Origin of the sequence: Paenibacillus sp. GP183, from assembly GCF_900104695.1 — a bacterium.
In the GTDB taxonomy this organism is placed as follows: Bacteria; Bacillota; Bacilli; order Paenibacillales; family NBRC-103111; genus Paenibacillus_AI.
In genome coordinates, this window is sequence record NZ_FNSW01000001.1 from 1038087 (window position 1) to 1153429 (window position 115343).

At 45.0% G+C, this 115343-nt stretch carries 116 protein-coding genes, 6 pseudogenes and 1 riboswitch (2 of these 123 cut by a window edge); of the genes and pseudogenes, 31 read left to right on the top strand and 91 right to left on the bottom strand.

What is annotated here, in order from left to right:
- Positions 1–1672: the 3' portion of a hypothetical protein gene (locus BLV33_RS05100; protein WP_090788874.1), read on the top strand. 35 nt of this gene lie to the left of the window's left edge; only the last 1672 of its 1707 coding nucleotides appear in the window; the start codon falls outside the window, past its left edge; the stop codon is at positions 1670–1672.
- Between the two features lie 20 nt (positions 1673–1692).
- Here BLV33_RS05100 and BLV33_RS05105 read toward each other — a convergent pair whose 3' ends face one another.
- Positions 1693–2241 carry an MOSC domain-containing protein gene (locus BLV33_RS05105; RefSeq protein ID WP_090788876.1) on the bottom strand — a complete coding sequence of 183 codons (549 nt, stop codon included), beginning with the start codon at positions 2239–2241 and terminating at the stop codon, positions 1693–1695.
- A gap of 4 nt (positions 2242–2245) precedes the next feature.
- Positions 2246–2704 carry a glutathione peroxidase gene (locus BLV33_RS05110; protein WP_090798696.1) on the bottom strand — a complete coding sequence of 153 codons (459 nt, stop codon included), beginning with the start codon at positions 2702–2704 and terminating at the stop codon, positions 2246–2248.
- 219 nt (positions 2705–2923) lie between these two features.
- On the opposite strand from BLV33_RS05110, the gene BLV33_RS05115 reads away from it, so the two are divergent.
- On the top strand, positions 2924–5014 hold the full coding sequence (locus tag BLV33_RS05115) for a HelD family protein (protein ID WP_090788877.1): 2091 nt from the start codon (positions 2924–2926) through the stop codon (positions 5012–5014).
- A gap of 189 nt (positions 5015–5203) precedes the next feature.
- On the opposite strand, the gene BLV33_RS05120 is transcribed toward BLV33_RS05115, so the two are convergent.
- Complete coding sequence (locus BLV33_RS05120) at positions 5204–5974, bottom strand: SDR family NAD(P)-dependent oxidoreductase (RefSeq protein WP_090788881.1); 771 nt, start codon at positions 5972–5974, stop codon at positions 5204–5206.
- Between the two features lie 47 nt (positions 5975–6021).
- Between BLV33_RS05120 and BLV33_RS05125 the strand changes: the two genes are divergently transcribed.
- On the top strand, positions 6022–6651 hold the full coding sequence (locus tag BLV33_RS05125) for a PAQR family membrane homeostasis protein TrhA (protein WP_090788883.1): 630 nt from the start codon (positions 6022–6024) through the stop codon (positions 6649–6651).
- On the opposite strand, the gene BLV33_RS05130 is transcribed toward BLV33_RS05125, so the two are convergent.
- Both BLV33_RS05130 and BLV33_RS05135 read right to left on the bottom strand, forming a co-directional pair.
- Positions 6623–7288, bottom strand: a complete 666-nt coding sequence (locus BLV33_RS05130; RefSeq protein WP_253187205.1) for a GDSL-type esterase/lipase family protein — start codon at positions 7286–7288, stop codon at positions 6623–6625. The two genes, BLV33_RS05125 and BLV33_RS05130, sit on opposite strands and share 29 nt — an antisense overlap.
- Positions 7289–7416: 128 nt before the next feature.
- A complete protein-coding gene (locus tag BLV33_RS05135; RefSeq protein WP_090788887.1) occupies positions 7417–7725 on the bottom strand; it encodes a hypothetical protein in 309 nt (102 codons plus the stop codon).
- Between the two features lie 129 nt (positions 7726–7854).
- Here BLV33_RS05135 and BLV33_RS05140 point away from each other — a divergent pair, with 129 nt between their 5' ends.
- Positions 7855–9012 carry a M20 family metallopeptidase gene (locus BLV33_RS05140; RefSeq protein ID WP_090788889.1) on the top strand — a complete coding sequence of 386 codons (1158 nt, stop codon included), beginning with the start codon at positions 7855–7857 and terminating at the stop codon, positions 9010–9012.
- Here the strand turns inward: BLV33_RS05140 and BLV33_RS05145 are convergent.
- Positions 8982–9890 (bottom strand): DMT family transporter, encoded by a 909-nt coding sequence (locus BLV33_RS05145; protein ID WP_090788891.1) that lies wholly within the window; start codon positions 9888–9890, stop codon positions 8982–8984. The genes BLV33_RS05140 and BLV33_RS05145 overlap by 31 nt on opposite strands.
- 164 nt (positions 9891–10054) lie before the next feature.
- On the opposite strand from BLV33_RS05145, the gene BLV33_RS05150 reads away from it, so the two are divergent.
- Entirely contained in the window at positions 10055–12163 is a 2109-nt protein-coding gene (locus BLV33_RS05150; RefSeq protein ID WP_090788893.1) for a putative bifunctional diguanylate cyclase/phosphodiesterase, read from the top strand.
- A gap of 187 nt (positions 12164–12350) precedes the next feature.
- Here BLV33_RS05150 and BLV33_RS29865 read toward each other — a convergent pair whose 3' ends face one another.
- The 8 genes from BLV33_RS29865 to BLV33_RS05185 form a co-directional block, all read right to left on the bottom strand.
- Positions 12351–12428: a putative holin-like toxin gene (locus BLV33_RS29865; protein ID WP_366414846.1), complete on the bottom strand. Its 78-nt coding sequence runs from the start codon at positions 12426–12428 to the stop codon at positions 12351–12353.
- Positions 12429–12543: 115 nt separating this feature from the next.
- Entirely contained in the window at positions 12544–12843 is a 300-nt protein-coding gene (locus tag BLV33_RS05155; protein WP_090788895.1) for an antibiotic biosynthesis monooxygenase family protein, read from the bottom strand.
- 43 nt (positions 12844–12886) lie between these two features.
- On the bottom strand, positions 12887–13435 hold the full coding sequence (locus tag BLV33_RS05160) for a hypothetical protein (RefSeq protein WP_090788897.1): 549 nt from the start codon (positions 13433–13435) through the stop codon (positions 12887–12889).
- Between the two features lie 201 nt (positions 13436–13636).
- Positions 13637–14170 (bottom strand): AAA family ATPase, encoded by a 534-nt coding sequence (locus BLV33_RS05165; protein ID WP_090788899.1) that lies wholly within the window; start codon positions 14168–14170, stop codon positions 13637–13639.
- Positions 14171–14380: 210 nt separating this feature from the next.
- Entirely contained in the window at positions 14381–15769 is a 1389-nt protein-coding gene (locus BLV33_RS05170) for a family 4 glycosyl hydrolase (protein ID WP_090788901.1), read from the bottom strand.
- 28 nt (positions 15770–15797) lie between these two features.
- Positions 15798–16631, bottom strand: coding sequence for a carbohydrate ABC transporter permease (locus tag BLV33_RS05175; protein ID WP_090788904.1), 834 nt, complete (start codon positions 16629–16631; stop codon positions 15798–15800).
- Positions 16631–17566, bottom strand: a complete 936-nt coding sequence (locus BLV33_RS05180; RefSeq protein WP_090788906.1) for a carbohydrate ABC transporter permease — start codon at positions 17564–17566, stop codon at positions 16631–16633. The genes BLV33_RS05175 and BLV33_RS05180 overlap by 1 nt, the downstream gene beginning before the upstream one ends.
- A gap of 24 nt (positions 17567–17590) precedes the next feature.
- Complete coding sequence (locus BLV33_RS05185; protein WP_090788908.1) at positions 17591–18937, bottom strand: ABC transporter substrate-binding protein; 1347 nt, start codon at positions 18935–18937, stop codon at positions 17591–17593.
- Positions 18938–19212: 275 nt separating this feature from the next.
- Here BLV33_RS05185 and BLV33_RS05190 point away from each other — a divergent pair, with 275 nt between their 5' ends.
- A complete protein-coding gene (locus BLV33_RS05190) occupies positions 19213–19962 on the top strand; it encodes a response regulator transcription factor (protein WP_090788910.1) in 750 nt (249 codons plus the stop codon).
- A 26-nt stretch (positions 19963–19988) separates the two neighbouring features.
- Entirely contained in the window at positions 19989–21773 is a 1785-nt protein-coding gene (locus BLV33_RS05195) for a sensor histidine kinase (RefSeq protein ID WP_090788912.1), read from the top strand.
- A 122-nt stretch (positions 21774–21895) separates the two neighbouring features.
- Here BLV33_RS05195 and ytxJ read toward each other — a convergent pair whose 3' ends face one another.
- From ytxJ to BLV33_RS05245, 10 genes are all read right to left on the bottom strand, one after another.
- Complete coding sequence (gene ytxJ, locus BLV33_RS05200; RefSeq protein ID WP_090788914.1) at positions 21896–22237, bottom strand: bacillithiol system redox-active protein YtxJ; 342 nt, start codon at positions 22235–22237, stop codon at positions 21896–21898.
- 94 nt (positions 22238–22331) lie between these two features.
- Positions 22332–23657: an FAD-binding oxidoreductase gene (locus BLV33_RS05205; protein ID WP_090788916.1), complete on the bottom strand. Its 1326-nt coding sequence runs from the start codon at positions 23655–23657 to the stop codon at positions 22332–22334.
- Positions 23658–23769: 112 nt separating this feature from the next.
- Entirely contained in the window at positions 23770–24285 is a 516-nt protein-coding gene (locus BLV33_RS05210) for a (2Fe-2S)-binding protein (RefSeq protein ID WP_090788918.1), read from the bottom strand.
- 53 nt (positions 24286–24338) lie between these two features.
- Positions 24339–26168 carry a molybdopterin cofactor-binding domain-containing protein gene (locus tag BLV33_RS05215; protein ID WP_090788920.1) on the bottom strand — a complete coding sequence of 610 codons (1830 nt, stop codon included), beginning with the start codon at positions 26166–26168 and terminating at the stop codon, positions 24339–24341.
- Between the two features lie 16 nt (positions 26169–26184).
- Positions 26185–27090 (bottom strand): FAD binding domain-containing protein, encoded by a 906-nt coding sequence (locus BLV33_RS05220; protein ID WP_171909020.1) that lies wholly within the window; start codon positions 27088–27090, stop codon positions 26185–26187.
- Between the two features lie 63 nt (positions 27091–27153).
- Positions 27154–28491: a 5'-deoxyadenosine deaminase gene (locus BLV33_RS05225; RefSeq protein ID WP_090788924.1), complete on the bottom strand. Its 1338-nt coding sequence runs from the start codon at positions 28489–28491 to the stop codon at positions 27154–27156.
- A gap of 287 nt (positions 28492–28778) precedes the next feature.
- Entirely contained in the window at positions 28779–29078 is a 300-nt protein-coding gene (locus BLV33_RS05230; protein WP_090788926.1) for a hypothetical protein, read from the bottom strand.
- Positions 29047–29658 (bottom strand): DUF3990 domain-containing protein, encoded by a 612-nt coding sequence (locus BLV33_RS05235; protein ID WP_090788928.1) that lies wholly within the window; start codon positions 29656–29658, stop codon positions 29047–29049. Before BLV33_RS05235 ends, BLV33_RS05230 begins: the two co-directional genes overlap by 32 nt.
- A 40-nt stretch (positions 29659–29698) precedes the next feature.
- The gene (locus BLV33_RS05240; RefSeq protein WP_090798698.1) at positions 29699–30244 is read right to left on the bottom strand and encodes a chromate transporter; all 546 of its coding nucleotides are present in this window, start codon (positions 30242–30244) and stop codon (positions 29699–29701) included.
- Positions 30245–30450: 206 nt separating this feature from the next.
- A complete protein-coding gene (locus tag BLV33_RS05245) occupies positions 30451–30636 on the bottom strand; it encodes a putative motility protein (protein WP_090788930.1) in 186 nt (61 codons plus the stop codon).
- A 253-nt stretch (positions 30637–30889) separates the two neighbouring features.
- On the opposite strand from BLV33_RS05245, the gene fliD reads away from it, so the two are divergent.
- Positions 30890–32128: a flagellar filament capping protein FliD gene (gene fliD / locus BLV33_RS05250; protein ID WP_171909021.1), complete on the top strand. Its 1239-nt coding sequence runs from the start codon at positions 30890–30892 to the stop codon at positions 32126–32128.
- Between the two features lie 88 nt (positions 32129–32216).
- Here the strand turns inward: fliD and BLV33_RS05255 are convergent, their stop codons facing one another.
- The 18 genes from BLV33_RS05255 to BLV33_RS05335 form a co-directional block, all read right to left on the bottom strand.
- Positions 32217–33017, bottom strand: a complete 801-nt coding sequence (locus BLV33_RS05255) for a class I SAM-dependent methyltransferase (protein ID WP_090788934.1) — start codon at positions 33015–33017, stop codon at positions 32217–32219.
- A 94-nt stretch (positions 33018–33111) separates the two neighbouring features.
- Positions 33112–33636, bottom strand: a complete 525-nt coding sequence (locus BLV33_RS05260; protein ID WP_090788937.1) for a YfiT family bacillithiol transferase — start codon at positions 33634–33636, stop codon at positions 33112–33114.
- 225 nt (positions 33637–33861) lie between these two features.
- Complete coding sequence (locus BLV33_RS05265) at positions 33862–34524, bottom strand: HAD family hydrolase (protein ID WP_090788939.1); 663 nt, start codon at positions 34522–34524, stop codon at positions 33862–33864.
- Positions 34517–35086, bottom strand: a complete 570-nt coding sequence (locus BLV33_RS05270) for a GIY-YIG nuclease family protein (RefSeq protein WP_090788940.1) — start codon at positions 35084–35086, stop codon at positions 34517–34519. Before BLV33_RS05270 ends, BLV33_RS05265 begins: the two co-directional genes overlap by 8 nt.
- 55 nt (positions 35087–35141) lie before the next feature.
- On the bottom strand, positions 35142–35729 hold the full coding sequence (locus tag BLV33_RS05275) for a DJ-1/PfpI family protein (RefSeq protein WP_090788942.1): 588 nt from the start codon (positions 35727–35729) through the stop codon (positions 35142–35144).
- 47 nt (positions 35730–35776) lie between these two features.
- Positions 35777–35857: riboswitch (ZMP/ZTP riboswitch) on the bottom strand.
- A 115-nt stretch (positions 35858–35972) separates the two neighbouring features.
- The gene (locus tag BLV33_RS05280) at positions 35973–36488 is read right to left on the bottom strand and encodes a hypothetical protein (RefSeq protein WP_090788944.1); all 516 of its coding nucleotides are present in this window, start codon (positions 36486–36488) and stop codon (positions 35973–35975) included.
- A gap of 173 nt (positions 36489–36661) precedes the next feature.
- Positions 36662–37333, bottom strand: coding sequence for an HAD family hydrolase (locus BLV33_RS05285; RefSeq protein ID WP_090788946.1), 672 nt, complete (start codon positions 37331–37333; stop codon positions 36662–36664).
- Between the two features lie 22 nt (positions 37334–37355).
- Entirely contained in the window at positions 37356–37895 is a 540-nt protein-coding gene (locus BLV33_RS05290) for a DinB family protein (protein ID WP_090788948.1), read from the bottom strand.
- On the bottom strand, positions 37892–38542 hold the full coding sequence (locus BLV33_RS05295) for a hypothetical protein (RefSeq protein ID WP_090788950.1): 651 nt from the start codon (positions 38540–38542) through the stop codon (positions 37892–37894). The genes BLV33_RS05290 and BLV33_RS05295 overlap by 4 nt, the downstream gene beginning before the upstream one ends.
- Positions 38543–38564: 22 nt before the next feature.
- On the bottom strand, positions 38565–39221 hold the full coding sequence (locus tag BLV33_RS05300) for an HAD family hydrolase (RefSeq protein WP_090788952.1): 657 nt from the start codon (positions 39219–39221) through the stop codon (positions 38565–38567).
- Positions 39222–39421: 200 nt separating this feature from the next.
- Complete coding sequence (locus BLV33_RS30615; protein ID WP_139305692.1) at positions 39422–39517, bottom strand: competence inhibitor ComI; 96 nt, start codon at positions 39515–39517, stop codon at positions 39422–39424.
- A gap of 676 nt (positions 39518–40193) precedes the next feature.
- Entirely contained in the window at positions 40194–41315 is a 1122-nt protein-coding gene (locus BLV33_RS05305; RefSeq protein WP_090788954.1) for a toll/interleukin-1 receptor domain-containing protein, read from the bottom strand.
- 396 nt (positions 41316–41711) lie between these two features.
- On the bottom strand, positions 41712–42122 hold the full coding sequence (locus BLV33_RS05310) for a PaaI family thioesterase (protein ID WP_090788956.1): 411 nt from the start codon (positions 42120–42122) through the stop codon (positions 41712–41714).
- 38 nt (positions 42123–42160) lie between these two features.
- Positions 42161–43837, bottom strand: coding sequence for a long-chain-fatty-acid--CoA ligase (locus BLV33_RS05315; RefSeq protein WP_090788958.1), 1677 nt, complete (start codon positions 43835–43837; stop codon positions 42161–42163).
- Positions 43838–43868: 31 nt separating this feature from the next.
- On the bottom strand, positions 43869–45662 hold the full coding sequence (locus tag BLV33_RS05320; protein WP_090788960.1) for an acyl-CoA dehydrogenase family protein: 1794 nt from the start codon (positions 45660–45662) through the stop codon (positions 43869–43871).
- 42 nt (positions 45663–45704) lie between these two features.
- Positions 45705–46889 (bottom strand): acetyl-CoA C-acyltransferase, encoded by a 1185-nt coding sequence (locus BLV33_RS05325; RefSeq protein WP_090788962.1) that lies wholly within the window; start codon positions 46887–46889, stop codon positions 45705–45707.
- Between the two features lie 24 nt (positions 46890–46913).
- The gene (locus BLV33_RS05330; RefSeq protein ID WP_090788964.1) at positions 46914–49301 is read right to left on the bottom strand and encodes a 3-hydroxyacyl-CoA dehydrogenase/enoyl-CoA hydratase family protein; all 2388 of its coding nucleotides are present in this window, start codon (positions 49299–49301) and stop codon (positions 46914–46916) included.
- A gap of 316 nt (positions 49302–49617) precedes the next feature.
- Positions 49618–51786 carry a (Fe-S)-binding protein gene (locus tag BLV33_RS05335; protein ID WP_090788965.1) on the bottom strand — a complete coding sequence of 723 codons (2169 nt, stop codon included), beginning with the start codon at positions 51784–51786 and terminating at the stop codon, positions 49618–49620.
- A 264-nt stretch (positions 51787–52050) separates the two neighbouring features.
- Here BLV33_RS05335 and BLV33_RS05340 point away from each other — a divergent pair, with 264 nt between their 5' ends.
- From BLV33_RS05340 to BLV33_RS05350, 3 genes are read left to right on the top strand one after another with little or no spacing between them, the layout of a single operon-like run.
- Complete coding sequence (locus tag BLV33_RS05340) at positions 52051–52638, top strand: TetR/AcrR family transcriptional regulator (protein WP_090788967.1); 588 nt, start codon at positions 52051–52053, stop codon at positions 52636–52638.
- A gap of 33 nt (positions 52639–52671) precedes the next feature.
- A complete protein-coding gene (locus BLV33_RS05345; protein ID WP_090788969.1) occupies positions 52672–53433 on the top strand; it encodes an electron transfer flavoprotein subunit beta/FixA family protein in 762 nt (253 codons plus the stop codon).
- 15 nt (positions 53434–53448) lie between these two features.
- Entirely contained in the window at positions 53449–54420 is a 972-nt protein-coding gene (locus BLV33_RS05350) for an electron transfer flavoprotein subunit alpha/FixB family protein (RefSeq protein WP_090788971.1), read from the top strand.
- 275 nt (positions 54421–54695) lie between these two features.
- Here the strand turns inward: BLV33_RS05350 and BLV33_RS05355 are convergent, their stop codons facing one another.
- The 6 genes from BLV33_RS05355 to BLV33_RS05380 all read right to left on the bottom strand — a co-directional run bounded on the left by BLV33_RS05355 (position 54696) and on the right by BLV33_RS05380 (position 59961).
- Complete coding sequence (locus BLV33_RS05355; protein WP_090788973.1) at positions 54696–55625, bottom strand: alpha/beta hydrolase; 930 nt, start codon at positions 55623–55625, stop codon at positions 54696–54698.
- A gap of 132 nt (positions 55626–55757) precedes the next feature.
- Positions 55758–55967 (bottom strand): YezD family protein, encoded by a 210-nt coding sequence (locus BLV33_RS05360; RefSeq protein ID WP_090788974.1) that lies wholly within the window; start codon positions 55965–55967, stop codon positions 55758–55760.
- Between the two features lie 27 nt (positions 55968–55994).
- Positions 55995–57053 carry a sulfate/molybdate ABC transporter ATP-binding protein gene (gene cysA, locus BLV33_RS05365; RefSeq protein ID WP_090788976.1) on the bottom strand — a complete coding sequence of 353 codons (1059 nt, stop codon included), beginning with the start codon at positions 57051–57053 and terminating at the stop codon, positions 55995–55997.
- A gap of 4 nt (positions 57054–57057) precedes the next feature.
- Entirely contained in the window at positions 57058–57924 is an 867-nt protein-coding gene (gene cysW / locus BLV33_RS05370; RefSeq protein WP_090788978.1) for a sulfate ABC transporter permease subunit CysW, read from the bottom strand.
- Between the two features lie 12 nt (positions 57925–57936).
- Positions 57937–58773 (bottom strand): sulfate ABC transporter permease subunit CysT, encoded by an 837-nt coding sequence (gene cysT / locus BLV33_RS05375; RefSeq protein WP_090788980.1) that lies wholly within the window; start codon positions 58771–58773, stop codon positions 57937–57939.
- A 75-nt stretch (positions 58774–58848) separates the two neighbouring features.
- A complete protein-coding gene (locus tag BLV33_RS05380; RefSeq protein ID WP_090788982.1) occupies positions 58849–59961 on the bottom strand; it encodes a sulfate ABC transporter substrate-binding protein in 1113 nt (370 codons plus the stop codon).
- A gap of 279 nt (positions 59962–60240) precedes the next feature.
- Between BLV33_RS05380 and BLV33_RS05385 the strand changes: the two genes are divergently transcribed.
- From BLV33_RS05385 to BLV33_RS05395, 3 genes are all read left to right on the top strand, one after another.
- Positions 60241–60816, top strand: a complete 576-nt coding sequence (locus tag BLV33_RS05385) for a bifunctional transcriptional activator/DNA repair enzyme AdaA (protein WP_090788984.1) — start codon at positions 60241–60243, stop codon at positions 60814–60816.
- Positions 60813–61364 carry a methylated-DNA--[protein]-cysteine S-methyltransferase gene (locus tag BLV33_RS05390; RefSeq protein WP_366414710.1) on the top strand — a complete coding sequence of 184 codons (552 nt, stop codon included), beginning with the start codon at positions 60813–60815 and terminating at the stop codon, positions 61362–61364. Before BLV33_RS05385 ends, BLV33_RS05390 begins: the two co-directional genes overlap by 4 nt.
- A gap of 260 nt (positions 61365–61624) precedes the next feature.
- The gene (locus BLV33_RS05395) at positions 61625–63076 is read left to right on the top strand and encodes an IS1182 family transposase (RefSeq protein WP_090788986.1); all 1452 of its coding nucleotides are present in this window, start codon (positions 61625–61627) and stop codon (positions 63074–63076) included.
- 152 nt (positions 63077–63228) lie between these two features.
- Here BLV33_RS05395 and BLV33_RS05400 read toward each other — a convergent pair whose 3' ends face one another.
- Complete coding sequence (locus BLV33_RS05400) at positions 63229–63564, bottom strand: ArsR/SmtB family transcription factor (protein WP_090788988.1); 336 nt, start codon at positions 63562–63564, stop codon at positions 63229–63231.
- Between the two features lie 113 nt (positions 63565–63677).
- On the opposite strand from BLV33_RS05400, the gene BLV33_RS05405 reads away from it, so the two are divergent.
- Positions 63678–65060: an MFS transporter gene (locus BLV33_RS05405; RefSeq protein WP_090788990.1), complete on the top strand. Its 1383-nt coding sequence runs from the start codon at positions 63678–63680 to the stop codon at positions 65058–65060.
- A gap of 96 nt (positions 65061–65156) precedes the next feature.
- Here BLV33_RS05405 and BLV33_RS05410 read toward each other — a convergent pair whose 3' ends face one another.
- From BLV33_RS05410 to BLV33_RS05440, 7 genes are all read right to left on the bottom strand, one after another.
- Positions 65157–65702 carry an acyl-CoA thioesterase gene (locus BLV33_RS05410; RefSeq protein WP_171909022.1) on the bottom strand — a complete coding sequence of 182 codons (546 nt, stop codon included), beginning with the start codon at positions 65700–65702 and terminating at the stop codon, positions 65157–65159.
- Positions 65695–66879: a formate-dependent phosphoribosylglycinamide formyltransferase gene (gene purT, locus BLV33_RS05415; protein WP_090788992.1), complete on the bottom strand. Its 1185-nt coding sequence runs from the start codon at positions 66877–66879 to the stop codon at positions 65695–65697. Before purT ends, BLV33_RS05410 begins: the two co-directional genes overlap by 8 nt.
- A gap of 125 nt (positions 66880–67004) precedes the next feature.
- Positions 67005–67202 carry a hypothetical protein gene (locus BLV33_RS05420; protein ID WP_090788994.1) on the bottom strand — a complete coding sequence of 66 codons (198 nt, stop codon included), beginning with the start codon at positions 67200–67202 and terminating at the stop codon, positions 67005–67007.
- Positions 67203–67274: 72 nt separating this feature from the next.
- The gene (locus tag BLV33_RS05425) at positions 67275–67616 is read right to left on the bottom strand and encodes a hypothetical protein (protein WP_090788996.1); all 342 of its coding nucleotides are present in this window, start codon (positions 67614–67616) and stop codon (positions 67275–67277) included.
- 80 nt (positions 67617–67696) lie between these two features.
- Positions 67697–68386, bottom strand: a complete 690-nt coding sequence (locus BLV33_RS05430) for a YhcN/YlaJ family sporulation lipoprotein (protein WP_090788998.1) — start codon at positions 68384–68386, stop codon at positions 67697–67699.
- 134 nt (positions 68387–68520) lie between these two features.
- Positions 68521–69000 carry a hypothetical protein gene (locus tag BLV33_RS05435; RefSeq protein WP_090789000.1) on the bottom strand — a complete coding sequence of 160 codons (480 nt, stop codon included), beginning with the start codon at positions 68998–69000 and terminating at the stop codon, positions 68521–68523.
- Positions 69001–69013: 13 nt separating this feature from the next.
- Positions 69014–70084: a Gfo/Idh/MocA family protein gene (locus tag BLV33_RS05440; RefSeq protein WP_090789002.1), complete on the bottom strand. Its 1071-nt coding sequence runs from the start codon at positions 70082–70084 to the stop codon at positions 69014–69016.
- Positions 70085–70251: 167 nt separating this feature from the next.
- Here BLV33_RS05440 and BLV33_RS05445 point away from each other — a divergent pair, with 167 nt between their 5' ends.
- Entirely contained in the window at positions 70252–70473 is a 222-nt protein-coding gene (locus BLV33_RS05445) for a hypothetical protein (RefSeq protein ID WP_090789004.1), read from the top strand.
- On the opposite strand, the gene kapB is transcribed toward BLV33_RS05445, so the two are convergent.
- Together kapB and BLV33_RS05455 are read right to left on the bottom strand one after the other, a co-directional pair.
- Positions 70470–70859 carry a kinase-associated lipoprotein KapB gene (kapB, locus tag BLV33_RS05450; RefSeq protein ID WP_090789006.1) on the bottom strand — a complete coding sequence of 130 codons (390 nt, stop codon included), beginning with the start codon at positions 70857–70859 and terminating at the stop codon, positions 70470–70472. The two genes, BLV33_RS05445 and kapB, sit on opposite strands and share 4 nt — an antisense overlap.
- A gap of 16 nt (positions 70860–70875) precedes the next feature.
- Positions 70876–71190, bottom strand: coding sequence for a thioredoxin family protein (locus tag BLV33_RS05455; protein ID WP_090789008.1), 315 nt, complete (start codon positions 71188–71190; stop codon positions 70876–70878).
- Positions 71191–71264: 74 nt separating this feature from the next.
- On the opposite strand from BLV33_RS05455, the gene BLV33_RS05460 reads away from it, so the two are divergent.
- Positions 71265–71474 (top strand): hypothetical protein, encoded by a 210-nt coding sequence (locus tag BLV33_RS05460; RefSeq protein ID WP_090789009.1) that lies wholly within the window; start codon positions 71265–71267, stop codon positions 71472–71474.
- Positions 71475–71566: 92 nt separating this feature from the next.
- Here the strand turns inward: BLV33_RS05460 and BLV33_RS05465 are convergent, their stop codons facing one another.
- The 8 genes from BLV33_RS05465 to BLV33_RS05500 all read right to left on the bottom strand — a co-directional run bounded on the left by BLV33_RS05465 (position 71567) and on the right by BLV33_RS05500 (position 80660).
- Complete coding sequence (locus BLV33_RS05465) at positions 71567–73180, bottom strand: ABC-F family ATP-binding cassette domain-containing protein (RefSeq protein ID WP_090789011.1); 1614 nt, start codon at positions 73178–73180, stop codon at positions 71567–71569.
- 48 nt (positions 73181–73228) lie between these two features.
- Positions 73229–75178: an ABC-F family ATP-binding cassette domain-containing protein gene (locus BLV33_RS05470; protein ID WP_090789013.1), complete on the bottom strand. Its 1950-nt coding sequence runs from the start codon at positions 75176–75178 to the stop codon at positions 73229–73231.
- Between the two features lie 63 nt (positions 75179–75241).
- Complete coding sequence (locus BLV33_RS05475) at positions 75242–76285, bottom strand: M42 family metallopeptidase (RefSeq protein ID WP_171909023.1); 1044 nt, start codon at positions 76283–76285, stop codon at positions 75242–75244.
- A gap of 107 nt (positions 76286–76392) precedes the next feature.
- Positions 76393–76683: a Dabb family protein gene (locus tag BLV33_RS05480; protein ID WP_090789015.1), complete on the bottom strand. Its 291-nt coding sequence runs from the start codon at positions 76681–76683 to the stop codon at positions 76393–76395.
- A gap of 38 nt (positions 76684–76721) precedes the next feature.
- The gene (locus tag BLV33_RS05485) at positions 76722–78281 is read right to left on the bottom strand and encodes an ABC-F family ATP-binding cassette domain-containing protein (protein WP_090789017.1); all 1560 of its coding nucleotides are present in this window, start codon (positions 78279–78281) and stop codon (positions 76722–76724) included.
- Between the two features lie 121 nt (positions 78282–78402).
- Entirely contained in the window at positions 78403–78954 is a 552-nt protein-coding gene (locus BLV33_RS05490; protein WP_090789019.1) for a DNA-3-methyladenine glycosylase, read from the bottom strand.
- 130 nt (positions 78955–79084) lie between these two features.
- Positions 79085–80068, bottom strand: coding sequence for an aldo/keto reductase (locus BLV33_RS05495; RefSeq protein ID WP_090789022.1), 984 nt, complete (start codon positions 80066–80068; stop codon positions 79085–79087).
- 130 nt (positions 80069–80198) lie between these two features.
- Positions 80199–80660 (bottom strand): VanZ family protein, encoded by a 462-nt coding sequence (locus tag BLV33_RS05500; RefSeq protein WP_090789024.1) that lies wholly within the window; start codon positions 80658–80660, stop codon positions 80199–80201.
- Positions 80661–81196: 536 nt separating this feature from the next.
- Here BLV33_RS05500 and BLV33_RS05505 point away from each other — a divergent pair.
- From BLV33_RS05505 to BLV33_RS05515, 3 genes and pseudogenes are all read left to right on the top strand, one after another.
- Positions 81197–81985 (top strand): hypothetical protein, encoded by a 789-nt coding sequence (locus BLV33_RS05505; protein WP_090789026.1) that lies wholly within the window; start codon positions 81197–81199, stop codon positions 81983–81985.
- Between the two features lie 231 nt (positions 81986–82216).
- Positions 82217–82368: pseudogene (locus tag BLV33_RS29875) on the top strand (asparagine synthase).
- Positions 82369–82529: 161 nt separating this feature from the next.
- Entirely contained in the window at positions 82530–82715 is a 186-nt protein-coding gene (locus BLV33_RS05515) for a hypothetical protein (protein ID WP_090789028.1), read from the top strand.
- 551 nt (positions 82716–83266) lie between these two features.
- On the opposite strand, the gene BLV33_RS05520 is transcribed toward BLV33_RS05515, so the two are convergent.
- From BLV33_RS05520 to BLV33_RS05545, 5 genes are all read right to left on the bottom strand, one after another.
- Positions 83267–84553: an IS110 family RNA-guided transposase gene (locus tag BLV33_RS05520; protein WP_090789030.1), complete on the bottom strand. Its 1287-nt coding sequence runs from the start codon at positions 84551–84553 to the stop codon at positions 83267–83269.
- Between the two features lie 142 nt (positions 84554–84695).
- Positions 84696–85187, bottom strand: a complete 492-nt coding sequence (locus tag BLV33_RS05525; RefSeq protein WP_171909024.1) for a GNAT family N-acetyltransferase — start codon at positions 85185–85187, stop codon at positions 84696–84698.
- Positions 85188–86208: 1021 nt separating this feature from the next.
- The gene (locus tag BLV33_RS05535; RefSeq protein ID WP_090789036.1) at positions 86209–87786 is read right to left on the bottom strand and encodes a phytoene desaturase family protein; all 1578 of its coding nucleotides are present in this window, start codon (positions 87784–87786) and stop codon (positions 86209–86211) included.
- A 464-nt stretch (positions 87787–88250) separates the two neighbouring features.
- Positions 88251–88619 carry a DoxX family protein gene (locus BLV33_RS05540; RefSeq protein ID WP_090789038.1) on the bottom strand — a complete coding sequence of 123 codons (369 nt, stop codon included), beginning with the start codon at positions 88617–88619 and terminating at the stop codon, positions 88251–88253.
- 69 nt (positions 88620–88688) lie between these two features.
- Positions 88689–89111, bottom strand: coding sequence for a VOC family protein (locus tag BLV33_RS05545; protein WP_090789039.1), 423 nt, complete (start codon positions 89109–89111; stop codon positions 88689–88691).
- 232 nt (positions 89112–89343) lie between these two features.
- Here BLV33_RS05545 and BLV33_RS05550 point away from each other — a divergent pair, with 232 nt between their 5' ends.
- A complete protein-coding gene (locus BLV33_RS05550) occupies positions 89344–90219 on the top strand; it encodes a sigma-70 family RNA polymerase sigma factor (protein WP_090789041.1) in 876 nt (291 codons plus the stop codon).
- A 10-nt stretch (positions 90220–90229) separates the two neighbouring features.
- Here BLV33_RS05550 and BLV33_RS05555 read toward each other — a convergent pair.
- Positions 90230–90472 (bottom strand): annotated as a pseudogene (locus BLV33_RS05555) (winged helix-turn-helix transcriptional regulator); the annotation flags it as partial.
- 151 nt (positions 90473–90623) lie between these two features.
- Between BLV33_RS05555 and BLV33_RS05560 the strand changes: the two are divergent.
- Entirely contained in the window at positions 90624–91145 is a 522-nt protein-coding gene (locus BLV33_RS05560) for a winged helix-turn-helix domain-containing protein (RefSeq protein WP_171909025.1), read from the top strand.
- A gap of 240 nt (positions 91146–91385) precedes the next feature.
- Complete coding sequence (gene spoVB / locus BLV33_RS05565; protein WP_090789047.1) at positions 91386–92900, top strand: stage V sporulation protein B; 1515 nt, start codon at positions 91386–91388, stop codon at positions 92898–92900.
- Here spoVB and BLV33_RS05570 read toward each other — a convergent pair.
- From BLV33_RS05570 to BLV33_RS05580, 3 genes are all read right to left on the bottom strand, one after another.
- Complete coding sequence (locus BLV33_RS05570; RefSeq protein WP_090789049.1) at positions 92893–93636, bottom strand: N-acetylmuramoyl-L-alanine amidase family protein; 744 nt, start codon at positions 93634–93636, stop codon at positions 92893–92895. The two genes, spoVB and BLV33_RS05570, sit on opposite strands and share 8 nt — an antisense overlap.
- Before the next feature lie 540 nt (positions 93637–94176).
- A complete protein-coding gene (locus BLV33_RS05575; protein WP_090789051.1) occupies positions 94177–94413 on the bottom strand; it encodes a hypothetical protein in 237 nt (78 codons plus the stop codon).
- Between the two features lie 130 nt (positions 94414–94543).
- Positions 94544–94996: a PepSY domain-containing protein gene (locus BLV33_RS05580; RefSeq protein ID WP_090789053.1), complete on the bottom strand. Its 453-nt coding sequence runs from the start codon at positions 94994–94996 to the stop codon at positions 94544–94546.
- A 1011-nt stretch (positions 94997–96007) separates the two neighbouring features.
- On the opposite strand from BLV33_RS05580, the pseudogene BLV33_RS30620 reads away from it, so the two are divergent.
- The 5 genes and pseudogenes from BLV33_RS30620 to BLV33_RS05605 all read left to right on the top strand — a co-directional run.
- Positions 96008–96241: pseudogene (locus tag BLV33_RS30620) on the top strand (DoxX family protein); the annotation flags it as partial.
- A gap of 46 nt (positions 96242–96287) precedes the next feature.
- Complete coding sequence (locus BLV33_RS05595; RefSeq protein WP_090789059.1) at positions 96288–96737, top strand: MarR family winged helix-turn-helix transcriptional regulator; 450 nt, start codon at positions 96288–96290, stop codon at positions 96735–96737.
- A 40-nt stretch (positions 96738–96777) separates the two neighbouring features.
- Complete coding sequence (locus BLV33_RS28710; RefSeq protein ID WP_216234709.1) at positions 96778–96924, top strand: hypothetical protein; 147 nt, start codon at positions 96778–96780, stop codon at positions 96922–96924.
- Positions 96884–97174 carry a DoxX family protein gene (locus BLV33_RS05600; RefSeq protein WP_171909026.1) on the top strand — a complete coding sequence of 97 codons (291 nt, stop codon included), beginning with the start codon at positions 96884–96886 and terminating at the stop codon, positions 97172–97174. The genes BLV33_RS28710 and BLV33_RS05600 overlap by 41 nt, the downstream gene beginning before the upstream one ends.
- Before the next feature lie 134 nt (positions 97175–97308).
- A complete protein-coding gene (locus tag BLV33_RS05605; RefSeq protein WP_090789063.1) occupies positions 97309–98373 on the top strand; it encodes an LLM class flavin-dependent oxidoreductase in 1065 nt (354 codons plus the stop codon).
- Positions 98374–98514: 141 nt separating this feature from the next.
- On the opposite strand, the gene BLV33_RS29880 is transcribed toward BLV33_RS05605, so the two are convergent.
- The 3 genes from BLV33_RS29880 to BLV33_RS30625 all read right to left on the bottom strand — a co-directional run bounded on the left by BLV33_RS29880 (position 98515) and on the right by BLV33_RS30625 (position 99878).
- Entirely contained in the window at positions 98515–98694 is a 180-nt protein-coding gene (locus BLV33_RS29880) for a hypothetical protein (RefSeq protein ID WP_253186975.1), read from the bottom strand.
- Positions 98695–98718: 24 nt separating this feature from the next.
- A complete protein-coding gene (locus BLV33_RS29885; RefSeq protein WP_253186976.1) occupies positions 98719–99009 on the bottom strand; it encodes a hypothetical protein in 291 nt (96 codons plus the stop codon).
- A 590-nt stretch (positions 99010–99599) separates the two neighbouring features.
- Complete coding sequence (locus BLV33_RS30625) at positions 99600–99878, bottom strand: YolD-like family protein (RefSeq protein ID WP_090789065.1); 279 nt, start codon at positions 99876–99878, stop codon at positions 99600–99602.
- A gap of 651 nt (positions 99879–100529) precedes the next feature.
- Between BLV33_RS30625 and BLV33_RS05625 the strand changes: the two genes are divergently transcribed.
- Positions 100530–101801: an IS110 family RNA-guided transposase gene (locus BLV33_RS05625; RefSeq protein ID WP_090789068.1), complete on the top strand. Its 1272-nt coding sequence runs from the start codon at positions 100530–100532 to the stop codon at positions 101799–101801.
- Between the two features lie 385 nt (positions 101802–102186).
- Here the strand turns inward: BLV33_RS05625 and BLV33_RS05630 are convergent, their stop codons facing one another.
- The 10 genes and pseudogenes from BLV33_RS05630 to BLV33_RS05685 all read right to left on the bottom strand — a co-directional run bounded on the left by BLV33_RS05630 (position 102187) and on the right by BLV33_RS05685 (position 111437).
- Positions 102187–102573: a DUF4304 domain-containing protein gene (locus BLV33_RS05630; RefSeq protein ID WP_090789070.1), complete on the bottom strand. Its 387-nt coding sequence runs from the start codon at positions 102571–102573 to the stop codon at positions 102187–102189.
- Positions 102574–102830: 257 nt separating this feature from the next.
- Positions 102831–103319, bottom strand: coding sequence for a M1 family aminopeptidase (locus BLV33_RS05635; RefSeq protein WP_090789072.1), 489 nt, complete (start codon positions 103317–103319; stop codon positions 102831–102833).
- Between the two features lie 1170 nt (positions 103320–104489).
- Positions 104490–104705, bottom strand: a pseudogene (locus BLV33_RS05645) (MBL fold metallo-hydrolase); the annotation flags it as partial.
- 63 nt (positions 104706–104768) lie between these two features.
- Positions 104769–105629, bottom strand: a complete 861-nt coding sequence (locus BLV33_RS05650) for a vanadium-dependent haloperoxidase (protein WP_090789076.1) — start codon at positions 105627–105629, stop codon at positions 104769–104771.
- Positions 105630–106029: 400 nt separating this feature from the next.
- Positions 106030–106306: pseudogene (locus BLV33_RS29205) on the bottom strand (MBL fold metallo-hydrolase); the annotation flags it as partial.
- Positions 106307–107075: 769 nt separating this feature from the next.
- Positions 107076–107225 (bottom strand): annotated as a pseudogene (locus BLV33_RS05665) (cation transporter); the annotation flags it as partial.
- Between the two features lie 569 nt (positions 107226–107794).
- Complete coding sequence (locus BLV33_RS05670) at positions 107795–109258, bottom strand: IS1182 family transposase (RefSeq protein ID WP_090798601.1); 1464 nt, start codon at positions 109256–109258, stop codon at positions 107795–107797.
- A gap of 76 nt (positions 109259–109334) precedes the next feature.
- Positions 109335–109625, bottom strand: coding sequence for a hypothetical protein (locus BLV33_RS05675; protein ID WP_090789080.1), 291 nt, complete (start codon positions 109623–109625; stop codon positions 109335–109337).
- A gap of 355 nt (positions 109626–109980) precedes the next feature.
- Positions 109981–110424, bottom strand: coding sequence for a putative iron-sulfur cluster-binding metallochaperone (locus BLV33_RS05680; protein ID WP_090789081.1), 444 nt, complete (start codon positions 110422–110424; stop codon positions 109981–109983).
- Positions 110425–110594: 170 nt separating this feature from the next.
- Entirely contained in the window at positions 110595–111437 is an 843-nt protein-coding gene (locus BLV33_RS05685; RefSeq protein ID WP_090789083.1) for an aminoglycoside adenylyltransferase domain-containing protein, read from the bottom strand.
- A gap of 262 nt (positions 111438–111699) precedes the next feature.
- On the opposite strand from BLV33_RS05685, the gene BLV33_RS05690 reads away from it, so the two are divergent.
- Positions 111700–112155 (top strand): SRPBCC domain-containing protein, encoded by a 456-nt coding sequence (locus BLV33_RS05690; protein WP_253187209.1) that lies wholly within the window; start codon positions 111700–111702, stop codon positions 112153–112155.
- A gap of 32 nt (positions 112156–112187) precedes the next feature.
- Positions 112188–112562, top strand: a complete 375-nt coding sequence (locus BLV33_RS05695) for an ArsR/SmtB family transcription factor (protein ID WP_253187210.1) — start codon at positions 112188–112190, stop codon at positions 112560–112562.
- Between the two features lie 234 nt (positions 112563–112796).
- On the opposite strand, the gene BLV33_RS05700 is transcribed toward BLV33_RS05695, so the two are convergent.
- The 3 genes from BLV33_RS05700 to BLV33_RS05710 all read right to left on the bottom strand — a co-directional run.
- Positions 112797–113423, bottom strand: a complete 627-nt coding sequence (locus tag BLV33_RS05700; protein ID WP_090789087.1) for a chloramphenicol phosphotransferase CPT family protein — start codon at positions 113421–113423, stop codon at positions 112797–112799.
- Between the two features lie 235 nt (positions 113424–113658).
- Positions 113659–114459, bottom strand: coding sequence for an ABC transporter ATP-binding protein (locus tag BLV33_RS05705; RefSeq protein ID WP_090789089.1), 801 nt, complete (start codon positions 114457–114459; stop codon positions 113659–113661).
- Positions 114446–115343 carry the 3' portion of an ABC transporter ATP-binding protein gene (locus BLV33_RS05710; RefSeq protein WP_090789090.1) on the bottom strand. The gene runs 113 nt beyond the window's last position, so only the last 898 of its 1011 coding nucleotides appear in the window; its start codon lies beyond the right edge, outside the window; its stop codon occupies positions 114446–114448. The genes BLV33_RS05705 and BLV33_RS05710 overlap by 14 nt, the downstream gene beginning before the upstream one ends.

Genomic DNA, 115343 nt, shown 5'->3' on the forward strand with positions numbered 1-115343 from the left:
GTTTGACGGATACGTCCACTCCTCCCGAATGGCGCAGGAATGGATTCGCGAGGCCGTTCATCTGGCCCCTTGGTTTGACTTGGAGCTGTTCGCTGATTTCTTTCTTTGCTTTTACTTAAGCAAGCCGGAAATCGAGAGTACAGGGGAGGAAACCCCTTTTCATCGCTGGCTGGTTCTTACTCTATGCAAGCAGTACTTCTATGTAACCATTCATCCGCGGACAGTCGGGCAGGTTAACAGCTCATTCAAAACAGCGTTAAAAGCGCTAATGTGGCTGACGGAAAGCTACGAACAGGAAGTCAAAAAACGCCAAAAAGAGCAGCAGCGGCTCACCTTCGGCTTTGAAAAGAAGCATGAGCAATCCGGCCAGGAAAATGACAGGGTCAGCGAGCGCCTCACCGACAAGCAGATTGAAAAGCTGAAGCTGGTCGGCTATACCTTGCAGCAAGGCAAGAAAATCGTCGAGGACAAGCAGGAGGCCGTCGATGCCCGGCCGCTTGCAGCTGGTGAAATTCGGGCTTTGCGAGATCGGATTGATCAGCTCAAAGAGGAAATGCGAACGGAATTTATGAAGCGGGACAAGCTGAAGATGAAGCTGCACAAAGCGGAAGATGAGCTGGAGAAGCGCGAAAAGCAGCTCGAGCGAATCGCGCAGCGTGACCGCGAAGCCATTCAGGAAATCGAGGATGAGCTGGGAGACTGGCTGAACCGCTCGCTCAAGGAGACGCTGTCTCTCGAGGATGAGCTCAGCTTTAATGTTCATGAGCTGATCCGGGCCAGCCAAAGGCTCGCAAATCGGCGTTGGGGCAGCGAGCTTGGCAAGCTGCGCAGGCAGGCTTTTGACCAGTACGTGCAGTGGATCGAGAAGCTGAAGGGCAGCAAGGAACTGGTCGCCTTCCTGCAGGAGGTCGGCCGAAATCTGCATCACCTGAAGGTTGCACGCAAAAAGCTGAAGTCCACCTTTGTGCCGGAGGCGTACGATGATCTGCGGCAATCCGGCGATATCTCTCATCTGCTGCCAAGTGAAGCCGTGCTGCTCGCGGATGAGGAGTTTGAGCCTTACTTCATGTTCAAATGGCTGGAAAATAAGCTGATGACGTACAACATCACCGGCCAAGCGGACGAGCCGCAAAAAGGACCTATCCTGTGCATGCTCGATACCTCGCATTCGATGCGCGGCTCCAAGCTCCGATTGGCGCAAATTTTTGTCGCCACCTTTGCTTCCTTTGCTTTGCTGGAAAGGCGTGATTTTATTTTATTGCTCTTTGGCGCGAAGGGCGAGCTGATTGAACAGCCCTTATACCATAGGCGTCCTGACTGGCAGGCTTTCTATTCGCTGGCGCAGATGGCTTATGGAGGCGGAACCAATTTCGACGCTCCCTTGAAGCGCGGCATGGAGATTGTAAGCGATCAGCCTGCGTTTAAAGATGCAGATTTCGTCATGGTTACTGATGGCATAGGAACCATATCGCCTCCCGTCCAGCAGCAGCTTGGCAGCTTGGGCCAGCGTAAACAGCTGAGGCTGCATTCATTGATCATTGGTTCAGCGCGCCAGCACTTGATTCAAAAATACGACATTCTTGGCGTTTCTCACCAGGTTCGGTTTGCCGCGGCATGGGACATGCAGGACATGACAAAGGATGAGCTTTTATTGGATGTATTTTCCAAATGAAGCTCATCCCCTATTTTTTTTCATTGACCGTTTTCCAGTACAATTACGACTCTGTCTCCGACCCGCAGCTCTCCCGGATGTTCCACATAGCCGACTATGCCTCTTTTTTTATGGGCCAGCCTGACGAATTGCTGTCCAAGCTTCGGCTCGCCATAATGGTCGGCGAATTGCTTGCCTGGTCCCATACAAGGCTCATTCTCACCTTCACACACAATCCCGCCGCCGCTAGGCAGCATCATCCTTGTCCCCATGGGCAGCTCAGTCAATGATGGATATCCGCTAAGCAGAATATTAGCTCCCAGCCACTCCGGTTTGATTTCAGCAATTCCCATTTTCCGAGCTACCTCATCCAGCTCTTCAACAGTCACCATACTAAGCTGGCGTCGATTCATGATGACCGTACCTCGAGGATACATCGTTTGCCGGACATCGGCTTGGGCGGTAATGCCAAAATGGCGATCTCCTTCTATGCCGCCAAAAATCAAATCAACCTTCTCCAGTCTTCTGGTTAAAAAAGTCGAAGGCGTATCTGCAATGAGCACAGCTTCCACAGTCGCATCAATTCTCATGGTTTTATTTCAATGCAGCTTCAATATCCTGGCGAAGCTCTTGGTCTTCTGGTGCAACATTGCTGGAGTAACGCCCGACCAGCTGCCCATCCTTATTCACGAGAAACTTCTCAAAATTCCACTTCACGTCTTCATGGGAATCTGAATGGTCGATTAACCATTGGTACAGGGGATGCTTGTCGTCGCCAAGTATGGTCACTTTATCAAAAAGCGGAAAGTTCACACCATAATTGATGGAGCAAAAATCCTGTATTTCTTCTATAGTCCCGGGCTCTTGTTCTCCAAAATCATTGCAGGGGAAACCAAGTATGACAAGACCTTTATCCTTGTATGTTTCATAAAGCTCTTGAAGCCCTTTATACTGAGGGGTAAATCCGCACTTGGAGGCCAGATTGACAATAAGTAAAGATGAACCTTTAAATGAGCCCAAATCTTGATGTTCACCTTTTGCATTTACTGCCATAATTTCATAAATCGCACTCATTTTATCTTCCTCCTGTTTCCACTAACCATATTAGGCTTACTGTATTAAATACTACACCATTTTCCTCCAAACTGCCAAACTCAGAAATTATGAAAAGTATGCATCCGAATAATCATTCGCTTGCTTGAGTTCCGCAGCTATGGTATATTTGATTTTCGATTTTTTATATATGATCCAAAACTTAGGAGGTAACTGATCTTGGATGAAAAGATTCAAAGTGCCTATCAAGAGGAAATGCTTAGGCTCGAGCACACGAGCAAGAAAATTGATCAGCAGCTTGAACGGCTGCAAAGGATTCCCGCCTATTATGGCAAGGATTTGACAGAACAAGTGCTTGACAGCATGCGGGAGCAATCCAGGCGTAATCTATCGAAAGCTGTAGATGAGCCGTATTTTGGCAGACTGGATTTTCAGGAATCCGGCAAGGGCGCTCCCACCCCTTATTACATCGGCAAAGCCGGAATTGAGGAAGAAGGCAGCAGCAAGCTGCTTGTGATTGATTGGAGAGCTCCGGTTGCGAGCCTCTTTTATTCTTTTACCGGCGGATTGGATGCAGCGGCCTACGACTCGCCAGACGGTCTGATCGATGGTCTTGTATATCTGAAGCGAAATGTGGTCATTCGCAAACAAATTCTTCAGCGGGTCGTGGACACCTTTGACCGTGAACAGGATTCTCTGGCCGCACATGATGAATTCCTGCTCTATCGACTCGGCGAAAATAAAGATAACAAGCTGCGGGATATCGTGTCTACGATACAAGCGGAGCAGGACCGGATTATCCGTGCCGCCAAAAATACGGCTTTGATCATCCAAGGTGTCGCCGGAAGCGGTAAAACGACTGTCGCTTTGCATCGACTTGCCTATTTGCTCTATCAATACCGCGACCAAATTCGGGCGGAGAAAATGATCATTTTTGCACCTAACCGTATGTTTCTTGACTATATCTCATCGGTTCTCCCGGAGCTGGGTGTCGGAGATATTCAGCAAAACACATTTTCAGATTGGGCACTGGATATTCTGGAACAGGAAGTTAAGCTGGCTGATCCGACTGTGACCTTGAATACCTGGTTTGCGATAGGTCCTAACAGACCGGAAATCAATGAGCATGCACCAGGTCGATTCAAAGGCTCACTGAGCTTTAAAGAGGATTTGGAGCAAAAACTGGCTAGTTTTGAACAAATTTATATACCGTCATCATCCTTTCAACCTTGGGAAGGCAAAGTATTGCCGATCCAAACGATTCATGAGTGGTTTTTCGTGGAAAATAACCATTACCCGCTGGCCAAGCGAAGGGATCGGGTCGTGGCGCGCATCAAACGCTGGCTTGAAATGGAGCTGGAACCGATTTGGGAGATGTCCCGCAAAAAAGAGCTGAAGCAAAAATCAGCCCAAAAGCTTAGAACTTATCTGAAGAGCTGGCCGGAGCACACGGCTTTGAGCTTATATCAACTGCTCTACCCGGATACGCAGTTTAAGCATAAAACCGTACAGCATGAAGATTTGGCCCCGCTTTTATTTGTCCACTGCCGCTTGCATGGAATCCCCTCGGAGCGAATGTTCGACCATGTTGTCGTTGATGAGGCGCAGGATTTTTCACCATTTCAAATTGCCGTTCTGGATATGTTCACGCGCAATCGCTCCTTTACGATTCTCGGGGATCTCTCGCAAGGCATTCACGCCTATCAGGGGATTATGGACTGGAAGGAGTTCAGTTCGATGTTTCCGGAAGAGCAGTCAGGATATTTCGAGCTGGAGCGAAGCTATAGATCCACAATGGAGATTATACAGTTTGCCAATAGTGTGCTTTCCCGAGGCGGTCAGACAGGGCTTTTGGCAGTTCCCGTTTTCCGCAGCGGCGATAAGGTACGCATCCTTCAAACAGAGAAATCGGAACGCATGAAGATGCTGATCAAAGCTTTGAACCGAATTCGGGCAGGCTCTTCATCGACCATAGCGGTGATAGCCCGAACGGAAAAACAGAGCGAGAAGCTGTATGGAAACCTGCAGCAGGCAGGGATTCCATGCAATTCGATCAGCTCCAGGCAGAGAGAATATAAAGGCGGGATCTCCGTGCTGCCGGTTTACCTGGCTAAAGGCCTGGAGTTCGATGCCGTCATCCTGATGGATGTCGATGGCGAGCATTACACTTCAAGCATCATCGATGCCAAGCTGCTATATGTGGGCTGCACCCGCTGTCTCCATGAGCTGTGGCTGCTCTATAGCGGAGAAGCTTCTCCGCTGGTAGATTTGCAAGATCGGGAGAACATTTCAACCGAGTTTCCTCAATAAGCTTGAGTCGTCCTCCAACATCACTCCGCAATGAAATGGGGTGGAACGATGTTGCTGGCGAGAAAGATAAAGCCGGATTGAAGTTTTGTAACTTCGATCCGGCTTTTTTTGTGCATTAACACCTGTATGTGCAAGAGGTGGCGATAGTCTCAAATATTGTATAAATTACATTGAGGGTAAGCTGCTTGACTAGAAGCCAAAAATCGTCATGCCGCCATCGACAAACAAGGTTTGTCCGGTCATATAGCTGGCCGCATCGGATGCAAGGAAAACGGCAGGTCCGACCAATTCCGGCAATTCACCCACACGCTGCATAGGCGTCCTGGAGATGATCTCACCCAAATAAACAGGATCCGACAGCAGTTTCTCAGTCAGCGGTGTATTGAAATACCACGGTCCGAGCGCGTTCACGCGGATACCGCTTTTGCCCCACTCCATGGCCAAGACTTTCGTCATTTGAATCATGGCGGCTTTGGAGGCAGCATAAACCACTCCTGTGCGAAGCGCTACATGGCCGCCTACAGAAGAAATATTGATAATGCTTCCGCTTCCCTGCTCTTTCATGAGGCTTCCGACAAGCTGGGAACAAATGAAGGCCGACTTGAGGTTCGTCTGCATAATTGTTTCCCACTCTTCATCCGTCACATCCAGTGCTTTACTGCGAATGTTCATACCGGCATTGTTCACTAAGATGTCAATCCGCCCAGCCTGCTCAACTGCTTGATTAACTGCTTGCTCGATCTCTGCTCGCGATCTTATATTCGCTGCGATCGGATATGCTTTTCTTCCTAAATAACGAATCTCTTTCGCCAATTGCTGCAAATCTGCTTCCGTTCTTGATATAATAACTACATCTGCTCCGGCTTCAGCAAAGCCTAAGGCCAGTGCTTTACCAATACCGCGTCCGGCACCTGTAATCAATGCCACTTTATGGTCTAATCGAAATGAAGGTAAGAGCATCTCAGCACATCGTCCAATCTAGTAATTTTTTGTGAGGAGGCAACTATATGCAATATTCCATTCGCGAAGAAATTGCAAATGCTATCACTCATGGCATAGGCGCCATATTCAGCATTGTAGCTCTAATCTTACTGATTATGCAAGCATCAGCCCTCCAAGGAGATCCTTGGCATATGGTCAGTTTCAGCATTTTTGGCACCAGCATGATCATCCTTTATCTCTGTTCAACTTTGCTTCACAGTATACAGCATAAAAAAACCAAGGATATTTTCGAAATCCTTGATCATTCCGCCATCTATTTATTGATTGCCGGTTCTTATACTCCCTTTTTACTAGTCACGCTGCGCGGTCCGCTAGGGTGGTCCATGTTCGGAGTCATATGGGGGCTTGCGATTATCGGGATTGTGCTAAAATGTTTTTATGTGAAAAGATTTGTGCTGATTTCCACGCTTTGTTACATTCTGATGGGTTGGCTGATTATACTTTGCATAAAACCGCTGTTCCAAAATCTTCCGTTCAACGGATTGGTGTGGCTGATTGCCGGAGGATTGCTCTATACGTTCGGAAGTATTTTTTATGTGTGGAGACGGGTTCCGTATCATCATGCGATCTGGCATATTTTTGTGCTTGCAGGCAGCACCTGCCATTTTATGTGTGTTCTACTGTATGTTGGGTAGCCCATAATTTTGGCGGTACGGTTAGCATCACTTGATCTGCGATCACAGCGTACCCTGCAGCATTTGGGTGAATATGATCCCCAAATAACAGCTGGGCTTCTCTACCCTTGAAAGCATCAAATACCTGAACAACAAAAGTATTTGGTGAATGCAGCATATTGAGAAAGTGATTAAAGCGCTTTACCCATTCGGCGGATTCAGGCACTTGAGGCAGAGGGTTGTATAAACCAATCAAGATCAATACATAAGGGTGATCCCCGGGTATGGCATCTTCTTTTATTTGTTCTATTCTCGCAAGCATCTTCCTGTAGTTGGTTTCGTAAGCTTGAAGGGCTGAAATCAACAGAGAACTGTCTCCGCTATAGATAAAAGGCAGGGCAGCCTGAATCAGATCATTGCCGCCAGCTGTAATGGTTATCACATTCGCCGTCCGAATGAATCGATGAAGCTCAGGCTCCGAATCCAAAAGCTCCAATAAACGCGCCGTCGTAGCTCCATTCATTCCAGCATTGCTCAAATAAACGGGAAGTCGGACGGCGACCTCCACCTTTTGTTGTAACACTGAAACAAAGCCTTGACCCGGCGGAGCCCCGTAACCTACCGTTAACGAGTCACCGAACGCCAGATAATGAATCACATTGCCCAAGTTAATCATCTCCCAAAGCCGAAAGTATCCTATTCTATTCAACTTTGCCCATTTTGGGAATGACTTATGAAATGAAACGGTTCCTTTTTCCATAAAAAAAAGATGTCCGCTTGGGAACATTAATTTTCGCTCGCTATGGGCAGCAGCGGGCGACAAAATTCCGTTACAAAGTGCTCTATTTGTTCCTTTTCTGCATAAGTAAACTGAAATTCGCTGTCGCAGCCTTCATCGTGAAGAACGATTTGAATAATGTCCCCTTTGGGACTGCATATAACTAATACGCTGGGTGATTCTAATCCAGGAGGCAGCGTTTCCCCTTCAGCAAGCTGAAGCGACAATAATATGTCCATCCACTGTCCTCTCTGTTCAATTTCCGTGCACCTCAGGGCAAACCGATGCTGACAGGGCTCCGCCCCATATTTCATCATACATGCACCCCCCCCCCCGAACTGTCGATTGTGGTGACCTTATTGTACATGATGTAAATCCAAAGTGGTAGTCGGATACCATCTATACTATGATTAAGCTATATGAATGAGATAAGGAGATTAAGGACCATGAAACAGACGATTACAGACACAATTGATCTTCATGCTGAAGAGTGGAAAGCAATATCCACTTTTATCGGGAACAATCCCGAGCTCGGGCACGAGGAATTTCTGGCTTCCGCTCGATTAACCGAGCTTCTGGAAGCTCATGGCTTTGAAGTACAGCGTGGAGTATTGGATATTCCCACTTCGTTTATCGCCACCTACCATTCCGGTAAACCGGGACCAGTCGCTGCTTTCTTGGCGGAATACGACGCCTTGCCCGATCTCGGCCATGCCTGCGGACACCACCTGATCTGCATGATGAGCATCGGTGCCGCTATCGGCCTTAAGTCGGTTTTAAGCGAAACAGGCGGCACGATTAGAGTGTATGGAACTCCCGCCGAAGAGACGAAAGGCGCCAAGGTTCCTATGGCGGCAGCAGGATTATTCGATGATGTCGATTTTGCCCTTATGGCACATCCATTCTATACCTATGAGCAATCGGGTGTCTCGTTAGCCATGGATGCCATTCAGTTCGAATATTTTGGGAAGCCCGCTCATGCAGCAGCGAACCCCTATGATGGGATCAATGCGCTGGATGCGGTTTTGCAGTTGTTCAATTCGATCAATGCGCTCCGCCAGCAGTTAAAATCAGATGCCCGCATTCATGGCATCATAAACGATGGCGGAAAAGCGCCAAATATTATTCCCGACTATGCCTCAGCACAGTTTTATGTACGTTCAGCCTCTCGTTCCTATACGGATGAGCTGGTGCGCAAAGTGATGCTTTGCGCAGAAGGGGCCGCATTGCAAACAGGCTGTAAACTGCAGTCCTTTAACTATGAATATTCGTATGATGAGCTGCGTACGAATGAAGCCTTGTCCCGTGTGTTTAACCACAATTTGAATGCGATGGGAATCTCATCGGGCGAGATTGAAATTGGTAAAGATCACGGCTCGCTGGATTTGGGCAATGTGTCCATTCACTGTCCGACGATACACCCCTTTATGAAGGTTGTGGATGAAAAGCACTCGCTCCACACCAAAGAATTCAGGGATCTCGCCATGGAAGACCGTGCTATGAACGGGATGATTTTTTCGGCGAAAGCACTCGCATTCACGGCATTTGACGTGATGTCCAGCCGTGAGTTGCTTCAGGAAATCAAAGACGAATTTGCCGGTTGAGCCAACGGTTTATTTTGACTGCGAATAAATAAAGCGACTCCGACCAGCAGCAGACAGCCTGCAGCGATCTGTATAGGAGTGATCATTTCGCCGAGAAGGAAATAAGCGAGAATGGTTGCGCCAAGCGGTTCGCCCAGCACAGACATGGAGACCGAGGTCGCTTTCATATATTTGAGCAGCCAATTGAATAAATAATGTCCGAATACCGTGGGTACAATCGCAAGCAGCAGAAAAATGCCCCACTCATTGGCTGCATAAGCCGTGAATGAATAACCTTGAAACAGGTTATATCCGGCTAAGACAATCCCGGCAAATAAGAAAACAAAAAAGCTGTAAACAAATGCAGACATGTCAGCGCGAAGACTTTTACCGAGCAGTATGTGAATGACCACGCAAAGCGTTCCGAGCAAAGATAACAAATCTCCTTTAAGCGCAGCGCCCGAGAATTTAAAATCTCCCCAACCGATCAGAATCGCCCCGCATATAGCTACAATCATACTCATAAATGCCGCTCGACTAAGTCCCTGTTTAAACAGCCATAATGAACCCAGCATGACAAATACAGGCTCCAAAGTTAGAATAGCCGTAGAGCTGGCAACGGTTGTATACCTCAGAGAATCCATCCAGAAAAGAAAATGAAAGCCCAAGCCGATGCCGGAAATGATTAATTTGATCCAGTCGCTTGCTTGAACACGGGTCAATTCATGTCGGTAAGCAAACAGGAAGGGCAGCATGCCTGCGCAAGTGATCAGTAATCGGTACATGGCTATCACTGCTGCCGGTGCAGTAGACCATTTTACAAAAATAGCGGAAAACGATATGGCAACAATAGCGATAAAAAGAAGAATCGGAATAGCAGGCTTGTTTGTTGAGTGCAATGGGTTAGCCCTCCTGGGAGTTGTAAATGCAGAGAACAGTATATCGCAAAAAATTGAATTAGCAAACTTAATTGAAATTTTACTCAAAAACAGTGCTTTTTTGAGGTGTTATCCCTTATAATGAGAATATATGACAAGGCCAGTCTACCCCGGAGGTTCCTTTGTTGCCGTCAAATCAAGGGTCTTACCCTACACAGAATATGGAAGATGAGCTTCATTTTTACCAGGAAATGGTTGAAGCTTTAACTAAAAATGCCGCTGTGGCATTCATCATTTGTGATTTACAAAACCGCATTTTACATGTGAATCAAACGTTTGAGCATATGTTCGGTTGGAGCTTTGATGAGATTGTGGGCCAAGCTCTGCCTATAATCCCTCCATCCATTCAAGAGGACTTCTATCGAGTTTTGGCTGAAAAGAAATGGGAAATCTCGGTTGTTGAAACTCTGAAGCAGCGTAAAAACCTTACGCTTTTTCATGTATGTGAAACCATAACTCCCATCAGAGACAGTTCAGGAGCCGTAGAATCCTATGCGTGCATCATAGATGACATTACCCAAAGAAAGCTATCAGAGCGGGCTCTTAAGGAGAGCGAGCAGAAATATAAATCGCTGTTTGATCTCAATCCCGACAGTGTCATCTCCTTCGATATGAATGGCCTTATAACAAGCGTTAATGCTGCCACCATAAAGCTGTTCGGTTATACGGAAGAAGAATTACTCGTTTTAGATTTTGCAGATATTTGCGAGCCTGCACAGTTTGAATTTCTGACCGCGAAGTTTGCTCAAGCCGCACTTGGAATTCCTCAGAATTTTGAATCGACCATGCTGCACAAAAACAAATCAAAAGTTGAGCTGAATCAGATCCTCATGCCTATCCTCATCGATGAGGAAATATGCGGCGTCTATTGTTTGACAAAGGATATTACTGTGCGCAAGCGATCTGAAGAGCTGATCCAAAACATGGCTTATTTCGATTCCTTGACGAATCTGCCCAACCGCAGATATTTTGAGAATAAACTATCCGTACAGCTGGAAAAATCCAATGCAGATAGCTCCAGGATGGCCATTCTCTTCCTCGATCTCGACGGCTTCAAGCAGATTAATGATTCCTTGGGTCATGCGGCAGGTGACATCGTGCTCAAGGAGGTTGCCGAGCGGCTGAATCAATGCGTCAGAGACCATGATACCGTTGCCCGATTGGGAGGGGACGAATTTACGGTATGCTTGCCCATGATCAATGATAAAGAAGCAGCACTGCCCGTAGCTGATCGCATTTTACAAGAAATGCGTCTTCCTTATTTACTTAAAGGAAAAGAATTTTATTTGTCTGCAAGCATCGGGTTGGCTTTCTATCCAGATGACGGCAATGATGTTGATTCATTAATGCGAAGTGCCGATACGGCCTTGTACAAGGTTAAGGAACAGGGAAAGAATCACATCAAGCTGTATACTCCAGGAATGAATGATGAAGCAATCGAGCGACAGCTCCTGGAGAATGAACTCAAACATGCTCTGGATCATGATGAATTTGTCGTCCATTATCAACCGCAAATCCATGTTCATACCAAGCAAATTACGGGCATGGAAGCGTTGATCCGATGGCAGCACCCGAAGAAAGGGCTTCTATACCCTGGAGATTTCATTGCAATTGCTGAGGAATCCGGATTAATCGTGGACATGGGATTGAAGGTTATGCAGATTGCCTGTTCACAGTGTGTGGAGTGGCAAAATCAAGGATATACCACCATGCGCGTAGCGGTCAATCTCTCACAAGTCCAGCTGCGGCGCAATGACCTGGTCGATAAAGTCAGGCAAGTTCTGCAGGAAACCGGACTCTCGCCTTCCTGCCTTGAGCTTGAAATCACGGAAAGTATGGCCATGCACCATGCAGAACACGTGATTGCACAGCTTCACGCGCTTGTAGAGCTTGGCGTTCTGATCTCCATTGATGATTTTGGCACCGGCTTTTCTTCGTTAAGCTACCTTAACAAATTTCCGATTCATCGGCTCAAAATAGACCGTTCCTTTATCACCAATATCACGAATCGTCCCGACTCGGCCATTGTCTCGGCCATCGTCGGTCTCGCGCATAACCTAAACCTCAGCGTGATCGTCGAGGGAGTCGAAACCGAGTTGCAAAAAACAGAGCTGCCCAAGCTCGGCTGTCATGAAATGCAAGGATTTTTATTCAGCATGCCTTTGCCTGCTGATCAATTTTTACTTATGCTGGAAAAGGGCAACGTTACGAACATAGATAAATCCAGCATTTAAGAGTCACCACGTCATCCAGTTATTTTACTTTCAACAATTGCCTCGTTTTTTTTCTTATGGTATGATTTAATTAACAAAGACCAAGTGCTGCTAACACTTGGCCTCGACAATTGCTTGGATGGGCTTCCCTCCGAGTTTTCAAATGAGACAAAAACCCACCTTTGGCGGAGAACCTTGGGGTGGGTTTTTACTTTCTCTTGTTGTTATTGCTGATGTATGATAAAAGAGCAACAATAAATGAGCTGAATAGGATCATTAATGTCATTGCGTCTTTTAATTCCACGGCTTCACCTCCTTAAGAAGGAAAACCATGACCGCCCAAGATTCAATTGTAACCATATTATACTAATTTACCAGAATACGTACAAGTGTTCTTATTCCTAGGTATTGAGATTTATATTAATATAATGCTCCACAACGGGAAATGGATCATAAAAATGATGCAGCAACGCCTTCCATTCCAAATATTGTTCAGAGCTTCTGAAGCCAATTGTGTGATCTTTGATGTTTTCCCATCTCACCAATAAAATGTATTTATTCTCTTCCTCAACACACTTCTGCAATTCATGACCACAGTAGCCCTTCATTTTTGATATGATTTGGGAAGCTTTCCTGAAGCTGCTTTCAAATTCATTGATCATTCCTGATTTAACGTGTAAAATCGCCACTTCGAGTATCATGATTTTATACCTCATATTCCCTTAATTTAGATGCTCCGAAAGCTTAACGTCTGGATTTAACTTGTCTGTAAACTAGGAAAATTATACCAAAAACTAAAAGAATACTTCCTATTAATAAGACCATGGTCCCCACTCTCGGCTGGTTTGGAGCATTCATTTTCACTTCTATTTCCTGTCCTAATGAGCTTAATTCAGTCTTAGCTTGTTGATATTCCAAATTGCCTGTACAAAAATTAGTTTCTAAATCACCGTTATCTCCCTTAAATGAATAGACCAAATAGGTTTCGTTGTTCTTGAATTTAAACCCACATGAGGCACCAGCACCATCATTACTGAAAATGGTTGTAGATTTGGTCAATTGTCCTTTCCAAGCCTTATCTACAGTAAATGTGTACTCCCTTACCTTCCCTATTGCTCTGTTCAGGGTTCCCCCCACGTCGATAACTCTACCTAAAAAGACGGCGTCGGATCGTGCCAGCTTCTCGGCAGAATTACTGGAAACACAGCTGCATGCATACACCTCCTGATTGGAGAGGTTTAATCCTGTCAAAATTAGGAATACAGCAAAAAACGAAATTGCAATTTTTTTCATAAGAACCCCTTTAATTGGGTTGGCATTCCCGATACTTCACAGTAAGTATACAAGAAAGTAATTCGCCATAAAAAACATATTCCCTTTTACCAAGCTATTTCTGGTTTAGTTTTATGGTTTAAGAACTAGGTCATCGGTTGGGATGAATAAGCCTTATTTGTAATAATCTCAGAACTTTCGAACTACTGTTGTTCGTCTCTTTTAACTCACTACTACATATTTCATATTCGTTTTGATGTCATCAATAATAGTTTCTAATTGGCTCATCTCATACTTACTTGTATCCAAAATATGCTTTACATCGACCCCGGATTCTTTAAATTCTTGCAATAAAATGATGCTTCTTTCACCCATCTGGTTTTCAATCGGTCTTAAACTATCTCTATATTTCAAAGTATCCTCATCAACCAATAACACTACATAAATAATTCTGACTTGATAATCACTTAGTTGATCTACTAACCAATCCAATTCTTTGAGTAGGGTTACATAATCAATGACAACATCATACTGATATTTGATTAAATTCTTTGTGATCGAGATAACATTCTCCCATGTTAAACTCAAGGTCTCCGGACATAACCATGGTTTTCCTCTTCCATTAACTGGAATGTGACTAATATCATCTCCAGAAATATATGCACTTCTATCTAATGATTTTACAAGTTCTTTGGATGTTGTCGATTTACCTACGCCTGCAGGTCCGGAGATCAGATATATGGTTCTTTTTATCATATTTTTCCCTTTCGAATCAATTTTTTGTATTCATCTTCTAAAATACCCATCTCCACTAAATTCCAGTAGGTTTTTTAAAATATTTAGATATTTCACCACTCCTCTTTTAAATTCAATTAATCCCAAAATATCCCTGCACAGCTCGACAAAAAAAGACAGCACTCCTAAGGAGTAACTGTCCTGTCTGTTTCACATTCGAATCTATAAGATTTATTTCCATTCCGGAAGAAAAGACTTCGTATTATCCAACATGCGTTCGAACAGCTCTCTAGCTTGTTCGGGTGAAATATTCACCAACGGATCGCTTACGAAAGCGCGAAAAGCCTTGTCCTTGTCCTTATTGAGCGAAGCCTGCAAGATCGTTTCCTGATTCCATATATGACGCTGCACGAGACTATTGATTTCCGGCGGAAGCTCTCCCGATATGATCGGTTTTACGCTGTCACGGCCGAATATTGCATTCGTTTCTACTACAGCGCCGAGAGGCGTATTGCCCATTTGCCCTCGGTTGGGCATGTTGACATTCGTTACAATATCCCCGAGACCCAGCAGAGCCTTTACCATGTCAATGCCTTCTTCACCAGTCGGCCGTATGGCAAATTCTTCTTCCCCTTGAGCCAATCTTGCACTCTTTGCAATCAAATCCCGCTGATTTTGCTTACGCCAATCCACCTTGGTTAAACTGAATTTCCATTCATGAACCGTTTCCGGATTTTTCAAATACCAGGAATGCGGCATGAATTCGGCCAAGTGACGGTCTCCGGCTGCTGCGATGAGCCCGAATTTGCGAAATAGGTCAAACTTCACCCGCTCCGCCGAGGCAAAATGATTGTTCATCCAGTGCCCCTCTTCTGAGCCTTCAAAGCCATCCTTGGAATGGCGGTGAGCAAACTCCCGATACATCGGGAACAAATCCATTCCTTGATAAGAAGCTTGATCCAACCACGTAAAATGGTTTATCCCAAGTACATTCACCTTGATATCGCGCCGATTTACATTGGGAATATTCGCCATTTCATCAAGCATGGAGGCAAGCAATTTCTGGGTGCCAAATACTTCATGGCAGCATCCGATCGCTTTAATTTCAGGAAATACCTCGTAAAGTGTACGCGTACATAAAGTCATCGGGTTCGTGTAGTTGATGATCCATGAGTCAGGAGCGTAGGTGCGAATGCTTTTGGCCAGCTCCACATAAATCGGGATCGTCCGCAATGCACGAATCGCACCTCCTGGGCCAACGGTATCTCCTACCGATTGATAGATTCCGTATTCTTCAGGTAGATGCACATCGGAATGCATCTCTTGGAAGCTTCCAGGCAATATGGAGATGATAACGAAATCGGAGCCGGTCAGGGCTTCCTTTAACGAAGGAACTGCCTCATACTTCCACTTTCCCGCAGCATCGGACCGTTCTGACAGGCGATTGCCGATCACCGCATTCGTATTCGCTGCATCATAATTAAGATCATATAATTTAACGGTACCGGAAAGCTGACCTTCTTGCGCCAGGTCGCTCATCAAGCCCCAGGCCCATCCTCTCGAGCCTCCGCCGATGTAGGCAATTTGAATATCTTTAACGACATTATGATTGGGTTCCATCAGAATCCTCCAAATAGGTTTGAATTGATTATCCTTTTAAACCGGTTGTGGAAATGCCTTCAACAAAGTGTTTTTGCGCCAGGAAAAAGATCAGAATACACGGAAGCATCGTAAGCAGCGACATCGCCATAATCTCGCTCCACTGCACATTCGCTACGGCATCCAGCGACATCCGCAGGGCAAGCGGCAATGTAAATTTACTGACACTGTTCACATAAATAAGTACATTGAAAAAATCGTTCCATACCCAAATGAATTGAATGATACTGACGGAAAATATCGCTGGCTTGCAGAGAGGCAGTAGGATTCGCAGCAAGATCGAGAAAGAACCGCACCCGTCGATTTTCGCCGATTCATCCAGATCCTTGGGCAACCCGCGGAAAAACTGAACCATCATGAAGTTGAAGAACGGAAAGGTGCCAAAAAAAGCGGGCACGATAAAAGGCAAATAGCTGTCCAGCCATCCCAATTGTTTAAACAGCAAGTAACGCGGGATCATGATAACCGCCCCGGGGAGCATGAGTGTGGAAATCATCAGCGAGAAAAACACTTTTTTGAGCGGGAATTCAAATCTTACGAAACCGTATGCCACGAGAACACTCGATATAACCGTTCCGAGTACGACGGGTATTGCGAGCAATATCGAATTTCTGTAAAAGATACCGAACGTATATTGTCCGGATCCTTTCCATCCCTTGATATAGGAATCCAGGCTGAAATGCTGCGGTATGAGTCCTATAGAAGAAAATATTTCTGCATTTGTTCTGGTTGTTGCCGAAACCAGCCATAATAACGGATATATCATGATCAAGCCAAATATCGATAATAAAACATAGGACCCGAGTTTGCTCCATGTGCTCATCAGCCTTTTCCACCATCCTCGTAATGGACCCATTTATTCGATGTTTTGAATGCCACAAAGGTAACAACCATGATGATCAGAAACAGCACCCACGATTGTGCCGAAGCATAGCCCATTTTGAAAAATTGAAAAGCATTCTGATAAATCAGCAGCCCGTATAAATACGTAGAATTGAGCGGCCCTCCGTTAGTAATAATCATCGGACCGGTAAATTCTTGAAAGGCGTTAACCATCTGCATGATGAGGTTAAAGAATAGGATCGGGGTGATCAGCGGCAGCGTGATGTTGAAAAACATCCGGAACCGCGAAGCCCCGTCTATTTTTCCAGCTTCATATAATTCAGCCGGGACTTGCTTCAATCCAGCTAAGAAGAGCACCATGGAAGATCCGAACTGCCATACGGTCAGTAAGCTGACCGTATACAGAGCGAGATTCGGACTGCCGATCCAATCCATGGAAGGCAGGTGCAGACGGCTGAACAGGACGTTCACCAGCCCTTCCTTGGAAAATAAATATCGCCAAAGAATAGCTACTGCCACACTGCCTCCCATGATCGATGGCAAGTAATAAATAGTTCGAAAGAAATTAATGCCTTTCAGCTTCATATTCAGGATCATCGCGACCATTAAAGAAAACGCGATTTTCAGCGGTACGGCAATGAGGACGAAGATGAAAGTAACCTGCAAGGATTTACGGAACATTGCATCGTCTGTAAATAATTTCACGAAATTTTGCATCCCGATAAAATGCGGCTTCTTCAGTAAGCTTAGATCCGTAAACGAATACACGAAGGACGCAATAAAGGGATATAACTCGAAAATCAGGAAGCCTATGAGCCATGGACTGATGTAGAGCAGCCCCATGTAATTCCAAGAACGTCTTTTCGCCGCCTTGGCAGAAATGGATGTATTGGGTTTGACTGCCGCTGTTTTCATAGGTTGCACTCCCTTTGCTTAAGCTTACTTGCTGCTCTTAAGTTCCTTGAGCTTGGCATTCAGACTGGTGATCAGTTCATCGGCAGCTTGCTCCGGAGTTACTTTCTTGTAGGCCAGTTTCTGCGCAACATCCAAACGAACCTTCCCTAACTCGGCATTGTTTGTAATGCCATTAACGGGACCCCCGCTTGTCTTCAGGGCGATTTCCGTACCTTTGGCAATATTCGGATCGATATTCCCGGCATCCTGCAATATTTTCAATGCGGATTTGGATGCGGGTGTACCGCGGGCATCTCCAAGTATGGTAACTGCTTCTTTGTCGTTAAGGAGCCAATTCAGCAGCTTTGCGGCTTCCTTCGTATTTTTGGAATTCTTGTTAATCGAGAAAATTTGTGACGGACGGGCTACGACCGCAGTATTTTTGGAATCTTTGGAAATAATAGACGCTGCCACATCCGTCTTGAACGTAATATCCTTCTTCATTACCGGAATGTTGGAAGCGAAATTCAGAGTCATGCCGACTTCGCCTTTGAACCATTTCGGATTCTGTTCCACCTTATTGGCATAGGCTTGAGACTCCTCGAAAGGAGGTATGACACCTGCATCAAAATATTTTTTGATGTAATTCATCCCGTCAACGGCAGTTGCTTTATCGAAGCCAAGCGTGAAATCATCTTTAACAAATTGATTACCCGTTTTTTGCACGACATAATATTTGAATAATTCAGAAACTAAACCGGGATCGACATTCAGCAGTACGTCTTTACCGCCGCTTTGGTCATGAACTTTCTTGCCGTATTCGAGCAAGTTATCCCAATCCCAAACCGTATTTTCAGGAATATTATATTTCTTGAATAAATCCTTGTTGAAATAAAGAATCATACCATTCATACCTGTAGGCAGTCCGATTAATTTACCGTTCACTGTTGAATAATCTTTAAGGAACTTGTCGTCAAAATTCGTAAGATCGAACGTGTCCTTCATCGTATTGATATCTACAAACACATCGGATTGTTGAGACAAGTCGTAAAGCCAAGGTTGATCCACCTGTATGAGGTCAGGAGCTGTGCCGCCGGCTAACTGCGTCTTCAGCTTCTGTTCGTATCCGTCAAATCCGCCGTACTCTGCTTCAACTTTCACATTCGGGTTCAACTGCATGTACTTATCAAGCGCAGCGAGTGTTGCCTTGTGCCGGGTATCGCTGCCCCACCAGGAAAAACGAAGCGTCACCTTTTCTCCTGGTTTTACAGCTGCCGGCTGACCGCTTGCATTTGCACCATTATCTTGATTTCTTGATGTACTGCAACCGCTTAGAATCAATGAGCTGATTAAAGCTGTCGAAACGAGTGTACCGAACCATTTTCTAATCATTGTCACAACCCCTTCTCATTCCTGTATGATGTGTCTAATTGGTTCTTCAAATATAACATTACCAAGTTTCGGGCCTGTTCGGTATGTATTCGTTTATAGATTAGGGTATCCCGCTTTAAGAAGTTTTGAAACATGAATCCATATTTAGTATGCTGAATTTTAGAAATGGGATGGTATTTTTAGAAATGGGTGCATTGTGAACGTTTTCATTAGTTATAATGAGTAGGATATAGATTGATTATCAAAGAATGCATCAGTGTGAAGGAGGATTTCCATTGTACAAGCTGCTAATTGTGGATGACGAATTTGAAATCCGTCACGGCATCAGTCACTATTTCCCGTGGGACGAGCTTGGATTCGCCATTGCCGGAGAAGCGGAGAATGGTCAGCAAGCACTTGAATTCCTAGTAGATTGTCCCGTGGACGTTATTTTATGCGATATCAAAATGCCTGTAAAATCGGGTCTTGACTTGGCACGGGAATTATTCGCAAACCAGGTAAAAATCAAAATCGTCTTCTTATCCGGCCATAAAGATTTTGAATTTGTCAAAGAGGCATTAATTTACGGGGCTCGTGACTATATCGTGAAGCCTACTAAATATAAAGAACTTGCAGCCGTTTTTAGCAAAATTAAAGTAGAATTGGACCGCGAATCCAAGCCGGATTCAACCCTGCAGCCTCTAAATCAAGTCAGTGATGACGATGTGTTGATCAATAAAATCAAATCTTATGTGGAGCAGAATTTCCCCACTGCCTGTCTAAAAGACGCCGCGAGCATCGTGCATATGAATCCTTATTATGTAAGCACCTATTTTAAGAAAAAAACAGGATATTCCTTCTCGGATTATGTGATCGCTACCAAAATGGAGAAGGCCGCCGAATATCTGGCTAATCCGCAATATAAGACGTACGAAATCAGCGAAATGGTCGGATACGGAAATCCGAAAAATTTTTCCAAATCCTTTAAGGCCTTTTATGGTAAAAATCCCCGAGAATTCCGTATCAACCTTGATGAGAAGTGGTGATTGTCCCTGTGTGGAAGCAACAATATATGTTTAGAAATTTGGTTTTCTTTCTCATTCCGCTGCTTGTTCCCATTCTGATCCTCGGTTCCTTGTCGATCTTAATCACACAGCATTATGTGAAAGAAGACATCAATCAAAAAAACATGAGACTGCTGATGCAGACCAGAGATAACCTGGAGCTCATATTAAATGAGATCGACACCTTGACCTTGACCTTTCAAACGAGTAATAGCATAGCCGTACGTCTGAAAGAGATCTTGAATACCCAAACTTTTACCTATGACCAGACGACGGCTTTGGATTTACTCAGCAATTTCGCTTCTGCTCCAGCCTATGCCAGGCCTTATATAGATTCAATCTATGTCTATTATAATAATCCCTTCAATAAATCCCTCACATCAACGGAAGGGCTTGTGACTCTCGATAAATTCTATGACCGTGGCTGGTACGACTCCTACCTGAAAGGCAATACAGCCGATTCCTGGCTGGAGCAACGGAGTATCAACCGGTACGGCATTCAGAATAAACGAGTCGTTTCAGTATATCGTAAGCTTTATACCGCCGGTTCATCCAAGGCATCCGGTATTATTGTTTTGAATATTCTGCCCGAATATATCGAGAACATGCTTGGGGAGCTGGTATCCAAAGAACAAAGCGTCATCATTGCCAACAATAGTCTGCAAGTACTCTTTCAAACCAAAATGCCCGATGGTTCTTCCGAACAGTTCGACTTGCAAAAAATCATTTCTTCATCGGACCAGGTGTCTTCCGTACGGATGGGAAATCAGACGTTTACCTTAACCCATCTTCAATCCGGTATACAGAAGCTTCACTATATTTCATTGATCCCGCAAGGGGTTCTATATCAAATTCCCATACAGTTAAGTCAAATCACAATCGCGCTGCTGATTATTTCTCTATTAATTGGTGTCGCTATCACCTACTGGTTCACCAGGAAAAACTACAATAACCTGAAGAACATCGTAACGATTATTAAGTCCGTCGAGCAAGGGAAGCCGTTGCCTGTTGCTCCTGTTAAAGTAATCGACGAGTACGGCTACATTTTGCAAAACATCATTAAAGCGTTCATCGAGCAAAGCTTTTTAAAGGTTCAGCTTTCCGAACGCAGCTACAGGCTGAGGTACATGGAAATGCTTGCTCTTCAATCGCAAATCAATCCGCATTTTCTATACAATACATTGGAAATTATATACTGGAAAACCGTCGCTATTTCCGGCAGACCTAACGAGGCCAGCACTATGATCGAACATTTGGGCGATATATTAAAGTATGCGCTGAGCAGTCCTCAGAATAAAATGGTCATCCTGCAAAAGGAGCTTCAGCATACGCAAATCTATGTAGAAATCCAAAAGATCCGCTACAAGGATAAATTTGAAGTGATCTGGGAAGTGGAAGGAAATCTGCAGCGTTATTTCGTTCCCAAATTGCTGCTGCAGCCGTTAATTGAGAACAGTATTTATCATGGGGTCAGAGAAAAGCCCGGAAAGTGCTGCATCAAGGTTAGCATAAGACGTTTGCCTTCCATGATTAGTATCCATGTTATCGATAACGGAGTCGGCATGTCATCGGAACGCCTTCATGAAGTCATAAGCCTTATGGCTCGTGATGACTTCACAAACCAAGGTACGACTGTGGAATCTGCGAAGGACATCTCGGGGAATATCGGTTTGTATAATACCAATAAGCGTCTGGTCTTATCCTACGGGGAGCTTTTTAAACTGCGCATCGTGAGTAAACCCGGATGGGGAACCTCCGTACAAATCAGGATCCCTATCGATGTCTCCTTTTAGACGTAATATTTTGCATAAAAAAAATCCCCTTTAGGAAGACATCCTAGTCCAAGTCCATCTTACAAGATGTACTTTTTTCAGGGTCTACCCAAACGGGATGTCCGATCTTGTTCGCTTGCAGCTTAATCCAAAACCGCCGACATATGCTTCGCAGTCACGGACCAGTGGGATGTGTTCCACACGGGCTCCTTGTCCTTGAAATAAAGGATTTGCGGGGATGCATGCTGGATCCCAAGGTCTTCGGCGATCTGGTTGGAAACAGGTCGGGATTCGATGACTTTGACCAGGTAATAGTCAACGTCTTCACTCGGAGAGCCCGCCAGGTAACTGTCGAATTCTTCCAAAGCGTTCGCGCTTACCGGGCATGTAGTGCTATGCTTCAAGACAACTGCAGGCTTTGCCGTTGAATCATCCAGGATTTGCTGCCACTCCTCCAGGGAGGTTAATTCTTTCCATTTGGCCATTCGTGTGAGCCCCTCTCTTGTCCAGATAAGAATAATTATAAATCCAGTCCGGATAAGTTGCAATCAGAGCTTGCAGGGATTGAGGCTTTTTTGCTCACAAGTATTGGATCTTTCCTGGGTTGAGCAGTCCAAGGGGGTCGTTCTCGCGTTTTTTGGCGATCATCGATTGGATGGAGCCTCTTCCCCCTGATTCCAGCAAGTACGTATGCGGGTCATGAACCGACACTCCGATCGAATGACAAAAGATGATGATTTCATACAGACGGCTTTCCGTCGTAAACTTCACAAGCGGAATCGATTGAGGTATGATGGCTCCCCGGATTCGCGACCACTCATGATGCAGAAGCACCTCGTCATGATATTCCATTTTGATTCTGGCAGCTTGCTCCAAAAATCGGCTGCTCAGAAAAGAAGCCTGCAAATACGTATAAGCCGGATCCTCCTGAATAGCCCAATAGGTCGTTTGATTCCATGTAAAATCAGAGAGCTCTACGTCTTCGTGATATTTACTAGCCGGGATTAAATGAGAGATCTCACCCTTGTGCCGCCTGGCGTACGTATAGGCCTCGGTCAGCGAGCCTTCTTCAATTTCCAGAATCACCGCGGCTTTTCCCGATTGAACCCATCTGGACAGAGGCCGGAAAAAAGAAGGAATCGGCCACTCCATCAACGAAACCAGCCGTTTTCTCAGCGAATTGTCTCTGGCAAGCGAATCCGCAAACAGCATGGCATCGGCATATTGGGAAAAGCTGACGATCACCTGCTGCCACTCTATTCTGGGTGTAAGCGGAAGGACAAGCTCAGTGAGGATTCCGGTTGTTCCGTAATTGTGTATATAATCCAGCAAGGAATCCCCTTGGACAATCAGTTTTTTGGGCTCCTTTTCCAATGTAAGCACTGTGATTTCCTGTACATTGCCATCCCACATATGACCCCAATTAATCGAGCCTACACCAATAGTCCCCCCGCACACAAATCCGCCGACCGTAGCTTGTTTATAATTGCTTGGATAAACCCGCAGTTCTTGCCCCCTCATTCTTGCTTCTCTCTCCAAATCCCCCAAAATAACCCCGGGCTGTACGCGAACAAATCCTTGGCCCCATTCGAGAATCTGATCGAGACCGCTTACATCCAGAATAAGTCCGCCATGCAGGGGAATCGCCTGTCCATAATTGCCGGTTCCGGCTCCTCTGACCGTTATTGGGACTCTTTCGTCATAGGAAAATTTCAGCAAATCGATGATTTCCGCTTCACTCGACGGTAGGGCAATCCCATCCGCAATCTTGTCCTTCAGCTTATTTTTGAGAATCGGAGAAAACCAGTAATGATCCTTGGAAAGCCTCGAGCGAGAGTCATAGTCCAGTAATATCCGTTCATCGCCAAGCCGCTCCAAGGCTTCCTTTTGCCAGCCAATCGCCATCTGATCCACCCTCCTTAAATGCCAATTTAAAAAAGTCGATCAAGAAATCCGCTATAAGCCATGTCTATGCTGATAGCGGAGATGAATGCTGCTAATTTATGAAGTAGAAAATCTAGGAGTTAGACTCGTTTCCAATAAGGCTATCCACCGCGCGCACGATGGAAGAGTAACCGGCACAGTGACATAAATTTCCACATAACCCTTCAAGCACTTCTTCTCTGGAAGGAGAAGGATTTCGATCCATGACGGACTTCACTGACATCACCATGCCAGGAGTACAATATCCGCACTGAAAGCTGCCTTCACACAAAAATGCGGCTTGAATGGGATGGAGCTCATCACCTGCCAAGCTTTCTATCGTTTCCACGATAGCTCCTTCAACCTGAAAGGCCATGACCAAGCAGGAATTTACATTCTCACCATTGAGCAAAATCATACAGGCCCCGCATCTACCCATTTCACACGATATTTTAGTACCGGTAAGCCCGAGATCCTCTCTTAGAATGTCGACCAAACGCTTGGTAGAGGGGACCTGCAATTCGATGCTTTTTCCGTTTATGCTGCATGAAAGTGAATACAAGTTGTCTTGAGCGATTTGACGTTTTAACAGCTCCTCATACAGCTCCATCAGATATCACCTCCTTAGAGTTTTATAGAGAAAACTGAAACATGAAATTGATCTTATGGCATTAAGACGGAGAGAGAGCCGATTAACTCTTCCGGAGAAATAGGAACAGTGGTAACTTGAACGCCAATCGCGTCAAATACGGCGGAAGCAATCGCTGGGGCCACGGCTATCATACCGATTTCCCCTACATCTCTGGGACCGTGAGAGTCGTCTTCTTCAAGTTGTTCTACTGGGTATACATTCATTTCTATGGGAGCGTCAGCCAGCGAGGGGATTAAGTAGGTATCCAGGTTGCGAGTGATGTAATATCCTTGCTCCATGATCGTGTTTTCTGTCAAAGTAAAACCAAGACCCATGACAGCGGCACCTTCTATTTGTCCTTGAAAATCTGCCGGGTTCAAGACCGGACCTGCGGCTACTGCATGATCCAATTGCAAAACCCGCACACGACCTGTTCGCAAATCCACTTCAGTTTTGGCCAGAACCACTGCAAATGAATAAAGAAAATGGCTGCCAGCTGCTGTTTCAGGTTCGCTGCCATGCATCGTGATGGCTGCGCCGTAACCGGTTCTGAGCCAGGATGGCGAAGAAGGAGCATCTGCCGACATCTTTTGGCGGATGCTGTTTTCTCTCTCCGCCCACAGAGGAGATTGACTTATCGCTTTCATGGCATCCTTCATCCCGTTCGTTGGAGCAATCCTTTGCCCTAACGGGCCTTCATCGGTTATGTCTCTGATGTTGAGCTTGCGAAGCTCCCATGGATCCATATCCAGCTTTGCAGCCAATCTGTCGATCTGTCCCTCCAGGGCAAAAGTAATCTGATTACCGCCGAAGCCGCGAAACTCTCCGGAAACTCCATTGTTCGTATAAACGAGTGTGCCTCTCACATCCACATTTGAAATCCTATAAGGTCCTATTGCATACTCCAAAGCAAAATCCAAAACAGCAGGGCCAAAAGTTGCATAGGCACCCGTATCCGATAAGATCTCAACCTCATGGGCCAATATCATTCCCTGCCCATCAGTTCCTGTTTTCATCGTGATCTTCATCGGGTGTTTTTTTAACCCCGCCTGCAAGGATTCTTGACGGGAATGATGAATTTTCATCGGACGCTTGCAAGCAAACGCCAGCAGCGCCCCATAGGGTTGAACATTAAACTCATCTTTGCAGCCGAACGTTCCGCCTATTGGATTGGATTCAATGCGGATTTTGCTCTCCGGGATAGACAAAATTCGGGAAAGCTGCGTGCAGTCGCTATTGCCATGCCGGGTTCCCGCATAAACGGTCAGACCCCCGTCTTCCTCCGGAACAATGACGCTTCCCTCCGTTTCCATGTACACGTGCATTTGCCTCGGCGTCTCATAGGTCTCACGCACGATTACTTCGCAGTCGGCAAATGCTTGCTCGACATCACCTTTATGATAGCCTATGCGGTGCAGCACATTGCCTTGCGGATGCAGCTTCGCCGCCGAAGGCAAGAGACCTGCCTCTGCCGAAACGATAACCGGCAGCGGTTCATATTCTACCTCGATCAAGCGCAGTGCTTTTTCAGCGATTTCCTCGCTTTCCGCTGCTACAGCCGCTATGGCATCCCCTATATATCGCACCCGGTCTTCACAAAACACTGGTTGAGCGGAATCCATCCAACCAAAACGATTGATACCGGGGACATCCGCATGAGTGATGACTGCATGTACGCCGGGCAGCTCCTTCGCCCGTTCCGTCCGAATAGATAAGATCAATGCATGCGGATGTTCGCTGCGGAGCACCTTGGCGTGAAGCATGTCGGGTAAGGATAAGTCCGTTAAGTAAGCAAGCGTTCCGGTTACTTTGTCCGCTCTCATCTTCCTTTGAGAGGAAGCCGATCCACGATTCAGCAGCATGGGACATCCCTCCATATTAATGACTACTCAATTTACGCTGCTCGCTCATAAGTCCGGTAAGCAAAAGATTGGCTGCCGCTTGCTTGCGATACGCCGAGGATGCAAAGCTGTCATGTCCGGCTTGATACTCCCGGCGAATATATTCATGAATTTGCTGCCAGGATTCCACATCAGGCTTCATACCGGTAAGCATGGATTCGACAACCGGCAATCGATCTGGAATCGCTTTCCCGCCGCCAACTGCCAAAGTTACCTTCACAAAGCGGCCTTCATTATCCAGCAGGCCGCTCGCTGCCACAGTGACCAAGGACGGGGCAAAAGCTTCTCTGCGGCCAACTTTTTCATAATATGAAAATGAATATTCCGTCTCCCGGGGATCTTCCAACTGAATCGAAACCAGCAGCCTGTCTTCGCGCTCTGTGGAATTACGGCGTCTGCTTTGCAGCCATTCTCGCAATGGAGTTCTATCATGCTTCTTACCGTGCTGCCAGATTAATTCCGCATTCATGACCAACATCGCAGGCAAGGCATCTCCGTTTATCGAGAGCACATTGCCGCCTATAGTTCCCCGATTTCTCACGGATGGGGCAGCTATTTGTTTACAAGCTCTTGCAAGCAAGCTGTTCTTGATCAGCGGATGCTGCATACAAGTTGTCAGCGAGGTCAGCGGCCCGATTACGAGATGGCCTTGGTCTCCATTTATTTTCTCATACACGCCTTTTAAACGATCAATTCCCTCTATGCTAATCATATGCAGGGGAGCCATTTGCCTATCGTTTTCCCATTCTGTTTGCAGCAGTGTCCCGCCAGCGACAAAGACAGCATCCTCACCAAGCACACGCTTTAGCTCTACCGCTTCTTCCAACCGCTTGGGCTGCCACAACATTGGCATATCGCTCCACTCGGGTTCGTGAATTGCCATCATGATCCCTCCCTAGATGCCATTTCCAAGATTTGATTGAAATTTTCTGAAGTATATAGTGAATTAGTGAATAAAAGGCAGCTTTTGCAGCAGACGCTCAATGGAGCGATTGGATTCTCTCAGTACCTTATCTTTATCTATTGTAAGAATGATTTTATCTCTCATGACGATTTTACCGTCGATGATCGTGGTTTCCACATCTGCCCGCGTAGCGGAATAGACCAACCTGCCATACACATCCACTTCTGAAGAAGGGTAGCTGTGAAAATCATTCAAATCTACAATCGCCAAATCCGCTTTCTTGCCGACTTCAATGCTGCCGATTTGATCTTCCAGCCCCATCACCTCGGCTCCACCGCGGGTAGCCATGCGAAAAACCGTTTTGGCATCCATAGCTGTAGGTCCGTGCTGGACCTTTTGAATGTTCGAAGACAGCCTCATCTCATGGAACATATCCAGATTATTATTGCAAGGAGCACCATCGGCACCTAAACTGAGAGCAACATCCCTGGAGAGCAAATCAGGCACTTCGGCTATACCGGACGCCAGCTTGAGATTCGAGCCGGGACAATGGCTGACTTTGACTCGATGCTTGCGAAGTATTTCTTTCTCTTGTTCATCCAGCCATATGCAGTGGGCCAAAATAAGATTCGGACCCGTCAATCCGATATGCTCCAAATAGACAATATTCCGCATGCCGCGCTCCACTTGAACTATCTCGATTTCCTTCTGATTCTCGGAAGCGTGCGTATGAACCTTGACTCCGTAATGTTGGGATAAATCCCTGACTTGGATGAGAAGGTTTTCAGTACAGGATATGACGAATCGCGGACAAAAGGCGTACTGCAATCTGCCATTATCATAATTGTTCCATTTTTCCAGAAGCCTTACGCTTTCCTTAACGGAAGCCTCCGTCTGCTCGAGCAGCATCTGTGGAACTTCGAAGCCCTGATCCATCATTACCTTGCCCGACAAAGCTCGAATACCGCTCTCCGCCATCGCTTGAAATGCAAAATCAGTATGATTGACCGTTTCCATATCCACAATCGAAGTCGTACCGCTGCGGATCAACTCACCCAATCCAAGCAGCGCCGAATAATAAACGGATTCCTCGTCATGAGCCGCTTCCAATGGCCAAATGCGTTTGCGCAGCCAATCGAGCAGCTCCATATCATCAGCCTGCCCGCGAAACAAGGTCTGGCACAAATGCACATGAGTTTGAATTAAGCCGGGAATGACGATTTTATCAGCAGCCTCTATGACTTCATCTTCAGGCAGTGGGATAAGATTAGGACCGATCTCAACAATGCGGTCATTCTCAATTCTTATGGTTCCAATCAAAACTTCTTCTTGCTGGTTCATCGTGACAATTTGAGCGTTTCGAATACATAAACTGGACATTGCAGCAGCCTCCCGGTAATTTACACTTTAGCAACCATTGTATAAGATATTCACCGAGAGAAATTAATATTTATGTCATGTTAACTGACATTTATAACTTCTATTATAGGTGATTTTAAAGGTTTTTTCAATAGTAAATGTTATTATTTGTTACATTTGAAGCTGAATTGAATCAGATAATTTCTGTAATTAAACTTCATGTTAGTTTTTATAACATATAAATAAACAAAAAAACTAAGTCATGCAGTCAAGGCTGCTCCGACTTAGTTTCATTTATTTTCTTATTATTACCGAACATTCGCAAAATCGGACCTTCGCTCAAGGTGAGAGATTCCTTTGTCCTTGGCAGCTTCAAGCTCTATGACGTGAATTCGTTCCAGCCACTCTTCAGGCAAATAATTTGCCTTTTGTGCTTGGACAAGGCGCTCAGCATGATCATAACAAGTATCATATCCGCCCAAGGCACGAATGACCTTGACGTACTGAACAACGAGCTCGCGAGCTGTTTCTGCAGTATAACCAAAGCTGGTCACAAGCGATTCAACAATGCCTCGTTCATAGAGATTCAGCCGAACTTGAGTTTTCATGATAGGTCCACCTTCCTCCTACATAAACATTATACCCGATCAAACGCAGGGATGACTCCCAGCTTTCCGCTGAAAAGACAACCTGGCTTCCAAGACGAAGAGAATCTAACCTTCTCCCCCGATCTGTACGTGTGATTTGATAATAAAACCAGTGTACGTCTTTATTTAATTGTACAGCGTTTCGAATAATATTACCAGCATCTGAGTCAGCCATCGGCCCTATAATAATCTCCGGATGATTCAAACATGGATCTTTCTCATCTAGGGTGACTTTTCTATGTGTCATGATGAAATCTGCCCATGCCAGCGAGTCGCTAAGAAATATAAGAGGAGCCACATCTTTGGGAATAGACATGAGCTCAATTTCAAGGACACAAGGACGTGCATTACCCAGTATAGCCTGTTTCGCGGCTTTTATTGCCCATTTCCGGGCTTGTCCTACAGAAATTGTGGTATACAAACCTTTGCCAAAGTCTCTGCCAGGTTTCCAATATTGGCTGTTTAGCAGCTTATCTTGAAAGGATTGCACCAAGCTATCCGTAGTGCCATGAAATAGCTTTTGGGGTGTTGTTATGTCCATTACAGCCTCCAAAATGTATACTCTCAATTATATAGTTGAATTAACGCATCCAGATGGCCCCGATCACCAACCCGCCGATAATGCCCCACACTGAGCTGATCCCCATATACTGGACCATGACAAAATACCCGGCTGCGATCAAAAAAGGCAGAAATTTGACCACGCCATCAATAGGCTGAAAAGCAAATCTGACAAAATCATAGGCAAGCATGGCCAGCATCACAAAAATGACCGGCTTTATGCCTTTAATCATTCCATTAATGATGGGATTGTTGGAGAGCTTGCTCATAATTCCTACCAGCAGAACCATCAGCAGTGCTGTGGGCAAAACCACCGCAAGCAATGCAACGAAAGCGCCTAGCCAGCCGGCAACCTTAAAGCCTATGTAGGCCGCAAGCTTCGTAGCTATCGGACCCGGAAGTGCATTGCCGAAAGCAAGCGCATTACCGAATTCTTCCTTATTCATCCACGCAAAAGTGGCGACCGTTTCTTTCTCATACAGCGGAATGATCGACGGTCCCCCTCCGTATCCAAGCATAGTTGATCTTCCAAATCCAATGAATAATTCCCATAGCTTCATCCACATGTTCTGTTCCTCTTCTCTTTTTTGTCTTTCACAATTATAGGTCGTAAACTGAAAAAGAGTCAATGAAGAAAACCATGCCTTCGATGTTTTGTCCTGCTTGTTCAGGGTCATTACAAAGCACCTGTTTAAACGTTAATATCTGCTATAAAGTGCGATCGTTTAAACAAAAAAAGAGCCGTATTCATGGCTCTTTTTTTGTTTCTGTACTAAATGCGAAGATCTACATGCTTAACTAAGTTTGGCTGTACGCTTTGTGACATCATTTGCACTAATTGCTGCCCTTGCTGCTGGCTTAGATCCAAAGTCTTGCTGAGAACAGCAATGCCGACAGCTTGCGCAAGTCCTGAGTCGTTTGCTGCAGTTAACGCAGCATTAAGTCCACCAATCTGCATGAAGACTCTCCTTTCAGCCGATTATGCGCATACTCTAAATGGTATACGATTATTTTATCGGTAGAAAACTTCAATTTGATGAATGAATATCTCTTTTCAAGTTATTTCAGAATAGACAAAAACCGCCTTAAATTATTTTAGATGGTCAAAATTGACATTTTTCGCTATACTATAAATGTACAAAACAATCCCATGATTTTTATTCGCATATTATACATAAATTATAAATTCAATACGATTGGGGATGAATCGCATGATTAATTCCATCAGAATGAATCCGTACTTAAATTTGTCAGCTTTGTTCAGCCAGCTATACCCCAGCGGTGGCGCGGCCGCCATGCCGATGCCAGCACCGATAGGTATGGCCCCGGTAAGTTTGGATGCGAAAGCGCAATCGAGTGCTTTGGCAGGTCTCACCAGCCAAGCTAAGCAACTCAAAACCAATACGGCACCCCTCGATGCTTCCTCATTGCACAGCGTATGGAATAAGAGAAGCGTGACCTCCACAGCTTCGTCCAGTGTCAGCGGCCTGGCGGCTGACGGGGCGAAAAAAGCCACTTACACCGTCGATGTGAAGCAATTGGCGGTAGCGCAGCAGTCTGCCGGAACCGCATTAACCAGTACAGCTGTGACAAATTTAGCTGCCGGAGCTCATAATTTTTCAATCACTTCGGGTGGGACGACGAAGCCCCTTTCGATTTCGGTAGTTGCCGGAGACACAAATCAAGCCGTGCTTGACAAAATGGCGAAAAGCATTAATACAGCCAAAGCGGGGGTTACGGCGAATGTCGTGAAGGATGTGAAGACCGGTACGAGTCAACTGGTTGTGACCGCTAACGAAACTGGAACAGCCAAAGCGTTCACAATAAACGATGCAGTCGGCAGCTCAGCAGTGGTCAATACGGGAATTGGTACGGTTAGCCGGGCATCAGCGGACGCCAAGTATACCGTTAATGGCGCTGCCTATACCTCGGGCAAAAATACCGTTACGTTAACGGCCGATCCCAAAGTTTCCTTAACCCTCTCGGGAATAGTGACCGGAGCGAAGATTACCGTGGAAAACAACACTGATGCCATTACAGGTGCCGTTACGAAATTCACGGATTCATATAATAAAATGGTGGAATACCTGTCGAAAAATGAGCAATATATCAATCCGGTATTGGCCAATAAGTTGAAACAGGCATTTACGAGCCATGCGGGTGAATTTAAAAATGCCGGCATTACAGCAAATCTCGATGGTACTTTAGCAGTTGACCAAGCTGCGCTTCAAAAAAGTGTGAAGCTAAATCCGACTGGACTGGAATATGCTCTTGGCGGCGTTTCTGGAACGGCAAAATTGAGTCAAAGTCTTGCCGACCGAGTGCTGAGCAGCGCCTCCTCCGCTTTTGCGAAGCCACTGAATCCGTTGTCCTATTTCTCTGCTTATAACAGCAGTTCTGCCATTTATCAGCAATGGTTTCCCGGGACTATCATCAATCGGTTGTTTTAATCCAAAGCCTCTGTTATCGTTTGTTGTTGAAAATGGATAGCCACCCTAAGGTGGCTATTTTTTTGTGCTGAATCAGCTATATTATCCATTAGACGAAGGAATGCGGCTTCTCTGCAACTATATACAAATAATCCCCCAACTCACTTACATAACTTTTGGATCTCTGTTTAAAAATCCCTGATTTCAAATCTTCTTCTAATTTCTTCGTTCCTTCATTGACCTCATCCTCGCACGCTAAAGAAGCAAATGAAGAGATGCCATTACGCACTTCTGGTCTCAAATAAATCTCAGGCCGGTATTTACCGCTGTACAGAAAAAAATCCTGTAAATTTGGTTGTATCATAAAACTCTCATATCCAAGCATTTGAAAACCACTGTCTAATAATGCCTTCTCAACCGCCAGAGTATTTGGCATTTGGGAAATGGATGCATTCATCATCTCCGGAAAATACTCTTTTAACCAATACCTCTGCATCTGCTCGGGCGAAGATGTGAAAATAACAAATCGGCTTCCCTCGCATAAGATTCGATTTATCTCTTTAAAACTGTTTACTAGATCACGAAAATGGTGAATGGCTAATATACATACAGCCCCATTAAATTGACCATCAAGAAACGTCATATTCTCCACATCTGATAAATACCATTCAAGTTCTTTGCTTTTTTTTCTTGCGGAATCAATCATCAGCGGAGATAAATCCATCCCGCAAACATTTAGTCCTAGATTATGTAAAGCTAATGTATAATTTCCAGAGCCACAAGCAATGTCAATCACAGGTCTGCTATCAAATATTTGCAGATGATTTTGTAACCTTCTTGTTATTTCTGGATCAGCCTTTCTAGTTGTATCATATCCAACTCCTATAAGATCATAAATTGGTCTGCTCATATTTCCTCCTCTTCTGATTTAAATTTCCTTATAAACAAACACTCTGTACTTATTATTATTCATTTCAGCAACCTCTGTTATCTTCTCCATTAACTTACCAACCACTTCTATTTATTAGAGATTCTATTTGAGAAATGTGATGTAGATTATGCCATACAAACCGATGAAGTGCTGTATCGATTGTAATACTCCCTAGTACTTGGGTTCTTAATTTTCTTTGAAAGTCACTCGGTTTTAAACCATTAACGAGAATAAGGATCCGACTGTGTAATGTTTCAAGTAGAAAAAGTGAGTTTTCAATCGGGACATCCCTATAATCGTTTAACTCTGCAAATAAATCTTCTCGATAAGTACTCGACATCGGCTCTTCTTCGGTTAACGCCCTCTTAAGCCTTAAATATGCGTTCATATCATTATCAGCTAAGTGATGTATGATTTGTTTGATTGTCCAACCATTTTGATGAAAAGGGATATTAAGCTGGTCAGACTTGAGATCCTTTATGATATTTCTTAATTTCTTTGTGATTTCTGGGATCTGATTGATGAAATTGACCCTATCCTCGAAAGTAGGATTGATTATGGGTTCAAACTGACCAATGGGAAAACGTATTTTATCCATCAGAATTCTACCTCCTTGCAAGGAAACGAGCAATGAGTAAGAACCATAAGGGAAGCATGAAAGCAGTTGGAACTAATATGACCCATGGAGCATGAGGCAGGAAGGAGTAGAGTAAGGCTGTGCCATAAGCGAGGTATACGATCCCTTTTGAGGAGACAGAATGGGCTTCATCCATAAGATAACACTCCTTCATTCATTGATAAAATGCGGATCATAAGCCTCATCTTAGATCAACTCATATAATTCATTTAATCTTTCAATGGAATGCAATGGTTTGGCTGTTAAACCATCTTTCCAGGGTTGATTTACTTTCATCCAAATAGTCTTCATTCCGATTTTTGCTGCACCTTCGATATCGTTAACAGGATGATCTCCTATAAAAATGCATTGTTCCGGACTTAATTCCAGCTTCCTTAATGCCAATTCAAATATCTTTGGATCTGGTTTCTTGATCCCTGCTTCTTCTGAAACTATGATCAGATCAAAATCATTTCTGATTTCTAATTGATCGATCTTCCCATATTGAATTACGGTTTTGCCATTTGTTATTAATCCCGTTTTGTATTTCTTTCTTAGGTGCTGAACTATTTCTCTGGCATGCTCCATTAAGACTGCATTTTTAACATATTCCGTGCTGTAGAAATCTAATAATTCCGTCTTAAGTGGTTTCAATTCCCAAGGTAATTCTTCAAGTAGTTCAGAAAACAATTCCTGTTTATCTTTGTATCCGTCTTGATCAAGATAAATGATTCGGTCGAATATTTCTTGTTTCATTTCGAAATGATCGAAATAAGTTTTCAGAAATGAGTTAATAAAATTATTGAAGGTGCTCGTTCGATCCAAAATAGTATTGTCCAAATCAAAAAGGATTGCTTTGATATTATTCATGTTTCCCTCCGCTGTTTGGTGCTGCAATCATTCTACATTCTTGTCTAAGGCTCACGAGTTCTTTCAATTTATTTGGGTTCTGTCTTATGTTTAGTATGGGTTTTGCTTCTAAAATTAGTTTAATCTCGATATCATTCAGCAGTTCAGATTTCATGGCTATCCAGTTTATTATTAGATTCTTATTTATCCAGTCAATAATTCTTAAGGTGTCATCATCAGAAAATTTATAGTTTGCACCGTTTCGGCTATGGCTTAATGATCCAATTACAGGTCGATAACCAAAGATTGCACCGATACTTCTGAAAAAAGAAGCAGGGCTTTTATGTCTTAAGTCTTGAGTAACTAACCTCTTTAATAAGCTGGTTGATGCTTGCCCAACATAGAGAATATTGTGATCTCTGTTTATTAAGCAAGCAGAATAAGGCTCAGGAATACTTGTAATATCACGAATCATTATACAGTAAATTCCTGGTGTATTGGGAACTTCTGATTCAGCTAATGAAGCTGCAATCACATAATTGGGATTTGTGATATTGTCCTTAAAATGATTTTGATTTTCCAAACAAGGACTTCCTTTCTTTGCCGTGACGCCGTTAATCAGCGTCAGGATCTGATTGTTACTTTTTCCATTCATACTCTAGTTTTGATGCTGTATCAACAGCCCTTTCAATTCCCAACAGCTTTGAAACAACATAAAGGGACGCATCGATTCCGGCAGTTACACCAGCTGACATGATGATTTTTCCATTATCAACGTATCTAAGGTCTTCAACAATCCTGGAATTGCTCGGTGCCGCTTGACGTAATAAATCTATTGCTCTTCGATTTGTTATTATACTCAATCCGTCTAATAAATTCGCTTTTGCCAAAAGCAAAGCTCCTGTGCATACAGATAACACCAGCTCAGCCGTGCTAGCCGTATTATTTATCCAAGTTGTAAGTGATTCATTATACATTTCTGTTCGGGAACCTATTCCACCAGGAACAATTAGTATATCTGGAGGTGGGCAATCATCAAAGCTGTACTTGGGATAAATAGTAAATCCACTGATCGTGTTCAAGGGTTGTACCTTTTCACTTACCGTGTAAACACGAAAATCTTTCCCCCAATTGCTTGCTGTAGCAAAAACATCAAAGGGACCTACAAAGTCTAATCCATCCACTTTCTCATACACCAAAACAGCTACATTCCTAGCTCGTTCCATCGCAATCCATCTCCTTAAAATAGAAAAGTATTTGATCATAGGATCAAATACTTTGCCCAGGCGAACGGCTGCTATGAATATGTGCTCCCCCGTAGTCATCTACGTTATCGCCAGTCGCACATACCAAATATTTACTGTTGATTATATCTGAAAATTGCAAAATGTCAACTAACGAATATACAAGGGATTACTCGCCGATACGAGCTGCCTTTGATCAACTATTTCAAAATATCTCAAATCCATTCAAAAATTCTGATAAATCATTTCGTTGTTATTATTAAATACTTCAACTTTCGCTTTAGATGAATTGGTTAACTTGCCAGTTGGGTGATCTACTATAAAAGCCTTTTCATGATTCATTGTTATTTCTACTATGCTTCCATCTTCAAATTTTATTTTCATTTTTCGTCCTTGTTCGAGTACATCTTTTCGGTGAACGATTACTCCTATAAATGATGTTTCTTGTGTCACTGCAATTACGTCTACTCGTTCTGGTGCACCTCCCCATGAACTTCCAATATACTGAGGTTTGTTATCATTAGTTATAGATAAACTGTAACCAGAGTTATCACCCAAAACAATTGCATGATCATTATAGTACTTTATTGCCAAAGCTTTTCCATGAATATCTTGAAAGTTTACTAATTCTTGTTCAGTAGGTGTTCTACTTATTATAGGGTTACTTGTTCCCTGAAGTTTTAAGCTTGGAAAAAAGAAAACTATGATTACGAGCAAAAATAAAACAACTTTGATTTTCATGATTTTTCCTTCCATTAAGTCCTGTTCTTCGCCGTCTTTACTTCACGTTTCTTCATAATCTCTTTAGATTCCCATATTCTTGTTTCACCCGGTGGGTATATTCCTTTTGTCTGTCGTAGTCGTCTCCGATCAACTTTAGCTGCTCTAATGAATTGTAGTGAAACTTCTTCGAGTTAGTTAATGAGTCTGTTCTTAACATTAATATTTTCAATTAATTCTTCTAAATCCATATCAGCCATAGACTCAATCATTAAATCATAATCAGCAAATTCAAAATGTCTTGTTACATCGTTTGGAACAACTACACAATTTAACCCTGCAGCTTTAGCCGCTTTAAATCCATTGAGTGAGTCTTCGAAGGATATGGCTTGCTTCCTTTCGACTTCCAATGCTTCTAAGGCCTTGATATATAATTCTGGATCTGGTTTTACATTTTTTACATTATCCGATGTTTGGACTGTATCAAAGTATTCTGCTATTTTGTATCTCGTTAAAAGTGGTTCTATCCAAGATAGTGATGAACTTGAAGCAAGACCGATCCTAAGATTTAACCGTCTGGCATTAATCAAATATTCTACTACTCCTGGTCTTAATTCAGATTGTTCTAGTAATAATGCATAATCTCTTTTAAATTTACTTCTAACCTCTTCCATATCTACTTCCACTTGTTCGGATAAGTATGTATAAGGATTAAATAGCTGAAATGATGTTCCAATACATTGAGCATATACTGGCAGCAGCAATTCAATCCCATATCCTTGATAAATCTCTTTAAAAGCCATATATGATGGTGTTTCCGTATCTATAATTAAACCATCAAAATCGAAAATAACTGCTTTTATCATTCTTTGTCCTTCTTTCTCATAGTCAGTCTTTTTGCTGTACCTTCAATCTCTTTTTTATCAATCTAATCTGGCCTCTATGATTAATTTCATCTTCAAAAACGTGAAACCACATAAAATAATAATTTGCCGGTTTGTTATGCCAGAATGGTTCTTCTTTATCTAACCAGTCATCATTAACTGTTTTGAACAATTCATAAGTTCTGAGTCTAACATCTTTCATACGGTTTAAATAAAAATTCAAATCATTTCCCTTAATTTTTTCTCGTCCTTCTTCTCCTAAATTTAATGCTGGTCCCCATTCGGATAATTCTTCTTCTGATAAGTCTCTTCTTTCAAAAGTTTCAACTTGATAAGCAAATTCAACCCCTGCAAAGTGCAATAATAATGCACCAATCGAATTGCTCTGAGGATCTATTAAATAATCCAGCTGATCCATTGTAAGATCCTTGACTGATTGGAAAGTTGTATGTCTTGCGTAATTCATCATAGATATTAAACGACTGATTTGAGGTGAAAAGCCAGGAATATCGGTGATGAGGTAGATCTTATCCATGTTTATCATATTGAGTCCCTCCAAGTGTTTGTTTGAATTTCATTAAATAATGCATTGAGTTCGTTTGATGTCTTTAAAATAAAATTACTCACAATATCTCCTGTAAAATAGATTGGCTTGATCTTTGGTTCATTTCTATCATCTCGAAGCCAGTCTAACTTTAAATCTCTATACTGACTTACTTCAGTTTCCGTAACAAATGGTTCAATTGTAAATGCTTTAGATTGCTGCAATTCACTTATAATGCAACGAGCCCAATCCTCAGACCTCAACAAATTAAATTCTACTTGACTAACTTCATTATTGTATATTTTTCTTATGTCATTTTTATCACTTCGATAATTACTCTCGAAATCAGTATAAACTGTCTCGGTCCATCTCAAATCTGCGTAAATATGAGCAAAATACCCCAATATGTACTCTTTCCAAGTAGTTACATTACTTTTTTCTAAGTAATACAAACAATTTGTTTTAATTATCTCTATGCTTGGAAATCTGTCTTCAATAATCAGATGGATAATCCCCTTATCTTTCCTAGTCGCATTGTCTCTCATATGTATAGCATCCGGAGCAATACTACCTAATAAAAAATTAGGAGAAGCATTTAATAAAGATACATTTGTTGCAATTGCAAAATGCACCATAGGCCATGGCATTTGGTAACAAGCCTCCATTGTATTACATATCTTTCATTTTATTAATTAATGACTTTAGATCTTCTGTTCTTGTAAAAATGTGGTCTGGTTCCATTAAAAAATTTGTGGTTTGCACTGTTTCAAACCAATTGGCACCTATAGTTAAGATATTTGCTGACTTCCCTGCCATAATATCTGCATTACTATCACCGACAAAAACTACTTCATGTGATCTTAGATCCATTAGCTGTATTGCTTTAAAAATCCCTTCTGGATCTGGTTTGGGTTTAGTAACTTCATCTCCTGTTATAGACATTATAAAGAAATCCGAAATACCAAAGTTTTTGAGACAGATATCTAAACATCTTCTGCTTTTACCGGTTATTATCGCCATTTTTATATTTTGTCGGAACAAATCTTTAATAAGGTCTACAATTTCACTCGGCATTTTTACCATTTCATGAAAATGGTTTTCATAGATTTCATAGTAATGTTCAATTGCTGAATCCACCAATTCCTTGTTTGTAATATTAAGTTTAATAATTTCTTCTTCTGTTGGCCCAAAAGTATTTATTATTTCTTCGTTGTTCATTAGCTTGTTTTCATACTTTTGGAATACAGACCTAAACGCACAAAATGTTAAAGGTAATGTATCTGCTAATGTTCCATCAAAATCGAATAGTACTGATTTAATTGTCATTTTTATTTTCATCCTTTGATAACTTTTTTGAAAATTCAATCCAAATTATTGATGCAATAATTCAGGTGTGTTATCATATTATTAAGAAAGACCAAGTGCGCTAACACTTGGTCAATACAATTGGCTTGGATGGTATATTCCCCTCAAAGTCATTCAGGAAATAAAAACCCACCTTAGGCGTTCAATCTTTGGGTGGGTTTTTACTTTCTCTTGTTGTTATTACCGATGTATGTTAAAAGAGCAATAATAAACATTCCAAAAAGGAACATGATCTTTATTGCATCCTTTACTTCCATGGCTTCACCTCCTTTCGAAGGGAAACCATGCCCACCCAAGATTCAATTGTATTTACATTTTACCTTTATTTTACTTTGGGTACAAATGTTCTTATTCGTTTGTGTTTTCATGTTTATTCTGTTTTACTACAAAACCAATTATAGTACTTGTTCTATTACTTCGTTAATAACTTCGTCAATGTCGTTTAATCCCGTATGTTCTATTAACGACTTATTAATTCTTGTTAACTCAGGAACCATACTTTGCAGCGTCTTCATTATTTCTGTTTGGTCTCTACCACAACTCCAGCTCTCTAACAACGAAAGTTGCGTATTTCATTATTTCGCATATATGTACTTAAAGTCAGCCCGAAAATTAATGATAATAAGATCAATCCCCCTAACGATCCGAGAAAATATGAAGCCAATACGGCTAATATTACTGCTATAAACGTGGCTATTATTGTCATGATTTTTACCTTTCTTTTTTGATTATTGACTGGCAATTTCTATTAACGTTATTTGTGTTCCCGACGCCTCAACGACTTAAAGTCTGAAGGGCGGGCCGCGATGCGGTTAGTGGCGCAGGTGTGTCTGCTGAATATGCTTCTTCGATATCCCCAGCAGACCAAGAGGCGTCAGCCCCGCAGCGTGAATATGGTGTTATTGGATGTAACATGCCTTCTTAGATATACTTTCATTCACTATCTAACTCATGTATTGCTTCATAAATATTAATAAATCCTGACTTACTTATTTGTTGATTGTCCATTAACCCATACTTAATGAAAAAGTTATGGATTAATTCCGGGTCTACTTCTTTCAAAGATGAATTAAGAAAACTATATAATTCCCATCCAGTTAGTTGTATTAAAGTATCTATATTAAAAATGCTACCCAGCATATCTTTAAGAAAGTTATGATATGTTCTTGCTGGTTTATATCTTTTAGCTGAATTTATTGAACTTCCTTCATAGAGTAGATCTGTAATGACTGGATTTAATAATTCCTCATCATTATTAATACCTTCAACTAACTCTCTTTTAACGCGCGAGGATATGCTCAAGGTATCAATAATTGCAACAAGTTTTTCTTTATTACTTCTATCTGCTAATAGGTTTACGACACGTAACTTAGAAAGCTCACTTGAGAACTGTTGTAGTATAGTAATTCCAACTTCTGTTAGATATCCGCTTTGATCAAGCAGACCAAACGCCTTAAGATCACTTAATACCTCTTCGGCAACTCTATCTTTCTTAATAAGAAACTTTCTATCAATTTCTCTATCTGTAAAAAATTCAAGTTCAAGCATAATACAAATATCATTAAGTTCTTCGATAAGTTTATTAGGCAGTGCGATATTTGGAATTATTGGTAAAGCTGATAAAGAGGGAATAGTGTTAAATACTCTATATCCTAACTTTGTAATAATCATTTCTGCTACCCTTTTTACTTCAATAGTCTTTAGATCAATATATCCGATTGTGGAATGAATGCCCGGTACCTTTGTATCGTCTAATTTAAGAGGAAGTATATATTCCGAGCTCTGCTCAAAAGCCCTCGCTTGTGCAGATCGCAATTCATGATTAGTCCATAGTTTTTTTGAATAATGTTCTGAAATAAATACAACACAATACCTTGCTTTTGAATAATATATTTCTGAAAGATACTGATATAAATCTTTGCCCCAAAGATTATCCTGCTCGAATTCATCATAAAATACCTTAATCCCTTGACTTATTAATTCGATAGCAAGTTGCTCAACATGCTTTCTATCCTCTCCAGCGAAGGTTAATGCTACATCGTAATTTTTATTCATAAACTTATTCCCTTTCTATATTGTTTTTGCAAGTTATTTCCCATAACATTCTTGTATTCACGAACCCTCATTAGCATAAGCCGCAATAGCGGCGGGTCGAAGACTTAGGCGGGTTGTCCATCTGATTCGCTATCCCGATGCCTCGGTCGGACCAAGGGAGCGTCCGCGACTGTAGTGTGAATATGGTGTTATACGACGGAACTGGCTACTTGAGACACTACATTCTTTAATTCTTAAATTCGTCTATCAATATGAATATCATTTAAACAGCCTTTACCATTATATCAATCATTGTAAATATTGGAAATTAAAAAGGAGGCTCACAAAGTCTTAAAAGACTTTCCAACCCCCCGAAACTTTCGGTTCTATTTAAGTTTGTCAACGATTGAATACCCATTAAATAATTCGAAATGACCCCGTACCAACAGCACTAAGATTGCTTTCTACGTCAGTAATGGTGCCGTGAGTGGTGATCATTTTGCGGGATTGGTGTACGATATTCGCATTAACGATCAATTTGGTTTCTTTCATTGGGGCTACAAATTGCACGTTCAAGTTTGTTGTGACTGCTTTCTCCTGCTGCCTTGCAGCCATTACTGCGATTCCCATGGCATTATCCAGCAAGGATGAGAGCACACCGCCGTGCACGATTCCAATGATATTCAAATGATGGGGCATGACTTCCAAGCTGATGGTCACGCCACGCTCATCCATGCTTTCCATTTTGCAGCCCAGAAAACCCCAGAATGTAGCTTCCGCCGATTGGGCGAGCTGCTGCATCCATTGTTCTTGCTCCATTTGGTTCATATGGCTTCCTCTCCATTCCTGCCTGGCTAGGTTGCAGATTATTGGGCCTGCTCCATTTCCTCTTCAAGCAGTTTTCTTCTGAGCACTTTACCTACCATGGTTTTGGGCAGGGATTGCCTGAACTCCACTTTACGCGGAACCTTATAGGCTGCGAGCCGCTCTCTGCACCAGTTCTCTAATTCCTTTTCCGTCAACTGGGCTCCATCCTTTAGCACTATGAATGCCTTAACGGTTTCACCTCGATATTCATCCGGCACCCCTGCGATGCAAGCCTCTTTGATAGCGGGATGCTCATACAGCACTTCTTCGATCTCGCGCGGATAAATATTAAAGCCTCCGGCGATGATCAGATCCTTTTTGCGATCCACGATGGAAAAGTAACCGTCTTCATCCATTTTGGCCATATCACCGGTATATAACCAGCCGTCCTTGATCGTATGCATCGTTTCCTCTTCACGGTTCCAATAGCCCTTCATCACTTGTGGCCCTTTGACCACCAGCTCGCCAATCTCGCCAACAGCGACTTCCTCGCCTGTTTCCGAATCTACTACTTTCGCATCAGTGTCCGGAAAAGGAATGCCAATGGTGCCGATTTTACGCAAGCCCCAGATCGGATTGGCATGAGTAACGGGCGATGACTCGGTTAGTCCGTAGCCTTCAATCAGTCTGCCGTGCGAAAGCTCTTCGAATCGCTGCTCCACTTCGATCGGCAAAGGAGCCGAGCCGCTCACACAAACATTAATGGAGGACAAATCATAGTCACTGATGTTTTTGTGATTGATTAAAGCGATATACATCGTCGGCGCACCGGGAAAAATGGTCGGTTTCAGTTTGGCGATGGATTGCAAAATAAGTTCAATTTCAAACTTGGGAATTAAAATCAGCATTCCGGCCACCAGCATAGCTTGATTCAGCAGTACAGTGAGGCCAAACACATGGAAGCAAGGCAGTGCGCCTAAAAAACGCTCCTTGCCAAGCTCACTCTTATAGCACCAATAGCGGTTTTGATACGTATTGGCCATCAGGTTATGATGCGTTAACATCACACCCTTGGCAAAGCCAGTGGTTCCGCCGGTATACTGCAGTAGAGCCAGATTCTCTTTGGCATTCACATCTGCACAAACCGGAGCGGCCGAAGAGGAGGCGAGCAGCTTTTTAAAAGAATGTACGCTTTCTCCGTAGGTAATATTGAGCTTGATGCCGTCTTTTTTGACTTTTATGGGATAGAGCACATTTTTCGGAAAAGGCAGATAGTCCTTGATGGAGGTCACAATCGTATGCCGCAAATCTGTTTTTGCCTTGACCTTGCCGACTCGCTCGAACAAAAGATCCAGCGTGACCAGGATGACCGCTCCGGAATCGCGAAGCTGATGCTCCAGCTCCCTCTCCATGTATAACGGATTCGTTTGAACGACAATCGCCCCATGCATCAACGTACCAAAATAAGCAATAATCGCCGACGGGCAGTTGGGCAGCATGATCGCCACCCTCTCCCCCTGCTTTACACCAAGCCTCTTTAAAGCACCAGCGAACCGATAGGATGCTTCAAGCAACTGCTCGTAAGAAATGGTTTTACCAAAAAAATACAGAGCCGGATGCTTCGGAAATTTTGCTGCCGAGTCAATCAAAAGTCGTGCAACATTACACTGCGGATACTCGTAAGTTGGAGCTACCTCTTGTGGATAATGACGCAGCCATGGCTTAACTAAGCCCATACGAAACCATCCCTTTCAGCTCATTATAGAGCTATACGATATATTTCTCGGCTTTGATGACTCGCGCAGCAATTTCACGCTTTAAGTTAATGGTGTTGATCGGTGTACTGCGGCTTAGTTTTTTCAGAATGGAAAGCTGGGTGCGAAGCATATCTCCTTCTTCCATGGCCGACAAGGATTGCTTGGCAGCTGCTTCAATGCGGTCAAACGCTTCATGAATGTAAACAGAAGTCATTTGAATGGCGTTCTTCACCTTTTCTTCCCCTGCTTTATCTATGTGCTTCTGAGTTCGTAAGAGTGCGCTCTCCATTGCAAAAATTTCAATCATTATATCGGCCAAGTTGCTTAGAACCTCTTGCTGTTTCTCAAGCGTCAATCCATACTTTTGAACAGCCAGCCCGCCTGCCATCAGGAATATTTTCTTTGCCATGGCAACGAGATGAGTTTCTTCCTCCAGCGTTCCTTCAAAGGTTTGGCCTGGAACCAGGGAAAGCAGCTCGCCTTGCAGGGCTTGTGCCTTTTGCAGCAAGGCAAGTTCGCCTTTCATTGCTTTTTTCACCAGGGTTCCGGGAATCAGCAGACGGTTGATTTCATTGGTGCCTTCAAAAATCCGATTAATCCGCGAATCGCGATAAATGCGCTCGATTTTATACTCCTGAATGAACCCGTAACCGCCGTGAGTCTGCACGCCTTCATCTGCAACAAAATCCAGGCCTTCCGAGCAAAACACCTTGTTGATGGAGCATTCCAGCGCATATTCGGAAATTCCCTTCGCTGAATTTTTGCCGTATTCAGGACTCGACTGGTCGATATCCTTCAAAATGTTGTCGACCAGCCCGGACGTGCGGTACACCATACTTTCCATGACATAAGTTATGATATTCATTTCCGCCAGTTTTTTTCCTATCAGAGGAAAACTGGAGATCGGTGTTCCAAACTGTGTGCGCACATTGGCGTATTTGCTTGTAAGTTCAATCGCTTCCTTGGAAGCTCCGAGACACCCTGCAGCCAATTTAAAGCGCCCAATATTGAGAATGTTAAATGCTATGAGGTGGCCTTTACCCACTTCCCCAAGCAGGTTCTCCACGGGCACCTTCACATTTTCAAAAAAGAGCGGGCGTGTCGAGGAGCCTTTGATGCCCATTTTCTTCTCTTCAGGACCCATGGTGAAGCCAGGCAGATCCCGTTCAACGATAAATGCGCTGAAATCCGTTCCGTTCACTTTGGCGTAGACGATAAAAATATCGGCAAATCCGGCATTGGTGATGTACAGCTTGGAGCCGTTTAATTCATAGTGCTTGCCATCCTCGGACAGCTTGGCTGTGGTTTTGGCACCGAGCGCATCCGATCCGGAGGAAGGCTCCGTCAAGCAATAGGAGGCGATTTTGGCTGCGGATGCCAGATCGGGGAGGTACTTTTGCTTTTGCTCGGGAGTACCGAAGAAAACGATGGGCAGCGTTCCGATCCCCACATGTGCGCCGATGGATAGAGCAAAGGATGAAGCGCGAGCCAGTGATTCATTGATCAAGGTGGAGCTGACTTTGTCCAGGCCTAAACCCCCGTATTCTTCCGGAACATCCGAGCCGAGCAGACCTAGCTCCCCTGCCTTGCGCATCAATTTGACAGTAAGCTCGTAGTCCAGCTTTTCCAGATGTTCATCATTTGGAAGAACCTCTCCATTCACAAAATCGCGCGTCATCTCAGCGATCATTCGCTGTTCCTCGGTAAAATCCTCAGGCGTGGTGATCGTGCGATAATCTGTATCTTCGATGACAAAACTGCCGCCAATTACTTTATTGCCGTCAATTACTTTGTTTTCCGACATGTTAATCTCTCCTTTTATGATAAAGATGATGATGCCGCTCCATTAGACAGCGTGTACTTCAAAAACCCCTGCAGCTCCCATGCCGCCGCCGATACACATGCTGACGACGCCAAAACCGCCGCCTCGCTTCTGCAGCTCATAGATCAAGCTGGCGGACAGCTTCGCTCCCGTACATCCAAGCGGATGTCCCAGCGCAATCGCGCCTCCATTGACATTGACCTGATCCTCAGGAAGCCCGAGTTCACGAATGATATGCACACATTGCGAAGCGAAGGCTTCGTTGATTTCATAGAGGCTGACTTGATCCTGGGGGATGCCAGCCATCTGCAGTGCCTTGGGAATCGCCTTGACGGGGCCGACTCCCATGATTTCCGGCTCGACGCCGGCCAGCGCGAACGCGCGGAACGTCGCCAGCGGCTTCAGCCCGAGCGCCTCCGCTCGCTCGCGGCTCATGAGCACGGCGGCTGCGGCGCCGTCGCTCGTTTGCGACGCGTTCCCTGCGGTCACGGTGCCGCCCAGGGCAAACGCCGGACTGAGCTTCGCGAGTCCCTCCGGCGACGTATCCGTGCGCACACCTTCGTCAGTGTCGAAGGTGAACGTCTTCGAGAAGGCTTTGCCCTTCTCGTCCACACCCTTAATGCTCGTGCTGATCGGCACGATCTCGTCTTTGAACTTGCCCGCCGCAATCGCAGCGGCGGCCTTGCGATGACTGGACAGCGCAAAGCGGTCCTGGTCCTCGCGCGAGATGCCGAAACGCTTCGCGACGTTTTCGGCGGTATGCCCCATGCCGATGTACACCTCCGGCATGTCGGCCACGAGCTGCGGATGCGGCGAGAGCTTGAAGCCCGTCATCGGGACGTGGCTCATGCTCTCAACGCCTCCGGCGATCACCACCTCCGCGTGGCCGAGCATGATGCGCTCCGCAGCATATGCGATGGCTTGCAGCCCGGAGGAGCAGAAGCGATTGACGGTCACCGCAGGCACCGTCACCGGAAAGCCCGCATACAGCGACATGATGCGGGCGAAGTTAAGCCCTTGCTCGCCCTCTGGCATCGCGCAGCCGATGATGATGTCCTCGACGTCTTCCTTGGCGAGTCCGGGTGCGCGACGGATGACTTCCTCCAGCACGGTCTTGCCCAAATCCTCCGCCCGTGTCTGGGCGAGACTTCCTTTTTTCGCTTTCCCAACGGCCGTTCGGGCTATGGAAACTATGACTGCTTCTTTCATGGAGTTCACCTCTTCTTTATAGGATTAGTTACGCAAGGGTTTGCCTGTGGAAAGAATATGCTGCATCCGCTGCTGGGTTTTCACTTCACCGCAAAGGCTGAGGAACGCTTCACGCTCAAGATCCAGCATGTATTGCTCGGTTACCCAAGTTCCGGCAGGTACGTTTCCGCCGGCCAGGACATGAGCTAATTTATTGGCGATCAGTTGATCGTGCTCACTGATATAGCCGCCTTGCCTCATCGAGTATGCGCCTATTTGCATAACAGCTTTGCCATTCTCGCCGACAACGCGAATTTTCTCTATCGGCTGCGGCGTATAGCCTGCCTGATCCATTCGAAGCACGGATTGTTTGGCTTCATAAATCCGATGATCCTGATTCACAATCACAGCATCTTGCGGGCGCATATAGCCCAATCGCTTCACATCATGACCGCTCGTAGATACCTTGGCCATCCCTATGGTCTCAAAAATCTGATTGAGATACGGCTGCATATCTACATCCGGGTCCGTAATGAGGTTGCTCGTGCGCAGCGCCATTTCCTTGCAGCCGCCGCCTGCAGGGATCAGACCGACTCCAACCTCGACCAGACCAAAATACGTTTCTGCCGAGTACAATATTTGGTCGGCCGGCATACAAGCTTCCACCCCGCCGCCAAGCGTCATTCGATGTGGAGCCGCCACAACCGGCTTTTCCAATCGTTTCAGCTTCAGCATGGTATCCTGGAACATGCGGATAATGCTGTCCACTTCATCCCACTCGCCATCTTGAGCTTCCATCAACAACAGCATAAGATTAGCGCCCACGCAGAAATTCCGGCCTTCATTGGCAAGCACAAGTCCGCGATGGTTCTTTCTCACTTCTTCAACGCTTTGCTGAATCATCGTGAGAATATCCGCGCCGATGGCATTGTTCGGGGAATGGAATTCCAGACATGCCACACCATCGCCTAGATCAATCAAGCTTGCCCCGCTGTTGGAGCGGATCACTTTATTTTGCTGCTTCAGTGACTCTAAAGAAATCAACTCTTGGCGCGCTGCTAATCCCTTATATTCATTGCGCAAATAGTAAAAAGTGCTGCCTTCCCGATTCTGATAAAAGCTGGAGTTCCCGGCAGCGATCCAGTCTTTTACCCAAGCCGGTACGGTTAAACCTTCGCTTTCCATCCGTTCAACTGACCGTTTCAGACCGATAGCGTCCCAAGTCTCAAAAGGTCCCAAATCCCAGTTAAAGCCCCACTTCATGGCGTTATCGATATCGACGATCGAATCGGCTATCTCACCCAGCTTCTCAGCTGAATAAATAAAAACCTGCCTAAGCACATTCCATGCTAATTCCGAATAACGATCCGGTGTCGCAATCAGAGCTTTAAGCTTGTTAGCCACGCCTTTGGCCTGTTTGGAAGCTTCCAGCGAGGCGGAACTTACTTTACGGCTCTTCGCATATTCCATAGTTTGCAAATTCAGCGCCTGAATTTCTTTGCCTTCAGCTGTCTTCACTTTTTTATAAAAGCCTTGGCCCGTCTTCTCGCCGATCCAGCCTCTGCTCACCATATCGCTTAACACACCCGAAATTTCAAAAACGGACTTCTCCGCCTCATGGGTCACGTTGTCATACACATTCTGAGCCACATGCACAAAAGTATCCAAACCCACCAGATCCAGCGTACGGAACGTAGCGCTTTTCGGACGGCCAATAGCCGGCCCCGTTACGGCATCCACTTCCTCCACCGTGTAACCCTTTTCAGTCATCTCTTTCAAAGTAACCAGAAGTCCATAAGTGCCAATGCGATTAGCTATAAAATTAGGTGTATCCTTGGCGACCACGACACCCTTACCGAGTTTTTTCTCGCAAAAATCCGACATAAATCGGACGATTTCGGGATCCGTATGCTGACCTGGAATCACCTCCAGCAGCTTCATATAACGGGGAGGATTGAAAAAGTGGGTACCCAGAAAATATTTCTTAAACTCATCGCTGCATTCAGCCGACATGTCATTGATCGAAATGCCTGAAGTGTTCGAAGTGACAATCGTACCCGGCTTCCAAACTTGCTCAATTCGCTTTAACAAGCTGCGTTTGACCGGCAAATTTTCAACAACCACCTCGATAATCCAATCCACACCGCTCAGCTGGTCAAAATGATCCTCCAAATTGCCGGGTGTAATCCGTTCGGCAAAAGCTTCACTGTACAGCGGTGCAGGATTCGTTTTCTTCAGCTTGGCGATTGCCGATTCCGCCATGCGATTGCGCACTTTCGGATGCTCCAAGGTTAGGCCGGATGCTTCCTCTTGCGGTGTAAGATTCGATGGCAAAATGTCCAGCAGCAAGCATGGAATGCCTGCATTTGCCAAATGGGCGGCGATGCCGGAGCCCATCACTCCGGAGCCGATAACGGCTGCTTTTTTGATCATGGGATGATCCCCCCTAAATGAATTTTCAACATTTTTAAAATACTTTCTCACCCTAAAATCACATTCTCCCCCTAAATCCCCCAGAGGGGGACCCCAAGGGTAACGACCCCTGGACGTCTATTAAAACCATTGGTCAAGGAGATGCGCCTGAGTGCTCTAGCAGCTTTGTTTCTGGGAGCGCTTTGCGTCCGGTGCTTGACGGTGGCGGGGCTTACCGTAAAAAAACAAAAACTTAAGGCAAAGCCAAAACCAATCGGTTTAAAAACCAAAAGCAAACCAAAAAGCAGAACTATTCTTCGAAACCTGACTCGAACCATCAAACCAATTCGGCCTGTTTTACAGGCAAACCGAAGACGGAGAGCTCCAGGATTTCTGCGATGTCGAGGGCTTTGACGGAGTCTTCGACCTCCTTTAGTTTGGTGCCGTCTTCTACCATGGTTAGGCAGAAGGGGCAGGCTGAGCTGATCATGGTAGGGTTGACGGTTAGCAGCTGTTCGGTTCGGGCTAGATTGACCCGTTTGCCTGAGGTTTCTTCCATCCACATCATGCCACCTCCGGCTCCGCAGCACATGCCGTTTTCACGGGAACGCTCCTGCTCCACCAACTCAACTCCGGGGATGGCGCGGAGTACGTTACGCGGTTGGTCGTACACGTTATTGTAGCGACCCAGGTAGCAAGAATCGTGATACGTGATTCGCTCCTGCACTTCATATTGCGGCTGCAAGCGCCCTTCCCGGATCAAGCTATCCAGCAGCTCCGTGTGATGCAGGATCTCAGCTTCAAGCCCGAATTCCGGATACTCGTTCTTGAGTGTATTGAAAGTGTGCGGACAAGCCGTCACGATTTTCTTAACGCCATATTTCCGAAAGGTTTCAATGTTCTCCATGCACAGCTGCTGAAAAAGAAACTCGTTACCCATTCTTCTGGGGGTGTCGCCGGAATTTTTCTCCTCGTTGCCGAGTATGGCGAAGTTGACCTTAGCTTCGTTCATCAGACGAACCAGCGCTCGTGTGATTTTGCGGCTGCGATTGTCGTAAGAACCCATGGAGCCTACAAAGAATAAAATCTCAAAATCCGGATTTTCTTTTACCGTAGGCACGGAAAGCTCTCCATTCGGATCAACCTCCTGCACCCATTTGGCCCGGTCATTCCGGCTGATTCCCCAAGGGTTGCTCTGGCGCTCAATGTTTTGCAGTGCACGTTGTCCATCGTGCGGCATGCTTCCCTGAGTCAAAACCAGGTGCCTGCGCAGATCGATTATTTTATCAACATGCTCGTTGCCCACCGGACATTGATCTTCACAATTGCGGCAAGTGGTGCAGGACCAAATTTCTTCTTCAGTCATGACATCACCGATGAGAACGACGTCTTCGAGCTTTTTATCACTCAAATGCCAGGAGGCTTTTTGCGCTTTTAATGTTGGTTCTATATCAGTTATGGAGCCGCTGGTGAAAGTCGAGAGCTTTTCCGGCTCGAAGCTCATGGTATGAAATCCCCTTGGCGATCCTGCAAGTGCTGGCACCCACGGAGATTTTGAAGTGATTGATGAGCCTTTTTCCGTTAAGTGATCACGGAGCTTCGTAATGAGGTGCATGGGAGAAAGAATTTTGCCTGTATTCGTTGCCGGGCATACGTTCGTGCACCGTCCGCACTCCACACAGGAGTAAAAGTCCAGCATCTGCTTTTGCGTAAAATCTTCAATTTTGCCAACACCGAACTCTTCGGCATTCTCATCTTCTAGATCGAGCTTTGTCAGCCTGCCTACTGGTTCGGTTTTACGAAGCAATATATTCAGGGGTGCGGTAATAATATGAAAATGCTTCGACTGAGGCACATAGACCAAAAACGATAATAAAATCAGCAGGTGAATCCACCACGAAACATAGAAGCCCACGGTTGCGGCGTTATGGGATATTCCATTCAAACCGGCTGCAAAGAGCGATGATATCGGTGCCCAACCTGACGTTGGGAGCCCTTCTCGTATCCTTTCAAAGCTCAAGCTGAAAATAACGGAGAGCATCAAAAACGTAATGAAGAAAACGACGATACTGGGCTTCCAGCCTCTTTTCAGTCTTTTGAGCTTCTCCACATATCTGCGATAAGTCGCATAAACCATTGCTAGAACAATAAGCGCTGCGGTGAGCTCCTGGCTAAAACCGAAAGCCTCGTAACCTGGAATCGGCAGCCCCCTCCCGATCAAGCCTTTTAAAATCAAATCCAATGCTCCAAACTGCAATATAATGAAGCCGTAAAAAATAAGGATGTGCATGATTCCGCTTTTTTTGTCCTTGAGCAGCTTGGTTTGGCCAAATACCTGAATGAAAAACTCACGCAGCCGGGCCTTGATTTCTTTCGCCATATCAACAGGCTTGCCCAGTCGGATATACAGATAACGGTGGTAAATAACTCTGGCGAATAAATAAACGCCATATCCGGTCACCGCCAGGAATAGAACAAATTGAAGGATCGTCCCGGTCAAAACCATCAACTCCTTTATAGAAAAATTATATGAAATATTGTGCATGAAGCGCTTTCATTTAAATTGCTTTAAAAAGCATCGTTCATCTCTATAAAATCTATCCATGAATCATGCTTTGTTTTTGTAACCATGAAACCAACTTTCCTCGATCCAATTCTTTCTTGTCTTTACGAAGTCGTTGACATTACTTGGTCTATATTTTATGATGAGGTTAGAAAATGAATGAGCATTCATTCATCATTACCATCATTTTACCACCGAGGTGTTCCGATGACAAGTGCCAAAAAACAAGATAAGTACAATTCCATTCTTGAAGGCGCTCTCCAAGTATTTTCCGAGCATGGCTACCACCGCTCCCAGGTTTCTCGGATTGCCCGTGAAGCCGGTGTTGCCGACGGGACGATCTATCTTTATTTTAAGCGCAAGGAAGATATCCTTATCAGCTTGTTTCGTGAACAGCTCGGGAAACTGGTCGACAAATTTCATGCCAGCCTGGATGACAACATGAATGCGAAGGAGTCTCTTCGCAAGGTTTGTGAAATACATTATAAGGAGCTGGAGAGTAATGTTCCTCTGGCTTTCGTGACGCAAATCGAGCTGCGCCAAAGTGATCTGGAGCTGAGGAAAGAGATTGGAACTGCGTTTAAGCCCTATATCAAATTGATCGAAGGCATTCTGGAAAAGGGTATTCGCGAGCAAGTTTTCCGCGCCGATTTGGATGTCAAGCTGGTGCGTCTAATGCTCTTTGGCGCTATGGATGAAGTGGTCACTTCCTGGCTGATATCCGGGCAAAAGTATTCTTTATCCGCACAAGTGAATGGAACTGTAGATTTTTTTATGCGGGGGATCGGCAATTAATTTTATTCATTTTATTCCGGGAGGAGCTTACCTATGGACATTTTTGTACTATTGAAGCAAACCTTTGATACCGAAGAGAAGATCGTTATTGATGGAGGAGCCATTGTCGAAGAAGGAGTGAAATTCGTAATTAATCCTTATGATGAATATGCGGTGGAACAGGCCATTTTAATTCGCGACGAGTTAGGCGGAAAAGTTACCCTGCTCTCTGTTGGACCTGAACGCAGCAGCGAGGCTTTGCGTACGGCGCTGGCCATGGGAGCGGATGAAGCGGTTTTAATCTCGGATGATCGCATCCAGGGCGATGAATTTGAAGTTTCACAGATTCTGCATGCCTATCTATCCAAGCAGCCCTACGATCTCATTTTGAGCGGCAATTTTTCCGTGGATAATGGTGCTGGGCAGGTTGCCATCCGGCTTGCCAAGCAGCTTGGCATTCCTCATGCAGCTTCGATTACGAAGCTTGAGCTTACAAATGGAAAAGCACTTGTTCACCGTGACGCCGAGGGAGATCTGGAGATTATTGAGGTGCCGCTACCTGCTCTTTTCACTGCTCAACAAGGCTTAAATGAGCCGCGTTACCCTTCTCTGCCAGGTATCATGAAAGCCAAGAAAAAACCATTCCAACAGCTAAGTCTTGATGATCTTGGGCTCTCGGATTTACAAGCAAAGACGAGTCGAACGGAGCTCTCCCTGCCTCCCGCAAGAAAAGCCGGCAGGATCTTGAAAGGCGATATCGCCGATCAAGTCAAGGTTCTGGTTCAATTGCTGCGCGATGAAGCGAAAGCTATCTAAGAGGAGGCAAATTCTATGGCAAAAACATTTCTGGTAGTGGCGGAAACTCGCGGCGGAAAGCTGCGTCAAGTTTCTTTCGAGGCGATTCAAGCTGCGAAGCTGTCTTCCGATGCAGATGACCAAGTCGCTGCATTACTTATAGGTTCGAATATTTCGGCATTGGCTAATGAATTGGCCGCCTACGGAGCTAATCCCATCTATGTGATGGATCATGCAGAGCTTGCCTCTTACCATCCCGATGCCTATTTGAAAGCGGTTGATAAAGTCATCGAAACCTTGAACCCTCACGCTGTCTTCTTTGGCCATACCTCCGTTGGGCGGGATTTGGCTCCGCTAGTTGCCTCAGCCTTGCAAGCGGGGCAAATATCCGATGTGACCGCTATCGAAAACAGCGGCGGTCAAGTGATGTTTACCCGTCCTTTGTATGCGGGTAAAGCGATTGAGAAAAAGGCGTTCACAGAAGCGCCTTGGATCGTGACCATTCGCCAGAATAATATCGCAGCGGGCGAAGCCGATCCTAGCCGTCAAGCCAACCTTGTCGAGGTGGCTTATCCTTCCACCGACCTCCGTTCGATCATCAAGGAGGTTGTGAAAAAGACGTCCGGCAAGATCGACCTCAGCGAAGCCAAGGTCATCATCTCGGGCGGACGCGGGGTGCGCAGCGCCGATGGCTTTCAGCCGCTCGAAGAGCTGGCTGCCGTACTCGGCGGCGCTGTCGGGGCTTCCCGCGGAGCATGCGACGCGGGGTATTGCGACTACGCGATGCAGATCGGCCAGACCGGCAAGGTCGTGACGCCGGAGATATACATCGCGTGCGGCATCAGCGGCGCCATCCAGCATCTCGCGGGGATGAGCGGCTCGCGCGTCATCATCGCGATCAACAAGGACGCGGAGGCGCCGATCTTCAAGGTCGCCGACTACGGCATCGTCGGCGATTTGTTCGAGGTCGTGCCGCTGCTGACCGAGGAGTTCCGGAGAGTCCTTTAACACAAACAAACCCAACCCTTCTGTATGAATGGGTTGGGTTTGTTTGCTCTTGCTCGAATGGGTTGAGTTTTTGTTGCAAGCATGAAAAACATCCTTGCACAGCCCGTTTCTATTTTGCCGAACGCTACAAGGCTGAAAAACATTCTTTCATCAGTGTTTGAGCGTGATCTCGTCCTATTCAGCCACTGAAAGATTGAAAAACATCGTTCCAGAACGGAGCCTTGCTGCTTATTCTCTTACAAGAATGTTTTGCATTCTTCCAGCACGAGTAGCCTCTACGCCCGCACCCTCATTTCAAGCCAGGCAAGCAAGTCACTCATCACTTCTTCACGGTTCAGTTCATTCAGCATTTCATGCCGGCCTTCCGGATACAATGTGCTGCTGACCTGATTGAGACCGAGCTCATGATACTTCCGGAGTAGCTGTCTGACACCTCTGCCCATACCGCCTACAGGGTCCATTTCACCTGAGAATACATAGATGGGCAGATTCTTGGGGATTTTCCGCATATTCTCATCCAGATGAATCTCCTGCAGCCCTTTAAAGAAATCACGGAAAAAGCTTGCTGTAAAAACAGCGCCGCAATAGGGATTGTTGAGGTAAGCATCAACCTCGGCCGTATCTCTGCTGAGCCAATCAAAATTGCTGCGAGATGGACGAAAGGCTTTATCATATGCACCAAATGTCAGGCTGTTCAGAAGCTTGCTCCGGTAATTCTCGCCTCTAAGCTTAGCTTCGAAAGCAGCAATCTTGGCACCAAAACCGAGTGCTGAGCTTGGCTTCCCATTGGAGCCGGAAAGAATAATTCCGCTGACTTTGCCCGGAAATCGATACATATATTGCTGGGTTAAAAACGATCCCATACTGTGCCCCAGCAAAAAGATCGGCAGTCCGCTGTGTGCTTGACTAATTCGATCTGTCAGCTCAGCCATATCTTTGACCATCCGATTAAAGCTGTCCGGTCCCAGCTTACCCACTTTATCGATGGCTCCAGCCGTTTTTCCATGTCCCCGGTGATCATTGGCTATGACAATATATCCATGATTGGTCAAGGTTTGGGCTAACCGTTCGTAGCGTTCCGCGGTTTCTGCCATGCCGTGCGAAATTTGTACGACAGCTTTCGGTTTCTCAAACTCGGGCTGCCATTCATACGTATAAATGTGGACCCCTTCAGAATCCTCCCATGTATGATGCTTCGCTTTCATATGCATTCCTCCGGTTCCCTCTGTGTCAGATGCTTTTCTTGATTGTATACGGTTCCTTGTCAATAAACAACAAAAAAACCGCTTCTCTCTGCATCAAGATCGCAGGGATAACGGCTTTCGGGTACGATTGCATCACTTTAAAGTGGGTTGAATTTCCTTTTGCTTTTTTGAAGATGATTTTTCGGCTTGGGAGGAGCCTTCAAACCGCTTTCTTTCAGTGCGGTCAATCTGCGCGATTTTTCCGTCATGGACCACAATCTGTACCATTCCATACTCCAGTCCGTTTAAAATCTGCTTGATACGATCCACCCATACTTCATCTATGATAAGCGGCTTCGCCATGGTGTGCCCTTCCTTTCTAAATTGGGATTAGATATAAATGGGCTGCGGGTCGAACTTCAGTGAATTCTCCATCATTTGTGTGCTTTCCGAATTATATTTATAAAGGCGATGAATCAGGACAGACACTTGATCTCCGGGTTTGAGTGTTTCCTGCTCGAGTGAGCGATAGGCGAACAAGCGGTAAGTGCCGATCTCAACCTCAACCTGCCAGTTAGTGCCGCGGAAAAATACGTTACGCACGATTCCATGCTCGGCTGCGGACTGAAAAGAAATCTCTTTATCCAAGCCAATATCGATAAATTCTGGACGAATTATAGCTTTTGCTTGCTGCAGGCCATCTGAAAAGCCCTTTAATTGCGAGATGTCTTCCAGTAGATTCGACTCACCTATGAATCCTGCGACAAAAGGGGTTTCCGGATTTTTATAAATCTCATAAGGTGAGCCCTTTTGCTCCAGTCGACCCTGGTTAATAATCATGATTTCATCGGCTACCTCGACGGCTTCCTCCTGATCGTGCGTCACGAAGATTGTGGTGATCCCCACACGGTTGATCATCTCGCGAAGCCAGCTTCGCAGCTCCTTGCGCACTTTGGCGTCAATTGCTGCGAACGGCTCATCCAGCAGAAGCAGCTGAGGCTCAGGGGCTAATGCCCTGGCAAAGGCCACACGCTGACGCTGTCCGCCGGACAATTGGTTGGGAAGACGGTTTTCCAATCCTTTCAGACCGGTTAATTCCAGCAACTCTGTAACCCGGTTCTTGATTTCTGTTTTACTTTTCTTCTTCACCTGCAGGCCAAAGGCAATGTTCTCAAACACGGTCATATGCCGAAAAAGCGCATAGTTCTGAAATACAAAGCCGATATGGCGGTCCTGCGGCAATAGTTCATTAACTCTTTGTCCATGAAAGTAAATGTCTCCCGAATCGGGTTGTTCCAGTCCGGCCAACATGCGAAGAATCGTAGTCTTGCCTCCGCCGCTGGGACCCAGGAAGCCGATCAGCTTTCCTTTTTCAATTTCAAAGCTGACTTCTTTAGCCGCTTCAAATGCGCCAAAGCTTTTTTTCAATTGCTTCACGGATATATGCATGTTCTTATTCCCCGCTTTCTCCTAGAACTTGTTTACCGTCTTGGTTAAATTTCCATTCGGCCAGGCTTTTCACAATCAGAGTCACCACAGCAAGCAGCACCAATAAGGAAGCGACCGCAAAAGCAGAATTATACTGATATTCGTTATACAGAATCTGAATATGCAGCGGCATCGTATTCGTAGAGCCGCGGATATGACCGGAAACAACCGATACAGCTCCAAATTCGCCCATAGCCCTTGCGTTGCTTAGAATGACCCCGTACAAAAGCCCCCATTTGATATTGGGAATTGTAACCTTCCAGAAAATACGCCAGCCTTTTGCGCCTAAAGTGGCCGCGGCTTCTTCTTCCAGTGTACCTTGAGCCTGCATGAGAGGTATCAACTCTCTGGCTACAAAGGGAAAGGTCACGAATATGGTCGCCAGCACAATAGCCGGCAAGGAAAAGAGAATTTTGATATCGTGAGCTTGCAGCCAGGTGCCGAACCAGCCCTGAGCCCCAAACAACAGGACTAACATCAAACCGGCGATGACCGGAGAAATAGCAAACGGCAAATCGATCAGCGTGATCAATACATTTTTGCCGCGAAATTTGAATTTGGTAATCGCCCATGCAGCGGCCAATCCGAATATCAAATTCAGAGGAACTGCTATCGCTGCGGTTTTCAATGTCAATTGAATAGCCGCGACAGCATCCGATTCTTTTAGAGCAGCGAAATATAAATCACTGCCTTTTCTAAATGCTTCGACAAACACGCTGATGATCGGAAGTATAAGGATGAGAAATAAAAACAGTATGGCTACTGCAATTAAAATCCATTTTACTGCAGCAGGTTCAGAAATATGGGCAGGTCGAACGGTAACTTTGGCCATGGATGCGTCCCCCTATTCCATCAACAGACGGCGGTTAGCCCGCCACTGCAAATAATTTGTAATAAGCAGCAGTACAAACGAGATAATCAGCATAATGACAGCTATGGCCGTCGCGCCTTGATAATCATATTGCTCCAGCTTGGTCATGATAAGCAGCGGAGCAATCTCCGTCTTCATCGGCATATTCCCGGATATAAATACGACAGAGCCATACTCGCCGACCGCCCTTGCAAAAGCTAATGTAGCTCCGGTTATCAGGGCAGGAAACACTTCCGGGAGCAGGATCCGGAAAAAAGTACGCATCCGGTGTGCTCCCAAGCTAACTGCTGCTTCTTCCAGCTCTTTATCCAGCTCTTCCAAAACCGGCTGCACCGTTCTTACGACAAAAGGAATGCCAATAAAGGTAAGAGCTATCACAATGCCAAGAGGAGAATAAGCAGCCTTTATCCCTAGCGGCTCCAGGATTTTACCAATCCAGCCATTCTGGGAATAAAGTGTCGTTAACGCAATACCCGCAACAGCTGTCGGCAAGGCAAATGGCATGTCGACAATCGCATCGAGGAGCTTTCTACCCGGAAATTGATAGCGTATCAGCACCCAAGCTACAATAAAGCCAAAAAACGCATTGACAATCGCAGCTACGAAGGATGCTCCAAAGCTTAGTTGAAGCGAAGCGACTACACGATCATCCGTAGCAATAGCCCAAAATTTCTCCCAACTGAGCCCTGCCGTTCTGGCGAATAATGCCACAATCGGAATTAAAACAATGAGACTTAGGTATAAGAGCGTATAGCCTAGCGAAATCCCGAAGCCGGGTAGAATGCTGCGCTCTTTCCATGCTTTTGCCATGTTACATTGCTCCTTGGTCGTTCAATTTATCGTGTGCCGGCTTTTGTCGCCTTGCACCTTAGCGTTTATCTTAACTTACTTGGATGGTTTATAGATTTGATCAAATATGCCGCCGTCATTAAAATGTTTCGCTTGGGTCTTCGTCCAACCGCCGAATTCAGGATCATCAATCTTGGCCAGCTGGATGGCAGGAAATTTATCCTTGAATTTTGCAGCTACGGATTCAAGACGCGGACGGTAGAAGTTCTCGGCTGCAATCGTTTGGCCTTCTTCCGTGTACAAATACTTCAGATAGGCTTCGGCAACATCTCTGGTTCCCTTTTTATCGACAGTCTTATCCACAACCGCTACTGGCGGTTCAGCTAATATACTGATGGATGGATTGACGATTTGGTATTTATCGCTTCCGAATTCCTTTAGTGACAAGTAAGCTTCATTTTCCCAAGCAAGCAGCACATCGCCGATGCCTCTTTGTACAAAGGTGTTAGTAGAATCACGGGCTCCCGAATCCAGTACAGGAACGTTTTTGAACAGGCTGGCAATAAATTCCTTGGCTTTGGCTTCATCATTATTGTTATTCTTAAGCGCATATTCCCATGCCGCCAAGTAGTTCCAACGCGCTCCGCCAGATGTTTTCGGATTTGGTGTAATTACCTGAATGCCTGGTTTGATAAGATCATTCCAGTCTTTAATTCCTTTGGGATTGCCTTTGCGTACGAGGAACACAATAGTAGAAGTGTAAGGTGTACTGTTGTCCTTCAATTTCTGCTGCCAGCCAGAATTGATGAAGCCTTTTGCTTGAATGGCATCAATGTCGGCAGCGAGAGCCAGTGTCACTACATCAGCTTCCAGGCCGTCAATAACGGATCTTGCTTGTTTACCGGAACCGCCATGCGATTGCTTGAAAGTCACTTTTTGTCCGGTAGTGGCAAGCCAGTTTTTTGCGAAAGCTTCATTGAATTTCACATAAAGCTCTCGAGTAGGATCATAAGACACGTTTAAGAGTTCAACGCTGGGCTTTGCCGCTTTGGCCGTTCCGCCAGCTGCATTGCTGGCTGCTGCCGTTGCGGAGGGATTTGTTTCTGCTTTGGAACCGCAAGCCGTAATCCCTACAAGGGAGGTAACTACTAATAATAACAAGCCGGTATTTTTGAACTTTTTCCACGATTGTTTAAGCTGGTAAGACATTTGAATACCCCTCTCCACGTTTGAACATTCTTTTTTTACATTATAATTAGCTTACCCTTTTTCAAGGTTTTGGCATCTCCTGAGGTCTGGTGGATAAATAAATAATTCCGATAAGATTACTAAGTTTTATTTATAAATCATATTAGCATCGCGCCTAATATGTGTCAATCCATTTTTAAAACTATAAAAGTCAATTTACAGATGAAATCTTGCTATCTTATTTGTTGGCACTTATCAAAAGCTCCATTGAGATTTATACTTATTCATGGAGGGATGTACATGGACTACCAAACTTTTGAGGCTGTATATCAGGCAATTGTAAACCACGATACGAAATATGATGGAAAATACTATACAGGTGTTAAGACAACAGGTATCTTTTGCAGGCCTTCCTGCCGATCACGAACCCCAAAGCGGGAAAATATTGAGCTGTATTCCTCCAGGGAAGCAGCGGCCAAAGCTGGATTCCGCGCATGCAAAAGATGCAGGCCCGACCACCCGAACCCAATGGGACCTGACGAGGACCTGTCTGAGCGTGTCCTTGCTTATACGGAAGCCCATTACGCTAAGCCCCTTACACTAAGCGAAATTGCCTCACACATGAATATCAGCCCTTTTCACATGCAGCGCGTGTTCAAAAGAGTCAAGGGCTTCACTCCAGCCGAACAGTTAACTCGGATCAGACTGAATAATGCCACAAAAATGCTTGCCCAAGTGGAACCAACCATCGAACAAATTGCCGAACGGGTCGGGTTTCGCAATCCGTCCCATTTCTCTTCCGTCTTTAAACGGGCTACAGGCGTCAGCCCCTCCGATTACCGCAAAAAACTTGCAAATGGAGATGATATAGAGTGAATCAATGTGTATATTGGGATCAATTTATGCCAGACAACTTTCAAGGAAAGCCATTTCACCTTGCTGCAACCTCCAAAGGCTTATGCCGCGTGATGTGGCCTAGTGAGAGCTTCGAAGATTTACAAGTATGGGCGGATAAATATCTCCCCGGGTATGCTTTAATTCATGAGCCGTCAATGCTGTCTAATTACGCTGAGCAGATTCGGGAGTACTTTGCAGGGCAGCGAAAAAGCTTTGATTTTCCTTTGGACATGCAGGGAACAGAGTTTCAAAAGCAGGTTTGGCAAGCGCTGACCCATATCCCATACGGATCAACCCGATCTTACTCGGAAATTGCCGACGCGATCAATCGCCCCAAAGCGGTTAGAGCGGTTGGCACAGCCAACAGTGTGAATCCGATATCACTCGTTGTTCCCTGTCATCGTGTGATTGGCAAAAATTCAACACTAACGGGTTTTAGAGGCGGTCTAGCCATGAAGGAGACCTTGCTGCAGCTTGAGGGATTTGATGCGTATGTAAACAAGGGGCATGAACGATACCAATTTTAAAAGTGAGAGCAAAATGGCAGGTAACCGGTGAGTCTTGCATAGGTCAGATGAAACTTTATTTTGAGAAGACGTATTTTACTGCTTATCGCGGGGGTTTACAGTTTGTCATTGACCCTTTATTCTCTATAATAAAAAAATCCGTCGGTAAACGAGGCCACTGAAAAAGTCCTTTATACAGAAAAGGTACAATCTCTCAAGATCTTTGAGAAGATAGTACCTTTTCTGTATAATTAAAGCATCAACCCGAGTAGGTGAGCCCGATGATTCAACAACAACAATCCATAACACTAAGCCCCTATATAGAACTTTATAATTTGATTATTCCCAAGGATAATATGTTGCGCCAAATCAATGAGTTGGTCGACTTCTCATTCGTGTACGAAGAACTGAAAGCGCGCTACTGTCTAGATAACGGTCGAAATGCGATCGACCCGATTCGCATGTTCAAGTACCTGCTATTGAAGGCGATCTTTGAACTGTCCGACATAGATATTGTTGAGCGCTCTCGGTACGATATGTCGTTTAAGTATTTTCTTGATATGGCGCCGGAAGAAGTGGTAATAGACGCTAGTTCTCTAACTAAGTTTCGGAAGCTGCGGCTGAAAGACATGAATCTGCTCGACATGCTCATTGGCAAAACAGTCGAAATTTCGCTGGAGAAGGGCATTATCATAAGCAAAGCAATCATTGTCGATGCGACCCATACGAAAGCACGCTACAATCAGAAATCCCCTCGTGAAATTTTGCTGGACCGCTCCCGAAAGCTGAGAAAAGCGGTCTACACGGCGGATGAGTCGCTGAAAGCCAAGCTCCCAGCAAAAAACACAAACGATGTGCTTGAAGACGAAATCGCCTACTGTCAAAAACTCATCGCCGTGCTTGAAGTAGAAGGCGGCATCTGCGAGCTTCCCAAGATCAAAGAACCGTTGAATCTGTTGAAAGAAACGGTCGCAGACGATCTGGAACAGCTACGGATCTCGGAAGACCAAGATGCACGGGTAGGTCACAAGAGCGCCGATTCCTCGTTTTTTGGATACAAAACCCACATTGCTATGACTGAGGAACGGATTATTACGGCAGCAGTTGTAACCACAGGCGAAAAGAATGACGGCAAGCAACTGCAGACGCTGATTGAAAAAAGTAAAGCCGCCGGTATAGAGGTCAAAACAGTAATCGGAGATACCGCCTACTCGGAAAAGGAAAACATTAAGTACAGCAACGAAAGTGAACTTGAATTGGTGGCGAAACTAAATCCAGCGATTACGCAAGGAAATCGCAAGAAAGAGGATGAATTCCAGTTCAATAAGGATGCAGGCATGTATGTGTGCAAGGCAGGGCATATGGCGCTTCGGAAAGCACGGGGGGGAAAGAAAGACGTTGGGGCAAACCAAGTCGATACGTATTACTTCGATGTAGAAGTATGCAAGCGATGTCCAATGAGGGAAGGTTGCTACAAGGAAGGTGCAAAAAGTAAAACTTACTCGGTGAGCATTAAATCCGACGAACACACCGAACAAATGGCGTTCCAGAGTAGCGAATATTTCAAAACCAAAGCTAAGGAACGCTACAAGATTGAAGCGAAGAACAGCGAACTAAAACATAGACACGGGTATGACGTAGCGTCATCTTCGGGTCTTGTCGGCATGGAGTTGCAAGGCGCAATGGCGATTTTCACGGTTAACCTAAAGCGAATATTGAAGCTTATGAAGTGAAAGCCCCTTCTGAATGACCTGCTATAGCAATGAAAAGACGACCAAGCAACCAAAATTTGGATGATTGGTCGTCTCTTATTTCATGACTTAGAGACAACCCTGAAAAAATCGCAAGTTCTTCAGTGGCCTCCGGTAAACGACGGATTTTTTATTTAGGCCAGGTTGAATTGAGCCTTATCGCTTGAGCATTCATAAGCTTGCAAAACTGAATCCAGTAACCCTGGAAACCTTGATTCCAGATCTTCTTTACGGATAGAGATGAAGCGCTGGGTACCTTGTATGCGAGTTCGTATGACGCCCGCTTCCCGCAAAGCCCGAATATGATGGGATAATGTTGATTTGACGACAGGGACGTCGATACACCCGCATGGCTGTTCTCCCGTTTTGTAAATTTCGGCAACAAGATGAAGACGAATGGGATCGCTAAGAGCATAGAGGACAGAGGATAATTGAATATCTGTTAGGTCTGGATGATATAAAACCTTCATTTTATAATCCCCCTTCATTTACTAAAACTTATGATTGCATTTTAACATATTACTTGTCAAATTTCTATTGTTCGATTATAATCGAACCATCAAACATGAAGCGAGGGATACTTATGTCAGACCCATCTATTTCAAAATCAAGCAGCAGCACGGCGCAGACTGTCTTGCGGGAAGGATTGGTAACCTTTCTCTTAGGAATCTCGATGGTGCTGGTCATCATGAACACAATGATGTTTAATTTGGCCCTTCCGGATGTGTCGCGTTCTTTCTCCATTTCACCTTCCGCCACTTCTTGGATTGTAACGGGCTATTCGATCGTAATGGCTATCTCATCCATAACCTACAGCCGGTTGTCTGATTTCCTACCGATTCGCAGACTATTCATTATCGGACTCGCCTCGCTTGGCATAGCCTCCATAATCGGCTTCTTTAGTAACAGCTTCGTGCCATTGCTGGTCGCCCGTTTATTACAAGCATCGGGAGCCGGTTCCATACCGGCATTGTCGCTTGTGCTCGTTTCACGTTATATTCCTATGCAGAGGCGTGGTAAAGCAATGGCAACCGTCATGTCAGCGGCTTCTCTGGGTCTTGGTCTTGGACCCGTTGCAGGTGGAGCTATTGTGGAATACATGGGTTGGCATTATTTATTCGCCGTTACCGCGATCTCGTTGATATTGATACCTTTCATTGTGACTCTTATTCCGAAAGAGAAACTGGCCAAAGGTACTTTCGATGCTTTGGGAGCACTGTTCATTGGCATTGGAACGACCGGGCTTCTTCTGTTCTTGACAAGTCAATCCTGGTTAGCTCTGGTTGCGGGATTGGCTGCTCTAATATTGTTCGTGATCCGAATCCATCGGACAGCAGAGCCCTTCGTGCAGCCAGCCTTGTTCCGTAACCGGACTTATCTAACTCTCGGCGCCGTCGGAATCGCAGCGTATTTATGCAGCTTTGCCACGTTGTTTCTGATGCCACAAATCCTTGTCCACCGATTCGGACTTAGTGCCATCGCTTCGGGGCTAGTCATATTTCCCGGCTCTTTGCTGGCTATGCTGGTTTCCCGCAGGGTGGGCAAAATTATCGATCGTTATGGCAACGGATCCATTATTCGATACATTCCCCTGTTGGTTCTGGGCTCTGTTGTATTGTTCGCTTTGTTTGTAAGTACTTCGTATATCTCTATTTTGCTCATATATATACCGTTGAGTGTTGGTTTTACCTTCTTAACGAGCAGCATCTCCAATGAAATGTCGCGCATTCTGCCCCAGTCGCAGATCGGATCCGGTCTTGGGCTGTTCCAGCTGCTCCAGTTCTTCAGCGGAGCATTCGGGGTTGCTATCACGGCCAGCGCCCTGGTCTGGCAGAAAAATTTACCGCTTTCGACCGCTTATAGCAATATTTACTGGGGGTTGGCGATCATCGTTCTTTTATCGATTGGCTGCTCGCAGCTCTATAGCCGCTTTACAACGAGGGCAGTTGCAGCTCAAGAGTCTTGATAATATCCGATTAAGCATTGAAAGGACAGGCGAATGATTCATTCGGCCTGTCCTTTCTTATAGTAGTATTGCTGCATTTATTGATCACAGCTGAAATCATTTCTTCAAATCCTCGCGCAAATCGACCCTTTGCAAGACGTTACTGTGTGACATCCGTTCGGCCTTACGCTGTTTCCTTGCTTCGTATCGTGCTTCCGCCGTTTCAAACAGCATCAGCTCCTCGTCGGTCTCCGGAATGACAGCAGGAACTGGGGATGGCTGTCCATGATCGTCAAGCGCAACAAAAGTTAAATAAGATGTAGCTGTGGTTTTCTTTTCGCCGGTAAAAAGATTCTCCGACTCCACTCTCACGAATACTTCCATCGAGCTGCGGTGCGACCATGTCACAAACGCCTCCAGCTGGATGGCTTCGCCAAGCTTTACGGGAGCCAAAAAGTCCAAGCTGTCGCTTGATGCAGTAACTACCGCTTTACGGGAATGCCGCATACTGGCGATGGTGGCGACTTTATCGATAAATTGCATCACTCTGCCGCCGAATAAAGTGCCATGATAATTCGTATCGCCCGGAAAAATAATTTCAGTCAATACGGTTCTGGATAATCGTGCCGGTTTGCCTTCCAATCCATTTCCCTCGCTATTCATTATAGTTGATCTTAAGAGCTTCAGCCGCCAGCTTGGCGCGCTGTCTTGCCTGCTCCACGGTATCAGCGCTGCTTAGAGCAACGGCCATGCGGCGGCCCGTCTTCGTCTCCGGTTTACCAAACAACCTTACCTGGGTAAAAGGAATTTCCAACGCTTCCTCCACCCCGCTGATCGTATAATTCACCTGCTCTTCGGTCGCTTTTAACGTATAGCTGGCGCCTGGCGTTAAAAGACGAATGCCAGGAATCGGCAAGCCGAGAATCGCTCTCGCATGCAGCGCAAACTCGGACAGATCCTGCGTGGCCATCGTAACCATCCCTGTATCATGCGGACGCGGTGAGACTTCGCTGAAATAAACGCCGTTCGGCGTGAGAAAAAGCTCGACGCCATAAATGCCGAAGCCGCCCAAAGCATCCGTGATGGTTTTCGCAATATGCTGAGCTTCCACGATGTGATCCTCGCTCATGGCATGCGGCTGCCAAGACTCTATGTAATCACCGTCTTTTTGGATGTGGCCGATAGGCTCACAATAGCTCGTTCCTGATACAGAACGTACCGTCAATAAAGTGATTTCGGAATCGAATCGGATGAACTCCTCAACGATGACTCGTGTGCTTTTGGCTCGACCGCCCTCCATTGCATAGTTCCAGCTCTGCTCGATATCCTGCGGGGTTCTGCACACACTCTGACCCTTGCCGGAAGAGCTCATGATCGGTTTGATCACGCATGGTGTGCCAATCTGGGCTACAGCTTGCTTCAATTGCTCCAGGCTGTCGGCAAAAGCGTATTCAGCCGTACGCAGCTGCAAAGTTTCCGCAGCTAAACGGCGAATGCCCTCTCTGTCCATCGTGAGTCGGGATGCAGTCGCTGTGGGGATGACCCTAAAGCCCTTTTGCTCCAACTCCACCAGCACTGGTGTGGCAATCGCTTCGATTTCCGGTACGATTAAATCAGGCTTCTCCTGCAGGATCAAGCTTCTGAGCTGATCAGGGTCCAGCATATTGATCACATGGGACCGATGGGCAACTTGCATAGCAGGCGCATTGGCATAACGGTCTACGGCTATCGTTTCGATGCTGAGTCGCTGAGCTTCTATAATCACTTCTTTGCCGAGCTCGCCAGATCCGAGCAGCATCATTTTCTTCGCATTGGGAGATAAAGGCGCTCCATATCTCATCAGGTTTCCTCCTTCAAACTACAAGCCAAATTAAATCCAACTTATATATTAAAGGATTGGAGCTTTAAAAGATACCTTAGCGCATATAGATTAGGAAGGGATAAGGGAACTGGGGAAAATGACATTTATGCTTGAGTCGGGGAATCGGGAAAATCCAGATTCAAAATGACAGTATAAAGATCGTTATTTCGCTGAATGACCTGAGTCACTTCCACATATGGAGTACGGTACTGATTCTCGGCTTCGTCCACCAGCTCCTCCAAAACTTCACTTAAAGAATCATTCTCCTGCAGCTTCACTTCAGCAAAGTATTGTTTGATCATATGGGCTCCTTTACTAGGTAAGGCACCCTCTCACCGTTCACGCGCTCAGCTGAGGGTACCCGTTTCATTCATTTATTGGCGTTGAACCGGAAGGGAAGACACATTGTTGAACATTTGCGCTTGCCCCTGCTGCGAGCCTGGATAAGCAAATCTTTGCTGCACGGTTTGTTCAAGCTGCGAGCAGATTTGTGAGCAATGCTGCATCTGTTGAATGGCAACGGCATGGCCTTGAAGCATTTGCTGAATAAACTGGACAGCCATCCGTTCTTTCTGGGCAAGCTGCTCAAGCTGCTGAGCGTTTTGCTGCTCCTGCTGAAGCATTTGCTGATATAAGGAAGTCGATTGCTGAGTTTGCTGAATTAATTGGGACATCATTTGCTGACACTCTTGAATTTGCTGGGTAATGGCTTGCATGCAGGGTATTTCCTCCTCAAGGTTTTTGAATTGCCAAAGTTTAGTATGCCTTTCCCTTGAAGATTTAAACCCCTAAGTTTCTATTTCGTCAGCATGCGATTTGTGCCGTTAGCGTATTCGGGAAATGTATACTGGACCATGGTGTTGAACTCATTCACATAATCGCGCATACTTTGGCTCTGCAGCTGCCGCGAATCATAGAACTTCATGCGGTTCACAAAATTGGGATTCGAGGAAATATATACATTACCGCCAGGAAAAGAATGCCTCACCAGTTTGAAAATAGCATCGGATGTTTCCTTAGACAGGGGCTGAGCCGAGCTCCAATCCAGGCCTGCTCCGACTCCGGAACCGAATAAACCAGCTCCTGCCGCCGGATCATGCCCGAAGGTATGCAGCTGATTGCTTTGCTTCATCATGATGTGACCATCCGGATCAACAGCCACATACACTTGATTATTATTCGTCACAGCCACTGCTGCCGATGGAACATGCGTCATACGCACGATGAGATCCGCTGTTTCCCTGCTCATCTGCAGTCCATCATTATAATGAGCTCTGGATGGGTCCAGGGTTACTCTTCTATCATCCGGACTGGGTGCGGTCGTAATGTTTTTGGCTCCAAGCGACGCGTTCTCATTATTGCGGCTGCCTGCATCCCAACTGCCGATGTCGCGCGCCCCGGGACCTGCTTGGTTACTATTGGACAGTCCGGAACAGGCAGCCAGCAGGAATGATAAGATTATGCTGATGAACACAATTCGAAACATGAATGTTTCCGCTCCTTCCTGTAAGCAAGAATCTGATTGTAAGCTTAGGATGAAGCAAGACGGTCAAAATATACACGGAAACACAAAAACAACCTGTTTAGCCGATCAAGCTCGGGCCGTCCAGGTTGTTGCATTTACTTTTGTGAATTAGCGTCATCATCCAAATCCTCTAACAGCTTGCGCACGGAATCCGGATCGAGTGAACCCGCTTCCTTGAACTTCTTCAGTTTATCGGTAAGCCGTGCACCGTATTCCTCATTCCGCATCCACTCTTCATCATTGTCCGGATCAAACCAGATGAAGAAGCCGTCAGGTCCATTGCGCAGAAATGATTGGTGCCAATGATCGGGATACGAAAAGGCTTGCTCGCCAAAAATCAAACCAAGCACATCATCACTCTCGAGTGGAAGCAATTGATGGTATACTTCCGGGGCTCCCGTATCGGACAGATTGCGATGGAGGTAGGAATAATGGAGATAATGTTCACCCGTCTCCGAATCCTTGGCAATTTCATACATCTCCAGCTCATCCTGCTTCAGCTCTTTAACAGTAGTGATTCGTTGCTGTAGCAGCTCGTTTGCGATCTTCTTTTGTTCCTTGAAGGAGTCTTTCATCCCTGCCAGCCTCCTAAATTTCCCAATCCAGGGTGACTTCATGTCCGGTGCGGGAAGAACGGTAAATAGCATCCAGAATCAAATTATTCGTGTAGCCGCTCATAACAGAAGTCATCGGCTGCTTGCCGTCGCGGATGCATTCGATGAAATGGCGATTCATCCGATTGCGTGAACCTTCATCGGCCAAGGGAACTGCCAATTCGACATCAACCTCACTGTCGAATATCTCGGCGAACAGCTTGCCCTTCGGTCCGCGAATGGAAGCTCCTCCTGTAGATCCAAGCAATTGGATATGAGGAAGATTATCGGTATCGGCCAAGGCTGCCCAGCTGACATCCAGAGATAAGGTTGCCCCGTTATCGAGCTTGATAAGCGCTGTAGCCAAATCTTCCACATCATAGAGACCGTTCCAATTGGGCTTCCCCCATGTGCCAATACCGCGCTTAAGCGGACCAAATTCGGAGTAAGTTGCACCATATACGGAAACAGGCTTTGGATTACCCATCAAGTGCAGCGTCAAATCCAACATATGCACGCCAATGTCAATCAAGGGACCTCCGCCTGATTTTTCCATCTGCGTAAACCAGGTTCCCCAGCCGGGAATTCCTTTACGGCGCGTCCAATTGGCTTTGGCATGGTAGATGCTGCCTAGAGCGCCTTTGTCCACCTGCTCTTTTACCTGCAGGGGAATGGATTCCCAACGCATCTGATGTGGAATCATCACAACTTTCCCTGACTTCCGCTCGGCTTCCACGATTTGTTTGGCTGATTGAACGTTAAGCGCCATTGGTTTTTCCAGCATGACATGCTTGCCGGCTTCCAAGGCCTGTACGGCTAGCGGCGCATGCCATTCATTGGAAACAGCGATGACAACTGCATCAATATATGGATCCTCCAGAAGCTTTTGCGCATCCGGATACACTTTGTCAATTTGATATTCGGAAGCCCGTTCAACCGCGAGAGGCAAATAAGCATCTGTAACTGCAGCTACATGAATATCAGAAAGCTGCTTGAAAGCCGCTATATGCACATCGCCGATATTCCCGGCTCCAATGATACCGACTTGAATCGTTTTGATGGACATAAACAATAATAACCCCCTAGGCATCTAACACTATCTTCACCATTATAGTTCGCTCCAAGGTCATCGCAACCTTGAAAAATAGTAATACCTTATACTTTCTTAATAGTTGAATCATAATAATCTAACACTTGCAGTTTATGCTGAAAAAAGTAATAAGAGGGGGAACAATGATGCAAACTATGTCGATTCGTTTTAAAAACAAAGTGATTCCGGTAATCAACTATTCAGATACTTCCAACACAACTCAATTAACCAATAAATTAATAGAGATGGAGCTCAATTTCGAATTCCGCAAAAAATTAAAGATGATCTCTCTGATCGAGATCATCGGTGAAGTAGCCATATTCAAGTACCACGACGGCACCAAATTATATTTGGAAGTTTCTTAAGCGGGAAAGTATTCATTTTGCAGCTGAGTCAGCTGCTCCAGGGACCGTCTTGACCAGGTTTCCAGTTCCGTCAGCTTTTGAATTTCTGTATCAAGCGCTCTTTTGAGGGATTGTTTATATTCAGGTATGCTTCCCTCAAAAGGAGCAATGGTTGCGATCGGCATCAAGGCAATTTCCTGATAAGCAAGCGCCCTTCTTTGATGGAACATCGACACATTGGCTTCCATGGGATGATGCAGATCCCCTTGTGTCGGGTGTTCGATCACCGCCAGAATTTTGACCGCAGCCTTCGACGTTCCTGTGAGTTCAACAATCTCCCCGATATACCCTCCCGTTTTATAAACGGCCGTTACTTTATCGCCTACCGAAAAGGTTCCATTTGTCATCTCTTCTCATCCTCCTTCAAAACATCAATGGCTTTAGCTCCCTATATAAATCATCTACCGATTTCATGCTGTATATTTTTTTGGCTGGCCCTGCTTTCAGAATAACTATACAGGGAATACTGGAAATTTGCCAATCTTGAACCACCCTCGGGAGAAAATTTACATTACTTTTATATATCGGGAGATCAGGCTCCATGGTTAAAATAATATCCAGCATCCGTTCCGCCAGCTTACATGTTCCACAGAGAGGAGTATACAAAAAAACGGCAAACGGATGAGCAGCCCACTTCGCATGTGCAAGCAATTCTTGCTCGTTCCACTCCTTGATCATAATGACTAGTCCCTTCTTTCAATTCGACAAATGTGATACACTAAAATCAATATTACGTAAAGAAGGTGATCCACATGTCTGATCAGCCTCAAGATCAAAACCAAGCGGGAGGTCCCAAAAAGATCAGCCTTGCTGAAGCGATTAAACAAAAGCTGGCGCAAAAGAAAGCCGAGCAGGCCGAGCAAAGAGCTAATCCCAAGAGTGCAGCGGGAAATGGTCTAGCCGTCAAAAGCCAAATGACCAAAAAAGTCAACAACCAACGCCGTCGAACCGGGGGCAGTTAAAGTTTAAACCATTTATAATCGTGAGTATACAAAGGCGCCCCGATGAAAGCATCATCCGGGCGCCTTTTCCATGTCCGAGTGAGGACCCTGGCTTATACATAGAGCAGCTCACGCTGCTTTTTCACATCTTCATTATCGAGGAATTCATCATAGGTCATCATTTTATCTATGAGGCCGTTCGGCGTAATTTCCATCACCCGATTGGCGATCGTATTGATGAATTGATGGTCATGAGAAACAAACAGCATTGTCCCGTCGAAATCGACAAGACCATTGTTCAGCGCTGTGATGGACTCCAAATCCAGATGGTTCGTCGGCTCATCCAGGATGAGCACGTTCGCTCCGCCCAGCATCATTTTGGAGAACATACAGCGCACCTTTTCACCCCCCGAAAGCACATTGGCCTTCTTCAGCGCTTCCTCTCCCGAGAACAGCATCCGTCCCAGGAAGCCGCGCAGGAAGGATTCATCCTGATCCTTGGAATATTGGCGCAGCCAATCAACCAGGTTCAGATCCACGTCGAAATACTCTTGGCTGTCTTTCGGGAAATAAGCTTGAGAAGTGGTGATCCCCCAGGTATAGGTACCTTCATCGGCTTCCAGCTCGCCCATCAGGATTTTGAATAATGTCGTCTTGGCCAGGCCGTCAGGTCCGACAAAAGCAATTTTATCGCCTTTATTCACGGTGAAGCTCAGGTTATCCAATACCTTGACACCCTCGATCGTTTTGCTCAAATTCTCGACCTGCAGCAGCTGTTTACCCGCTTCTCGCTCGGATTTGAAATGGATAAAAGGATATTTCCGGTTCGACGGACGAATGTCCTCCAGAGTCAGCTTTTCCAGCTGTTTCTTACGGGAAGTCGCTTGCTTGGATTTGGAGGCATTTGCACTGAAACGCGCGATAAACGCTTCCAGCTCTTTACGCTTCTCTTCAGTCTTCTTGTTGGCATCACGAGAAAGTCTCAGAGCCAGTTGGCTGGACTCATACCAGAAGTCGTAGTTGCCGACGTACATTTGAATTTTACCAAAGTCGATGTCGGCAATGTGCGTACAAACCTGATTCAGGAAGTGACGATCATGCGATACGACGATGACTGTGCCTTCGTAACGGGCAAGGAAATATTCCAGCCAGCGAATCGATTCCAAGTTTAAATGGTTCGTAGGCTCATCGAGCAAAAGAATTTGCGGGTTGCCGAATAAGGCCTGCGCGAGCAGCACACGTACCTTATCGTTGCCTTCTAGATCCCTCATCTTGAGATCATGCATACTGGTGGGGATACCCAAGCCAATTAACAGCTCAGCCGCATCGGATTCCGCTTGCCAGCCGTCCAAATCCTGAAATTCGCCTTCGAGCTCGGCGGCTTTCATCCCGTCCTCCTCGGAGAAGTCCGCTTTGGCATAAAGGGCATCCTTCTCTGCCATTATTTGAAACAAGCGAGCGTGGCCCATGACGACGGTCTTGATCACTTCAAATTCATCGAATTCGAAATGATTCTGCTTCAGTACGGCCATACGTTCACCTGGAGTTATGCTGACTTCGCCTTTGTTCGGCTCTATTTCGCCGGATAATATTTTAAGAAAAGTCGATTTGCCGGCGCCGTTAGCACCGATAAGCCCATAGCAATTGCCTGGAGTAAATTTAATATTAACGTCTTCAAACAGGGCTCTTTTGCCGTATCGAAGCGTCACACCATTAACTGTAATCATATTCTTCAGGTCCCTGCCTTCGTATTGGTTTCTTGCTCTCTCATCCCATCATACCTTATTTCTTGCTATCTCTTCCACTAATTCGGATAAAAGCGTCCATCTCTCCATCGCTGCTTCCAATTGTGCGGTGGCTTGCTGCTCTTCCTTATATAATCGCTCAATCCGTTCAAAGTCACTTCCAGCTGTTTCAATCTCATGCTTCAGGCCAGTGATTTGAGCTTCGATCGCTTCAATTCTTGCTTCGATTTCGTCCCATTCCTTTTGCTCCTTGAAGGTGAGCTTCTTGGTGCGGTTGGCTGAGGAGTCAATGTTTGCTTCCTCGTTGGACGGTTTGGCTGCTGGGGAAGTCACCGGTGAGTCCTTAGCAGAAACCTTGGCTGACTGATCTTGATTATCCTGCTGCTTCTTGATTTCCAGGTAATCCGAGTAATTGCCGATAAAAGGCACAATGCGTCCATTTCCTTCAAAAGCAAACAAATGCGTGGCCGTGCGATCTAAAAAGTATCGATCATGCGACACCGTAATGACTGCACCCGGAAACTGCTCGAGATAATCCTCGAGAATGGAGAGCGTCTGGATGTCCAGATCGTTCGTCGGCTCATCCAGCAGCAGCACGTTGGGCTCCCCCATCAGCGTGCGAAGCAGATACAGTCTGCGCCTCTCGCCTCCGGACAGCTTGCCGATGGGAGACCACTGCAGATTCGGCGAAAAAAGGAATCGCTCGAGCATAGCTCCGGCTGTAATCGTCTCGCCATCCGCAGTACGGATCAGCTCCGCCGCTTCCTTGATGTACTCGATCACGCGCATGCTCTCGTCCATCTCGGCGTTCTCTTGTGTATAGTAGGCAAGCTTCACGGTTTGCCCGGTCTCGATCGTGCCGCTGCTCGGCTGGATGCGGCCGGCGAGCATATTCAGCAGCGTCGATTTGCCGCTGCCGTTGGGGCCGATGATGCCGAGGCGGTCGCCCGGCATCACGATGTAGCTGAAGTCGCGGATCAGCGGCTGCCCGTCGTCGTAGGCTTTGGACACGTGACCCAGCTCGAGCACTTTCTTGCCGAGACGGCTGCCCGCCAGCGCCATGTCCAGCTTGTCGGCCGCGCCCTCGACCTTGCGGTCGCGGAGCTCCTCGGCGCGGTCGACCCGCGCCTTCTGCTTCGTCGTGCGCGCCTTCGCGCCGCGGCGCAGCCAGGCCAGCTCGCGGCGGAGCAGATTTTGCCGCTTGTCTTCGCTGGCGGATTCGGATTCCATCCGCTCGGCTTTTTTCTCGAGGAAGGCCTCGTAGTTGCCTTCATAGCTGTAGATCCGGCCCCGGTCCAGTTCGAGAATGCGGTTGGTCACCCGCTCGAGGAAGTACCGGTCATGGGTCACGAGCAGCAAGGCGCCCTTCCACTTGCTGAGGAAATCCTCGAGCCACTCGACCGTCTCGTTGTCAATGTGGTTCGTGGGCTCATCGAGGATGAGCAGGTCCGCGGGCTGGATCAGCACGCGGGCCATCGCCACGCGCTTGCGCTGTCCGCCGGACAGCTGGCCCACGGGCTTCTCGAAGTCCGTGATGCCCAGCCGCGTGAGCACGGTCTTGGCGACCGTGCCGGCTTCCCAGGCATCGAGGTCGCTCATCCGCTGCTGGACGCTGAACAGCCGCGACTGCTTGGGCTCGCTGGAGGGATCCAGCTCCAGCTCGGCAAGGGCGCGCTCATGGTCGCGGAGCGTCCGCATGAGCGGGGTGTCGCCGTGGAACACCTGCTCAAGAACAGTGGAGTTCTCTTCGAACTCCGGGTTCTGCGGCAGGTATTCCACGCGAAAGTGGTTCGCGTGCACGAGCTTGCCGCGATCCGCCTGCTCCAGCCCCGCGAGCAGCTTCAGCAGCGTGGACTTGCCTGTACCGTTCACGCCGATCAGTCCGATGCGCTGCTTTTCGTTCAGCGTGAACGAGATATCATCGAAAAGCACCTTTTCGCCATAGCTTTTGGCTATGCCTACAGCGCTGAGTATGTTCATTGTTTCATTCCTCTCCTTGCTTTAACATCGCTTCAAGCCAAAACGGCCTGCCTGCTCGCGGCGTTAAGCCGGATCAACGATATAGGCTGCCAGCAAGGCAGCGGTATTTACAACTGCGTTGATATGCGTTCGTTCCATACTATGCGAAGCGTGAACGCCCGGGCCCATCAAACAGCCTCGAATATCATGGCCGCCGCGGAGCGCGGCAGATACGTCCGAGCCGTATTTGGGGTAAATGTCAACGGCATAGCCAATGTTCAGCTCCTTGGCATGCTCAATCATTTTGGATGTCATGTGGTAATCGTAAGGACCAGACGAATCCTTGGCACAGATCGAAACCTTGTGCTCATTGCCGCTTAAATCATCGCCAAGCGCACCCATATCCACGGCAATCAAATCCGTAATCTCTTCGGGAATATAGGAAGAGCCATGCCCTACTTCTTCATATGTGGAGATGAACAGCTTGACGGTATGCTTGGGTCTGAGGTTTTGGCTGACCACAAGCTCGAGCAGGCCGAATATGGCCGCTACACTTGCTTTGTCATCCAGATGTCTGGATTTGATATAGCCGTTGTCCAGGATTCGAACACGTGGATCAAAGGATACATAATCCCCAACGCCAATACCGAGCGCCTCTGTCTCCTCTTTGGAGTTGACAAGTTCGTCGATACGAATTTCCATATTCACTTCATCGCGTTTCAATTCTCTCGCATCTTCATAAACGTGTGTAGAAGGATGTATGGTGAGGATCGTCCCCTCATAAACCCTGCCATCCCGGGTATGTATGCGACAGTACTCATTCTCAATTGCACCCATCATAAATCCGCCTAATGAAGTTATGCGCAAATAACCGTTGCTTTTGATTGAACGAACCATGGCACCCAGAGTGTCGACATGAGCGGATATCCCAATTACGCGATCCGAATCAACACCCGGTATCGTGACAATACCGCAGCCTTTGTTGGTATAGGCTATCTCAAACCCCAGCTTCTTAAACTCCGCTTCCACTTTACTCATAATGTGATGCGTGTAGCCTGTGGGGCTCGGAGAATTGAGCAGCATGTCGAGAATCTCCAGGGTATAGTCTTTGTTGATTTTTGTTTTCAATTAAGACACTTCCTCTCGGCTTATAATGGCACCTAAATATGCAAAAAACAGTGCAGTCTCTCATAAGAATCTACACTGTCTGCATTCAACTCGATTTTCAAACCGGACTAGCTTTCAAAGTCCACACTTACCGATCTACCGTCGAGCACCCTGCTCATATGGGATTTGACTTCTTCGTGCAGAGGATGCACGTCATAGATCTGGATGTCTTCGAGTTTGTTAAACTTCGCGATCAAAGCAATATCGTAAGAGCGCTCCAGATGTAAAACATCCTTGCCTACTTCCATATCCAGAAGGACGTCTATTTTCCCCTTCATGTTATTAAGTACCTGCATGGTAGCTTCAATGGCTTCCGGGCTGCGATCTTTAAGTTTGAATAAAACAACGTGTGTTATCATGAATAATCCTCCTATTTATAATCGAAATGATCCTTGCTTTATTGTCTCACGGTCTGATTGGACCATTCCTCAACATCCCAAACCTTGGTTACCCAGCCTTCATAAAATTCAGGTTCATGGCATACCAGGAGAACAGTTCCTTTGTATTCTATAAGAGCGCGCTGGAGTTCTTCTTTGGCAGCAACGTCCAGATGGTTCGTCGGCTCATCGAATAAAATCCAGTTGCTTTCTCTCATGAGCAGCTTACACAAGCGAACTTTCGCCTGCTCGCCACCGCTGAGCTTGTTCAGAGGACGAGTGATATGGTCATTCTTAAGACCGCAGCGTGCCAACGCGCCTCTAACTTCATTCTGAGTCATATGGGAAAATTCATTCCATACATCATCAATCGGTGTTATATTACCAGCCTTAACCTCCTGCTCGAAGTAAGCTGGAAATAAGTAATCCCCTCGGAAGGACTTACCGCTGTACGGTTCGATTTTGCCGATGATCGTCTTCAGGAGAGTCGATTTACCTACTCCGTTACATCCCACAATTGCAATTTTATCACCGCGTTCGATGGTCACATTCATCTTGGGCAAGAGTGCGGAGCTGTAGCCGATCTCCATATTCTCCGCTTCAAACACAACTTTACCGCTGGCTCTTGCTTCCTTAAACACGAAGGTCGGCTTGAGCGCGGTCTCCGGCCGATCAATTCTTTCAATGCGATCCAGCTGCTTTTCACGGCTCTTCGCCCGACCAGATGTGGAAGCGCGCGCCTTGTTGCGTTGAATGAAGTCTTCCTGCTGCTTGATAAAATCCTTCTGCTTTTCATACGCATCCAGATGCTGAGCTTTATTCATTTCCGCCATGGCGAGGAATTTCTCATAATTCGCCGTGTAGCGGGTTAGCTTGGTAAATTCCAAATGATAAATAACGTTGACTACTTCATTCATAAAATCCGTATCATGGGAAATGAGCAGAAACGCATAGGGATAGTCTTTCAGGTAATTTTTCAGCCATTCAATGTGCTCTACGTCCAAATAGTTGGTAGGCTCATCGAGCAGCAGCACGGTCGGTTTTTCCAGAAGCAGCTTGGCGAGCAGTACCTTGGTCCGCTGTCCGCCACTTAGGGAAGCTACATCCCGATCCAGGCCGATGGCGCTTAAGCCAAGTCCTTGGGCCATTTCCTCAACCTTGACATCCAGCAGATAAAAGCCGCTGTTTTCCAAACGGTCTTGAATTTCGCCCATTTGCTCCAGCAGAACTTCCAGCTCTTCCGGTGTAGCGTCACCCATCTTGTCCGTGATCGCCATCATGTCCTTCTCCTGCTCGTAAAGCGGCAGAAAAGCATCCTGCAAAATATGGCGGATCGTTTTCCCCGGTGTCAGCTTCGTATGCTGATCCAAATATCCGTAATTCACCCGCGGGGTCCATTCAACTTTACCTGAATCCTTCAAAAGCTGTCCTGTCAATATATTCATCATGGTGGATTTGCCCACCCCATTAGCTCCAACCAAACCTACACGATCCCCATCCAGCAGGCGGAATGATACATTTTTGAATAACAATCGATCCCCAAAGCTGTGGCTTAAATCCTCAACCGTCAACAAACTCATAGCTTCAACACGAACTCCCGTCTATTAAAAGATAAACGCCTTGCGGCGACTTCTTATTATACCATTACTGCACAGGCGGAGGAAATAGAAAATTGAGAAATAGGCGATAAAATGGGGAAATTTACTCGATTTGCACAAATCGCCAGAGTGCTTCAGTCCCCTTGGAAATGCCGATTCTTGCCGTTTTTTCAATGGTTTTATAGGTACGGTTCATTTCAAGATACAGCTTTCGGTCTGATGGCTGCAGCAAATCGTAGCCGTTCATGCTCAAATCCACATTTAACGCTTGGGCCAGCTTGCCTGGACCATTCATCAAATTACGATCAGTTGCGCCAAGCCGATTTCCGCGTATAAGCTCGATGCCTTCCAATGGTTTCCCGGCACGAAGCAGCACAGCTCCAACCTCACCGGGTCTGTGCGCGATGATATTCATGCAATAATGCATGCCATAGATAAAATATACATATAGACGCCCTACATCAGAGAACATCAATTGATTGCGAGGCGTAACCCCTCGATAGGCATGGCTGGCCGGATCGTCACTGCCTCTGTAGGCTTCTGTTTCTGTAATTTGAATTCGGATTGTTCCATGCGGCGTCTCTCTGATGAGATGGCATCCGATCAGCTTTTCCGCCGCCTGGACGGTGTCTTGTTCCAAGAAGTTTTTATCCATAAGTTCACCCTATCATTGAAACCAATAGTAAAATGCACCATTCATTATACAATGATTTTATCGTATTCTATTGACAAGCGAAAGACCGTCTAAATCGCATTGAAACGATAGACGGTCTTCCGAGTTTAACTTATAAATTAACGGACTTCATGGAAGCTTCAGGATAACGGAGACCGGATGCTGCACCTACAGGTGCGACCTCATTAATCCGAGCCAAGTCTGCTTTAGTCAGTTCAACTTGCAGCGCAAGAACATTCTCTTCGAGGTACTTTCTTCTTTTTGTTCCTGGGATCGGTACGAGATCCTCGCCTTGAGCCAATAACCAGGCAAGCGCCAATTGAGACGGCTCGCAGCCTTTTTCCCTGGCGATTTCTTCAATTCGCTTAACCAGATCCAGATTTTTTTGAAAGTTCTCACCTTGGAAACGCGGGGAAAAGCGGCGATAATCGTCTTCGGCCAGATCCTCGAACTTTTGAAATTGTCCCGTTAAAAAGCCTCTTCCCAGAGGGCTGTATGGAACAAAGCCGATCCCCAACTCCCGAACCGTCGGCAGAATTTCATCCTCGACATCACGGCTCCAAAGGGAATATTCCGTTTGTAAGGCAGCGATCGGATGGACCGCATGGGCTTTGCGAATGCTAGCAGCAGCGGCCTCGGATAAGCCCAGATAACGAACCTTTCCTTCGCGAACAAGATCAGCCATGGCGCCAACAGTTTCTTCAATGGGAGTATTGGCGTCAACACGATGCTGGTAATAGAGATCAATGTGATCAACACCCAGACGGCGAAGGCTCGCTTCACAGGCTGATTTTACATATTCCGGACGGCCATTCACTCCGAGAAATGCACCGTCTTCCCCTCTTACATTGCCAAACTTGGTGGCCAATACGACTTCGTGACGCCGCCCTTTGATAGCGCGACCGACCAGCTCTTCATTTTTGCCGACGCCATACATGTCCGCCGTATCCAGAAAATTAACACCTAATTCAAGCGCACGGTGAATAGTGCGAATGGATTCATCTTCATCTCTTCCGCTATAGAAGTCCGACATGCCCATACAGCCTAATCCAAGTGCCGACACTTCGAGTTCTTTACCCAGTTTTCTTTTTTGCATGGTCCATCCTCCTTGAATTTTAAGAGATAACAGGAAACCAACAAATGTAACTTAACCTCACGTTAATTATAGGTTAGGAATTGAAGGCAATGCAAATTTGCAAGAATGGAACTCAAAATAATGTTGTTTATTACTGGGTGATATTAACTTTAGATTCTTTCCATGCAACTTTACTTTTCAAGTGAAGAACGATTTGGGCCATGTAATAAGAGAGTATCGCTCCCAGTGAGTCAATAATGACATCATATAGACGATATAGACGTCCGTCACGATTAAAATAAAGCTGTAAAATTTCTGTTGCAGCTGCAAAAAGGAATGTCATAAGTAAAGCATATTTATGCTTCCTAAATACATTTAAGAAAAGGATATCCATGACCCCGAAACCTGCGAAGTGACCGAATTTAACGAGAACCCATTTTGGGTGTATTTGGGTCAAATCAAATGCAAAGAAATCCGAATAATCTGGATGTGAGTTAAAGATAAATTGCATTGTATGAGTACTCAGAAGAGCTTCGAGATTAATACTGCATGTCAGGATACCGAGAATGATCGCCCAAAAAAACATAAAGAGCAGTCGAAATGTCATTTTCATAATTGTCACCCTCTTGAATAATTGGAGTGACTTAAGTTTAGTACTGGTAGCTGAATATCACCTGATAATAAGCTGAAATGTGGCTAAAAAATTCGAAATGTGATAGGCCACAACCGCTCGGTCAAATACATCAGCATATTCATCAGGAAGAAGTGTCGCAATAGAAGCCGATGCCAGGGATAATGCGCAAAAGCTGCACATCCTAAACACACAACGTTCAGGAAGTGAAGTGCGCTCGATGCGTCTTCAAAAGTGGCTCTCTGTCCTCTTAGGGCTCTCCTTGATCGCCAGCACCGGCTGCGGCACGCTTGTATGCCCGTCCCCCAAATCGTCGTCGTCCTCATTGTCCTCCAGTGCTAACGAGCTCCTTTATTAACCCGACATTTCCGATTTTTTCAATTGTTTTTTAACCTATCCTTTCAAATAAAAATCAAATCAAAATAAAATAGAAATCAAATTGTTTTCCAACAACCATTTAATTTTTGAATGCCATAATAAGCGATGTAAGAAGCAAAATACACTGAGGAGTGAAAAATATGAACAAGATTAAGAAAGTAGTATGTGGAGTATCTTTAGTAACGGTAATGTCGCTTGCTTCTATATCATCAGCTTTTGCAGCCGACATTAATCCTATGACTCAAGCTAATGCGTCACTGGGATCCGGCGGCCAGGCATCCAACGCTCGGTCTGGACCGGCCTCAGGTGGAGCATCCGGCACGATCGACAGTGTGTCCACGTCGGGCTTCACAATGACGACATCAGCGGGTGTTAAGGTGACCGTCAACGTGGCGTCCTCCACGACGTACAAGAAGTCACACAAAACCCGCACTGGCGAAGGAAGCGAACGAAAAGCGCCAAAACACGGCCACAAAACGAGTTCGACCTCGACGAATGCCGTAAAAACGGGCGAACGAGTCCTCGTACTTGGGACGACCAGCGCCAGTCTTTCGCCTACGACGAGTGGAAGCAGCAAATCGACCAGCGGAACGACCATCACGGCTACGCAGGTCATCGTGCAACCGAATGGCGGTGGACGATCTACGACTTCCTCGGGGGCAAGTGTGATCCCCTTCCAGCCCGGTCAACCGACCACGTCAAAGCAGGTCGGGCAGATCCCTGCAAACTACGTTGAGGGGTCGGGGACGATCGTCAGCGGAACGGCAGCGAATAAGGCGACGGAAGCTGCGCTGGCCGCCTACCCGGGCGGCGTCGTTGACCGTGTTGTGCAGCTGACCAACGGCGAGTATGAGGTTCACAACGTCGGCGTCAACTGGCCGCACCACATCTTCGTCAGCAAGGACTTCAAGGTCGTCGGCGCCAATTAACCTATAATAATTAAGCGTTGGATAAAATGTTACTTTTTATAAGCGTAATAAATGGATAGAGTCATCAGAAAGCATCTGATTCTCTATCCATTTTTCTTTCTTTTTTTTACAAATGCAATTTGTCTTGGTAATGTTCAAAGAGATTGTCACGCTAATGAGCTATCGTTCTCCGTTAGCCCATAATAAACATTTTTGTTGAGATTCCAAAACATGTTTAATTTTATCATTTAGATATATCGTTTTAATCATGTTCTTGGAACTGTGGTTTCTGCTTCAGGTGCTTCATTGCTGAAAAGCAAGTATAAACTCATTGGTATTGGTGTCATCGGCTTGGTATTGCTCATGTTGTTCTTGGAGCAATTGATTTGGTTGAGCATCGATAAGTTTGGTGAGATAAACTAGGAGGTATTTCTTTCCTCCCTCCTTGTTCTTCAATTTTCAAATGTATTCGTACACTACCTCGTCCTTGTCGTGCATTTGATGATCATTGGATATTTTTTTTTGCCCATGGAAACCCTACTTTCGTATAGAAAGGAGGATTCTTGTGGCTGAAAAAGATAAGCGTACAACTCCTGTGAATGCTGAAGTCGATTCCGCAGATGAATTTCAAAATGGGATCTATGAAAATGCTGACACAGATAGTGCCGAAGCTATGAATGAGTCTGGGATCGACTATATGTGGGGTAGTGATCAAGACGATTTGATCAAGGATCAGGAAAAGGGGGAGTAAACTCCTTTTCCTCGAACCTAACACAATGTTTAATGATTCATTTTCAGGAAATAACGGAAGCGACCGGCGTAACGAAGGCAACTCTACATCAGGCAATAAAAGATAGGCTACCGAGAATAATCTGCGGTAGCCTGTTGTGGTAATTTTATTAAGCTATTGTACCCGTCCCTCGGTTTTAAGGGGTTTTCTCACGTATGCTCACTCATTCGCAGGATTTCATCACCTTTGGATACAGTGATCGTTAGGGAAGTAAGCTGGTGAGAGCCCGCCGTTACATTTTTGGGCATGCGGGAATAGAAGAAATGGCTGGAGCATTTCCCCAAAGCCTTTTTTTCTACTGCACGCTTCCTCCACCATTTCCCTGGAAGTTCACCATCCCATGGCTCAACGGGTCTAGGCCCTTACATTCCATCGTCATACTTGTCCAAGGTGTGGAGACCGATAGCGTTTAGCGGATGGGTCTGTGCCCTTATCGGATACGAACTTGGTTCTCCGTGCTTTCTTTGTTTGAAATCCTGCGAATGAGTCAATCTACGTGGCTTTCAGATTTCTTATGCAGCGTCTGTAAAAACGGCACTCGCTTTTTCGGGAGAAAACGTTTCTCCTCGTTGGACGATGCCGATCAGTATCCGAGCCAGTTTTCCAAGCAGTTTAAATATCGACTGTTGTTTCTTCATTTTCTTGACTTGAACATTGTTTTCATGCATCTGTCGAAAGACGGGATTCGTTCCCACGAGGGTGATCGTAGCCAGATACATATATTTTCGCAGCTTCGCATCTCCCCGTTTGGAAAGCACGATCTGCCCCTTGCGCTTGCCAGACATGCTTTCGGCCAGATTTAAGCCCGCTTTACGCAATAACTGACGTCCATGGGCATACTGTTTGAGGTCGCCTGCACCGGAGAGAATGGCCGCGATGAAGATCGTGCCGAGGCCTTTGACCGACCGTAGTTGCTTGGCCATAGGAATTTCACCGAGAAGTGCCAACAGTTCCTGTTCCATCTTCTCTAGTGTTTCAACAATACGCTCATACTCTTCCAATAACCGTTCTAAATCCTGCTTCGCTTCACTCAGAGCTGTCGTGTCTCCGACACTCTTCTTCGCTTGAGCGATGAGTTGCGCTGCTTTTTCCATTCCGGTTGAACCACCCGCTCGCTGCATATGCTCTCTCCAACCGGTGATCACCTCCGATACGGATCGAGATTTTAGATCTAGCGGAGAAGGGAATTCTTTGAGCGTAGCCAAGGATCGTGGGCAGGTCCAATCCTTGAAAACCGACGTGTATTCGGGAAACCGAATGTCCAACCAACGGATGATCCGATTCTGCAATCGGACGCTATGAGTCACCCAAAATTCCCGATCACTCATAACCGTACGCAACCTTTGGAACACGTTTGCCTGTCGAGTGTAATCGTAGTAGTATCCTCGACAGACGACGTCTGCGATGACAAGCGCGTCCTTGGGATCACTCTTGGATGGACTGTTATCGCGGTTCTCCTTGTTTCGTTTGGTGGTGGCAGGGTTCACCATGACGACGTTAAGGCCTTTATTTGCAAGCCAATTCGCCAAGTTCCACCAATAGTGTCCGGTGGGTTCCATACCGATGATGACGGTCTTCAGTCGGTGCTTTTGTTGTAATTCATCCATCCAACGTTGTAATTTTTCATAGCCTTCAATTGCGTTTTTGAACGTGAGATGTCGCTTGGCAAGAACAATGCCTCGAAAGTTAGTGGCCTCTGCTACATGAATTTCCTTTGCCATGTCGATGCCTACAACGAGCTGAGTCGGGGAAATTCGTTCAATCCGTTGATTTTGTCCGTTGATTTGCTTAAACTTCATAATATGAGCGCCTCCTTTGATGGTGTTGGGTTACAAACCCGTCTACAAACCCATCATACCGAGGTGCTCCTTTTTTGACAAAGGCCATTTCTTAGACCTTACAGGAATGTTTAGCTCAATAATCAAACCAACAAAGTCCCGTTTATAGAACCAAATTGAACCTGTAACATTCATTTCCATCATCATCAATGAAACGTTCAACCATAGTGAAGCCAAGGCTTTCAAAAAGTCGACATGAGCGTTCATTAAAAGTGTAGATTCCGTTTGTGCTGATATTCTTCCGTCCCAGTTCCTTGGCACGATTAATAATCAATTGGATAACGCGTTTCCCTATTCCTTTTGAACGGTACTCAGGATTTCCTATAACGATCGGAACGCCTGATTCATGAAAAAGGGAAACATCACCAATGGGGAGCCATCCGTTCTTTGTATCAACCTCGATGATGTATACCTCAGCCTTGTTCAATAAGTAATTATACATTGCCTGGACCCTATCAGAATCATACTTTGTGGATGATTCCCCACCTTCAGAATAATAAAGGACTTCGGGGTCTAGGTACCATGGAATAGCAATCGCAACATCTTCAGGCATAATTATGGGACGTAATCGCAAATTATTATCCAACAGATTCACAAATATCCCGCCTCTACAAAAAGGGGTTTTCATCCATTTTAACACAATTTATTAATCATCGTTATTCAAGATAACTGCCCTTTACTTGAATAGGCAAAAGGAGGAGCTGCCAAGATGCAAGCTCCTCCACTATAGTTCTCCGTTAGCTGAGAAGGCTGTGTTAAACTCCATAGAAATAGATAGCCATCGGGCTACTTGAAAAGTTATGCTATTCTATACTATTTATTGCTTTTTGTATTTTTTCTCCATACTTCGTTTCGGTCAACTTTGAAGTTGCCGCATTGCTATAATAAAGAACTAAATAATTGCTTGGCTGATAAACGAATGGTGAATAGGAACTAAGAAGCTGTTGATGTTCATTAAAAAGATTATTTCCAAGTTCTCGCTTTTCTTTCGAACCAAAGTCATAGACCCTAATGATTTCATTGTTATCGAGTTTATAACTAAGGGGTTTAATGTCATTGAGTTGAGCTTCCTTGGGGAATCAAATTGAGTGATATTGATTCCTTCGGACTTAATAGCTTCGATTACGGAAGTATTCTTTTGTTGAGATGAACAAGCACTCAACCAAAACAAGCTTAAAAACGCGACGAATATAAATTTTCTCATGAAACTCCTCTTTCTTATTGTTGCATTGGTTAGACAAAGAAAAGTTTTGCGTATAAATCATCCTGGTCTTGGAGTTTTGTCCAAATCTCACTATGTACCAATCTGATCTTGTCGGCATCCTCACTGTCCTTGAGTAGTGTGATAATCCCCACCCCCTTTATTATATAAGACTGAGCAAACCGACAAAAGTTTCCTTTTACTAGGAAAATACAATACTCTACTGCCCGTTACTTCAATAAAAGGAACTGCCACAAAGTAAGCTCTTCCAGTATGTAACCGTCCCTCAATAATTTTCTTTAGAAATGAATTGAAATCCTAGGCCGAAGGAGGATTGTTTCTCGCTCCGCACGGAAGAACAATTTAAGCGACTCACAAACAAAAAACGCTCTCACCATTACGTGAGAGCGGTACTCTATTGCGACAAGAGTTGTTGAGCTACAATATAGCCCGACCCTCCATTCACCCCATGACCTGGCCAGGTCGCGGCGCCGAGTATATACACATTCGGAACCGCCGACTGATGGCCTGGTTGTCCCGGTAGCGGGCTGAACAGGTAGCTTTGTGCCAGATCGTGCGCGCCGCCGTAGGGATCCCCCGGTCCCGCGTTCGGATTGAATCGGGCGATTGAGTTCGGTGTTACGACATGTTTTCCGATCACCGCGCTTGGAATGTTCGGAATATGTTTGCTCACAACATTCAGCACGCGTTCTGTAAAACGCTCCGTGAGATCATGCGTCCAAATGCCATCCCCCACATCGATCTGGCCGGCAGCATCCCCGCGCGGACGGGTTGGCACTTCAAGCACTTGGATGCGCATGATCGCCTTGCCTGCGGGCGCACGAGTGGGATCGAGGTTAGTCGAACAGTCGACGGTAAAGGTCGGCTTCGACGGTAGCAAATCGACCATCCCCTGTGCAATCGCCAAAGTAAATCCGTCCAGCCCATCTGTCAGGTGAGGCTGACCGACTCGGTTAAAGCGTGCATCCGGCCAGCGTGGCGGCTCGTTGAGTGCCAGATGGATCTGCACGCAGCCGCGTCCGTATCGATACTGTTTTGCTTGGGCACGCAGCGTCGGGGAGATGTCGCTATCGGCGAGCAGCGTGAGATACAATTGATCCGGTGTGGTCGAGGCCACGACTGCCTGCTTGGCAAGGTATTTTTTACCCATTGCTGTACGGACGCCAACAGCACGACCGTTCTCCACTAAGATGCGCTCGACCTGCGAGTGCGTGAGAATCTCTCCTCCCTGATCCATCACCAATTGTGCCAATGCCTGAACCAGTTTTTCACTTCCGCCTACCGGAATCGGCATCCCGCCGCTCATAAGTGCCATCACGGTGAGCGGGACCCAAATTCCGCTTCCGACTTCATCCGGTGTGCGGCCAAGATGGGTGACCCAAGAGGCTAACATACCCCGCATCACAGGAGACTGGAGGGAGTTTACCGCATGACGAGCAGTCGTAAACAACGACCCCGCAAACGACGAATAGCCGGTGCGACCCTCTTCGTGAAGTAAGCGCTTGAGGATGGGGGCGGCTTCCAGGCTGGAAAGATCCATGGCAAACAGGCCGAACACATCGTTGACATAAGGATTTAACTGTTCAAAGATGCTTGCCAAAGCAGTGCCGTCTCCAGGAGCCAAACGTTCCGCCTCAGCGATGAGGTCCTCAAAGGAGCGGGGTAGTACGGCCGTGCGCCCATCTTCCATAGAAACGCCGGTCGGCAGGTCCGTATTCACATAGCGCAGCCCGCGAGCTTCCAAGGCCTCCCGCAGCTCGGCATAAGCCGGTCCCGTCGTAAAGAGCGGATGAGCGGCCGCATACACATCATGTTTGAATCCCGGGAGCGTGAGTTCCTCGGTGCGTACGAAGCCGCCCGGGCGATCGTTTTTCTCCAAGACAAGTACGCTGCGACCCGCGCGCGTTAAGTAGGCAGCGGTTATCAAGGCATTGTGCCCGCTACCGATAATCACTATATCGAAAGTTTCCATCGTATCTCTCCTTATATGATGAGGTATCCGTAGAAAGATATTCGATTGGTTTATGTCTGATTACAAAAAAAAATTTTGAACGCCAGGTTCTTGCTTCCGGTCTGACTCCCAACGCCATCGCCCCCACGGACCCGCTACCAAGAAGCATCTTCAGACCTCCTTTAAACACCAGGTACAAGACGTAATCCAACTATCGTACCCGTTAGTTCAACAAGCTGCCGGCATAGTGTCGGCAGCTTGTGACATGGTGTTATCGTAATCGTTTGTGCAATGCGGTTACGTTGTGTTATTTGTCTAAGGATACGGCTATTCATATGATTCTATTTCCGACTCAACCCAGACTGCCGCGGCAGTCTGTCAATTTCATTATCGTTCTCCGTTACTCAACAAAATATTTGGCCGACAACGTGCTTTGGCCCATCCACCGACATAACAGTCGCTGATAACAATTGAGATGATGCTTTCTAAGAAATTGGAAGGATCAAACCATCTGCATTAATTATGGTTAGAACGATGATTAACACAGTAAAAACGATGGCCGGTGCCGTTTTGCTGATTGGATCTTTGACTCTGAAATGCGCGAGACACGCCAATAACATCGTGATTCCAAGCCAAATGCCAGCCCATGCGACCGCCCCTACATACCAGTAGCCGATGATGAGCAATGCTGCTCCGATTAACTGGACGACACCTGTGACGACACGAAACCACTGCGGCAGACCAAGATTCTTAAAAATATCAGCCCAGTATTTGGCCCCTGCGATCTTAGCGCCCCCTGAAAAGGCATAGTATAAGACCAGCAAACTTTGAAGAACAATGGAAAATACAGTCATTTGGATTTCCTCCCTTTATTTTAAGTAACATAAATTTCCTATTACCATTCTTCAAACCTATATTGATTACTAACGACCTTTTGTGAGGATACGGAACGTGATGCCGAATTTATCCGTAACATTGCCGTATGCGGGGCTGAAGAAATTTGCCTGCAGGGGATCGTTCACTTGACCGCCTTCCTTTAATGCATCAAAATATTGGAGAGCCTTATCTTTGTCGTTGGTTTGAACCACGATGGTGATTTGCGTTCCCTTCTCGTAGGTGCTTCCAGTAACATGATCGGTAATCTGTAGTTCCGAATCGCCGATTTTCAAGATGGCATAATTAACCCAGTCCTCCTTTTCCAGAGGCAGTGGAGCCTCCGGATCTTCCGGCATGTCTCCAAATCGCAGCATATAGGCGACCTTGGCATCCAGTGCCTTCACGTAAAAATCTATTGCTTCCTGGGCACTTCTGTTCATTTCAAGAAAAGGGATCAAACTCGTAGACACAATAATCAACTCCTTAGTTTATATGTTCTTTCCGGGACACCTTCGGTATTCTTCGTATGATCCGGTTTCCCTTGTCACTAACTATGTCGTAAGTCAGCGAGGAAACGTGACGGATACGGGTGAAAAAATTTTTAGGATGAGTAAAATGCAGGTCTCGTACATCTCCACTGTCACGTTTGTTGTGTTTCGTACGACATATAAGTAAAAGGAACCGAAGGAAGGAATGTGATATATGGATCATAATTGGCTTGCCGAACAATTCGAGGCGCATCGGAATCACTTGCAAACGGTGGCTTACCGGATGCTCGGATCTTTAAGCGAAGCGGATGATGCCGTACAGGAGTCATGGATACGTCTTAGCCGCACCGATACTAGCGAGGTCGAGAATATGGGGGGATGGCTGACAACGATAGTCTCGAGGGTTTGTCTGGATATGCTGCGAACTCGCAAATCGCGGCGTGAGGAGCTTACGCTGATGAGTGTACCTGAACCGGTGAATAGCGGTCTGGACGGAAGCGATCCCGAGCATGAAACATTGTTGGCCGACTCTGTCGGTCTTGCGATGCTGATGGTCCTTGGAAATTTGAATCCCTCCGAACGCATTGCATTCGTATTGCACGATATTTTTGCCTTGTCGTTCTCGGAGATCGCCCCGATTATAGGGCGTAACGAGGCTGCAGCCAGACAGCTTGCGAGCCGTGCACGCCGTCGGGTTCAGGGGGCGAAAGCAACTGCTGAATCGGAGGAGTTCAAGCGAAAACGGGAGCTTGTAGATGCTTTCCTAGCTGCGTCGCGTTCTGGAGACTTTGAGAAGCTTCTTGCGGTATTAGATCCCGATGTTGTGCTCCGACAAGACCCTGCATTTCCACCGGTCGCAGCATGGCCAGTTGTTCACGGTGCGGAAGCTGTGGCCAAGGGCTTCGCTGGTCGTGCCCAGGGTGCACGGCCGGTGCTCGTGAATGGATCTGTTGGCGTGGTCGTTGCTCCTCGCGGTCAAATGCTTTTCGTACTCGAACTCAAGATTGTGGATGGCAAGATCACCGAGATCGACATGATTGCCGATCAAGAGCGGATTCGCCAGCTCGACTTAGCAGAAATGAAAGATTGATGGGTCAGCTTCAAAGAGCAGTTACAATAAATTTGAAACACATTGTCTGCGAAAGTGCGTTTTGTACTTTGTTCAAGACCCCATAAAGCTCACTCATATGCTTTACATGAGCCTTTCCCCAGGTACAGATAGCAAGCAATATAGAGTGTATACTTTGACCATACTCTGTAATATAATATTCAACTTTAGGAGGAATTTGATGATATATTTCCCGATGAACAATATCATGGTGCTCTAAATCCCTTAATTGAGCGGTAAGACATGAAGATTCATCGGTAGTATCTCTCGATAAGCTATATAAGTTGAACTAAAGTGACTGTATTATTGGAAGGATTTACGAGTGCCACTCGTCGAATAAGTAAAGACCACTTAAACGGACGGGTGATGTTATGGAAACATTGTCTATGATTGAAAAACTACAAGAGGTTGAGAAGCGTCTTAAGCATGAGAAAAGCCGACGGATGTATGAGCGTTATCAGACTGTGCGCCTTCATCTTCTTGGGAAAGACAATGCCGAAATTGCGATTAGCATCGGGAGAAAGGAAAGTACCGTAATCGCCTATCTCCGGAAATATCGTAAGAACGGTCTGGATAGTTTACAAATGAAATTCTCTCCAGGTCCACCTGAACAACTTACCCAAGAGCAACAGGAGCAACTAAAGAAGACGATCCTGGACTCCCTTCCTCATGAAGTTGGATTCACAGTGAAGTTTAACTGGACGCTGCATATCATTGGAGAATACATCAAACGTGAATTTGGAAAAAGTTATTCCATTCGCGGCGTCTCTAAGCTCATGCACCGTATGGAACTCAGCTACACCAAACCAACTTACACCTTGGCTGCCGCTGACGAAGAAAAGCAAAGAGAATCAGAATGTAGCGTCATTAGTTCAACTTATATAGATAAAGCAGTAACAGAAAAATAAAAAGAAAGAAACGAAGGCATGACGTCTTCGTTTCTTTCTTATTTCAGAACCTATTTAAAATTTCTCTTCACAGGGGGGTTCCAACTAATCTGCCCGTTAGTGGAGTGAAGGGCTACCAAGCGGCAGACTCGGACGCGAAAATAAAGTCCTAGACTGCCGCTGGTTAAGCTTGTTCGCATGTATTAATGGATTGCGAATATAGTGGATAGAGAATGATAATTTTACTGGAGATGTATCGAAATGCAAAAACAATCTTTTGTACGTGGTACGGTTATATTAGCAACAGCGGCTTTTATCACAAGAATACTGGTTTTCGTCAATGGAATCATTTTATCCCGATTATTAGGCACAGAGGGTATCGGATTGCTGATGATGGCTCATCCGCTTGTTCCACTTGTTATTACTTTAACGGAATTAGGACTGCCTGTGGCCATATCCAAGCTTGTCTCCGAAGCAGATGCACAAGGTAATCCATTGAAAGTGAAACGAATCCTGGTCGTTTCTCTTATCGTTACAGGCACTCTTAGTGTTATTCTAACCCTTATCTCATTCTTTTGTTCTAAGATGATTGCATCTGTGTTTTTGCCTGATCAAAGGGCCTATTATTCTATGATTGCCATTACGCCAATCGCGCCAATTATAGCCATATCCGCGGTATTGAAGGGTTATTTCCGCGGAAAACAGAATATGAAACCACTCGCTTTTTCTGAAGTCATTGAGCATTTGGTACAGATCATATTTATCTTCGTTATGGTTCGTTTTCTATTGCCGTATGGCATTGAATATGCAACAGCGGGCGCAATGATCAGTGTCGTTATCGGTGAAGGAGCGGGACTACTCTGTGTGTACTCAATGTTTAGATTGTATAACAAGAAAATCGGGATCAAGCACAAACTCTCTGACTCCCTGCTGCTGGGAAAACAAACGTTATTTGAATTATTACATATTGGATTGCCGACAATGGGAAACGGTGTTCTTCTTTCGATCTACAGTGCATTTCTACCGATGATTGTAACCAAAAGCATTGGACTCTCGGGAATCAGCACTGTAGCAGCGACAGAACAATATGGTTTATTGTTCGGCTATGCTTTCCCTTTATTATTTCTTCCAAATTTCATCACGCGATCGCTGTCCACGGCGCTGATTCCTGCCATAAGTGAAGCAATGGCTAATCATAACGGCATGCTGATGCATCGAAGAATGGATCAGGCCATGCAGATCGCTCTTTTTGTGGGAGCTCCTAGCACAGTTATTTTATATGTATGGGCTGTTCCGATAACAACCGTTATTTACCATTCTCCGGATGCTGGAGCTCTTTTGAAGATTTTAGCTCCCTTTTTCTTCTTGTATTATTTTGAGTCTCCATTATATGCGATATTATTAGGATTAGGTAAGGCTGCTGCAGTAATGTGGAATAATATCATCGCAAACCTCTGTGAGGTAGTTGCCATTATTATACTTGGTTCTAAATTTGGCGTTCACGGAGTTGCAATAGGCCTCGCTTTCGGCATGTTTGTATTGACCCTTCTGAATTTCTCTTCAATTTCAAGCATTATTGGATTTTATGTGGATATGCGGAACATTATGAAAGCGGCATTTGGTGTGTTAATCATGACAATCTGCGGGATTTCTGCTTTTTCATTCATGGAGCATACCGGGTACGGTCTAACGTGGAATGTGTTGGGGACGATTTGTCTGTCAATTCTAGTTTATGTGATGTCACTCAAACTAACCAAGGTGATTAAACTTACTTAATCCCCAAATACTCCTTAATCCCATCCATCATAGCTGCTGCTATTTTGTCTTGATTATTACTCATAAAAAGCGCCTTTTCCTCCGCAGCATTGGACAAAAAACCCACCTCTACCAAGGCAGCAGGCATAATCGTATTCTTGATTACCCGAAAATTTTCATAATCAACATGAAGGTCTGGAAAGCCTGTAGCTTTCAGCACATGCTTATGAACGATTTGTGCGAAAAACATACTGCTTTCTCGATAAAAAAAGGTTTCCGTGCCTTTTGTCATGGAGTTTCTAACCATATTGGCGTGAATGGAAAGATATAGATCGGCTGAAAGTTGATTGGCCATTATGATCCGATCATTAAGTGGAATAAATGTATCGTCAGTTCTCGTTAAATAGACTGTGACCGCAGGTTCCAAGTCCATGAGTCTTTTGACTTTAAGTGCTGTGGATAAGGTGAAATCCTTTTCAAGTCGGCCACTAATACCCACTGTACCTACATCAGCACCTCCGTGTCCGGGATCAATAACAATTTTATATAAAGGATGCGAATCACCGACCAATTCAATAGTGATTTGCTTTTTTTCCACATTTTGTTTCGGAACACATGTATTTCCTTTAGGGGATTCTTCTGCATTAACCTTAGCTCCGTTAAAATAAATTTGTGGAGCTTTAGTGCTTCTTGAAATATCAGACTGTAAAAATATAAGAAAAAGAAAGAAACTAAGGAATGTAGTCTTTTTTATCATTCAGAGTTACCCACCCTTTTACTGATAACAAATCCGGCAAAGGTTCCTAAGACCTAGACAAGATTTGTCGGAAATACATAAGGGCATTTTTCCTTCTAGGATGTGGATTTTCTATTTAGTCTTTCCAAAATCCAAAATGTCATGATTCCAATTGAGAAAACTGCGCCTCATAAAAACCTGATGGGTATTAGCCCGTGTAACAATTACAATCAAAAGATGGTCCGTTACATGAAATTGTACGGGGATCGTTAGCATAACCGAAAAACATCTAAACTCCTGCGGAACATTTACGACTTATACAAAAACGGAGATGTGAAGAAGCAAAAAGAGCTGCCGCGCAGCTCCCTCATCGTGGCTTATGGACTTGCTCACCAAAGCTATTGTTTTGTACGGATGTCCTTTGATCTATCGTTCTGCCCATTAGCCCAGCGAAGGGCTGCCACACGGATCATTCTGTCATTCAACTATCGTTTCCGTTAGCATGTTAAATAAAAAGCCGCGACACTGGTCCGCGACTCCAAAATTTGATATTCAACTTTATTACGCTGTTTTTGCGGTCTTTGTCGTCTTTTTATGTAAAGCCTTTGTCTTTTTAATTTTACTCACAGCGTACTTTTTAGTGTTAGCCTTAGTTGTTTTCTTAGCTGCTGTAATTTTTTTCTTAGCATGGGTTACGGTGTGTTTAGTTTGATCGGTAGTTTTAGTAGCAGCAAAAGCAGAGTCTGTGAAACTAAACAGTAAACAAGCGGAAAGCCCTAATACGAGTAACTTCTTCATGTTGATTTGTTTCCTTTCTCATTTTGTAAGTGCCAATTTAGGTGTCGACTCCTTTAAGGAAAGTATAGCATAAACAGTTTACTTCTTTCGTTAAATACAAGCTCTTATTGTTGTTGATCGTCATTCGTTTCTAATCTTGATCTTCTTGCTCATTATCTGCTTGTTCCTGTTTCGTGATTTTTCCTGTCGCAGCATCTACCTTAACTTCAGTGATTTTACCATTACTGTCTTGAATCTGTACATTGTATACAGCTGTGCCATTTTCATCTTCCAGTTGAACATCTTTTACGGTTCCTTGAACTTGTGCCGTAGCAATGGTGATACTTTGCTCTTTTGTAATTTTGGCTTGCTTCTGCAGATCGACTTGACTTAAATCCGCAGCTTCTTTATTTTGGTCATCTGCTATCTGTTCTGCATCATCAACTGTCTCTTGGTCGTCTGCTGTTTTTATTGACGTGTTTACTGTAGAAGTTCCTGTAACTGCCGCGAATGACTGATTATGTGGCATTACGATCAGGCCACCTCCAAATATCAAACTTGCTGCTACGGTGCCTACAACGATTTTCTTTCTAATCGATTTCACAGTCTCATTCCACCTTGTTTTCCAAATTTTATCTTACATTGTCTAGGGTAACCATAATTTCTGAAGATAAGCTTAATGGAAAATGAGATTTAAATGAGATTTAAATGAGTAATTTTTAAAATGTTGGCGGGTGCGGATGTATCCATAAACATAAAAGAGGACCTTTACGTTTTTAGGCATATCCTTTTTTTCGTCAGATCTTTCGAGGCAACTTATCAATTATATATTGTTTAAGCATTATTAATTCATTATCTGTAAACTTTGGGTCTAATCCGAACTGATCCAGATTGATACATGTAGCATAAAGGAATTTAAATTTTTCTTCACTAATTAAAAAATTCACTAAATACGTTTTCTGATCAGACATTGTGAAATGAGCAGTTAATTTGAAATCAGCGTTAACAATGTTCTCTACCTTTAGTATTTCACGCATCCCAATTACCTCACTTCTATCTTTGTCTATGTAGAAGGTTTAATTATAATTGTTAAAGCTTCAAAAAAATATTCTAGAACTAGTTTAAAAATCCTTCCTTTTAAAAAAATTTCAGTCAAATGTACAAAAACATTTATTTTGTGATCATGTCAAAAAGAACTGCCGCGGCAGCTCCTTCATCATTTGTATAGAGTCCTTTATTGAGCTATCGTTCCTCGTTAGCTGAGCGAAGGGCCACCACGCGGCGACCCTCACATTTGACCACATTGCCTGTGCTGGTGTTTCATAGACCTCTCGGGTAATGATCCCATTCTCCGTACCAAAACTGAAGATCGTCAATTATGAGACATAGACATATATTGGTACGGTTTTTGTTCGGCTATACTATTGACACTTATTTATCCTATTGTTAGGATAAATATATCCTTAATTGAGGATAAATAAATCAAGTTAAAAAGGAGAGTTTATTAATGAGTATTTTATCGATTGTTCTTCAAGTTATTCTAGGGATTGGATTCCTTATGTTTGGGTTTTCGAAATTTGGTTCAAAGCAAATGGTTGAGTGATTTAAACATTATGGATACCCTGGGTGGTTCAGAGTATTTACAGGGTTAGTTGAAGTCATTTCGGCGGTTTTAGTTATTTGGGGCATCTGGAATAAGGGTTTTGCTGCATGGGGAGGAGCCGTAATTGTAATAGTAATGTTAGGTGCGATAATGACTCACATTAAAATTAAAGATACAATAAAAGGAATGATGATGCCGATTATATTATTCGTTTTAGGATTAGTTGTGACGTTGATTAACTTTTAATTGCTTACATTGTTCATAATGACCTCGTGAGGTAGGAGTTGGTTGTATGGGTGACAAACAGAATCAAATTCAGTTGGATTTAAGGTTATTCCGTATTTGGATAAAGGCCACCACGTCATTATTCAAAAATATTCAGAAGGATATTGAAGGCTATAATCTTAATTTTGAATACTTTATGATTCTTGAACTTCTGTACAGTAAAGGACCACATCCTGTTCAAAAAATCAGTGAAACACTTTCCATTCCTAGTGGAAGTATTACCTACGTGGTAAATAAATTGGAGAAGTTAGGGTTAGTGGAAAGACAATCAAACCCAAGCGATGGAAGGGCATTTAATGTAGTGCTAACGGAAAAAGGAGAAGCACTATTCAATGAAATTTTCCCTAAACATGTAGCTACGATTTCTCAAAATCTATCTTTAATTAGCAATGAAGAGAAAGAACTGCTCATTGAATTATTGAAGAAAATCGGTATTGGAGCACAAAGTTTACAATAATTCAGTTGAAAATAAAAAGCCATGTAAAGGAGAAATACAAATGGAAGCAACGATCATTCAGTCTCAGGACCAAGCAAAGGGAACATTTGATGGCGGTAAACTCACAGAACAAAAGCCGATTGGCTTTTCTGGAGAAGGATCCTGTGATGAAATTGACAGGAAATGCAATGCAAGTACAAACATTTAATGATCTTGGTTATCCATTGGGATTAATGCATTTCGTTGGTATCTGTGAAGTATTGGGGGCAGTTGGTCTTTTAGTAGGGTATTGGAAACCTAAAATGAGGTTACTTGCTTGTGGGGGACTTGTACTTTTGATGGCTAGTGCCGTTGCGTCACATTTAAAAGCCGATCAAGGCATTGGAGTAGCTATGCCTGCTCTAGTCTTCCTTGTTTTGAGTTTGTTCGTTTTTGTTGGACAACGAAAAGCTAAATAAAAAGTAAGGACGATCTTTAAACTTGGGCCTATTTGTTATGGAGGCAAGACCATGAGTGAACTCGAATCGATTATCAAAGAAAGAAGGTCAGCAATTTGTTGAGGGAGTATCTATCTAGAAGGGAGCGAATCATTATGTCCGATCTTACGACTTCTTCAATCGAAATAGGACTAAGCACATTCCTCGAGGCTGCTCCGAGAGCCGGCGGCGTCACGCACGCCGAACGGCTCCGACAAGCGGTAGAGGAGATTAATCTGGCCGAGCAAGTCGGTCTGGACGTCTATGCGATCGGCGAACATCATCGCGCGGATTTCGCGAGCTCGGCGCCAGCCGTTATTCTGGCCGCTGCCGCTTCCACGACCAAACGAATCCGGCTCTCGAGCGCCGTGACCGTGTTGTCTTCGGACGATCCGGTTCGCGTGTACCAAGCTTTCTCCACCTTGGACGGCCTGTCCAACGGACGGGCGGAAATTATGGCGGGCCGCGGCTCGTTTATCGAATCTTTCCCGTTGTTCGGATACGACTTGAACCACTACGACGAACTATTCGAGGAGAAGCTGGAGCTTCTGCTCGCGATCCGCGAATCGGAGAAAGTAAGCTGGCGCGGCGGCCATCGCCCCGCCATCGACAACCTGGGCGTCTATCCGCGATCCGTAAAGGAGCCGTTGCCCGTATGGATCGGAACCGGCGGCAATCCGGAGTCCGCGATTCGCGCCGGCATGCTAGGGTTGCCGGTCGTCTTTGCGATCATTGGCGGCATGCCGGAGAGGTTCGCTCCTCTAGTCAACCTCTATAAGGAAGCGGCCGCGAAGGCCGGACACGACGTAAGCAAGCTGCAGATCGCGACGCATTCGCACGGCTTCATATCGGATACGACCGAGAAGGCCGCCGACTTGTTCTACCCGTCGACGGCAGCCCAGTCGAACACCATTGGGCGCGAGCGCGGCTGGCCGCCATACACCCGCGACTCGTTCGACGCCGCCCGCAGCCTTCGCGGAGCGCTCTACGTCGGCGATCCTGAGTATGTCGCGGAGAAGATCGTGCTGCTGCGCAAGAACCTGGGCCTAACGCGCTTCCTCCTGCACGTGGACGTCAGCACGATGCCGCACCACGAATTGCTGCGCACCATCGAGCTGCTCGGCACGAAGGTCGCGCCGATCGTCCACAAGGAGCTTGCTCGCAGGGCCGCGCAGGGGTGAGCTTGGCTGTGGATGCCGATTTTTATCGGCATTCACGAGGCGTTCGCAGCGCGTGGGAGCCGGCAATGCCGGCAATCACACAGCAATGGGTCCGAACCAAGGTGCAAAACCCTGGCTCGGACCCTTTTTTTACCCCAACCGTCACTTCTTCTTAGCCGTGGAGAACTGGATCGGCGTCCCGCTGATCGTATTGCGCAGAACATCCTTGAAGACGAATGCGGCTACGTTGTTGTAATTGCTGAAGAAGACGGACAGATCGTCGTTGAAGAACTGCACGACCCGGACTTTGAATACGGGATAAACGAACGTGTTGCCGAACAACGCACGGGTCGCGACGAATTGGAACTACGGATTGGTGTGGAAAACGATGCAATAGAGTGCGGCGATCTGTTGGGGAGACAGCGAGCCCGTGATCGGATTGACGAACGTTCCTTCGCTCGTTCTCACTTTGACATGCACCTTGATGTTGCCGAATGTCTTGGTCGACACCAGCAGCGTCGCTAGTGCTTTGGCTCTAAGCGCCCCTTTGACTCGGAGCGTGACTTTGAAGGTGCCGCCGGGCAACTCGACCAAGGGATCGACCCGAGCGTTCGGATCCGTGCCGCCGGAGAACTTGATCTTTTTGAAGTAAGTCACTCGGGCGGAGACAGTTTAACGCGAACCTTCTTGCCGAATGCGGCCATAGTGTTTCCCCTCTCGGATTCGGACTTCATTCTATAGAAGCTAATTTCTCCAATGAATATCATCCTATTTTCCAAGAGACAAGCTTGCCGCCTACACGCCTACTAAAATGGCCCTTATTTGGGATCAGCTGTCACACCTGCAGAGAAGGCGACCGAAGAGGACTCCTCCGGATACGGCAGCGCCACGAGCCCCCGCAGGCCGAGTTAATGCCGAAAAATTCGGCATTAACGCGTCAAACACACTCCCATCCTCACCCCATACTCGAAAATCAAGCTCTCGCGTCGCACTAATTGGCGCTATCTAATTAGCCTGCTGCCCCTACTGATATTCCAAGTAAAAATGCCTTCGACGTCCTCTGGGCGTTGAAGAAGATTTACGGAGGTATCAGATAGGTAAAAAAAAGTTTTTACCAAAGTTTCTTAAAACTAACTGCCCGTTTAGCGTAGCGATAAACACCGAGACATATTTATAAAATCAGGCATTTTTATGCACATGTCCGAAAAAAGAAGGAAGGATCTTGCCGTAGCAAGTTCCTTCCTTCTTTAATCCATCTCGATTTCAATTTCATACCATACACTTGTAATATCGTCCATTAGGATCCACACGAATCCTTCACTATGACTTATTTTTAAACTACGCATTGACTGGTCAATCTTTGTGATAATACCCGTTATTTCTTGGTCTTTGATGTTATTGAAATAGCTTATTGTGAGGAATCTTTGATCTCGCAGTGATTCAGCTATTACTTTTGCGTTTTTTCTGCCTCTCGGAAAGTTGTTTTCTTGCTCTTTATCAAATTTCCACCCTCCAATGGTGTTCATTATAACTAGAGGGGGGGGTTATTTTGTCAACCCAATTTCCTAAATAGCTGTTACCTCTTCATATAATATAGGTTTTTGTACATATGTCCCCCCGTGACAAACATACAAGCACGGTTATCTGGGTGGACATAATATAACGTTAGGTTGAAGTACACAAGAGAGAGGTGAATACCGATGTCTTACCCTAAATGCCCTACTAGTCAGGTTGTAGATCCCCCCAAAGTCGTTTATAGAGATTTTTATCATCCACAAATAGTTCAAATTATCCATCCGATTGAAATCATTAACCGCCATCATTGTGTTCCTGTTCCTGAGCATATCTATACGTGCACCGTTAGAGATGAATTTTGTCCAACTCCACTAACTGCTTGGATAAGGTGATTGTACCCTTCCAATCTATTTAATTCTTAAGCTAATTAAATGGTGCGGACATGTTCACAAATACCATCATTTTGTGAAGAAGCAGAAGGAGCTGCCACGGCAGCTCCTTCATCGTTTGAATAGAGTCCTTTATTGAGCTATCGTACTCCGTTAGCATTCCTGTAGAGCGTAAATTTTGAGCTTTGCAAAAAAACGAGCGCCTCGGTACGATGGGAGTAGGTAACGGGTCAAAGCCCTTTTAAATCCCATCATCCAGGAGGACGCTCTACTATGAAGTTTAAATCGCAAGCCAGACAAAATCAACTCATTGAAAAGATTACCTCTTCGCATCTCGTTGTCGGGATCGACATCGCTCAGCAGACACATGTTGCACGCGCTGTAAACTTTCGCGGCATCATCATTGGAGAAGCGTTGTCGTTTACGAATGACGAAGATGGATTTAACAGCCTACTTCAATGGATCCAGAAGCTGCAAACAGCTCATCAATTAAGTGCGACCGTCGTCGGCATGGAACCTACGGGACACTATTGGCTTAACGTGTCTCGATGGTTGGCTGCACGCCAATTTGAAGTCGTTTTGGTGAATCCGCATCTTGTGAAAAAGAACAAAGAGAACCGAGATAATACGCCCTCAAAGAGCGACAAAAAGGATGCCCTTGTCATCGCCGACATGGTGAAGAACGGGTACTACTCGTTTAGACGCAACACCCCTGAAGCGTTCGAGGATCTCCGTGTTCTTCTTTCGAACCGGGACTCTGTGGTGAAACGTCTCGTCAGTGCAAAAAACCAAATCCACCGTTGGGTGGACATTGTTTTCCCGGAATTGCGGCAGGTATTCAAGCACATCACGTGTATCGGTGCCTTGGTCACGCTACGCCTCTTCCCTACACCGGCAGAATTAAGCCAACTACAACCGCAAGACGTGATTAAAGGGTGGAAATCAATCATGAAGCGGCACAGTGGATCACGAAAAGCCCAGGAACTCGTTACACTGGCCAGCCGCTCTGTCGGATCTCGCCAAGCTACGCATGCATACCAACTGCATTTGAAGCAACTGCTTGCAGAGTATGATCTGGCCTGCGAGCAGCTGCAGGTCGTAGAGCAGGAGATCGTCGCTGTGTTAGAACGCATCCCCTTTGCAAAATCCATGCTTGCGATCAAAGGAATTAGTGCAATTTCACTGGCCAGTATTCTGGGTGAGGCTGGGGATTTAAGCGGATTTGTTCACGGGAATGCTTTGCTGCGCCATGCCGGCCTAAATCTTGCTGAATCAAGCTCCGGTAAATGGACCGGACAGATGATCATTAGTAAACGCGGTCGCTCCCGGCTCCGCCGCTTCCTCTACATAGCGACCATGTGTTTAGTGATGAACAATCCAGAGTTTCAAGCGATGCATAAATACAATGTGAACGTGAAGAAGATGAAGAAAATGAAGTCCATTATGAAGCTCTGCGGTAAATTGGCTCGCATCTTGGTGGGGATGGCTCGCAGTGGTCAAGCCTACACACCTATGAAAACATTGCCACTTGAGCAAGCAGCTTAAACCTCAATACCGTTTTGTAAGACGTAGATTGGCTTATTCGCAGGATTTCAAAGAAAGCACGGAGTACCGGATACATTAAACCAAAGGACACTGACCCGTACCGTTAGCAAAACCGGCCTCCACCCCTTGGATAGGTGTAACGAAGGAATGAGAGGGCTATGACCCGTTGAGACATGGGAGTGAAAACCTCCGAGGGTGGCGTGGAGAATGCGTGCAGTATATGGAAACAACTGGAGATATTACTCCTCTCCTCTATTCCCGCATGCCTTCATTGTTGCCCAAGTATAGTACGGTCACCCCCACTTATCCTAAACTCCTAATCAAAGGGGCGAAATCCTGCGAATAAGCGAGCAAACGTGAGAAAACTGAATCGTACCGAGGGAGTTTAGCGAAAGTCAGTGACAGACCAATAATCATCCGCCTCAATAAGGCTTTTTAATGCCTTGTTTGCTACATTTTCGTAAATATTGCCGAAGAAATTAACTTTGTCGTACCTAAACCAATCATCCTTATCTCCAATCCTTACCCTAATATTGGGATGCAAATCATATGCGGTCACTTTGTTCGGAGGGACTTTTTCTCCCCAATGATGGGTAAAGCCCTCTGGTGAACAAACAGCTACCTCCATAAAAAAACCACCACCATATTTATCGAATTGAAATGTTAGGAGGTCTATTTTCTTTTCCGTTATTCTTCGAAAATGCGGAAAAGTACCCTTGAAGTCACGGTCACGTAGGCTTGGAATAACGATATTTTTAAGCGAACTTATCATTTTATCTCTCTCCTCGGACAACTTAACTTCCCCCATCTTCCTCTTTGTTCAATTAGACGCAGGGTAGGAGAATTCGTTGCTACGACTAAGAACCAGCAAATCATTCCATTATCCTGCCCGTTCGCACAGCAGGCCACCGAGTTTATCACAGGCAGCCTGCTTGATCTTTGTTATGGAGCTATCGTTTTCCGTTAGTTCAACGACATTCATTCAAATTTAGCCTCAACTATAACAAAACCGATGTTGCTCATCATGGGTTATTGAGTGGTGTCCTGTTTCCCCTTCTTAAGCCAATCTTGAAAAAAGGTATCGTCGTTCAACCCAAAATATGCCTTCGTGAACCGCACAAACTCATCCGTACTCACTTGCTTGTATTGATAATTCGTGAAATAAGCGTGAAGGAACGTAATTCCTACTTCACCTCCGCCAAGACTATCAAATAAATCTTTAAACTTCATCACCGGCTGAGCGTAAAGACGCTTAATAATATCTGCACCTTCGTACTCCGATAATGGCAGATTAGTTGGCTTGGAATAGGTTGTGTAAAACTTCTGAGCAAAGCTGAAATCATTTAAATATAGCGATGTTGTTAATTCCGTCAAACCCTCGTCCAACCAACCGTCATGATATGGATCATTGTTGACAATGGCATAAAACCATTGGTGCACTATTTCATGAACAAGACTATGTTTGAGACTCCATTCATTTTCCGCCGTTCCGACAGTGACTATACCCGGGTATTGCATGGAGGATAGATCGCCTATAATTATATCGAGTTGTTTGTGTGGATAGGTACCAACGTGCTTATTTAAAAAGTCGAATGCTTCAGCAGCGATTTGAACCGCATTAGTCACTGTACATGTTTAAGCGATTGATGAATGATTGAATCCAATCCACAACAACACCTGTACTGCTTCTACGCTCATGGGCATCAAAAAAGCACCATCGTGTGATGATGCCTTGTCGCGGCGATCTGCTTGTTGGATGAAACTTCTCTTTTATTGAACTATAGTTTTCGTTAGTTGAACGAAAACGATCAATCGGGTATGACAATAACCAATTACTTCCTCCGTTTTTTAATTACAAAGAATATGACATAAAAGAATGCTACAACCAACACTATTGATAACACTTGAACCATAGCCGTTGAAAGATTAAAGCTCATGATTATCCCCCTTTGTCTTTATCATTAATTTTACCACGCCAAGCGTGGATACAGTAATAAAAACTAACCTGCCTGTTACCTCAATGAAAAAAACAGGTCACCGATTAGACAGCTCAGATTGTCTTTATATAGCTATCGTTATCCGTTAGTTCAATGTTTATCACTTACTCAACCGCCGCTGCCGTCCCGAATTACATACACAGTGTTTATTATCTAATTCTTAGATGTCTTTTAAGTTCTTGAAATGGTGTTGTAAACGAGTCGTTATACTTTAAAATGTGTTCGTTCAATGGTGTCCACAGTTCCTTCAAATCATCATGTAATTCAGTTGTATTTGCTATCGAATAATCGAATAAAGGCGTATTAAAAAATAAAGAGTATTCCATATTAAAAAATCATCTTGTAATAATAAGATCATTCGAACCGCATTAGGTATGTAATTAAATGCTTCCTCGGCTGACAAACCATTTGTAATTGCCTCAAAAGCCTTCGCGAAATACCACTCGTCTTCGTCTAATCTTACTTGCCAATTTACATATATGTCGACCAGTCTTTGATCCATTTCTTCACCTTCTATTTTCTTGTACCTTACGTATTATTCGCGAGTTTCTACAAAGTAGTTATTAAGCTGGAATTACGAATATTGATCTCAATCTATTTTACCGTAATTGGGAATTTAAATGTTATTGCACTATCGTTTCCCGTTAGCGTAACAACATCGTTTCACTAAAAGATAACTTGCTGAAACCCTTTATAATCCTTGGCTAAGTCCTAATATCTGTTCATTTACATTACTTAATCCCCCGTGATAACAAACCACGGATGCAATGTCAAGGTCTACATATTTTTTCAAAGAGAGACGAGCTGCATTCATATCCAGTGTGGTCGGGACATGAATTCCCCCGAGAATCCCGTCTACACTGTACATCGAATCCCCGGCAATGAGAGTCTTACTTTGCCTTAAATAAAATACTCGCTATCAAGTTGGTGGAGTATTGGCGTTGTTATTCCCTTTACAAACCATTCCTTGTTAAATCGCTGTCTTCTTGCGACTATGATTCTTCCTTACCGTAGACTGACAGCGTTCGTCAAAACGAAATGGAATTACTTGGATGTAAGGAGGCGGAGGTAGTTTTGCATTTCGGTTTTCTCGAATTGGAACATCAATCGGTTGAGACTTGGAGTTCCTTTCCTTCCTCAGTTGAGCTACAACAATTTTGCCAATTTGTCGTCCAAGACTTAATCCTTCTTCATTGTCTACGGGGAAATGTACACCAGCATACAAACGGGAAATCGCACATTCTTCTGCTAGTTGTTTCAGTCGCTTTGATTCACCTGGAAAAAAATAGCTTAAGATGACTTGTGCACATCCAGCAGCCGCTGAGTGACCGGAAACGTAAGCAGGGAAGCGAGGCGTGCAAAGTACGGTGGCCAGATTTCGGTCAAGCTGATTAGGACGGGCAACATCCCAAAGATATTTATAAAACCAAGTGACCACAAACGTATCGTTTATTCCAGCCTGTACCGCCGCTAAAATTCGTGCTGCCCGTACAGGTGTAATACCATATGTGTCAATTAAACGGTCTATGATCGGGGTAAACTGTTTAGTCGCAACACCTGTCCCCCAATACTTGGCGACTCTGATCTGATGTTTCGTTAATTTTTTTAATGTTTTTTGAACTATCTTTAGTTGTTCATTCCACTTGATTGAGGTGGGGTGTTGGATGAACAGTTTCACTCTTCTTCCACTTCGGTCTCTTATAGTCCCTTTTCGATCTAATCGTATATAATTCGTCGACCAGGAACCGGCTAATGGATCAATTGGATTGGTTGGCGGCTTTTTTTCACCTGCATAAGGAAGTTTGGACCAACGCGGATACATAAACCGCATATCTTCACCTCTTCTTTGAATTTGTCTTAATTCTTAATATGCAAAAATATAAAAAGCACGTAATGAAATCGCCTAGTAACCAGCACTAAAGACAGTTTTTATTTTTAGACATTAATCTATACAAAATTCTTAAAATCAACTTACGATCCATAAGAAAACCCTTCCACACTTGTAGAAGGGTCTCATAACGCTTTGCATTTTGATTAGATTTTCCTCACCAACAACACACAGCACTCCACATGTGTCGTATGTGGATCATCAATGTTTTAACAAAGCTAATTCTAAAGAGAAACGAGTCGAAACCAATGTATATTTCAACTCGCTTTTCTTTTTTTGTTATCTTTAGGCTGTACGAATCCAGTCATTCATATTAACCACTAATTCCACTCTTTGCTTTACCACCGGGAGTATGCCCAGCCAGGTGTATGGATGATGCGAATCCTACCGCAAAACGGCAGTTCCTGACCGTCTATCAAGGTTTCATCCACTTTGCCCTTCGGGGGATTCTCAAGGTGACCGTCTTTTATAAGAGGTATCTCCCCCTGAATATACGGCTAATCCAGCTCATGTGCATATACTTTAACATCATTGCCACACTCCTTCAAAATCTCAGGAAGACTGCCTATATGATCCACATCCTGATGCGTCAAAATCACAACTTTTAGTTTGTTGAACGACTACGCCATTCTTGCATTTTCATCAAGGGGCGTGTTTGCGGTTGTGAACAGGCTTTTTCAGTCGGATATACAGCGTTTATGCATGATCTTCTTTTTAATAACCCCTCTTGTCATGGAAACGGCAGAGACTTACCATAAAAAATTGGTCTATTCATGTCCACACTTTATGACATCATATTCAATATCTTATATGAGGAGGTGATAGTTATGTCCCGTATCTCAGAGCATTATCACACATGTAAACAGCATTTGAACAAAGAAGTTTGTATCATAACAAAGCAAGAACAAATGTACGTCGGCACTATTATTAAAGTCGATAAAACTCACGTTCACTTACAACTACACCCGACATACACAGAGGACCAATTTCATACATCGACATTTTCAGTGATACCTCTAGTTTTATTTGACTTACTTGCAGTGTTTTTATTGAGTACCTCTTTTTTCATTTAAAACATTCTTATACCCTCAACAAGGAGGGTATTTTATTTTCAATAGGTAACAGGGTGAGGACTCGAATCTGCTTTTCTGTTCTATCCGGTCCAAAACGAATCTCCCTTATTTAACGAATTGAGTTTGAATTCCTATTTTTGCCCGACTTCTTTAAGTCATGGCCTTGAATCTGCAGGTTGATACATTTGCTTGATCAATCTAGGCACCTCCGATAAGTTATGTTGGTTTTGCGGAAAAGAAAAAAGCAGCCTGTTAGGCTACTTTTAAAATTCAGCCTTACCTTGTAATACACTGTCACCGATAAAATTCCAATAGCAGAGCCAAGTGCGGCCATTGTTGCGATTACGTCGCCGGCGTTGTGTACGCCGTCAGCGATCAATAAATGACTATTGAATAGAAATCCTACAACAATTTTTAAACCGGTTAAAATTAAATTGCTTATTAAACTAATCCAGACAGCTAACATCACAATTGAAGATCTGTTTGTATCTCCCACAATATCCCCCCTCAAGCACATAATCTTTATAGATTAATAAAGAAAGCTTGTCCACGAATTATCGACTCAGTATTATCGTTGAATACATGTCTACGGCGATACACCCTATGTCACTATTGGTTTCTTGGTGTCGATACTCCAGATTGGCGTTATCTGGACTATAATAGTAGGTAGTACTCAACGTATTTTATGTTAAGTGCTACCTATTTTTTATTCTTTATAGTATCATTAATTATACTAAGAGAACGAAGTATTTATAGTATACAATGTGTTCGTTTGTATCTACCTTACTTTGATTTGGAGGCGACTGCTCACTCCTTATTCAGAAGATGAAATGAAGTTTCACCCTGTTTCCAAAGCCGTCAATTATGTGAAAAATCAGGAATCCGATCTCATCAAAGAAATCACCATCTACAGCAATTAAAAATAAACCACCAGGGGAGAGCACTGCAAAAAGCTTGTTTTTAGCTTTCTTGGGAATTCGGATTTAAGTAATAGGAGCAAATAAGATTTTTACCTAAAAAATGCAGCTATTCTCTTTATGAGACTGGCTGCATTTTGTTTATTAGCTTTATCATTCTTTTGACGTTTACCACAAATATCGTGAGCAGGGTCTGTATTCGCATTCGGAATAGACCACGGTATTTCGCCTTGGTCAGTCCATGATGTCTCTTTAATTCGGCATTTTTATGTTCAATAATCGGTCGTCGTTTCATTCGTTCTTTAAACGATTCACTCTTCTCGAATGCCATGTGATCCTTGTATTGATCTGCGACGATCCGAATGGAATACGTCTTGCTCTTTGATTCAGGTTTGTAACAACCTTCTCGGAGCGGACATGTCTTGCACTTTTCTATGTCGAAGTAGAATACCAATGAACGACTATGTCCTGATTTCTTACTTCCCTGAATAGCTTTTCGGGTGCTATGTTCTCCTGCTGGACAAAGGACGAAGTCAGCGTCTTTGTTATACTCAAATCCTTCTTGCTTTAAGCCACCCGTATGTACAATTGGATTAAGTGGAATAATCGCTTGAATCTCTTTTTCTTTTAACTCAGACAAATTTTCTTTCCCGGAATAGGCCGTATCTGCAAGGATTTCTTTCACTTCCAATCCTGCTTCTAAGGATTGTTTAATTAAATTTGACAATTGTTTTCCATCATCGTTACTCCCACCTGTCACTTCAACGGCTGTAATTATCTCTTCTTCTGTCATAGCAATGTGGTTCTTGTAGCCAAAAAAAGATTTTGTATTGCTCTTCCATCCGAATCGTGCTTCTGGATCAATGGCGGACATAATCCCTTTGTTTGCAAGTAGGCGTTCATCCTCAACAATTTGTTTAGCTATCTGTAGTTTTTCGGAAATGGCACCCTCATGATCAGGAAGAAACGTTTCGACCGATTCACCGAGTTGAGCCAGATAATGCAGCATCACCTTTTCAGCATCTGGTTGGTCTTTTTGAAGCTCGGGTTTACGCGGTAGTTTTTTCTCGAGCTTGGGATGCTTTTTGATGACGGTTCGTAATAGTCGCTTCGCCGCATCTCGTAAAACATCTAATGCTCTTTGTTTTTGACTCGCTGCTAGGGAATGGGTGGAGTCCACGATTAACGACTTGGATTTAATCAATCCTTTTTCAATGCATTGTTTTACGATCACCTTCAACAATTCGTCGATTTGACTTGCCCCTAAGCGATGATTGCGAAACCGAGAAAGCTGCGAGGAATCCGGAAGAGCCTCCTCGGGATTCAAACCAACGAACCATTTGTAAGCCAGATTCACTTGCGCGTCTTGTATCATCCGTTCATCAGATAATCCATAGAGAATCTGCAGAAACAATAAACGAAACAACAATTCGGGTTCGTTTGCAGGTCTTCCATAATATTCGCAATAGGAGGATCGAACAAGTTCATGGACAAAAGAAAAATCCACAACCTCATGAATCTTACGAAGCAAGTGGGCTTCTGGAATGAGTTTATATAATTCTGCATGAAACGAGGCAGTCATTTGTTTGGCAGAGTGTAGCATGCTTTTCACTCTTTCTTTTTTCTTTTATTATACCAAAATGCAGAAAACCCAGCACCTATACGGCACTGGGTTCCACTTTACAAATATTGTATTCGTTTTGCAGTGCTCTCCCAGGGGGCTGGACCCCTTTAAGAAAATAAGTAAGAATGAAAGCATCTTCACTAAAGCTAAAGAACCTTTGTTTAACCATATAGACGAAATCATCGATTTCAACTAGATCTTCAATTCCGATCGAGGGTAATGGAAATGTAGTTTCTTGTTCGAAAATGAGTTCGTCTGCCAATAAAAATCTCGTTATAAATACTTCAATCGGAAGGAATAACTGCTCGGTTTGGATTAAATCCATTTTGGGACACCTCTTAACTGTGTATATTCAATAACGGTATATGTCCTCCCTCAGGTCTTGGCGTGTTTGTTTGTCATGTAGGGACATATGACAAGCGGCATATGTCCAGTTTGTTCCATGAGATTTTTTTTACATATGTACAAAATGCAATATTTTGTGAGGATGTAACCGAGTATCAACCCAAATGCCATTTAAGGCCCCGATTTTTCATTTTCCCATTTTAGTGGAAAAAATAATCTTCGACCAAGAAAAAAATGGCTCACAGGGCCATTTTTTATCATTCTGGAGACGTTTTGTTTATGGACATGTACACAAAAGTGGGTGTTTTGTATTAATATCATTTTTTATTTATTTGTTACGTGCCGAGGTTACGAACAAATGCAGTGACATTGCCTAAACAGCAAGACCCTTGCGGATTGTTGACTTCACAACCACAACGATCAGCTTGAACTTGTTCTCGAATATGGTCAATTGGTTGTTTTTTATCTTGCACTGCCTTTAGACGCTCTCTCGTCCAGCCAAAACAATAACAAACGGGTACATCCAGCGAATCCTCTTTTTGGAAAACCGAGACTTTGAGGGTATCTTTGCTAAAGGTTTGCGTATCACTAAAATAGACAACATCACATGAAGGAGTAGAGCAAAAAGCATATGATAATTCGGGTTGGAAAATCTCCAATGCAGAAGGTTTAAGCAATGCTTTAAGAGTAACTGGTGGGACGCTTTTTCCATTCTGCCCACAAGAAGGGCAAATGTAGATGGTTTTAGGTTTGCTAGATGTTTGACAACAACTCTCCATAAATATCACTCCTATTCAGTGTGCCATCTCGTACCACTTTCGAAGGATTATTAAGTTTTAGCATAACATTAAAATTGGACATATGTACAAAAACTCCTATTTTGTTCATATGTCCTTTATGGAGCTATCGTATCCGTTAGTTTAGAGTTCACAATCACATTGTGCCTCCTTTAGCGACGGCTTTGATTGTAAAAGACGGTACTCTCCGTATGAATTAGGCGAAGCAGTTCAATCAAGTCACGTAATCGATCTAAATACGAATAATACTCGCGTGTACACTCTAGTCGTTTTATCGCAATAGCCTCGCGGATAAGCCCGTGCCAACGATCCGGTAAAAGTTTAAGCCCATACTCGCCAGCTGCAACCTTGCTGATTACATCGTACTCCTTTATCGAATAATATTGCCTTAACATGCCAAGCGTGCACCATTCAACCGCAAAATCTAACTGCTTAATTTGCTCCAAAGTAGTTGGTTCCGATATGTCCGTCAAACTTAGTTGATGTTCCAGTCGTTCAATCCATCCGACCCAATATGTATTCATATTTCCAAATACATATTGGACGAGCTCGTCAGATGAAATCTCATATTCGAAGGCTTTTTGCTGTCCATAAATACAAATACCGTATTTCTTAAGCACCCGCCACGTAACAGGATTTATATCCCCATTCCCATTGAAATCTAAAGTCTTATCGTGATATTTAGGAAATGGAGGAATTTCATTTAAGGATTTTCCTGCATCCTCCTGTCTAATGTAAGCACCCATAATGTCCAAAGTTGGAAATTCCAGCTCAACAAGCCTATGAGCTTCAATAATGAATTGGATGTCCGATGGGATAAGGGTTCTATTGACAAATACAAGAAAGTTTATATCGCTTGACCCATTAACATAGGCGTTGAGTGCGGTCGACCCATAAACATAAAAGGATTCTATTGTATGCGGCAACCGAGCTTGTAATGCTTCGTTTAAATTTCGCATTGAAGTATCAACAACTTCTGGCAACCTGTAAGACATCTTCAGTACCTCCTCCATGCTGTTCATTCCTGTCCATATTGAGCAGGCTGCAGATGATGCCGGTAGCCTGTTCGTCAAGGTGCTATCGTTCTCCGTTAGCGTAAACAAAGCTCGATGTTAAGGCGATAACCCCCAAAGGCTTCAAGAAGCCTCTATATTTTGCAAGTATATACTTGCACGTTTTCCGCTAATGAGTTATTCTTTTGATATGCAAGTATATGCTTGCACATTTAGAACTCAAGAAGGAGTGATGCAATTGACAGTGGATCGCATCGAGAAGGAAGTGCGAGTCGCTGCATCGGTGGAGCAGGTGTGGGCAGTGCTCACCGAACGCAAGTACATGGAGGAGTGGTTTTCTCTCGGTTTTAAGGTAAGAGAACTCGATCTGCGCCCAGGTGGGCTGCTCCTGCTAGATCAGGAATCAAAACAAGCTACGCTGCCTGCCCGGATCGTGACCGTTGACCCGCCGCACGTGTTTTCCTATCAATGGGCGGAGGCCTATCCGGGTGCCGAACCAACGGAGGAAAACTCCACTTTGGTCGAGTTCCGTCTCACCAGCGACGGAGACGCCACCGTACTGCGGGTTACGGAGAGTGGATACGCGAACCTGGTCATTCCGGCAGGGCGGGAGTATGTTGGTTTCGAATCCCACTCTCGAGGGTGGCCTGTTTTCCTTGAAGAGATTCGCGGGCGCGCCGAGGAGTTCGCCTTGAAGTGAGTGGCAACTCCGAGGTTCCACCAATTGAGCGCGTGCTCGGCGCCCTGGCAGATCCCACGCGACGACAACTCGTCGACCGGCTTGCGAGGTGCGGCGAGGCAACGGCCACGGCGCTGGCCGCCGAGATGTCAGTCACTCGACAGGCCGTAGTGCAACATCTCGCTATACTTGAAGCCGCCTGCCTGGTGAAGGGGCAGCGTATCGGACGGGAGCGACGTTTCGTAGTGTGTCCGCAGCGGTTGACCGAAACAGCCCGATGGATGGATAGCTTGGCCGCCCAGTGGGATTCACGGCTCACAGCGATCAAACGTATCGCGGAGCGGGCACACCCAGTGGGTTTGGAATCACAGGGCAGCAAACGGCAAACGAACAGCAAGAGACTGACGGTTCGTAATCCAAAAACCTAAGGTATATTTACGAAATTTGTTGGGATAGCATCAGAGCATCGGTTGTGTGCTTAGTGGCACCGACCGTCGCTCTGATGTTGAAGCGTTAGGTATATATAATTTCACATAACTGCCCGTTAGCACAGCAAATAAAAACAGCTGCTATTGTGCTATCATTCTCCGTTACTTTAATAATACGAGCAGATAACATACCTCTTGCATTTACACATCTGAAAAAAAACTCCTTATTAGTCCCTATCCCGCGACCATAGCCTCCAGACGCTTGAAAGCCGTTGGTGGTGGACCAATTTCGAGTCGCTGGCGGATCAAGTCTGCACACTTCTCGGAGCTTAGTACAGAGGTGTCAACCTCAAGGTCATAGATACCTGGCACATGGACGGACTTCTGCCATAAGCTTACCGGCTTCGGCACTGAGCCGTCATCGAGGTATCCGACTTGCCATGTTTCTATCCGTCGCTGCATGACAACCTCAATGGGGCAATGCACGCCTACTAATAACACCGAATGGTCCATCAGTATGCGAGCACAGTTGGGGAGAATCCCCAAAGGAACAGAGTAAGCGTCATGGTGCCCTACATCCGCCACAACGTTTAGTCCTAAGCGGCTGTGTACAGCAATGGACTCGTACATGGCACGATATAGGGTCAAAATGAAAGGCTCGAGATCAGGGCGTTCACCTCCGGGTCTCAATCCAATCCCTGGCTGATAACGTTCAGGGGTCATCTGCATGAACCGATCAACCCCTATGTTCATCCACATACCTTCAAACGTATTCTGGATCACAGTAGCGATACTGGACTTCCCTGATCGGGGAGTACCATTCAGGATCACAATCTTTCCATATGTTTCTGCATGTAACATGTTTTTCTACTCCTTAAAAATCAGCATTCATACTTTTGAACTATCCTGTCCGATACGTCATTGACGATCAAAAAGTCCTTGAAAATCAAGGACTTCTCTGATAAGGCTTGCAACGAGTATAATTAAACGTAGATCGTTTGGTGTCAAGATTTCGCTCGTTTATTGAGCTATCGTTCTCCGTTAGAATTCCTGTAGATTCGTTTTCAGGACCTGTATTTATGTCGGCATGCCCAGGTTATGCCAAATTCCATTCAGAATGAATCTTTGGCACATCGGCGATTAATTGTTTGGTATATCGATGTTGGGGAGTCAGAATGATTTCCTCCGCTTGACCTTTTTCTACGATTCGCCCTTTCTCCATAATATATATCGTATCGCTAACATAGTAGGCCAAACCAACATCATGGGTAATGAAGATAATGGTCATATTATTTTCTTCCCGTAGCTTCAGAAGCATATCCAGAATCGTAGACCGGGAACAAGCATCCACCATCGAGGTTGGTTCATCCGCAATTAATACTTTGGGATGTAACATAAATATACGTGCAATCATCAGCCGCTGCATCTGCCCTCCGGAGAGCTCGAAAGGGTATTTGTTGTACAACTCCTCATATTTCAAATTGACGAAGGAACAAGCTTCTCGCATTTTCTCGAAGTGCTCTTCTTTAGAAAGTTTTAACCCTTGCAGCTGGATACAATCCATCATTAGTTTCTCGACCTTATGAAACATATTAAACGATGAATAAGGATCTTGGAAAATCGCCTGAATATCCTTCCAATATTCCTTTCTCCTCGCATGTGTTCTCAGCTGCCTCTGTTTCCCCTTATACTCGATCGTTCCGCTTGTCTCTTTCAATAAACCCATAATGATTTTTGCTATTGTTGTTTTTCCGCTGCCGCTTTCTCCTACAATAGAAATAATCTCCCCTTCATGGAAGTTGAAATGGACATCCTGTACAGCTGTTTTCTTATTTTTACCATACCCAAATACTTTCGTGATTTGTTTCCCGGTAATCAGAACATTATTTCTGCTCATTTCTATACCACTCCTTTAAAGTTTGGGTATCAAAATGGCACCTATATATGCGCCCATTCATCGTCCTATTTTCAACTTTACCTGATCTGCATTCGTCCTTGGTAAATGAACATCGATCAGCAAATCGGCAGCCATCTGGAATATTTTTTAAATTGGGTGGCGCTCCAGGAATAGCCGCAAGCTTGTGTTCTTTCATCCCTTCTTCTGGAACAATAATTGAACCCATCAATTTCTTAGTGTACGGATGAAGCGGATCGAATATCATTTGATGCGCCGTACCTCTTTCTACAATTTCTCCTGCATACATAACCATAATATCGTCCGTAACATGGTACAGCAAAGGAAGCTCATGCGTGATAAACACGAGTGACTTAATAAAATTCTTTTTCAGCAAATTCTTCAAAAGCTTAACGACTGCCTTTTGTGACGTGACATCCAGTGCTGATGTCGGTTCATCAGCGATAAGTACTTTAGGGTTTAGAATCGTTGAAATCGCAATAACTGTCCTTTGCTTCATGCCGCCAGAAAGCTCATTTGGATATGAATTAAGCACATGGGGCGACAAATTTAATGTTTCAAAACGTTCCGCAGCAATCTGCCAAACCTGATGTTTGTTTAGCTCGGGCCGATGCTCATTCATGATATCTTCAAAAAATCGAATAATTTTCATGGTTGGATTTAACGCATTCATGGCCGCTTGAGGGATATAGGCAATTTCTCTTCCAGAAACCTGTTTTCTCAACTGTTCTTTGCTTAACTGCATGATATCCATATCATCTATATGAATTGAACCGTTACCATAATAAAGCGGAGGGAAATAAAACCCCATTAAACTTAAAGCCAAGGTTGACTTTCCGCAGCCGGACTCTCCGGCAATTCCTAAG

Excerpts from the sequence above, each read along its gene's own strand:
- purT (WP_090788992.1), bottom strand. The coding sequence starts at position 66,879 with ATGAGATATGGAGCGCCTTTATCTCCCAATGCGAAGAAAATGATGCTG.
- BLV33_RS05345 (WP_090788969.1), top strand. The coding sequence starts at position 52,672 with ATGGACATTTTTGTACTATTGAAGCAAACCTTTGATACCGAAGAGAAG.
- BLV33_RS05315 (WP_090788958.1), bottom strand. The coding sequence starts at position 43,837 with ATGGGCTTAGTTAAGCCATGGCTGCGTCATTATCCACAAGAGGTAGCT.
- BLV33_RS05705 (WP_090789089.1), bottom strand. The coding sequence starts at position 114,459 with ATGAGCAGAAATAATGTTCTGATTACCGGGAAACAAATCACGAAAGTA.
- BLV33_RS05490 (WP_090789019.1), bottom strand. The coding sequence starts at position 78,954 with ATGGATAAAAACTTCTTGGAACAAGACACCGTCCAGGCGGCGGAAAAG.
- BLV33_RS05210 (WP_090788918.1), bottom strand. The coding sequence starts at position 24,285 with ATGGAGCTGTATGAGGAGCTGTTAAAACGTCAAATCGCTCAAGACAAC.
- BLV33_RS05135 (WP_090788887.1), bottom strand. The coding sequence starts at position 7,725 with ATGATGAAATATGGGGCGGAGCCCTGTCAGCATCGGTTTGCCCTGAGG.
- BLV33_RS05325 (WP_090788962.1), bottom strand. The coding sequence starts at position 46,889 with ATGAAAGAAGCAGTCATAGTTTCCATAGCCCGAACGGCCGTTGGGAAA.
- BLV33_RS05340 (WP_090788967.1), top strand. The coding sequence starts at position 52,051 with ATGACAAGTGCCAAAAAACAAGATAAGTACAATTCCATTCTTGAAGGC.
- BLV33_RS05350 (WP_090788971.1), top strand. The coding sequence starts at position 53,449 with ATGGCAAAAACATTTCTGGTAGTGGCGGAAACTCGCGGCGGAAAGCTG.
- BLV33_RS05175 (WP_090788904.1), bottom strand. The coding sequence starts at position 16,631 with ATGAGCACATGGAGCAAACTCGGGTCCTATGTTTTATTATCGATATTT.
- BLV33_RS05335 (WP_090788965.1), bottom strand. The coding sequence starts at position 51,786 with ATGGTTTTGACCGGGACGATCCTTCAATTTGTTCTATTCCTGGCGGTG.
- BLV33_RS05230 (WP_090788926.1), bottom strand. The coding sequence starts at position 29,078 with ATGAAAACTCAAGTTCGGCTGAATCTCTATGAACGAGGCATTGTTGAA.
- BLV33_RS05165 (WP_090788899.1), bottom strand. The coding sequence starts at position 14,170 with ATGATAAAAAGAACCATATATCTGATCTCCGGACCTGCAGGCGTAGGT.
- BLV33_RS05170 (WP_090788901.1), bottom strand. The coding sequence starts at position 15,769 with ATGGAACCCAATCATAATGTCGTTAAAGATATTCAAATTGCCTACATC.
- BLV33_RS05245 (WP_090788930.1), bottom strand. The coding sequence starts at position 30,636 with ATGCAGATTGGTGGACTTAATGCTGCGTTAACTGCAGCAAACGACTCA.
- BLV33_RS05420 (WP_090788994.1), bottom strand. The coding sequence starts at position 67,202 with ATGATCAAACAATACTTTGCTGAAGTGAAGCTGCAGGAGAATGATTCT.
- BLV33_RS05180 (WP_090788906.1), bottom strand. The coding sequence starts at position 17,566 with ATGAAAACAGCGGCAGTCAAACCCAATACATCCATTTCTGCCAAGGCG.
- BLV33_RS30615 (WP_139305692.1), bottom strand. The coding sequence starts at position 39,517 with ATGGAAGTAAAGGATGCAATAAAGATCATGTTCCTTTTTGGAATGTTT.
- BLV33_RS05540 (WP_090789038.1), bottom strand. The coding sequence starts at position 88,619 with ATGACTGTATTTTCCATTGTTCTTCAAAGTTTGCTGGTCTTATACTAT.
- BLV33_RS05160 (WP_090788897.1), bottom strand. The coding sequence starts at position 13,435 with ATGAAAAAAATTGCAATTTCGTTTTTTGCTGTATTCCTAATTTTGACA.
- BLV33_RS05465 (WP_090789011.1), bottom strand. The coding sequence starts at position 73,180 with ATGATTACAGTTAATGGTGTGACGCTTCGATACGGCAAAAGAGCCCTG.
- BLV33_RS05485 (WP_090789017.1), bottom strand. The coding sequence starts at position 78,281 with ATGAGTTTGTTGACGGTTGAGGATTTAAGCCACAGCTTTGGGGATCGA.
- BLV33_RS05195 (WP_090788912.1), top strand. The coding sequence starts at position 19,989 with ATGTTTAGAAATTTGGTTTTCTTTCTCATTCCGCTGCTTGTTCCCATT.
- BLV33_RS05680 (WP_090789081.1), bottom strand. The coding sequence starts at position 110,424 with ATGGAGAGTTGTTGTCAAACATCTAGCAAACCTAAAACCATCTACATT.
- fliD (WP_171909021.1), top strand. The coding sequence starts at position 30,890 with ATGATTAATTCCATCAGAATGAATCCGTACTTAAATTTGTCAGCTTTG.
- BLV33_RS05300 (WP_090788952.1), bottom strand. The coding sequence starts at position 39,221 with ATGACAATTAAATCAGTACTATTCGATTTTGATGGAACATTAGCAGAT.
- BLV33_RS05410 (WP_171909022.1), bottom strand. The coding sequence starts at position 65,702 with ATGAATAGCGAGGGAAATGGATTGGAAGGCAAACCGGCACGATTATCC.
- BLV33_RS05310 (WP_090788956.1), bottom strand. The coding sequence starts at position 42,122 with ATGAACCAAATGGAGCAAGAACAATGGATGCAGCAGCTCGCCCAATCG.
- BLV33_RS05650 (WP_090789076.1), bottom strand. The coding sequence starts at position 105,629 with ATGCGGTTTATGTATCCGCGTTGGTCCAAACTTCCTTATGCAGGTGAA.
- BLV33_RS05330 (WP_090788964.1), bottom strand. The coding sequence starts at position 49,301 with ATGATCAAAAAAGCAGCCGTTATCGGCTCCGGAGTGATGGGCTCCGGC.
- BLV33_RS05460 (WP_090789009.1), top strand. The coding sequence starts at position 71,265 with ATGTCTGATCAGCCTCAAGATCAAAACCAAGCGGGAGGTCCCAAAAAG.
- BLV33_RS05265 (WP_090788939.1), bottom strand. The coding sequence starts at position 34,524 with ATGAATAATATCAAAGCAATCCTTTTTGATTTGGACAATACTATTTTG.
- BLV33_RS05235 (WP_090788928.1), bottom strand. The coding sequence starts at position 29,658 with ATGGACATAACAACACCCCAAAAGCTATTTCATGGCACTACGGATAGC.
- BLV33_RS05685 (WP_090789083.1), bottom strand. The coding sequence starts at position 111,437 with ATGTCTTACAGGTTGCCAGAAGTTGTTGATACTTCAATGCGAAATTTA.
- BLV33_RS05185 (WP_090788908.1), bottom strand. The coding sequence starts at position 18,937 with ATGATTAGAAAATGGTTCGGTACACTCGTTTCGACAGCTTTAATCAGC.
- BLV33_RS05445 (WP_090789004.1), top strand. The coding sequence starts at position 70,252 with ATGATGCAAACTATGTCGATTCGTTTTAAAAACAAAGTGATTCCGGTA.
- BLV33_RS05455 (WP_090789008.1), bottom strand. The coding sequence starts at position 71,190 with ATGATCAAGGAGTGGAACGAGCAAGAATTGCTTGCACATGCGAAGTGG.
- BLV33_RS05255 (WP_090788934.1), bottom strand. The coding sequence starts at position 33,017 with ATGAGCAGACCAATTTATGATCTTATAGGAGTTGGATATGATACAACT.
- BLV33_RS05205 (WP_090788916.1), bottom strand. The coding sequence starts at position 23,657 with ATGGCGATTGGCTGGCAAAAGGAAGCCTTGGAGCGGCTTGGCGATGAA.
- BLV33_RS05360 (WP_090788974.1), bottom strand. The coding sequence starts at position 55,967 with ATGGCGAAGCCGCTTATCATAGATGAAGTATGGGTGGATCGTATCAAG.
- BLV33_RS05120 (WP_090788881.1), bottom strand. The coding sequence starts at position 5,974 with ATGCTCTTACCTTCATTTCGATTAGACCATAAAGTGGCATTGATTACA.
- BLV33_RS05635 (WP_090789072.1), bottom strand. The coding sequence starts at position 103,319 with ATGCAATACCCGGGTATAGTCACTGTCGGAACGGCGGAAAATGAATGG.
- BLV33_RS05480 (WP_090789015.1), bottom strand. The coding sequence starts at position 76,683 with ATGATAACACACGTTGTTTTATTCAAACTTAAAGATCGCAGCCCGGAA.
- BLV33_RS05560 (WP_171909025.1), top strand. The coding sequence starts at position 90,624 with ATGATTGAAAAACTACAAGAGGTTGAGAAGCGTCTTAAGCATGAGAAA.
- BLV33_RS05215 (WP_090788920.1), bottom strand. The coding sequence starts at position 26,168 with ATGCTGCTGAATCGTGGATCGGCTTCCTCTCAAAGGAAGATGAGAGCG.
- BLV33_RS05125 (WP_090788883.1), top strand. The coding sequence starts at position 6,022 with ATGCAATATTCCATTCGCGAAGAAATTGCAAATGCTATCACTCATGGC.
- BLV33_RS05505 (WP_090789026.1), top strand. The coding sequence starts at position 81,197 with ATGAACAAGATTAAGAAAGTAGTATGTGGAGTATCTTTAGTAACGGTA.
- BLV33_RS05280 (WP_090788944.1), bottom strand. The coding sequence starts at position 36,488 with ATGAAAATCAAAGTTGTTTTATTTTTGCTCGTAATCATAGTTTTCTTT.
- BLV33_RS05600 (WP_171909026.1), top strand. The coding sequence starts at position 96,884 with ATGAAATTGACAGGAAATGCAATGCAAGTACAAACATTTAATGATCTT.
- BLV33_RS05425 (WP_090788996.1), bottom strand. The coding sequence starts at position 67,616 with ATGCAAGCCATTACCCAGCAAATTCAAGAGTGTCAGCAAATGATGTCC.
- cysA (WP_090788976.1), bottom strand. The coding sequence starts at position 57,053 with ATGCATATATCCGTGAAGCAATTGAAAAAAAGCTTTGGCGCATTTGAA.
- BLV33_RS05355 (WP_090788973.1), bottom strand. The coding sequence starts at position 55,625 with ATGAAAGCGAAGCATCATACATGGGAGGATTCTGAAGGGGTCCACATT.
- BLV33_RS05275 (WP_090788942.1), bottom strand. The coding sequence starts at position 35,729 with ATGGAACGAGCTAGGAATGTAGCTGTTTTGGTGTATGAGAAAGTGGAT.
- BLV33_RS05495 (WP_090789022.1), bottom strand. The coding sequence starts at position 80,068 with ATGCAAAAAAGAAAACTGGGTAAAGAACTCGAAGTGTCGGCACTTGGA.
- BLV33_RS30625 (WP_090789065.1), bottom strand. The coding sequence starts at position 99,878 with ATGAACACCATTGGAGGGTGGAAATTTGATAAAGAGCAAGAAAACAAC.
- BLV33_RS05595 (WP_090789059.1), top strand. The coding sequence starts at position 96,288 with ATGGGTGACAAACAGAATCAAATTCAGTTGGATTTAAGGTTATTCCGT.
- BLV33_RS05225 (WP_090788924.1), bottom strand. The coding sequence starts at position 28,491 with ATGTCCAGTTTATGTATTCGAAACGCTCAAATTGTCACGATGAACCAG.
- BLV33_RS05435 (WP_090789000.1), bottom strand. The coding sequence starts at position 69,000 with ATGAAAGACTCCTTCAAGGAACAAAAGAAGATCGCAAACGAGCTGCTA.
- kapB (WP_090789006.1), bottom strand. The coding sequence starts at position 70,859 with ATGACAAATGGAACCTTTTCGGTAGGCGATAAAGTAACGGCCGTTTAT.
- BLV33_RS05305 (WP_090788954.1), bottom strand. The coding sequence starts at position 41,315 with ATGAATAAAAATTACGATGTAGCATTAACCTTCGCTGGAGAGGATAGA.
- BLV33_RS05500 (WP_090789024.1), bottom strand. The coding sequence starts at position 80,660 with ATGAAAATGACATTTCGACTGCTCTTTATGTTTTTTTGGGCGATCATT.
- BLV33_RS05110 (WP_090798696.1), bottom strand. The coding sequence starts at position 2,704 with ATGGCAGTAAATGCAAAAGGTGAACATCAAGATTTGGGCTCATTTAAA.
- BLV33_RS05520 (WP_090789030.1), bottom strand. The coding sequence starts at position 84,553 with ATGAAGTTTAAGCAAATCAACGGACAAAATCAACGGATTGAACGAATT.
- ytxJ (WP_090788914.1), bottom strand. The coding sequence starts at position 22,237 with ATGGCCAAATGGAAAGAATTAACCTCCCTGGAGGAGTGGCAGCAAATC.
- BLV33_RS05285 (WP_090788946.1), bottom strand. The coding sequence starts at position 37,333 with ATGATAAAAGCAGTTATTTTCGATTTTGATGGTTTAATTATAGATACG.
- BLV33_RS05220 (WP_171909020.1), bottom strand. The coding sequence starts at position 27,090 with ATGGCAATTCACGAACCCGAGTGGAGCGATATGCCAATGTTGTGGCAG.
- BLV33_RS05400 (WP_090788988.1), bottom strand. The coding sequence starts at position 63,564 with ATGAAGGTTTTATATCATCCAGACCTAACAGATATTCAATTATCCTCT.
- cysW (WP_090788978.1), bottom strand. The coding sequence starts at position 57,924 with ATGGCCAAAGTTACCGTTCGACCTGCCCATATTTCTGAACCTGCTGCA.
- BLV33_RS28710 (WP_216234709.1), top strand. The coding sequence starts at position 96,778 with ATGGAAGCAACGATCATTCAGTCTCAGGACCAAGCAAAGGGAACATTT.
- BLV33_RS05570 (WP_090789049.1), bottom strand. The coding sequence starts at position 93,636 with ATGATAAAAAAGACTACATTCCTTAGTTTCTTTCTTTTTCTTATATTT.
- BLV33_RS05670 (WP_090798601.1), bottom strand. The coding sequence starts at position 109,258 with ATGACTGCCTCGTTTCATGCAGAATTATATAAACTCATTCCAGAAGCC.
- BLV33_RS05405 (WP_090788990.1), top strand. The coding sequence starts at position 63,678 with ATGTCAGACCCATCTATTTCAAAATCAAGCAGCAGCACGGCGCAGACT.
- cysT (WP_090788980.1), bottom strand. The coding sequence starts at position 58,773 with ATGGCAAAAGCATGGAAAGAGCGCAGCATTCTACCCGGCTTCGGGATT.
- BLV33_RS05385 (WP_090788984.1), top strand. The coding sequence starts at position 60,241 with ATGGACTACCAAACTTTTGAGGCTGTATATCAGGCAATTGTAAACCAC.
- BLV33_RS05700 (WP_090789087.1), bottom strand. The coding sequence starts at position 113,423 with ATGTTACATGCAGAAACATATGGAAAGATTGTGATCCTGAATGGTACT.
- BLV33_RS05675 (WP_090789080.1), bottom strand. The coding sequence starts at position 109,625 with ATGGATTTAATCCAAACCGAGCAGTTATTCCTTCCGATTGAAGTATTT.
- BLV33_RS05430 (WP_090788998.1), bottom strand. The coding sequence starts at position 68,386 with ATGTTTCGAATTGTGTTCATCAGCATAATCTTATCATTCCTGCTGGCT.
- BLV33_RS05240 (WP_090798698.1), bottom strand. The coding sequence starts at position 30,244 with ATGTGGATGAAGCTATGGGAATTATTCATTGGATTTGGAAGATCAACT.
- BLV33_RS05440 (WP_090789002.1), bottom strand. The coding sequence starts at position 70,084 with ATGTCCATCAAAACGATTCAAGTCGGTATCATTGGAGCCGGGAATATC.
- BLV33_RS05290 (WP_090788948.1), bottom strand. The coding sequence starts at position 37,895 with ATGATAAACATGGATAAGATCTACCTCATCACCGATATTCCTGGCTTT.
- BLV33_RS29865 (WP_366414846.1), bottom strand. The coding sequence starts at position 12,428 with ATGACATTAATGATCCTATTCAGCTCATTTATTGTTGCTCTTTTATCA.
- BLV33_RS05155 (WP_090788895.1), bottom strand. The coding sequence starts at position 12,843 with ATGATACTCGAAGTGGCGATTTTACACGTTAAATCAGGAATGATCAAT.
- BLV33_RS05630 (WP_090789070.1), bottom strand. The coding sequence starts at position 102,573 with ATGATAAGTTCGCTTAAAAATATCGTTATTCCAAGCCTACGTGACCGT.
- BLV33_RS05260 (WP_090788937.1), bottom strand. The coding sequence starts at position 33,636 with ATGGATAAAATACGTTTTCCCATTGGTCAGTTTGAACCCATAATCAAT.
- BLV33_RS05380 (WP_090788982.1), bottom strand. The coding sequence starts at position 59,961 with ATGTCTTACCAGCTTAAACAATCGTGGAAAAAGTTCAAAAATACCGGC.
- BLV33_RS05140 (WP_090788889.1), top strand. The coding sequence starts at position 7,855 with ATGAAACAGACGATTACAGACACAATTGATCTTCATGCTGAAGAGTGG.
- BLV33_RS05535 (WP_090789036.1), bottom strand. The coding sequence starts at position 87,786 with ATGGAAACTTTCGATATAGTGATTATCGGTAGCGGGCACAATGCCTTG.
- BLV33_RS05625 (WP_090789068.1), top strand. The coding sequence starts at position 100,530 with ATGAAGTTTAAATCGCAAGCCAGACAAAATCAACTCATTGAAAAGATT.
- BLV33_RS05320 (WP_090788960.1), bottom strand. The coding sequence starts at position 45,662 with ATGTCGGAAAACAAAGTAATTGACGGCAATAAAGTAATTGGCGGCAGT.
- BLV33_RS05395 (WP_090788986.1), top strand. The coding sequence starts at position 61,625 with ATGATTCAACAACAACAATCCATAACACTAAGCCCCTATATAGAACTT.
- spoVB (WP_090789047.1), top strand. The coding sequence starts at position 91,386 with ATGCAAAAACAATCTTTTGTACGTGGTACGGTTATATTAGCAACAGCG.
- BLV33_RS05605 (WP_090789063.1), top strand. The coding sequence starts at position 97,309 with ATGTCCGATCTTACGACTTCTTCAATCGAAATAGGACTAAGCACATTC.
- BLV33_RS05470 (WP_090789013.1), bottom strand. The coding sequence starts at position 75,178 with ATGAACATACTCAGCGCTGTAGGCATAGCCAAAAGCTATGGCGAAAAG.
- BLV33_RS05575 (WP_090789051.1), bottom strand. The coding sequence starts at position 94,413 with ATGAAGAAGTTACTCGTATTAGGGCTTTCCGCTTGTTTACTGTTTAGT.
- BLV33_RS05295 (WP_090788950.1), bottom strand. The coding sequence starts at position 38,542 with ATGCCATGGCCTATGGTGCATTTTGCAATTGCAACAAATGTATCTTTA.
- BLV33_RS05105 (WP_090788876.1), bottom strand. The coding sequence starts at position 2,241 with ATGAGAATTGATGCGACTGTGGAAGCTGTGCTCATTGCAGATACGCCT.
- BLV33_RS05550 (WP_090789041.1), top strand. The coding sequence starts at position 89,344 with ATGGATCATAATTGGCTTGCCGAACAATTCGAGGCGCATCGGAATCAC.